Source organism: Nocardioides sp. Z24_21 (assembly GCF_058134345.1).
In genome coordinates, this window is the sequence record NZ_JBYTTH010000002.1 from 166,409 (window position 1) to 278,078 (window position 111,670).

General features: G+C 73.0%; 100 protein-coding genes, 5 tRNA genes and 1 other RNA gene (2 of these 106 cut by a window edge). 60 read left to right on the forward strand and 46 right to left on the reverse strand.

The features are described 5' to 3' along the window. The 8 genes from gad to AC3X7Z_RS07275 form a co-directional block, all read right to left on the reverse strand. Positions 1 to 1,050 carry the 5' portion of a glutamate decarboxylase gene (gene gad, locus AC3X7Z_RS07240; protein ID WP_489975487.1) on the reverse strand. It extends 327 nt beyond the left edge of the window, so only the first 1,050 of its 1,377 coding nucleotides appear in the window; it begins with the start codon at positions 1,048 to 1,050; the stop codon falls past the left edge of the window. Between the two features lie 192 nt (positions 1,051 to 1,242). After that, complete coding sequence (locus tag AC3X7Z_RS07245; protein WP_489975488.1) at positions 1,243 to 1,854, reverse strand: ACT domain-containing protein; 612 nt, start codon at positions 1,852 to 1,854, stop codon at positions 1,243 to 1,245. Positions 1,855 to 1,890: 36 nt separating this feature from the next. Then, on the reverse strand, positions 1,891 to 3,702 hold the full coding sequence (gene recD / locus AC3X7Z_RS07250) for an exodeoxyribonuclease V subunit alpha (protein WP_489975489.1): 1,812 nt from the start codon (positions 3,700 to 3,702) through the stop codon (positions 1,891 to 1,893). A gap of 61 nt (positions 3,703 to 3,763) precedes the next feature. Next, positions 3,764 to 7,126 carry a UvrD-helicase domain-containing protein gene (locus AC3X7Z_RS07255; protein ID WP_489975490.1) on the reverse strand — a complete coding sequence of 1,121 codons (3,363 nt, stop codon included), beginning with the start codon at positions 7,124 to 7,126 and terminating at the stop codon, positions 3,764 to 3,766. A gap of 1 nt (position 7,127) precedes the next feature. Continuing rightward, positions 7,128 to 10,517: an exodeoxyribonuclease V subunit gamma gene (recC, locus tag AC3X7Z_RS07260; protein ID WP_489975491.1), complete on the reverse strand. Its 3,390-nt coding sequence runs from the start codon at positions 10,515 to 10,517 to the stop codon at positions 7,128 to 7,130. Positions 10,518 to 10,577: 60 nt separating this feature from the next. Next, the gene (locus AC3X7Z_RS07265) at positions 10,578 to 10,706 is read right to left on the reverse strand and encodes a hypothetical protein (protein WP_260988509.1); all 129 of its coding nucleotides are present in this window, start codon (positions 10,704 to 10,706) and stop codon (positions 10,578 to 10,580) included. Between the two features lie 88 nt (positions 10,707 to 10,794). Continuing rightward, a complete protein-coding gene (locus AC3X7Z_RS07270) occupies positions 10,795 to 10,968 on the reverse strand; it encodes a CsbD family protein (protein ID WP_186339875.1) in 174 nt (57 codons plus the stop codon). Positions 10,969 to 11,131: 163 nt separating this feature from the next. Next, positions 11,132 to 11,317 carry a hypothetical protein gene (locus tag AC3X7Z_RS07275; protein ID WP_489975492.1) on the reverse strand — a complete coding sequence of 62 codons (186 nt, stop codon included), beginning with the start codon at positions 11,315 to 11,317 and terminating at the stop codon, positions 11,132 to 11,134. 110 nt (positions 11,318 to 11,427) lie between these two features. On the opposite strand from AC3X7Z_RS07275, the gene AC3X7Z_RS07280 reads away from it, so the two are divergent. Continuing rightward, positions 11,428 to 12,249 carry a DICT sensory domain-containing protein gene (locus AC3X7Z_RS07280; protein ID WP_489975493.1) on the forward strand — a complete coding sequence of 274 codons (822 nt, stop codon included), beginning with the start codon at positions 11,428 to 11,430 and terminating at the stop codon, positions 12,247 to 12,249. Positions 12,250 to 12,452: 203 nt separating this feature from the next. On the opposite strand, the gene AC3X7Z_RS07285 is transcribed toward AC3X7Z_RS07280, so the two are convergent. Then, positions 12,453 to 12,737 carry a DUF7218 family protein gene (locus tag AC3X7Z_RS07285; protein ID WP_186339876.1) on the reverse strand — a complete coding sequence of 95 codons (285 nt, stop codon included), beginning with the start codon at positions 12,735 to 12,737 and terminating at the stop codon, positions 12,453 to 12,455. A gap of 115 nt (positions 12,738 to 12,852) precedes the next feature. On the opposite strand from AC3X7Z_RS07285, the gene AC3X7Z_RS07290 reads away from it, so the two are divergent. From AC3X7Z_RS07290 to AC3X7Z_RS07305, 4 genes are all read left to right on the forward strand, one after another. Next, the gene (locus tag AC3X7Z_RS07290) at positions 12,853 to 13,452 is read left to right on the forward strand and encodes a Dps family protein (protein WP_489975494.1); all 600 of its coding nucleotides are present in this window, start codon (positions 12,853 to 12,855) and stop codon (positions 13,450 to 13,452) included. A 64-nt stretch (positions 13,453 to 13,516) separates the two neighbouring features. Continuing rightward, entirely contained in the window at positions 13,517 to 14,095 is a 579-nt protein-coding gene (locus AC3X7Z_RS07295) for a TetR/AcrR family transcriptional regulator (protein WP_489975495.1), read from the forward strand. Then, positions 14,092 to 15,216 carry an SGNH/GDSL hydrolase family protein gene (locus AC3X7Z_RS07300; RefSeq protein ID WP_489975496.1) on the forward strand — a complete coding sequence of 375 codons (1,125 nt, stop codon included), beginning with the start codon at positions 14,092 to 14,094 and terminating at the stop codon, positions 15,214 to 15,216. The genes AC3X7Z_RS07295 and AC3X7Z_RS07300 overlap by 4 nt, the downstream gene beginning before the upstream one ends. 22 nt (positions 15,217 to 15,238) lie before the next feature. Next, the gene (locus AC3X7Z_RS07305) at positions 15,239 to 15,721 is read left to right on the forward strand and encodes a MarR family winged helix-turn-helix transcriptional regulator (protein ID WP_186339880.1); all 483 of its coding nucleotides are present in this window, start codon (positions 15,239 to 15,241) and stop codon (positions 15,719 to 15,721) included. 16 nt (positions 15,722 to 15,737) lie between these two features. Here the strand turns inward: AC3X7Z_RS07305 and AC3X7Z_RS07310 are convergent, their stop codons facing one another. The 3 genes from AC3X7Z_RS07310 to AC3X7Z_RS07320 are packed head-to-tail and all read right to left on the reverse strand — an operon-like array spanning position 15,738 to position 19,695. Beyond that, entirely contained in the window at positions 15,738 to 16,559 is an 822-nt protein-coding gene (locus AC3X7Z_RS07310; RefSeq protein ID WP_489975497.1) for an alpha/beta hydrolase family protein, read from the reverse strand. A 50-nt stretch (positions 16,560 to 16,609) separates the two neighbouring features. After that, positions 16,610 to 17,437 carry a nucleoside hydrolase gene (locus tag AC3X7Z_RS07315; protein WP_489975498.1) on the reverse strand — a complete coding sequence of 276 codons (828 nt, stop codon included), beginning with the start codon at positions 17,435 to 17,437 and terminating at the stop codon, positions 16,610 to 16,612. Further along, positions 17,434 to 19,695 carry an LLM class flavin-dependent oxidoreductase gene (locus AC3X7Z_RS07320; RefSeq protein ID WP_489975499.1) on the reverse strand — a complete coding sequence of 754 codons (2,262 nt, stop codon included), beginning with the start codon at positions 19,693 to 19,695 and terminating at the stop codon, positions 17,434 to 17,436. Before AC3X7Z_RS07320 ends, AC3X7Z_RS07315 begins: the two co-directional genes overlap by 4 nt. A 63-nt stretch (positions 19,696 to 19,758) precedes the next feature. On the opposite strand from AC3X7Z_RS07320, the gene AC3X7Z_RS07325 reads away from it, so the two are divergent. Further along, positions 19,759 to 20,118, forward strand: a complete 360-nt coding sequence (locus AC3X7Z_RS07325) for a winged helix-turn-helix transcriptional regulator (protein WP_206054468.1) — start codon at positions 19,759 to 19,761, stop codon at positions 20,116 to 20,118. A gap of 17 nt (positions 20,119 to 20,135) precedes the next feature. Here AC3X7Z_RS07325 and AC3X7Z_RS07330 read toward each other — a convergent pair whose 3' ends face one another. Continuing rightward, positions 20,136 to 20,702, reverse strand: a complete 567-nt coding sequence (locus AC3X7Z_RS07330; RefSeq protein WP_489975500.1) for a hemerythrin domain-containing protein — start codon at positions 20,700 to 20,702, stop codon at positions 20,136 to 20,138. A gap of 20 nt (positions 20,703 to 20,722) precedes the next feature. Further along, positions 20,723 to 21,547: an amidohydrolase family protein gene (locus AC3X7Z_RS07335; protein ID WP_222129347.1), complete on the reverse strand. Its 825-nt coding sequence runs from the start codon at positions 21,545 to 21,547 to the stop codon at positions 20,723 to 20,725. A gap of 130 nt (positions 21,548 to 21,677) precedes the next feature. On the opposite strand from AC3X7Z_RS07335, the gene AC3X7Z_RS07340 reads away from it, so the two are divergent. Next, on the forward strand, positions 21,678 to 22,268 hold the full coding sequence (locus tag AC3X7Z_RS07340; RefSeq protein ID WP_186339885.1) for a DUF2867 domain-containing protein: 591 nt from the start codon (positions 21,678 to 21,680) through the stop codon (positions 22,266 to 22,268). Positions 22,269 to 22,312: 44 nt separating this feature from the next. Beyond that, the gene (locus AC3X7Z_RS07345; RefSeq protein ID WP_489975501.1) at positions 22,313 to 22,927 is read left to right on the forward strand and encodes a TetR/AcrR family transcriptional regulator; all 615 of its coding nucleotides are present in this window, start codon (positions 22,313 to 22,315) and stop codon (positions 22,925 to 22,927) included. Here the strand turns inward: AC3X7Z_RS07345 and AC3X7Z_RS07350 are convergent. Further along, the gene (locus AC3X7Z_RS07350) at positions 22,909 to 23,259 is read right to left on the reverse strand and encodes a DoxX family protein (protein WP_489975502.1); all 351 of its coding nucleotides are present in this window, start codon (positions 23,257 to 23,259) and stop codon (positions 22,909 to 22,911) included. The two genes, AC3X7Z_RS07345 and AC3X7Z_RS07350, sit on opposite strands and share 19 nt — an antisense overlap. A 79-nt stretch (positions 23,260 to 23,338) precedes the next feature. On the opposite strand from AC3X7Z_RS07350, the gene AC3X7Z_RS07355 reads away from it, so the two are divergent. Further along, positions 23,339 to 23,791, forward strand: a complete 453-nt coding sequence (locus AC3X7Z_RS07355; RefSeq protein ID WP_489975503.1) for an SRPBCC family protein — start codon at positions 23,339 to 23,341, stop codon at positions 23,789 to 23,791. A 102-nt stretch (positions 23,792 to 23,893) separates the two neighbouring features. Here AC3X7Z_RS07355 and AC3X7Z_RS07360 read toward each other — a convergent pair. After that, positions 23,894 to 23,966, reverse strand: a tRNA-Arg gene (locus tag AC3X7Z_RS07360). A gap of 171 nt (positions 23,967 to 24,137) precedes the next feature. On the opposite strand from AC3X7Z_RS07360, the gene AC3X7Z_RS07365 reads away from it, so the two are divergent. The 6 genes from AC3X7Z_RS07365 (at position 24,138) to AC3X7Z_RS07390 (ending at position 33,152) form a co-directional block, all read left to right on the forward strand. Beyond that, positions 24,138 to 25,976, forward strand: a complete 1,839-nt coding sequence (locus AC3X7Z_RS07365; RefSeq protein WP_489975504.1) for a phosphoenolpyruvate carboxykinase (GTP) — start codon at positions 24,138 to 24,140, stop codon at positions 25,974 to 25,976. A 73-nt stretch (positions 25,977 to 26,049) separates the two neighbouring features. Beyond that, a complete protein-coding gene (locus tag AC3X7Z_RS07370; protein ID WP_489975505.1) occupies positions 26,050 to 28,302 on the forward strand; it encodes a putative bifunctional diguanylate cyclase/phosphodiesterase in 2,253 nt (750 codons plus the stop codon). A 20-nt stretch (positions 28,303 to 28,322) separates the two neighbouring features. Then, positions 28,323 to 29,756, forward strand: a complete 1,434-nt coding sequence (locus tag AC3X7Z_RS07375) for a glycosyltransferase family 2 protein (protein ID WP_489975506.1) — start codon at positions 28,323 to 28,325, stop codon at positions 29,754 to 29,756. Then, positions 29,753 to 29,959 (forward strand): hypothetical protein, encoded by a 207-nt coding sequence (locus AC3X7Z_RS07380; RefSeq protein WP_186339889.1) that lies wholly within the window; start codon positions 29,753 to 29,755, stop codon positions 29,957 to 29,959. Before AC3X7Z_RS07375 ends, AC3X7Z_RS07380 begins: the two co-directional genes overlap by 4 nt. Positions 29,960 to 30,139: 180 nt before the next feature. Beyond that, positions 30,140 to 31,999: a phosphoenolpyruvate carboxykinase (GTP) gene (locus tag AC3X7Z_RS07385; RefSeq protein WP_489975507.1), complete on the forward strand. Its 1,860-nt coding sequence runs from the start codon at positions 30,140 to 30,142 to the stop codon at positions 31,997 to 31,999. A gap of 142 nt (positions 32,000 to 32,141) precedes the next feature. Next, positions 32,142 to 33,152 (forward strand): TrmB family transcriptional regulator, encoded by a 1,011-nt coding sequence (locus AC3X7Z_RS07390; RefSeq protein ID WP_186339891.1) that lies wholly within the window; start codon positions 32,142 to 32,144, stop codon positions 33,150 to 33,152. Between the two features lie 171 nt (positions 33,153 to 33,323). Here AC3X7Z_RS07390 and AC3X7Z_RS07395 read toward each other — a convergent pair whose 3' ends face one another. From AC3X7Z_RS07395 to AC3X7Z_RS07405, 3 genes are all read right to left on the reverse strand, one after another. Then, positions 33,324 to 33,452, reverse strand: a complete 129-nt coding sequence (locus tag AC3X7Z_RS07395) for a hypothetical protein (protein WP_260988510.1) — start codon at positions 33,450 to 33,452, stop codon at positions 33,324 to 33,326. 170 nt (positions 33,453 to 33,622) lie between these two features. Beyond that, positions 33,623 to 33,713 (reverse strand) — tRNA-Ser (locus AC3X7Z_RS07400). Positions 33,714 to 33,776: 63 nt separating this feature from the next. Then, positions 33,777 to 34,238: a hypothetical protein gene (locus AC3X7Z_RS07405; RefSeq protein ID WP_186339892.1), complete on the reverse strand. Its 462-nt coding sequence runs from the start codon at positions 34,236 to 34,238 to the stop codon at positions 33,777 to 33,779. A 125-nt stretch (positions 34,239 to 34,363) separates the two neighbouring features. Here AC3X7Z_RS07405 and AC3X7Z_RS07410 point away from each other — a divergent pair. The 3 genes from AC3X7Z_RS07410 to AC3X7Z_RS07420 all read left to right on the forward strand — a co-directional run bounded on the left by AC3X7Z_RS07410 (position 34,364) and on the right by AC3X7Z_RS07420 (position 36,871). After that, positions 34,364 to 34,451 (forward strand) — tRNA-Ser (locus tag AC3X7Z_RS07410). 141 nt (positions 34,452 to 34,592) lie between these two features. Further along, a complete protein-coding gene (locus AC3X7Z_RS07415) occupies positions 34,593 to 35,462 on the forward strand; it encodes an AAA family ATPase (protein ID WP_186339893.1) in 870 nt (289 codons plus the stop codon). Further along, on the forward strand, positions 35,459 to 36,871 hold the full coding sequence (locus AC3X7Z_RS07420) for a vWA domain-containing protein (protein ID WP_489975508.1): 1,413 nt from the start codon (positions 35,459 to 35,461) through the stop codon (positions 36,869 to 36,871). The genes AC3X7Z_RS07415 and AC3X7Z_RS07420 overlap by 4 nt, the downstream gene beginning before the upstream one ends. 3 nt (positions 36,872 to 36,874) lie before the next feature. Here the strand turns inward: AC3X7Z_RS07420 and AC3X7Z_RS07425 are convergent, their stop codons facing one another. From AC3X7Z_RS07425 to AC3X7Z_RS07435, 3 genes are read right to left on the reverse strand one after another with little or no spacing between them, the layout of a single operon-like run. Then, positions 36,875 to 38,200: a hypothetical protein gene (locus AC3X7Z_RS07425; RefSeq protein WP_186339895.1), complete on the reverse strand. Its 1,326-nt coding sequence runs from the start codon at positions 38,198 to 38,200 to the stop codon at positions 36,875 to 36,877. Further along, complete coding sequence (locus tag AC3X7Z_RS07430) at positions 38,197 to 39,144, reverse strand: hypothetical protein (protein WP_186339896.1); 948 nt, start codon at positions 39,142 to 39,144, stop codon at positions 38,197 to 38,199. The genes AC3X7Z_RS07425 and AC3X7Z_RS07430 overlap by 4 nt, the downstream gene beginning before the upstream one ends. 1 nt (position 39,145) lies before the next feature. Then, positions 39,146 to 39,571 carry a hypothetical protein gene (locus AC3X7Z_RS07435; RefSeq protein ID WP_186339897.1) on the reverse strand — a complete coding sequence of 142 codons (426 nt, stop codon included), beginning with the start codon at positions 39,569 to 39,571 and terminating at the stop codon, positions 39,146 to 39,148. A gap of 190 nt (positions 39,572 to 39,761) precedes the next feature. Between AC3X7Z_RS07435 and AC3X7Z_RS07440 the strand changes: the two genes are divergently transcribed. Further along, positions 39,762 to 41,279, forward strand: a complete 1,518-nt coding sequence (locus AC3X7Z_RS07440; RefSeq protein ID WP_186339898.1) for a potassium/proton antiporter — start codon at positions 39,762 to 39,764, stop codon at positions 41,277 to 41,279. A 15-nt stretch (positions 41,280 to 41,294) separates the two neighbouring features. Here the strand turns inward: AC3X7Z_RS07440 and AC3X7Z_RS07445 are convergent, their stop codons facing one another. Next, positions 41,295 to 41,798: a LytR C-terminal domain-containing protein gene (locus AC3X7Z_RS07445; protein ID WP_186339899.1), complete on the reverse strand. Its 504-nt coding sequence runs from the start codon at positions 41,796 to 41,798 to the stop codon at positions 41,295 to 41,297. Further along, positions 41,795 to 42,094 (reverse strand): type II toxin-antitoxin system VapB family antitoxin, encoded by a 300-nt coding sequence (locus tag AC3X7Z_RS07450; RefSeq protein WP_489975509.1) that lies wholly within the window; start codon positions 42,092 to 42,094, stop codon positions 41,795 to 41,797. Before AC3X7Z_RS07450 ends, AC3X7Z_RS07445 begins: the two co-directional genes overlap by 4 nt. Positions 42,095 to 42,162: 68 nt before the next feature. Between AC3X7Z_RS07450 and AC3X7Z_RS07455 the strand changes: the two genes are divergently transcribed. Beyond that, the gene (locus AC3X7Z_RS07455) at positions 42,163 to 43,770 is read left to right on the forward strand and encodes a helicase HerA-like domain-containing protein (RefSeq protein WP_489975510.1); all 1,608 of its coding nucleotides are present in this window, start codon (positions 42,163 to 42,165) and stop codon (positions 43,768 to 43,770) included. A 375-nt stretch (positions 43,771 to 44,145) separates the two neighbouring features. Here the strand turns inward: AC3X7Z_RS07455 and eccCa are convergent, their stop codons facing one another. Next, on the reverse strand, positions 44,146 to 48,144 hold the full coding sequence (eccCa, locus tag AC3X7Z_RS07460) for a type VII secretion protein EccCa (RefSeq protein WP_241005285.1): 3,999 nt from the start codon (positions 48,142 to 48,144) through the stop codon (positions 44,146 to 44,148). A gap of 164 nt (positions 48,145 to 48,308) precedes the next feature. Between eccCa and AC3X7Z_RS07465 the strand changes: the two genes are divergently transcribed. The 8 genes from AC3X7Z_RS07465 (at position 48,309) to AC3X7Z_RS07500 (ending at position 57,081) form a co-directional block, all read left to right on the forward strand. Next, complete coding sequence (locus tag AC3X7Z_RS07465; protein WP_489975511.1) at positions 48,309 to 49,631, forward strand: hypothetical protein; 1,323 nt, start codon at positions 48,309 to 48,311, stop codon at positions 49,629 to 49,631. A 170-nt stretch (positions 49,632 to 49,801) separates the two neighbouring features. Then, positions 49,802 to 50,113 (forward strand): WXG100 family type VII secretion target, encoded by a 312-nt coding sequence (locus AC3X7Z_RS07470; RefSeq protein WP_186339903.1) that lies wholly within the window; start codon positions 49,802 to 49,804, stop codon positions 50,111 to 50,113. A gap of 36 nt (positions 50,114 to 50,149) precedes the next feature. Continuing rightward, positions 50,150 to 50,440, forward strand: coding sequence for a WXG100 family type VII secretion target (locus AC3X7Z_RS07475; protein WP_186339904.1), 291 nt, complete (start codon positions 50,150 to 50,152; stop codon positions 50,438 to 50,440). 150 nt (positions 50,441 to 50,590) lie between these two features. Beyond that, positions 50,591 to 51,973, forward strand: a complete 1,383-nt coding sequence (gene eccD, locus AC3X7Z_RS07480) for a type VII secretion integral membrane protein EccD (protein WP_186339905.1) — start codon at positions 50,591 to 50,593, stop codon at positions 51,971 to 51,973. A gap of 3 nt (positions 51,974 to 51,976) precedes the next feature. Beyond that, positions 51,977 to 53,395, forward strand: a complete 1,419-nt coding sequence (locus tag AC3X7Z_RS07485) for a type VII secretion protein EccB (protein ID WP_489975512.1) — start codon at positions 51,977 to 51,979, stop codon at positions 53,393 to 53,395. Then, positions 53,395 to 54,639: a S8 family serine peptidase gene (locus tag AC3X7Z_RS07490; protein WP_489975513.1), complete on the forward strand. Its 1,245-nt coding sequence runs from the start codon at positions 53,395 to 53,397 to the stop codon at positions 54,637 to 54,639. Before AC3X7Z_RS07485 ends, AC3X7Z_RS07490 begins: the two co-directional genes overlap by 1 nt. Before the next feature lie 34 nt (positions 54,640 to 54,673). Continuing rightward, a complete protein-coding gene (locus AC3X7Z_RS07495; protein WP_186339908.1) occupies positions 54,674 to 55,741 on the forward strand; it encodes a sugar phosphate nucleotidyltransferase in 1,068 nt (355 codons plus the stop codon). A 38-nt stretch (positions 55,742 to 55,779) separates the two neighbouring features. After that, entirely contained in the window at positions 55,780 to 57,081 is a 1,302-nt protein-coding gene (locus AC3X7Z_RS07500) for a UDP-N-acetyl glucosamine 2-epimerase (protein ID WP_489975514.1), read from the forward strand. Between the two features lie 67 nt (positions 57,082 to 57,148). On the opposite strand, the gene AC3X7Z_RS07505 is transcribed toward AC3X7Z_RS07500, so the two are convergent. Next, positions 57,149 to 57,234: transfer RNA gene (locus AC3X7Z_RS07505), tRNA-Ser, on the reverse strand. 94 nt (positions 57,235 to 57,328) lie between these two features. On the opposite strand from AC3X7Z_RS07505, the gene ffs reads away from it, so the two are divergent. The 7 genes from ffs (at position 57,329) to AC3X7Z_RS07540 (ending at position 63,728) form a co-directional block, all read left to right on the forward strand. Further along, positions 57,329 to 57,419, forward strand: an RNA gene (gene ffs, locus AC3X7Z_RS07510) — signal recognition particle sRNA small type. A gap of 125 nt (positions 57,420 to 57,544) precedes the next feature. Then, on the forward strand, positions 57,545 to 59,683 hold the full coding sequence (locus AC3X7Z_RS07515; protein WP_489975515.1) for a DNA polymerase III subunit gamma and tau: 2,139 nt from the start codon (positions 57,545 to 57,547) through the stop codon (positions 59,681 to 59,683). A 46-nt stretch (positions 59,684 to 59,729) separates the two neighbouring features. Beyond that, a complete protein-coding gene (locus AC3X7Z_RS07520; RefSeq protein WP_186339911.1) occupies positions 59,730 to 60,107 on the forward strand; it encodes a YbaB/EbfC family nucleoid-associated protein in 378 nt (125 codons plus the stop codon). 10 nt (positions 60,108 to 60,117) lie between these two features. Next, positions 60,118 to 60,714 (forward strand): recombination mediator RecR, encoded by a 597-nt coding sequence (recR, locus tag AC3X7Z_RS07525; RefSeq protein ID WP_186339912.1) that lies wholly within the window; start codon positions 60,118 to 60,120, stop codon positions 60,712 to 60,714. After that, positions 60,711 to 61,292, forward strand: coding sequence for a DUF5063 domain-containing protein (locus AC3X7Z_RS07530; RefSeq protein ID WP_489975516.1), 582 nt, complete (start codon positions 60,711 to 60,713; stop codon positions 61,290 to 61,292). Before recR ends, AC3X7Z_RS07530 begins: the two co-directional genes overlap by 4 nt. Before the next feature lie 91 nt (positions 61,293 to 61,383). Continuing rightward, the gene (locus AC3X7Z_RS07535; protein WP_489975517.1) at positions 61,384 to 62,682 is read left to right on the forward strand and encodes an aspartate kinase; all 1,299 of its coding nucleotides are present in this window, start codon (positions 61,384 to 61,386) and stop codon (positions 62,680 to 62,682) included. After that, complete coding sequence (locus AC3X7Z_RS07540; protein WP_489975518.1) at positions 62,679 to 63,728, forward strand: aspartate-semialdehyde dehydrogenase; 1,050 nt, start codon at positions 62,679 to 62,681, stop codon at positions 63,726 to 63,728. The genes AC3X7Z_RS07535 and AC3X7Z_RS07540 overlap by 4 nt, the downstream gene beginning before the upstream one ends. Positions 63,729 to 63,789: 61 nt before the next feature. Here the strand turns inward: AC3X7Z_RS07540 and AC3X7Z_RS07545 are convergent. The 3 genes from AC3X7Z_RS07545 to AC3X7Z_RS07555 form a co-directional block, all read right to left on the reverse strand. Next, a tRNA-Pro gene (locus AC3X7Z_RS07545) sits at positions 63,790 to 63,863 on the reverse strand. A gap of 92 nt (positions 63,864 to 63,955) precedes the next feature. Beyond that, entirely contained in the window at positions 63,956 to 64,588 is a 633-nt protein-coding gene (locus AC3X7Z_RS07550; RefSeq protein ID WP_489975519.1) for a dihydrofolate reductase family protein, read from the reverse strand. A gap of 26 nt (positions 64,589 to 64,614) precedes the next feature. Further along, positions 64,615 to 65,550: a metallophosphoesterase gene (locus AC3X7Z_RS07555; RefSeq protein ID WP_489975520.1), complete on the reverse strand. Its 936-nt coding sequence runs from the start codon at positions 65,548 to 65,550 to the stop codon at positions 64,615 to 64,617. A 26-nt stretch (positions 65,551 to 65,576) separates the two neighbouring features. On the opposite strand from AC3X7Z_RS07555, the gene AC3X7Z_RS07560 reads away from it, so the two are divergent. After that, positions 65,577 to 66,035, forward strand: a complete 459-nt coding sequence (locus tag AC3X7Z_RS07560) for a GatB/YqeY domain-containing protein (protein WP_489975521.1) — start codon at positions 65,577 to 65,579, stop codon at positions 66,033 to 66,035. A 179-nt stretch (positions 66,036 to 66,214) separates the two neighbouring features. Here the strand turns inward: AC3X7Z_RS07560 and AC3X7Z_RS07565 are convergent, their stop codons facing one another. Continuing rightward, positions 66,215 to 68,575: a transglycosylase domain-containing protein gene (locus tag AC3X7Z_RS07565; RefSeq protein WP_489975522.1), complete on the reverse strand. Its 2,361-nt coding sequence runs from the start codon at positions 68,573 to 68,575 to the stop codon at positions 66,215 to 66,217. A 195-nt stretch (positions 68,576 to 68,770) separates the two neighbouring features. Between AC3X7Z_RS07565 and AC3X7Z_RS07570 the strand changes: the two genes are divergently transcribed. After that, a complete protein-coding gene (locus AC3X7Z_RS07570) occupies positions 68,771 to 69,058 on the forward strand; it encodes a WhiB family transcriptional regulator (protein WP_186339920.1) in 288 nt (95 codons plus the stop codon). A 19-nt stretch (positions 69,059 to 69,077) separates the two neighbouring features. Here the strand turns inward: AC3X7Z_RS07570 and bagB are convergent, their stop codons facing one another. Together bagB and bagA are read right to left on the reverse strand one after the other, a co-directional pair. After that, entirely contained in the window at positions 69,078 to 70,235 is a 1,158-nt protein-coding gene (gene bagB, locus AC3X7Z_RS07575) for an ArsA family ATPase (protein ID WP_186339921.1), read from the reverse strand. Beyond that, positions 70,232 to 71,257, reverse strand: coding sequence for an ATPase BagA (bagA, locus tag AC3X7Z_RS07580; protein WP_186339922.1), 1,026 nt, complete (start codon positions 71,255 to 71,257; stop codon positions 70,232 to 70,234). The genes bagB and bagA overlap by 4 nt, the downstream gene beginning before the upstream one ends. A 209-nt stretch (positions 71,258 to 71,466) precedes the next feature. On the opposite strand from bagA, the gene AC3X7Z_RS07585 reads away from it, so the two are divergent. The 3 genes from AC3X7Z_RS07585 to AC3X7Z_RS07595 all read left to right on the forward strand — a co-directional run bounded on the left by AC3X7Z_RS07585 (position 71,467) and on the right by AC3X7Z_RS07595 (position 79,253). After that, positions 71,467 to 77,649, forward strand: coding sequence for a ThuA domain-containing protein (locus AC3X7Z_RS07585; RefSeq protein WP_489975523.1), 6,183 nt, complete (start codon positions 71,467 to 71,469; stop codon positions 77,647 to 77,649). An 89-nt stretch (positions 77,650 to 77,738) separates the two neighbouring features. Continuing rightward, on the forward strand, positions 77,739 to 78,566 hold the full coding sequence (locus AC3X7Z_RS07590) for a CoA transferase subunit A (protein WP_489975524.1): 828 nt from the start codon (positions 77,739 to 77,741) through the stop codon (positions 78,564 to 78,566). A 6-nt stretch (positions 78,567 to 78,572) separates the two neighbouring features. Continuing rightward, a complete protein-coding gene (locus AC3X7Z_RS07595) occupies positions 78,573 to 79,253 on the forward strand; it encodes a 3-oxoacid CoA-transferase subunit B (protein ID WP_489975525.1) in 681 nt (226 codons plus the stop codon). An 18-nt stretch (positions 79,254 to 79,271) separates the two neighbouring features. Here AC3X7Z_RS07595 and AC3X7Z_RS07600 read toward each other — a convergent pair whose 3' ends face one another. Together AC3X7Z_RS07600 and AC3X7Z_RS07605 are read right to left on the reverse strand one after the other, a co-directional pair. Next, positions 79,272 to 80,165, reverse strand: a complete 894-nt coding sequence (locus tag AC3X7Z_RS07600; RefSeq protein ID WP_489975526.1) for a hypothetical protein — start codon at positions 80,163 to 80,165, stop codon at positions 79,272 to 79,274. Between the two features lie 203 nt (positions 80,166 to 80,368). Next, on the reverse strand, positions 80,369 to 80,758 hold the full coding sequence (locus AC3X7Z_RS07605) for a VOC family protein (protein ID WP_186339927.1): 390 nt from the start codon (positions 80,756 to 80,758) through the stop codon (positions 80,369 to 80,371). A 148-nt stretch (positions 80,759 to 80,906) separates the two neighbouring features. On the opposite strand from AC3X7Z_RS07605, the gene AC3X7Z_RS07610 reads away from it, so the two are divergent. The 7 genes from AC3X7Z_RS07610 to AC3X7Z_RS07640 all read left to right on the forward strand — a co-directional run bounded on the left by AC3X7Z_RS07610 (position 80,907) and on the right by AC3X7Z_RS07640 (position 88,386). Then, positions 80,907 to 81,962 (forward strand): LLM class flavin-dependent oxidoreductase, encoded by a 1,056-nt coding sequence (locus AC3X7Z_RS07610; RefSeq protein WP_489975527.1) that lies wholly within the window; start codon positions 80,907 to 80,909, stop codon positions 81,960 to 81,962. Positions 81,963 to 82,086: 124 nt separating this feature from the next. Then, on the forward strand, positions 82,087 to 83,139 hold the full coding sequence (locus tag AC3X7Z_RS07615; RefSeq protein ID WP_489975528.1) for an ABC transporter substrate-binding protein: 1,053 nt from the start codon (positions 82,087 to 82,089) through the stop codon (positions 83,137 to 83,139). Next, positions 83,136 to 83,972 carry an ABC transporter permease gene (locus AC3X7Z_RS07620; protein WP_489975529.1) on the forward strand — a complete coding sequence of 279 codons (837 nt, stop codon included), beginning with the start codon at positions 83,136 to 83,138 and terminating at the stop codon, positions 83,970 to 83,972. Before AC3X7Z_RS07615 ends, AC3X7Z_RS07620 begins: the two co-directional genes overlap by 4 nt. Beyond that, positions 83,948 to 84,739 (forward strand): ABC transporter ATP-binding protein, encoded by a 792-nt coding sequence (locus AC3X7Z_RS07625; RefSeq protein WP_186339931.1) that lies wholly within the window; start codon positions 83,948 to 83,950, stop codon positions 84,737 to 84,739. The genes AC3X7Z_RS07620 and AC3X7Z_RS07625 overlap by 25 nt, the downstream gene beginning before the upstream one ends. Beyond that, on the forward strand, positions 84,736 to 86,079 hold the full coding sequence (locus tag AC3X7Z_RS07630; protein ID WP_489975530.1) for an LLM class flavin-dependent oxidoreductase: 1,344 nt from the start codon (positions 84,736 to 84,738) through the stop codon (positions 86,077 to 86,079). Before AC3X7Z_RS07625 ends, AC3X7Z_RS07630 begins: the two co-directional genes overlap by 4 nt. After that, on the forward strand, positions 86,076 to 87,122 hold the full coding sequence (locus AC3X7Z_RS07635; RefSeq protein WP_489975531.1) for an aldo/keto reductase: 1,047 nt from the start codon (positions 86,076 to 86,078) through the stop codon (positions 87,120 to 87,122). The genes AC3X7Z_RS07630 and AC3X7Z_RS07635 overlap by 4 nt, the downstream gene beginning before the upstream one ends. 106 nt (positions 87,123 to 87,228) lie before the next feature. Next, positions 87,229 to 88,386 carry a DUF418 domain-containing protein gene (locus AC3X7Z_RS07640; RefSeq protein WP_186339934.1) on the forward strand — a complete coding sequence of 386 codons (1,158 nt, stop codon included), beginning with the start codon at positions 87,229 to 87,231 and terminating at the stop codon, positions 88,384 to 88,386. Here the strand turns inward: AC3X7Z_RS07640 and AC3X7Z_RS07645 are convergent. Further along, positions 88,364 to 89,767 (reverse strand): MFS transporter, encoded by a 1,404-nt coding sequence (locus AC3X7Z_RS07645; RefSeq protein ID WP_489975532.1) that lies wholly within the window; start codon positions 89,765 to 89,767, stop codon positions 88,364 to 88,366. The genes AC3X7Z_RS07640 and AC3X7Z_RS07645 overlap by 23 nt on opposite strands. 86 nt (positions 89,768 to 89,853) lie before the next feature. On the opposite strand from AC3X7Z_RS07645, the gene AC3X7Z_RS07650 reads away from it, so the two are divergent. Next, positions 89,854 to 90,888: an LLM class flavin-dependent oxidoreductase gene (locus tag AC3X7Z_RS07650; protein WP_489975533.1), complete on the forward strand. Its 1,035-nt coding sequence runs from the start codon at positions 89,854 to 89,856 to the stop codon at positions 90,886 to 90,888. Between the two features lie 6 nt (positions 90,889 to 90,894). Here AC3X7Z_RS07650 and AC3X7Z_RS07655 read toward each other — a convergent pair whose 3' ends face one another. The 5 genes from AC3X7Z_RS07655 to AC3X7Z_RS07675 form a co-directional block, all read right to left on the reverse strand. After that, positions 90,895 to 91,290 carry a low affinity iron permease family protein gene (locus tag AC3X7Z_RS07655; RefSeq protein WP_186339936.1) on the reverse strand — a complete coding sequence of 132 codons (396 nt, stop codon included), beginning with the start codon at positions 91,288 to 91,290 and terminating at the stop codon, positions 90,895 to 90,897. A gap of 82 nt (positions 91,291 to 91,372) precedes the next feature. Further along, a complete protein-coding gene (locus tag AC3X7Z_RS07660) occupies positions 91,373 to 93,784 on the reverse strand; it encodes an ABC transporter permease (protein WP_489975534.1) in 2,412 nt (803 codons plus the stop codon). Then, positions 93,784 to 94,533, reverse strand: a complete 750-nt coding sequence (locus AC3X7Z_RS07665) for an ABC transporter ATP-binding protein (RefSeq protein ID WP_186339938.1) — start codon at positions 94,531 to 94,533, stop codon at positions 93,784 to 93,786. The genes AC3X7Z_RS07660 and AC3X7Z_RS07665 overlap by 1 nt, the downstream gene beginning before the upstream one ends. Positions 94,534 to 94,651: 118 nt before the next feature. Beyond that, the gene (locus AC3X7Z_RS07670; RefSeq protein WP_489975535.1) at positions 94,652 to 95,332 is read right to left on the reverse strand and encodes a response regulator; all 681 of its coding nucleotides are present in this window, start codon (positions 95,330 to 95,332) and stop codon (positions 94,652 to 94,654) included. After that, the gene (locus AC3X7Z_RS07675; RefSeq protein ID WP_489975536.1) at positions 95,329 to 96,486 is read right to left on the reverse strand and encodes a sensor histidine kinase; all 1,158 of its coding nucleotides are present in this window, start codon (positions 96,484 to 96,486) and stop codon (positions 95,329 to 95,331) included. The genes AC3X7Z_RS07670 and AC3X7Z_RS07675 overlap by 4 nt, the downstream gene beginning before the upstream one ends. Positions 96,487 to 96,576: 90 nt before the next feature. Between AC3X7Z_RS07675 and sp36 the strand changes: the two genes are divergently transcribed. Genes sp36 through AC3X7Z_RS07700 form a run of 5 tightly spaced genes read left to right on the forward strand, consistent with a single transcriptional unit; the run spans position 96,577 to position 99,460 of the window. Next, positions 96,577 to 96,735 (forward strand): Sp36 family protein, encoded by a 159-nt coding sequence (sp36, locus tag AC3X7Z_RS07680; RefSeq protein ID WP_186339941.1) that lies wholly within the window; start codon positions 96,577 to 96,579, stop codon positions 96,733 to 96,735. Position 96,736: 1 nt separating this feature from the next. Continuing rightward, on the forward strand, positions 96,737 to 97,192 hold the full coding sequence (locus AC3X7Z_RS07685; protein WP_489975537.1) for a RidA family protein: 456 nt from the start codon (positions 96,737 to 96,739) through the stop codon (positions 97,190 to 97,192). A 2-nt stretch (positions 97,193 to 97,194) separates the two neighbouring features. Next, on the forward strand, positions 97,195 to 98,061 hold the full coding sequence (locus AC3X7Z_RS07690) for an NUDIX hydrolase (RefSeq protein ID WP_489975538.1): 867 nt from the start codon (positions 97,195 to 97,197) through the stop codon (positions 98,059 to 98,061). A 10-nt stretch (positions 98,062 to 98,071) separates the two neighbouring features. Continuing rightward, on the forward strand, positions 98,072 to 98,878 hold the full coding sequence (locus tag AC3X7Z_RS07695) for an MBL fold metallo-hydrolase (RefSeq protein WP_489975539.1): 807 nt from the start codon (positions 98,072 to 98,074) through the stop codon (positions 98,876 to 98,878). 39 nt (positions 98,879 to 98,917) lie between these two features. Beyond that, the gene (locus AC3X7Z_RS07700; protein WP_489975540.1) at positions 98,918 to 99,460 is read left to right on the forward strand and encodes a maleylpyruvate isomerase family mycothiol-dependent enzyme; all 543 of its coding nucleotides are present in this window, start codon (positions 98,918 to 98,920) and stop codon (positions 99,458 to 99,460) included. A gap of 116 nt (positions 99,461 to 99,576) precedes the next feature. Here AC3X7Z_RS07700 and AC3X7Z_RS07705 read toward each other — a convergent pair whose 3' ends face one another. Further along, a complete protein-coding gene (locus tag AC3X7Z_RS07705) occupies positions 99,577 to 100,254 on the reverse strand; it encodes a Crp/Fnr family transcriptional regulator (RefSeq protein ID WP_186339946.1) in 678 nt (225 codons plus the stop codon). 152 nt (positions 100,255 to 100,406) lie between these two features. On the opposite strand from AC3X7Z_RS07705, the gene nth reads away from it, so the two are divergent. The 4 genes from nth to AC3X7Z_RS07725 are packed head-to-tail and all read left to right on the forward strand — an operon-like array spanning position 100,407 to position 103,699. Next, positions 100,407 to 101,141 carry an endonuclease III gene (gene nth / locus AC3X7Z_RS07710; protein WP_489975541.1) on the forward strand — a complete coding sequence of 245 codons (735 nt, stop codon included), beginning with the start codon at positions 100,407 to 100,409 and terminating at the stop codon, positions 101,139 to 101,141. 7 nt (positions 101,142 to 101,148) lie between these two features. Then, the gene (locus AC3X7Z_RS07715) at positions 101,149 to 101,757 is read left to right on the forward strand and encodes a TlpA family protein disulfide reductase (protein ID WP_186339947.1); all 609 of its coding nucleotides are present in this window, start codon (positions 101,149 to 101,151) and stop codon (positions 101,755 to 101,757) included. After that, complete coding sequence (locus tag AC3X7Z_RS07720; RefSeq protein WP_241005288.1) at positions 101,754 to 102,518, forward strand: NUDIX hydrolase; 765 nt, start codon at positions 101,754 to 101,756, stop codon at positions 102,516 to 102,518. Before AC3X7Z_RS07715 ends, AC3X7Z_RS07720 begins: the two co-directional genes overlap by 4 nt. Before the next feature lie 5 nt (positions 102,519 to 102,523). Next, positions 102,524 to 103,699, forward strand: coding sequence for a MarP family serine protease (locus AC3X7Z_RS07725; RefSeq protein WP_186339948.1), 1,176 nt, complete (start codon positions 102,524 to 102,526; stop codon positions 103,697 to 103,699). Position 103,700: 1 nt separating this feature from the next. On the opposite strand, the gene AC3X7Z_RS07730 is transcribed toward AC3X7Z_RS07725, so the two are convergent. Then, the gene (locus AC3X7Z_RS07730; RefSeq protein WP_186339949.1) at positions 103,701 to 104,105 is read right to left on the reverse strand and encodes a phage holin family protein; all 405 of its coding nucleotides are present in this window, start codon (positions 104,103 to 104,105) and stop codon (positions 103,701 to 103,703) included. Positions 104,106 to 104,279: 174 nt separating this feature from the next. Here AC3X7Z_RS07730 and nhaA point away from each other — a divergent pair, with 174 nt between their 5' ends. Continuing rightward, positions 104,280 to 105,680, forward strand: coding sequence for a Na+/H+ antiporter NhaA (nhaA, locus tag AC3X7Z_RS07735; protein ID WP_489975542.1), 1,401 nt, complete (start codon positions 104,280 to 104,282; stop codon positions 105,678 to 105,680). A gap of 168 nt (positions 105,681 to 105,848) precedes the next feature. Here the strand turns inward: nhaA and acs are convergent, their stop codons facing one another. From acs to soxR, 4 genes are all read right to left on the reverse strand, one after another. After that, positions 105,849 to 107,789: an acetate--CoA ligase gene (acs, locus tag AC3X7Z_RS07740; RefSeq protein WP_489976004.1), complete on the reverse strand. Its 1,941-nt coding sequence runs from the start codon at positions 107,787 to 107,789 to the stop codon at positions 105,849 to 105,851. A 162-nt stretch (positions 107,790 to 107,951) separates the two neighbouring features. Further along, complete coding sequence (locus AC3X7Z_RS07745) at positions 107,952 to 109,559, reverse strand: solute symporter family protein (protein ID WP_489975543.1); 1,608 nt, start codon at positions 109,557 to 109,559, stop codon at positions 107,952 to 107,954. Continuing rightward, complete coding sequence (locus AC3X7Z_RS07750; protein WP_186339953.1) at positions 109,559 to 109,900, reverse strand: DUF485 domain-containing protein; 342 nt, start codon at positions 109,898 to 109,900, stop codon at positions 109,559 to 109,561. The genes AC3X7Z_RS07745 and AC3X7Z_RS07750 overlap by 1 nt, the downstream gene beginning before the upstream one ends. Before the next feature lie 159 nt (positions 109,901 to 110,059). After that, the gene (gene soxR, locus AC3X7Z_RS07755) at positions 110,060 to 110,515 is read right to left on the reverse strand and encodes a redox-sensitive transcriptional activator SoxR (protein ID WP_489975544.1); all 456 of its coding nucleotides are present in this window, start codon (positions 110,513 to 110,515) and stop codon (positions 110,060 to 110,062) included. A 70-nt stretch (positions 110,516 to 110,585) separates the two neighbouring features. Between soxR and AC3X7Z_RS07760 the strand changes: the two genes are divergently transcribed. Further along, positions 110,586 to 111,269: an SDR family oxidoreductase gene (locus tag AC3X7Z_RS07760; protein ID WP_489975545.1), complete on the forward strand. Its 684-nt coding sequence runs from the start codon at positions 110,586 to 110,588 to the stop codon at positions 111,267 to 111,269. Beyond that, positions 111,266 to 111,670 carry the 5' portion of an S-adenosylmethionine:tRNA ribosyltransferase-isomerase gene (locus AC3X7Z_RS07765; protein ID WP_489975546.1) on the forward strand. 648 nt of this gene lie beyond the right edge of the window, so only the first 405 of its 1,053 coding nucleotides appear in the window; the start codon lies at positions 111,266 to 111,268; its stop codon lies off the right edge, out of view. Before AC3X7Z_RS07760 ends, AC3X7Z_RS07765 begins: the two co-directional genes overlap by 4 nt.

A 111,670-nucleotide genomic window follows, 5' to 3' on the forward strand; every position in this document is an offset into this window, starting at 1 on the left:
CTCGGCGAGGAACTTCGCCACCTTCTGCGACTCCTGCTGCACCGACCGGTATCCCTCGTAGCCCAGTCGCAGGAACATGTAGTACTGCAGCAGCACCTGGGCGCCCGGCCGGGAGAAGTTCAGCGCGAAGGTGGGCATCTCACCGCCGAGGTAGCTGACCTCGAAGACGAGGTCCTCGGGCAGCCACTGGCGCTCGCGCCAGACGACCCAGCCGAGGCCCGGGAACACCAGGCCGTACTTGTGGCCCGACGTGCTGATCGAGTGCACGCGCTCGAGGCGGAAGTCCCAGAGGAGGTCGGGCTGGAGGAACGGTGCGATCATCGCCCCGGAGGCTCCGTCGACGTGGATGGGGACGTCCAGGCCCGTCTTGGCCTGGATCTCGTCCAGCGCCCGGGCGATGTCGGCCACCGGCTCGTACATGCCGGTGTAGGTCACGCCCATGATGGCGACGACGCCGATGGTGTTCTCGTCGACGTACGTGTCCAGGTCGTGGCCGTCGAGCGTCTTGTGCTCCTCGCTGATGGGCACCAGGCGGGCCTCGACGTCGAAGTAGTTGCAGAACTTCTCCCAGCACACCTGCACCGCCGAGGACATCACGAGGTTGGGCTTGGTGGCGTCCTTGCCCGCCTCGCGGCGCGCGTGCTGCCAACGCCGCTTGAACGCGAGCCCGCCCAGCATGCACGCCTCCGAGGAGCCGATGGTCGAGGTGCCGATGCTCGTCTCGGGGTCCGGCGCGTTCCACAGGCCGGCGAGCATGTGCCAGCAGTTGTCCTCGATCGCGGCGGTCTGCGGGTACTCGTCCTTGTCGATCATGTTCTTGTCGAACGCGTTCTCGTACACCTGACGGGCTTCGTCGTCCATCCACGTCCCGACGAAGGTCGCCAGGTTCAGCCGCGAGTTGCCGTCGAGGATGGTCTCGTCGTCGACGATCTGCTTCGCCGTCGCCGGCAGCGACTCCTGCTGGGGGATGGTGCGGCGCGGGGCGACGGTCGCCTCGCCAGGCCGAGAGAAGAGCGGCTCCGACGGGCCATCTGCCTGGTGTGAGGTCATGACTCATCTCCGATCTGCGCGGTTGCGTGGGTCCTCAACCGAGGCTAGGCGCACCAGCGCCGCTGACCAGAGGCGTCCGACCGGTGCCCTTCGGCCCGGTGGGCCGGTCGGCGGGCAGCCTCCGCCGCGGCTGGCACGACCGGCCCGGAACGGGTGGCGCCGGACGCCGCGCGCACGCGTGGAGCGGAGCGCTCAGGCGCGGCTGATCGTCATCGCCAGGCCCAGGAGGTGCCCGAACCGCGCGAGCTCGGAGTCGAGGAACTCCGGGCCGCCGCGACGTCCCATCAGGACGAGGTCGTCGCCGAAGGGAGCGGCGCACTCGACGTAGACCTCGTCGCCCGGCAGGCGGGTGGGGGTGGCGACCTGCTCGACGTCGTAGGCCGACGGCGCGGCGTCGGTGGCGTGGACGACCTGCGCCCCGACGCCGTCGACGCCGGGCGTGACGCGGGCCGCCCAGTCGACGCGGAAGGCGACCGGCAGCATCTCGACGAGCCGGTCGGGCGCGGTGGAGGGGTCCTCGGTGAGGGCCTCGACGACCTCGAGGTCGAGGAAGAGGTTGCCGCCCGCGGCGTAGCGGTTGATCCACAGCACGCTGACGCCGTCGAGGGTGCCGCAGGCGGAGACGACCGAGTCGGGCATGGTGCCGTGCGCCATCTCGAGGAGCACGTCGTCGACGGCGAAGCCGTCACGCTTCTCGACGATCTCGATCGCGTCGATGTCGCCGCCGGCCTCACCGATCGCGGTCGCGACACGACCCAGCGACCCGGGGACGTCCGGGAGCTCGACGCGCATCAGGTAGGGCATGCGTCGAGGCTAGCGGTCACGCGTGTCATGCACATTTCAGACGCGCGACGGCGGGGCGCCGACGCCGTGGTCGTCGTCATGGTCGCCGGAGCGCCCCGCGGCCGCGAGCCGCACCGCGAGGCCGCTCGCGCGCTGGGCGCGGCGCCCGATCGCCGCCCGGATCGCCGGCTCCGAGCCGACGACGCGCACGCGGGACCGGGCCCGGGTGACGGCGGTGTAGAAGAGCTCGCGCGAGAGCAGCCGGGAGTCCTCGTCGGGCAGCAGCACCGTGACGACGTCGGCCTGCGAGCCCTGGGACTTGTGGATCGTCATCGCGTGCATGGTCTCGACGTCGCCGAGCCGGGAGGGCGCCAGGTCGCGCGGGCCGTCGCTGGCGGCGATCACCGCGCGGGGCCCGGCGGGCGTCAGCACGACCACCCCGCTGTCACCGTTGTAGACGCCCAGGTGGTGGTCGTTGGCCGTGACCAGCAGCGGCCGACCGACGTAGGCCCGCTCGTGGAGCGGGTCACCGGTGACGGCAGTGAGCCAGTGCTCGATGCGCCGGTTCCAGTGGCGTACGCCGAACGGTCCGTCGCGGTGCGCGCAGAGCAGGCGGTGCCGGTCGAGCGCCGCGAGCGCCCCGGGCACGTCGCCGCGCTCGGCGGCGTCGCGCACGGCGAGGGCCGCGGCGAGCGCGGTGGTGCGGATGCGTGAGGACGGGTCGGACTCGTCGACCCACTCGACGGCGTCGTGCCCTGCGGCGAGCACCTCCAGCGCGGCGTCGGCGTCACCGGTGCGCAGCGCCTCGGCGAGCGCACGGATCTCGGGGCCGAAGCGGTGGGTGGACTCCAGCGCCGTGACCGGTGAGTCGGAGCGTCCCGCGAAGCCGCGCACCACGTCGCTGAGCACCGCCCCGGCCTCGACCGACGAGAGCTGGTGCGGGTCGCCCACCAGCACCAGGCGCGCGTCGGGGCGCACCGCCTCGAGCAGGCGCGCCATCTGGGTCAGCGAGACCATCGACGACTCGTCGACGACGACCACGTCGTGGGGAAGCCGGTTGCCGCGGTGGTGGCGGAAGCGGGTCGAGTTGCTCGGATCGGGTCGCAGGAGCCGGTGCACCGTGGAGGCCGTGACGCCGGCCAGGCGCAGTCGGTCGGCCTCCTCGAAGGCCTCCGCCTCCTGGTGCACCGCCTGCTGCAGGCGCGCCGCCGCCTTGCCGGTCGGGGCGGCCAGCGCGATCCGCAGGCCGCGCGGGTGCTGGTCGAGGAGTCCCACCAGGAGCGAGGCGACGGCGGTGGTCTTGCCGGTGCCCGGGCCGCCGGTGAGCACGGTGGTCCACTGGGCGGCTGCCGCGAGGCAGGCCGCCACCTGCTCGTCGTAGGTCGTCTCGGGGCGCGCCCGCTGCATCGCCGCCACCACCCGCGCCATCGAGGCGCGCATGAGGTCGGGGTCGTGCTCGGGCGCGGTGGCCGCGCGCGAGAGCAGGTCGTCGACGACCTGGGACTCCTGCTCGTGGTAGCGGTCGAGGTAGAGCAGGTCGTTGTCCCAGCGCACCAGCCCGGCCGTGACCAGGGGGCTCGCGGCGATTGACGCGGTCCAGTCGTCGGTCTCGGGCCAGGGTAGGTCCGGCGGGTCGGCGACCGTCGCCAGGTCGACGCACACCGACCCGCCGCGCACGGCACGCACGGCCAGCGCGACGGCGAGCAGCACCCGCTCGTCGGGCTCCTGCCCCAGGCGGCCGAGGGCGGCGGCGACGTGGACGTCGGCGCTGGTGAGGACGCCGGCGGCGTTGAACGCCGCCAGCAGCCCGGTGGCGCCCAGCGCCAGCCGGGCGTCGGTGCCGTCGACCGGCTCGAAGAGGTCGCTCATGCGGGGTCCCTGCGGCGTCGGTCGGAGGAGCGGTGCGGGGGAGAGGGACGGCGCGGGGCGTTCACGGCCGCACCCCGTCGAGCAGGTCGGACACCGACGTGACGAGGGCGACCGGCGGCTGCCACGAGAAGACGCCGCACGGCCGGCCGTCGACGCTGGGCGTCTCGGGGCCGCACATGCCGCGCAGGTAGAGGTAGAGCACCCCACCGAGGTGCTCGGCAGGCTCGTAGCCCGGCAGCCGCCAGCGCAGGTAGCGGTGGAGCACCACGACGTAGAGCAGCGCCTGGAGGGGGTAGTCGGAGTGCCCCATCGCCTCGTCGAGGACGGCCGGCCGGTAGTCCCAGGCCGTGGCGGGCGTGGCGCGGTCGCCCAGCCAGTTGGTCTTGTAGTCGACGGTCAGGTAGCGGGTGCGGCCCTCGACCGGCACCCGGACCACGACGTCGATCGAGCCGGTGAGGTAGCCCAGCAGACGCTGCCCCGCGAGGTCGGGATCGGACTCCAGCGTCGCGGCGAAGGCCAGCAGCGGGTCGCCGGCCGGGAGATGGGCACGGAGCAGCGGGCCGAGGTCGCCCAGGACGACCGGGGTCGCGTCGCGGGCGGCGGCCAGGTCGCCCCCGGCGAGGGGCACCTCGAAGTCGAGCTCGCGCAGCCGGTCGCCGACGTGGATCTCGCGCAGCGTCAGCCCGCCCGCCAGCGGGCCCAGGGGGGAGTCGCAGACCGCCACGAGCGCGTCGGCGAGCACGTCGGCGTCGACGTCGACCGCCCACCAGGCCCGGTGCTCCTCGATCTGCGCGAGGAGCTCGGCGCGGAGGTCGGGCGAGGCGGGGTCGGCGTGCTCGAGGACCTCGTGGACGAGCGAGCCGAACTCCGCGCCCACCGGCAGGTCGGCCATCGGCGAGTCGACGGCCGCCAGGTCGAGGTCGGGCTCGGGGACGGGCCCGTCGTCGAGCGCGTCGAGCTCGACGTCGTCGAGGTCGGGCGCGTCGTCGGGCTCGGACAGCACCCGCTCGGCGGCACCGCCGTGCGGGGCGCCGGCGGCGGCCAGCGCGGAGTAGGACGTGCGGCGCCAGTCGGTGTCGACGTCGCGGTCGAAGCGGCGCACCGCCAGCGGGGGGAGGTCGCGCTGGATCGGGGTGGTGTCGACGGGTCCGAGGACGGCGAGCTCGGGCTGCGGTCCGCCGGCCGCCTTCCAGCGGCCCAGGATCTCGACCAGCTCGTCGTCGCCGACGACCGGCTGCTCGTCGTTGACGCGGGCGTGCCCGGGCGCTCGCCCGAAGAGCATCCGGTGGAGCGGCGCGCTGGCGGTGTTGTTGGCGGTGGGGCAGTACCAGGCGACGACCTGCGACTGGGCCCGGGTGAGGGCGACGTAGAGCAGCCGGAGGGACTCGCCGGCATCCTCGTGACGGCTCGCGGCGACGGCCGCGTCGCGCCACCGGCTCGGACCGCCGACGTCGCGGCAGCGCTCGCCGTCGGCGTCGTGGAAGAGCGGGACGTCCTCGTCGCGCACCCAGCGGTCCCACAGCGTCGGCAGGTAGACGACGGGGTACTCCAGCCCCTTGCTGCCGTGGATGGTGACCAGCTGGACGGCGGCGGCGTCGGAGTCGAGCCGGCGGGTGCGCTCGGAGGCGACCTCGACCTTGTCGTCGGCCACCTGCGTCCGCAGCCAGCCGAGCAGACCGACCACGCCGAACCGCTCGCTGACGGTGACCTTGTGCAGCGCCTCGCCGACGTGGCGCAGGTCGGTGAGCGTTCGCTCGCCGCCGACGCGGCCCAGCACCCGGGAGGTGAGCCCGTCGAGCACCGCGCTCTCCAGCACCGCGGCCACCCCGCGGGCGGCGAAGACGTCGGCGAGGCGGCGTACGTGCTCGCTCAGCGCGTCGGTCGGGTCGGGCGTGGCCAGGAGGTCCTCGGCCGTGCGCCCGAAGAAGTCGGTCAGCGCCGCGGCGCGCACCCGGTCGGCGCGGTGGGGCTGCTCGAGCGCCTCGAGCAGCGTGAGCCACTGGGTGGCCGCGGCGGTCTTGAAGACTGAGCCGCCGGCGTTGAGCACGGCGGGCACCCCGACGGCGGCCAGGGCGTCCTGCGCGGCGAGCAGGTCGGCTCGACGGGCGGCGAGCACCGCGACGTCCTTGGGCTCGATCGGCCGGGTCTCGTCGCCCGCGCCGACGGTGGCGTCGCTGGTCAGCAGCCGCTTGACGTCGGCGGCGAGGTCGGTGAGCACGTGCTGGCGCCAGTCGCCGATGCGCGGACGCCGGCGCCCGAGCTCGTCGTGGCGCACCACCCGCAGCCGGAACGGCGGCCCGGCCCCGTCGAGCCGGGGGGCGCGGTGGTGCGCGGACACGGGGTGGACGGCGATGCGCTCGTCGCCCAGGGCGGCGCCCTCGACCAGCACGTGGAGCGAGTCGAGCAGCGGCTGGTCGGCACGCCAGTTGACCCCGAGGGTCTGCCGGGTCGTGGCCTGCTCGGCCGCCTCGAGGTAGGTGACGATGTCGCCGCCGCGGAAGGCGTAGATGGCCTGCTTGGGGTCGCCGATGAGCACCAGCGTGGCGACGCCGTGGAACGCCCGCTCGAAGACCTGCCACTGCACCGGGTCGGTGTCCTGGAACTCGTCGATCAGCGCGACCTTCCAGCGCTGGCGCATCCGGGCGCGGGCCGGGGCGTCGTCGTCGCGCAGCGCGTCGGCGAGCTGGCCGAGGAGGTCGTCGTAGGACAGCACGCCCAGGCGGCGCTTGCGGCGCTCGATCTCGCCGAGCACGTCGCAGGCGAACCGCACGCGCGCGGCCGGGAGCCCGTCGGGCTCCTCGACCAGCGCCTCCTGCGGCGCCACCCGGGCGCGGGGATCGCCCACGACCGCGCGGGCGATGCCCAGCGCGTCGTCGCGGGTCCACGAGGCGTGCTGCTGACGGGCGAAGAGGTGGAGGTAGCGGTCGTCGGTGACCTCGGTGGTCAGCTGCTCCAGGTCCTCGACGAGGACGGCGCCGGTGTCGGTGTCGCCGGCGACGCCGAGGCTGCGCAGCACCAGCTGGCAGAACTGGTGGATGGTGGCGATGGTCGCGGCGTCGAACGAGGTCAGCGCCTCGGTGAGCCGGGCGCGGCGCACGACGCGCTCGGCCTCGTCGGCGTCGAGGAGCCAGTGGTGCAGGCGGTTGGCCGGGTCGGCGGTGGTCGGGTCGGCGAGGACGGCGGCAGCCTCGTCGAGCTGGCGGCGCACCCGGTCGCGCAACTCCTGGCTGGCCGCGCGGGTGAAGGTGACGACGAGCATCTCCTCCAACGTGGCCACGCCCTCGACGACGTAGCGCGTCACCAGCGCGGCGATCGTCCAGGTCTTGCCGGTGCCGGCGCTCGCCTCGAGCAGGGTGGTGCCCGTGGGCAGGGGGCCGCAGATGTCGAAGGTCTCCATGGCAGCCAGGTCGGGCAGCTCGCTCATGTCAGATCCCCCGCACCAGCTCGTGGGCGAGCAGCGGCGACCAGACCCGCAGGGCGTAGTGGCCCAAGCGGTGGGGGGCCGCGGTGCCACCGGCCGGCTCGTCGACTGCGGCCCGCTCGTCGGGGAGCAGCGGCGCCGCGAGCAGGTCGTAGGGGGCGCGCTCGCCCCAGGCGCGGACGTGCCACTGGTCGCCGTCCTCCTTGGGGAAGCCGGACTCGTTGAAGCGCGGGGTCTCCCACTCGGCGCGGGCCTTGGCGTCGGGGTCGGCCTGGCTGCCGCCGCCCGCGCGGGTGGCGATGGCGAACTCCTCGGCGTAGGCCAGGCTGGTGCGCACCGGCAGCGGCAGGGGCTCGCAGCGTCCGCGCTCCATCACGGCCACGAGGTCGCGCAGGTGGGCGCGGGCGTCGTCGTCGGGCATCGGGGACACCAGCGCCCGACGTCCGGATCGCCCCCACCGGCCGATCGTGTGGGCGGTCCAGTTCTCGTCGGGGTGGCCGGCGGCCAGGGCCAGGGCGTCGAGCCACGCGGCCAGCCGGTGCTTGGCGCCGAGGCTGGAGTAGCTCACCGCGACGAGATTGTTGCCGAAGACGCCGCCCACCGTGCCGGTCAGCCGGCGGTCGCCGAGGTCGATGTCGACGTCGAGGGTGCGGGCGGGACCCCGGCGCAACGGCACCGCGGCCTCGACGAGCGGACGCACCCGCTGGACGATCTCGGTGAGCATGGCGGCGCCGAGGTCCTCGGGCGGGAGGAGCCCGCGCAGCTGCTCGGCGAGCATCGCGGCCTGGGGCTCGCCGCCGTCGAGCACGTCGCGCACCAGCCGGTCGCCGACGTCCCACTTCTCCAGCCCGTCGAGCGAGATCGGGATCGCGTCCTTGGTCTCGTCGACGTCGTAGGGGGTGGTGATGCGCAGCTGGTGGCGCAGGAAGCTGCGCACCGGGTGGGCGAGGAAGTCGTGGAGGTCGGCGAGCTCCACCTCGCGGGCGGGCTCGGGCGGCGCGAGCGGGCCCGGCACGAGCGAGCGCGGCGCCGGCCGGGGTGCCCGCGCCGCCTGGGCGCCGGCGAGTGCCGTGCGGTCGAAGGAGAAGGGGCGGTCGCCGGGGGCGACCAGCGCGCCTGCGGTGAGGTTGGCCTCGTCGAAGGGCTGGAGCGGGTGGTGGACGAGGACGTGGTCCCGCACGGGCGCGCTGGCCGTGCGGTCGAGCGCGTCGAGGAGCTCGCCGAGCGGGACGGCCGGCGGCTTGTCGTCGTTGGTGTGCTCGCCGCGGCCGGCGTAGGTCACCACGAGCGTCTCGGTGGCGGCGCCGATCGCGTCGAGCAGGAGCTGGCGGTCCTCGGAGCGGATGTCGCGCTCGCCGGTCATCGGTCGTCGGGCCAGCACGTCGTCGCCGTCGACGGCCTCGAGCCGCGGGAAGACGCCGTCGTCGAGCCCGACGAGGCACACCACGCGGTGCGGCACCGACCGCATCGGCACCATCGTGCAGACCGTCAGGGTGCCGGTGCGGAAGTTGCTCCGCGTCGGGCGCCCGCGCAGCCGGTGGCGCAGCAGCGCGCGTACGTCGGCGTGGCGCAGGCGGGTGTCGTGGTCGCCGACGCCGGCGTCGATGCGGGCGAGCTCGCGGTCGAACTGCGCGACCCGCCAGGCGTCGTCGGTGCCGCTGAGGGTGAGCCCGTGCACCGCCCGGCCGAGCGCGCCCGTCCAGTCGCCGACGGTCGTCGCGGCGGCCGCCTCCCGCACGAACGCGTGGAGGCGCTCGACCATCTCCACGAAGCTGCCGACGAGGTCGAGGTGGCCGTCGCCGACGTCGTCGAGCGGCAGCGTGCCGCCCACGGACCGGTGCCCCTCCCCGGACATCGCCGCGCCCAGCAGGACCCGCTGCAGGCCGGCGAGCCAGGTGTTGGCGTCGAGGTCGAGGCCGAAGCCGGCGCGGTGGTCGCGGTCGTAGCCCCACCGGATGGCTGCCTGGTCGACCCATCGCGCGATCCGCTCGAGATGGTCGTCGGTGAGGCCGAAGCGGGCCCGGACCGGCTCGGTAGCGGCGAGGTCGAGCACGGCGGTGGCCGTCATCCGGCCGGCGGCCAGCTCGACGAGGTCGGCGGCGACCCCGAGGAGCGGGTTGGTCGCGCCGGGGGACCGGTCGGCGAGGCGCACCCGCAGGCGGTGCGCCGGGTGCCCGACGTCCTCGTGGGCCACGTCGGCGAGGCCGAAGCCCGCCGAGATGAGCGGGGCGTAGGTCTCGATGTCGGGGCACATCACGAGGATGTCGCGCGGCTCGAGCGTCGGGTCGTCCTGGAGCAGCCCGACCAGGACCTCGCGCAGCACGTCGACCTGTCGGGCGGTGCCGTGGCACGCGTGCACCTGCACGGACAGGTCGGTGCGCGCCCGTACGCGCCCGGCGCGGGTGCCCGCGTCGGCCAGCCGGTTGGCCCGCAGGTCGGACTGCAGCCAGCCGAGCAGGGTGGCGGGATCGGCGTGGCCCGACGGGTGCTGCTCGGGATCGAGCTCGCCGAGCGTGCGGCGCAGCTCGCGCGTGTCGCGGCCGAGCGAGGCGAGGAGCGGGTGCGCGACGAGGTCGGCGGACCGGTCGTCGGCCCGCGGCACGGGCCCGGCCGCCGCCGTCGAGGCCAGCGCCTCCCAGAGGGCGGGGGAGGGCTGCGGCAGCCACAGGTGGACGTCGCGGCGCCCGGCCAGGGCGCGCAGCAGCTCCACCTCGGTCACCGGCATCCGGGTGTGGCCGAACAGCGAGAGGCGGCCGGGCAGGTCGAGCCCGTCGTCGCCGTCGCGCAGCAGCCGCAGGGTCGTCTCGTGGCGCAGGTCGGGTGGGGGCGCGTCGACGCGGGCGAGCAGCCGGCGCCACAGCTCGGCCTGCCACCGCAGGTCGGTGTCGAGCGGCCCGCCCGCGCCGTCGGTGTCGCGTCCGGCCCTCCAGTCGCGCACCAGCTGCGGACGCTGGACGGCGTAGGAGGAGAGGAGCCCGGCGAGGCGGCGGGCCACCGCGTAGCGGCGTGCGGAGCGCTCGTCGCCGGGATCGCCGGCGCCGAGGTGGCGGGTGAGGTCCTCGAACCCGGCAGTGCCCATCGCCTCGTCGACCACCTCGAGCAGGGGCCAGGCCAGGCGGTCGGGGCTCCACGGGTCGTCGGCGTCGCGGTCGAGCAGCATCGACACCAGGGAGGACGGGGTGACGAACTCGACGCCCGCGCACACGCCGTCGCCGCCGCGCGCGCCGACGCCGAGGCGGTGCGAGAGGCGCTGGGTCAGCCAGCGCTCGATGCCGCGGGCCGGCACGACGACGACCTCGCGCGCGAACGGATCGGGCAGCGGGGTGACCAGCAGGTCCGCCAAGCCGTCGGCCAGCGCGTCGGTGCGCTCGGCGGTGTGGAGGTGCAGGGTCACGGGCGCCACCCTATGAGCGCCGACCGACACCCGCAGCGGAGGCGGGCGGTGGGGGGCGCGTCAGCGGGCGAGCAGGTAGACGACCACCATCAGGGCGAGGGCGAGGAAGAGGCCCACGAGGGCCCCGGTGAGCATGACGGGGCGGCCACTCTGCTTCGACGGATCGATCTTGTCGGGGTCGTTGGTCATGGCCCGCTCGTACCCAGCGACCGGCGCGGCATGCGCGGCGTACGCGGCTGCCGCGCCGGTCGGCGAGCGGATGGCCCGTGCAGCCGGATCAGCCCTTGAAGGCGTCCTTGACCTTCTCGCCGGCCTGCTTGAGGTTGGCGCCGGCCTGGTCGGTCTTGCCCTCGGTCTCGAGCTTCTCGTCGTCGGTGGCCTTGCCGGTGGCCTCCTTGGCCTTGCCCTTGAGCTCGTCGGACTTGTTGTCGAACTTGTCGTCCAGACCCATCGTCGTTCCTCCTCTGAGGTAGGTGCGGGACCAGCTGGTCCTTCCTCCAACCTGCCACGGCGGTGGTCGGACAAGGACACCCGTCCGGGTGGACCGGGCCGGGGGTCCACCCGGCCCACCCTGGGGCCCGCCCGGGGCGTCGCCCTGACTGACGGAAGGGAGGTCAGGACGACGCGCGCAGGGGTGCGGGGCCGGAGCCGTCGGCGGGGCCGACCTGGGGGCGCGGCTGCTCCGGCGGTCGGGTGTGGGCGATCTCGTCGGCGCGGAGGGCGTCGAGGCGCCAGATCACGGCGCAGCCCACGATCGCGACGAGGATGGCGACGGTGCTGATGAGGATCATGCTGCCCATGGGAGTCTCCTGACATCCGAAGGAATGGGACAAAAACCTCTACACACCTGTATAAGTTATGCGAGCATCCCTGACAAGGGTGTGGGCGTCGGTTTCTCGAGGAGGTCGTGGTGACGGACGGGTTCAGCATCGGGGTGCTGGCGGCGCGGGCAGGCGTCACGCCGGGCGTGCTGCGCACCTGGGAGCACCGGTTCGGGTTCCCCTCCGGCCAGCGGTCCGCCTCGGGGCACCGGCGCTTCACCGACGCCGACGTCGAGCTGGTGCGGCGCGTGCTGGAGGTGCGCGAGACCGGCCTCCCGCTCCAGGTGGCCATCGACTCCGTGGTGCGTGAGCAGGAGGTCCGCGGTGAGCGGTCGGCCTTCGCGGCGGCCACCTCGGCCGCCCCGGGCGTCCGGCCGCTGCGGCTGCACCGGCGCGCCCTGATCGCCGCGTCCCACGCGGTGGAGGACGAGTGCCTGGCCCGGGGCGACCGGTCCGTCGTGCTCGGGGCGTTCCAGCTCGGGCACCGCTACGCCTCCTCGCGCCACCGGTGGGAGGAGCTCGGGCGCACCGCGGCCTGGTCGGCGGTGGTCGCCGACTTCGACGACGAGACGCCCGCCGACCTCGCCGCGGCGCCGGTGCGGTGCCAGCTGCCGGCCGACTCCCCGCTGCGCCGGGAGTGGGCGGTGGTGTGCCTCGGGGAGTCCTACGCCGCGCTCGTCGCCGCGTGGGAGGTGCCCGCCGCGGCGAGCTACGAGGCGGTGATCAGCACCCACCGCGGGGCCGCGGTGGCGGCGGGCCGGGTGCTCGCCGACGTCGTACGCGCCGCCGGCGGCGAGGTGCCCCCGGCGGCCGCGCGCCTGCTCGACGTCGCCGCCCCGGCCCCGGCGACCTCCGCGACCGACGCCGACCGGACCTGGCTCCGCGCCCTCGCCGAGCTCGACCCCCGTTAGTCGAGTGGGCGCATCTTCGCCGTGATCTCCCGCCGAGTCGGCGCATCCTGACCACAGTTCGCCCCCGAGGCGGCGCATCTTGGGCCGGTTCGATGGTCCAGTCGGCGCGTCGTGTGCCGGCTCGAGGGTCCAGTCGGCGCATCGTGAGCCGGCTCGACAGTCGAGTGGGCGCGTCTCGAGCCGGCTCGAGCGCCGGGTCGGTCTCAGTGGTTGCGGAGCGCGTCGATCAGCTCGGCCTTCGACATCGTCGAGCGGCCCTCGATGTCGAGCTCGGCGGCGCGCCTGCGCAACTCGTCGACCGTGCGGTCCTCGTAGGCCGTCGCCTCGCCGCCGCGCTCGCCGACCGACGAGCGGCCGCGGGCGGCCGAGGCGTTGGCGATGCGGGCCGCCTTCTCCTTGCTGGCGCCGTCGTCGCGCAGGGCCTCGTAGACCTCCGCGTCCTTGACCGACGGTCCGGGATCCTTCGTCGTCGTCTTCTTCTCGGCCATGCGGACCACGGTGCCACCGGCTCCGCGACGGCTCCTCACCCGAGCGGGGGAGGGGGCCGACGAGGCCGGTGCCCCGCCCGCGACGGGCTTGCGCGCCGGGCCTAGGTTGGAGGACATGACCAAGAAGACGACACGTACCGCCACCCCGTCCCAGGTCACCAGCGACGCCGACGCGCCGCTGACCGTCCCGGGCCTCGACACCGCGACGGGCCACGCCGTCGCCGACGCCCTGCAGATGCGGGTGCACGCCCTCAACGACCTCGCGCTCACGCTCAAGCACGCGCACTGGAACGTCGTGGGCCCGCACTTCATCGGCGTCCACGAGATGCTCGACCCGCAGATCGACGGCGTCCGCGCCATGGTCGACGTGCTCGCCGAGCGGATGTCGACGCTGGGCGTCCCGCCCAACGGCCTGCCCGGCGCCCTCGTCGCGGCCCGCTCGTGGGACGACTACGACCTCGGCCGCGCCGACACCGCGGCGCACCTCGCCGCCCTCGACCTCGTCTACGCCGGCATCATCGCCGACCATCGTGCGGCGATCGAGGCGGTCGAGGACGACCCCGTCACCGAGGACATCCTCACCGGGCAGACCGGAGAGCTCGAGCAGTACCATTGGTTCATCCGGGCCCACCTGCAGGGCGCGAGCGGCGCGCTCGTCAGCGAGGGCGCCAAGGACGAGGTGGACGCGGCGCGCAAGGCCACCCGCAGCCGCTGATCAAGGGCCCCCTTCCTCATGCCCTAAGGTGAGAGCCTCACCGCATGAGGAAGGGGGCCGCACCATGCCCCGAGCCGGGTTGACCAGCGGGCGCGTCGCCGAGGCCGCCGCCGAGCTCGCCGACGAGGTCGGCCTCGATCGCGTGACCCTCGCGGCGCTCGCCCAGCGCTTCGGCATCGCGACCCCGAGCCTCTACACCCACGTCCGCAGCGCCGACGACGTCCGCGTCCGGGTGGCGCTGCTCGCGCTCGAGGAGACCGCCGAGGCGGTCGCGGCCGCGCTCGCCGGGGTCGGCGGCCGGTCGGCGCTGGTCGCCCTCGGCGGCGTCTGGCGCGACTACGCCCGCGCCCACCCGGGGCGCTACGCCGCCACCCGGCTGCCGCTCGACGCCGAGGCCGCCGCGGCCAGCGCCGGCCCGCGGCACGCCGAGCTGACCCGGTCCGCCCTGCGCGGCTACGCGCTGTCGGCCGCCGACGAGACCCACGCGGTGCGCCTGCTCGGCGCGACCTTCCACGGCTACGCCGCCCTCGACGCCGCCGGCGCCTTCGGCCACGGCGGTGCGAGCGCCCCCACGTCCGACGACACGTGGGAGCGCGTGCTCGACGGGCTCGACACCCTGCTGCGCTCCTGGGAGGCACGATGATCGACCCCGCCCTCGTCGCCGGCGCGCTCGAGCTCGAGCAGACGGCGCGCGGCCTGCTGCCGCACCGGCTGCCCGCGTGGGCTCGCCGTCAGACCGACGACCCGCAGCTGCGCCTCGTCGAGGCCCAGCCCGCCGGCGTACGCCTCGCGCTGCGCACCGCGGCCACGCGGCTCGAGCTCGACGTGCTGCCCACCAAGCGGCGCTACGTCGGCGCGCCCGCGCGGCCCGACGGCTGGTACGACGTGCTGGTCGACGGCGAGCTGGTGCAGCGGGTGCAGGCGCCCGGTGGCAACGTGCTCGACGTCGACATGATGACCGGCGCCAGCACGCTCACCGCCGGCGAGCCGGTCACCCTGGTGATCGACCTGCCCGCGCCCGACGCCGCGGGGGAGCGCCACGTCGAGGTCTGGCTCCCGCACGACGAGCAGACCGAGCTCATCGACCTTCGGGCCGACGGCCCGCTCGCGCCGCTCGTGCAGAAGCGGCCGCGCTGGGTGCACCACGGCAGCTCGATCAGCCACGGCTCGGTCGCGACCCACCCCACCGAGCCCTGGCCCGTGGTGGCCGCCCGTCTCGCGGGCCTCGACCTGGTCAACCTCGGGCTCGGCGGCAGCGCGCTGCTCGACCCGTTCGTCGCCCGCACCCTCCGCGACACCCCGGCCGACGTGATCAGCCTCAAGATCGGCATCAACCTCGTCAACACCGACCTGCTGCGCCGCCGTGCGCTCGGTCCGGCGCTGCACGGCTGGCTCGACACGATCCGCGACGGCCACCCGCGTACGCCGATCCGGCTGGTCTCACCCGTCCACTGCGGGATCCACGAGGCGACGCCCGGCCCGACGGGCCCGGACATGGAGGCGCTGGCCGAGGGGCGGGTCGCCTTCGTCGCCACCGGCGACCCCGAGGCGGTCGGGCGGGGCGCGCTGACCCTGGAGGTCGTGCGCGAGGTGCTCGCCGAGGTGGTCGAGCGGCGCGCCGACCCGCACCTGGCGTACGTCGACGGCCTCGCGCTCTACGGCCCGGCGGACGCCGAGCGGCTGCCGCTGCCCGACAACCTGCACCCCGACTCGCAGACCCACCGGCTCATCGGGGAGCGGTTCGCCGCGTTGGGCGAGTGGTAGCGGCCCGCCGTAGGGTGCCGCCATGCCACGGCGTTCCTCGGACCCGCCCCCGCCCGTGCTCGACGAGCCGGGCAGCAACCTGCTGCTGGACCTCTTCGTGCTGGACCAGCGCATCGGAGCGCTCCTGAAGACCGCGCTCCTGCGCGAGGGGGTCGCGCCCGCCCACTACGCCGTCTACGGCCAGGTGCACCGCGGAGCGGACACCCCCGGCCGCCTCGCCGAGCGGCTCTCGCTGTCGCCGGGCACCCTCACGGGCTACCTCAACCTCCTGGAGCGTCGGGGCCACCTGAGGCGCACGAGGTCGGAGAGCGACGGACGCTCGGTCACCCTCACGCTGACCCCGGCGGGCGAGGCCAAGCGGACGGCGTGCGAGGCGATCGTGGCCGACGTCGTACGCCGCCTCGACCGGTCGGTCGGGGGTGCGGCCGCGCGGGACGAGCTCCGGGCGGCGCTGGGACGCATCGCCCACGGCCTGGACGACGTGTCCGCGACCTGGCACCGCTGACCAGCGGCTTCCGCGCCTACCGGTCGTTGCACGCCTCGGGCCGGCCGGAGCAGACGAACTCCAGCACGGCCCGTCCCACCCGGGTGGGACGGCGGTCGACGTCGAGCAGCATGTCCCACCCGTGCCCCGAGGGCGCCTCGACGAACGTCGCGCCCGTGCGCGCCGCCAGCCGTCGGGCTCGCGCGAACTCGCCGGGGTCGCCGTCGCTGCGCGCCCGGACCACGAGGCCGGGCTCGTCGACGTCCCCGGCCACGTCCAGCAGCCACTCGCCCTCCCAGGCGCTGGGGCCGGAGAGGTCGACCCAGCTGTCGACCTCGGCGCCCGCACCCACCGCTCGCACCGTCTGCGACCCGCCCATCGAGGCGCCCATCAGCACGACGCGGTCCGCCCCGAGGTCACGCAGGTGGTCGATCGCGAGCTCGACCTGGGTCTCGATCGGCACGTCGTCACACGCGGACTCGCCGTAGCCGCAGGGGTCCATGGGCAACGACGTGATCCCGGCACGTGCCATGACGGCGGCATAGGGCAGCCATCCGCACAGGCCCGCCGGGCCGATCTGCGGGAGCAGCACGACCGCCGTCGTCGCCGGGGAGTCGCCCACGATGGCCCCGACGATGTCCGTGCCGTCCCCCTCCAGCACGACGCGCTCGACCGGCACGCCGTCCGGGTAGGCGCTGAGGCAGCGATCCGCCAGGGAGGTGACCTCCGCAGTCGGCGGCTGCGGGGCGTCCGCGGGGTCCGGATCGTCGGCACAGGCCGACGCTCCCGCGCCCAGCAGCGCCGCCACCAAGGCGAGCCGCACCGACCTGCGCAGACGGGGACCGAGACGGCTCGACATGCCCACAGTGTTTCGCATTCGAAGTACGTGCGCCAGAGCGCCGTGCCTCCTCAGTGCGCGAGCAGCGCCTCGACGAACGTCCGTGCCACCGCCGGGGCGTCCACCTCCACCGCCACCGGCAGCACGCGGCCGTCACCGGCCTCGGTGAGGTGGGCGCCCACCTGCCCCATCCGTCGCGGCTCGACGCGGAACAGGTGCGGGTGGGTGAGGAGGACGAGCGCGCCGGCGTCGCCGACGAGGTGGGCGCGGCGCACGGCCAGCAGCGCGCCCGCCAGGGCCGCGGCCGGGCGGGCGGAGGACCGGAGGCGCTCGACGTCGCCCGGCGCCACCGCGACCTGCTCGAACACGTCCGCGACGTAGAGCGTCGTGGGTCGCTCGCTCGCCAGGACGTGGGCGGTGGCGTCGGGGTCGTGGGCGGCGTTGAGCTCGGGCGGCTCCTCGACCGCGAGCTCGCCCGCGACGAGCACCAGGTCGTCGGCGAGGTGGGCGAGCGAGGCCAGGTTGGTCTGGGGTGCCAGGCCGGCGAGGGTGACCGGGCCGCCGTCGGCCGCGGTGCGCAGCACGGCCACGGGGTCGGCGTACGCCGACTGGCGCGCCGACGCCAGCCGGACCCCGCCGAGCCCGTCGGGGCCGTGGTTGCTCGCGCCCTCCCGCGCGCCGGCGCCGGAGAGCGTGGTCGTGGCGCCGAGCGCCACGGGCACCTCGCGGGCGCCCGCATGGCCCAGGACGGCCGCGGAGTTGCGGGCGGCCACCTCGGCCGGGACGTTGCCGACCACGGTGGTGACCCCGCAGAGCTCCAGGGCCGGGCTGGTGACGGCGTAGAGGAGCGCGAGGGCGTCGTCGATCCCGGTGTCGACGTCGAGGACGACCCGCCTCACGCGGCCGGGCCCTCAGAGGCGAGGTCGGCGGCCGTGGCGACGGTCGGAGGGATGAAGAAGTTGTCGCGGAACAGGCCCGTGGGGTCGAACCTGGCCTTGAGCTCGCGCAGCCGGGCGAGGTGGGCCGGCGGGAAGGCCCGCTCGAGCCAGACCGGTCCGGTGCCGGTCTCGAAGCTGAGGTAGCTGCCGGACAGGTGCGGCACCAGCCGCTCCCAGGCGTCGTCGAAGCGGCCGTCGGCCCCGAACGCCGACAGCGAGAAGCCCGCGCTGCGCCCGGCGTAGGCCGTGGCGTGGCTCGGCACGTCGCTGACCGCACCTCCGACCGCACGGAGGGAGAAGAAGTAGGACGACCCGCCGTCGAGCAGGGCGGCCACCTCCGCGGCGAGCTCGGGGGTGAGGTGGTCGGCCAGCCCCGAGTGGGTGCGCGGCTCGCCCTGGCCCTGCTGCGGCTCGTCGCTGCCGAACAGCCCCATCACCTGGTCGTACGTCGTCAGGGCGACGTCCTGCTGCACGAGCGGCGCCACCTCGGCCACCGGCTGCAGCCGTGCGACGACGGTCTCGGGGTCGTCGGACTCGACGACGAGCATCGCCTGGGCGATCCGCTGCCCACCGCGCCGCCGGCCGAGGACGACCTGACCGGTGACGCTGCGGTCGGCCTCCTCGATCGCGCGGCCCCACCGCTCGAGGAACGTCGCGGTGTCGCTCGCGTCGAAGGCGAGCTGGGCGAAGGCGATGGTGCCCACGCGGGCGGCGGTGAAGTCGAAGGAGGTGGCGATGCCGAAGTTGGCCCCGGCGCCGCGCACCGCCCAGAACAGGTCGGGCTCCTCCTCGGCCGTCGCCCGGACCACCCGGCCGTCGGCCAGCACCAGCTCGACGGCGGTCAGGTGGTCGATGGTGAGGCCGTGCGAGCGGGCGAACCAGCCGATGCCGCCCGCGGTCGCCAGCCCGCCGACCCCCACGCCGCCGTAGTCGCCGCTGCTGATCGCCAGGCCGTGCGGGGCCAGCGCCCGGGCGACGCCGGCCCACCGGGCGCCCGGCCCGATCCGCACCGTGCCGGCCTCCGGGTCGAGCACCTCGATGGAGTCGAGCGCGCTCACGTCGACGACGAGCCCGCCGTGGTTGAGCGAGCGGCCCGAGATCCCGTGCCCTGCGCTGAGGATGCCGAGGGGCAGGTCGCGGTGCTCGCTCGCGACGGCGACCGCCTCCTGCACCTCCGCCACGGTGCGCGGTCGCAGCACCAGGCCCGGCGCGCCGCCCCGCAGGTAGGCCGAGCGGTAGCGGGCGTAGGCCGCGTCACCCGGCTCGACGGCCCGCTCGGCCAGGGTGTCCGGGAGGTCGTCGTACGCGATGCCGGGCAGCCGCCGCGCGAGCGCCGCCGGACCGCGCACGGTCGTACGCACCGTCGTGCCGCTGGCGCTGCGCGCCTCGGCGACCCGCTCGCGGACCTCGTCGAAGAGGCCGGCGAAGCGGCGCAGGCCGCCCTCGTCGTCGCCCGTCACGATGAAGGTGCTGACCCCGTCCTCGACGGCGAGGCGCACGAGGTCGTCGGCGCCCAGGTCGGGGCCGACGTTGAGCAGGCGGGTCACCTCGGCCGGGTCGCGGCCGGCCTTGCGGGCGGCGGCGTCGATGGTGGCCATGCCGCGCCGGAGGTCGCCGGGCTGCAGGTAGGCCAGCGAGGGCAGCCAGCCGTCGGCGGAGCGCCCGATCAGCCGCAGCATCCGGGGCTTGAGGGCGCCGAGCCAGATCGGCACCCGGTGCGACGGCGCCGGGCCGCGCTTCGCGCCGTGGACCCGGTGGTGGGAGCCGGGCACGGCGAGCACCGAGCGGTCGCCGGTGTCCCAGATGCCACGGATGATCTCGATGGCCTCGGCCAGGGCGTCGACCGCCTCGCCGGGGGCGAGCCGGGTGCCGCCGTAGGCCTCGATCGCGTCCCAGAACCCGCCGGCGCCCAGCCCGAGCGCCACCCGGCCGCCGCTGAGCAGGTCGAGGCTGGCCACCGACTTGGCGAGCACCGCCGGCTGCCGCAGCGGCAGGTTGAGCACGTTGCCCGAGAGGTGGATCCGCTCGGTGCGAGCCGCCGCGTACGCCATCAGGGTCCACGTGTCGAGGAACGACGGCTGGTAGGGGTGGTCCTGGAAGGTCGCGAGGTCGTAGCCGAGGTCCTCGCTGACCAGCGTGAGGTCGACGGGTCGTTGCGGCGTCGCGGCCGTGGGGGTCAGGAAGGTGCCGAAGCGAAGGGAGTGGCCGTAGTCGGGCATGCCCCAAGGATCCGTCCTCGACGCCACCGGGACAACCTGGGGTAAGCGGGTTACGATGGGTAAGTGACCCGGACCCTCGCCCCCCGCGACCTGATCGACGACGCCACCTGCCGCGAGGCGACCCCGATCCTGGAGTTCGTCGGGCGCCGCTGGACCGGAGCGATCATGCTCGCCCTCGGTCGCGGTGCGACCCGGTTCGGCGAGATCGAGGCCGCGGTCGACGGGCTCTCCGCCCGCCTCCTCACCGCCCGCCTGCGCGAGCTCGAGGCCCACGACCTCGTCGAGCGCGAGGTCGTGCCGTCGACCCCCGTCCAGGTGCGCTACCGGCTCACCCCGCGCGGACGCGACCTGCTCGCCGCCCTCCAGCCGCTGATGGCCTACCAGCTCCGCTGGGGGCACCAGGAGTCCCGCACGACGGGGTGAGCGGCGCCCGGGGGCAGCTAGACGAGGAGCCCCAGCAGTCCCAGCGGCTCGGCCATCTCGGCCTCCTCGTAGGCGAAGTGCGACTCGAGGTCGGTCCGGAGGTCGGTGACCGCGGCCAGCATCTCCTCGACCCGGGCCGGGTCGGACGCGACGGCCACGGCCAGGTCGTCGACCCGTTCGAGGTGGGCGTGGACGACCAGGTGCTCCTCGCCCAGCCGCACGGCGACGGGGCGGTACCTCTCCAGGGTCGCGACGGCGGGGAACAGGCGCTGGTCCTCGATCGAGTGGTGCATCGTCAGGAAGCGGCAGACCTGCCCGCACATCCCGGCGACCTGCTGGGCGGTCAGTGCCGGCGCGAGGCCGTGGACCCCTGCGCGCACCGCCGCGAGGTCCCCCGCTTCGATCTGGCCCGCCCCGTCGCCCGCCCCGTCCCGTACGCCCTCCACGGCGCGGCTCAGGGCTGCCAGCTGGGCGCGGAAGTGGTCGTGGATCATCCGCAGGTGGTCACCGCCCACGCGCTGCTGGGGCGTCAGCTCGACCGAGCCCGCCACGCGCGGACGGGACTCGTCGTCGATGGGCGGCACCCGTCGATCCTAGGCGCAGCTCAGCGCGGGTCGGGCAGGTCGAACACCCGGCGGGCCGTCGTGCTGAGGAACGCCGCGACCACGTCGTCGCCCCACCCGAGGTGGGGCAGTCCCTCCAGCGCGCGAGCAGCGCTCAGCATGGGGTGGTTGGTGCCGAACATGACGCGCCCGCGGCCCACTCCCGCCGCCAGGTCGACGAAGGCGGTCGGCAGGCGATGGACGGCGTACGCGGACGAGTCGACGTAGAAGTTGGGGAACTTGAGGACCAGCGACGTCACCTCGTCGAGCCACGGGAAGCCCACGTGACCACCGACGACCACGAGCTCGGGGAAGTCGAGCAGCACGCGCTCGAGGTGGGGGATGGGGCGTCCGGTCTCCGAGGACCTGAGCGGCCCGGTGTGGCCGATCTGGGTGCAGAAGGGCAGGCCCGTCTCGACGCATGCTGCATGGACGGGGTAGTAGAGCCGGTCGTCCGGTGGCAGGTCCCAGAGCCACGGGACCACCCGCACCCCCACGACCGCGTCGTCGCTCGCCAGCTCCCGGATGGTGCTCACCGCATCGGAGGGCCGGTGCAGGTCGACGCTGATGAGGGCGCGGAACCGGTCCGGCCGCGTGCTCACCGCATCGAGCACCTCGTCGTTGCTGATCAGCGCACCGGTCGGGCCGTGCCAGGCGGACAGGAGCGCGATGTCGACGTCGGCCTCGTCCATGGTCGCGACCGTCCGCTCCACCGGGACGACGATGTCGCGGCTGTCCTGGCGCGTCCAGCGGAGCAGGCTCGCCATCCACGGCTGCTCGGCCATGCGCGGTGTGACCTGCTGTGCCCATACGTCGACTGCTCCCACCGGGTCCTCCTCGGGCGACTCGCCGCGGCCTGCGCTGGACCGCGGACGTACCACATGGTACATACGTGTTGTACCATGTGGTACGCATCCGCGTCCCGCCGCAGGGCACCCGACGAACGGAGAGCACCTCATGAGACTGCCGCGACAGGCCCATGTCGACCAGCCGTGGCGCATCCACGACGCCACCCGGGACTTCACCCTGGAGGACGTCTGGGCCATCGAGACCAACGGGGCCGGCGACGAGTTCGGCTCCCTCGTCGCGGCCTTCGTCGAGGACGACTTCCCCGCCAGTGCGCCGCGCATCGTCCAGGTGCTCTGGGCTGCCCGCTGGCGGATCGGCCAGCTCCTCGGGTGGGACCGGCCGGAGTCGGGGCTCGGCGACCGGGTGGCATCGCTGCGCGGCCGCCTGCCCGCCGACCTCGTCCGGGCACCGCGCAGCGACCTCCCGGGCGTACCGTTCGTGACGCTCTACGAGACCGGGGACGAGTGGGCCGCCGAGATGGCCAACCGCACCGTCCACACGGTGATGCACCTCGGCTGGGTGGCGGACGGCCGCGGCGGTCATCGCGGCCAGATGGCGGTCCTCGTGCGTCCCAACGGCCGCCTCGGGCGCGCCTACATGGCGCTCATCAGGCCGTTGCGTCACCGGGTCGTCTACCCCGCACTCCTCAACGGGATCGAGAGGCGGTGGCGCGAGTCGCGGACCGAGCCGGCGTCGTGACCGGCTCAACGTCCGGAGCCGCGCCGTCGTCTAGGGTTGCGGGTGTGTCGGAGCGGAGCAGTGGGGACTCTGCGGGGCCCACCGACCCGCGGCGTCGGCTGCTCGACGCCACGATCGAGCTCATGGCCCGCGAGGGGAGCGGGGGTTGGACGCTGAGGCGTCTGGCCGAAGAGGTCGGCACCAGCCACCGGATGCTCATCTACCACTTCGGTTCGTTCGACGGCCTGCTCGTGGCGGTCGTCGAGGAGGTCGAACGCCTGCAGCGTGAGCGGCGGGTCGAGCTCGCCTCCATCCACCCGGACCCCATCGCCGCCGCACGCGCGATGTGGCGCTCATTGTCGAGCCCCTCGGTCGCCCCGCACGAGAGGTTGTTCTTCCAGCTCTACGCCGCCGGCCTGCAGGGGTCCGGCGCGGCGGCAGAGCTGCCCAAGAGCTCCGTCGAGGAGTGGATGGAGCCCCTGACCGGCATGTTCGCCGCCGCGACCGGGGACGCGGAGCACGCGCCGGTCGACGCGCGTCTCGGCATCGCGGTGGTCCGCGGACTGCTGCTGGACCTGCTCGCCACCGGCGACACGGAGGCGGTGGCGAGGGCGCACGAGCGCTACCTGGACTTCTACGCCGCCCTGCTCCGTGACACGGCTCAGGCGAACGAGGCGTAGAGCACCCCGAGGCACACGGCGAGCATCCCCGTCGCGTTGACGAAGAGGTTGCGGCCGAGGTCCCGCGCCCTGAGGTGGGCGCCGATGGCGAGGACGAAGTACACGACCAGGCCGGCCGTGGCCGCCGCTGCCAGGTAGGGCACGACAAGGCCCACCAGCAGTCCCGCGGCCGCGGCGAGCTTGACCACCGGGAAGACCCAGCGCCAGCGCGTCGGGAACCCGACGTCGTCGAAGCACGCGGCGATGAACGCGACCGGCTTGACGCACAGCAGGCCGTCGACCACCTGGAGTGCCGCCAGGGCGATGACGGGCCAGGAGGGATCTGGATACATGGGAGGCACCTTCGACGAGGACGATGTACCATATGGTACACACCGCGATCGCGGAGTCCAGGAAGGGACGGTGGGTGCAATGGCCACGGAGTGCAGCAGAAGAGTCGTGATCGACGCACCGAGCGACGACGTCTGGCGGGTGCTGGCCGACGTCGAGCGGATGCCGGAGTGGACCGCGTCCATGACGAGCGCGCGGATCGTCGAGGGGACCGCCACCGGGGCGGGGGTGGGGCTCGGCCTCGCGGTCGAGATCGAGCAACCGCGCATGCCCGCGATGGTGTGGACCGTGGATGAGCTCACCCCGGGACGACACTTCCGATGGGTCGCGACGAAGTCCGGCGTCACCACCTACGGCGACCACTGGGTCGAGCCGATCGACGACGGGTCGCGGACTGCTGTGCGCCTCGGCATCCGCCACACCGGTCCGCTGGCGTCCCTGATCGGAGCGCTGACCCTGCGGAGGACCGCGAGGTACGTCGACCTGGAGGCGGAAGGCCTGAAGGCGCGGTGTGAGGCGACCGCCGGCCGCTGACCTGGCGTCCCTGGCGAGCCGGTGCGGGTCGGGACCGCCTCGCACCAACGCACGATCGCCCCTGTCCCGCGTCTCCGCAGCTCAGGGGCGATCCATGTCTTGCGCGCCTGTAGGGATTCGAACCCCAAACCTTCTGATCCGTAGTCAGATGCTCTATCCGTTGAGCTACAGGCGCCCGTCTGCGCGAACCGGCGGGCTCGCGACGACTGGTCGAGGATAGCCGACGCAGTCCGAAGCGGCGAAATCAGCACCCCCGGGAGGACGGATCGGGCGAGGCGGCGGTGCCCTAGGGTGCCAAGCAACCCGCATCGCGGCGACGCACCGCCGCACGACGAGAGGGAGCGCCATGACAGATCTCGAGGCAGTGATGGACGAGGCCGGGTTGACCAACCCGAAGGTTCGCGAGTTCGTGAAGGAGTACGCCGAGCTCACCGGGGCGGAGCGCGTCGAGGTGGTCAACGCCTCCGACGACGCCCGGCTGATCGAGGAGTCCCTCGCGGCCGGTGAGCTGCAGCCGGCGGGCGAGGGCCGCTACTACTCCCGCAGCTACTACAAGGACACCGCCCGCTCGGAGGAGCGCACCATCGTCGCGACCAACGACGAGAAGGACCGCGGCGTCTACAACAACTGGCGCCCCGCCTCGGAGATGAAGCCGCTGCTGCGCGAGCGGATGCGCGGGGCGTCGACGGGCAGGACGATGTACGTCATCCCCTACCTGATGGCCCCCGCCGGCAACCCGCTCGAGCGCTGGGCGGCGGGCGTCGAGCTCACCGACACGCGCACGGTCGCGCTCCACATGATCCGCATGGCCCGCGTCGGCGTGCAGTTCGTCAACGACCTCGACGACCCCGACTCGTTCGTCCGCGCCGTCCACGTGACCGGCGACCTCGAGCACCTCGGTCAGGGCACCCCCGACGACCAGCGCTACTTCGTCACCGTCGCCGACGAGCGCACGATCCTGCACTTCGGGTCTTCCTACGGCGGCAACGCGCTGCTGGGCAAGATCGCCCACGGCCTGCGGCAGGGGGCGTACGACGGCTGGGCGAGCCGGAAGTTCCTCGCCGAGCAGTACATGCTCATCGGCATCCACGACAAGCAGACGGGCCGCACCTACCACGTCTGCGGCGGCTTCCCGAGCGCCTCGGGCAAGACCAACCTCGCGATGATGGCGGCCCCCGACGCGCTCGGCGATCGCTACCACGTGGCGTTCTACGGCGACGACATCGCGTGGCTGTGGGTCGACGAGGAGTCCGGCCGCCTGATGGGCATGAACCCCGAGTACGGCGTGTTCGGCGTCGCCAAGGACACCAACGAGACCACCAACCCCAACGCCCTGCACTCCGTCGACGAGGGCTCGAAGGCGATCTTCACCAACGTCGCCTACAACCCGTCGACGGGCGAGGTGTGGTGGGAGGGCAAGACCCCCAAGCCGCCGTCGGACGTGCGCGGCTGGCTCGACTGGACCGGCTCCCCGCTGGCCGACCGCAAGAGCAACGACACCGCGCCCTGGGCGCACCCCAACAGCCGCTTCACCACCACGCTCGACAACGTCCCCAACATCGCCCCCGACTACGACGCCCCGCCCGGCGTGCCGATCGACGCGATCATCTTCGGCGGCCGCACGAGCGACCGCGAGCCGCTGATCCGCGCGATCACCGACCTCGCCGAAGGCGTCTACGACGGCCTCACCCTGGGCGCCGAGGCGACGTTCGCGGCGGAGGGCGTCGACGGCCAGCTGCGCTACGACCCGATGTCCAACCGCCCCTTCATGGCCTACGGCGAGGGCGACTACGCGCGCCACTACCTCGACATCGTGGGCGCCGCGAAGGAGCAGCCGATCTTCGCCCACGTCAACTGGTTCCAGAAGGACCCGCAGGACGGTCACTTCCTCTGGCCCGGCTACCGCGACAACCTGCGCCCGCTGCTCTGGCTGCTCCAGCTCAAGAACGGCGAGGTGGAGGGACGCCGCACGGCCGTGGGCATCCTGCCGACCGAGGAGGAGCTCGACCTCTCGGGCATGGACGTGCCGGCGGAGGACCTCGAGCGCATCCTGAGCATCGACAAGGAGCGCTGGCAGCAGGAGATGGGCTTCCGCGAGGAGCACCTCGCGCAGTTCGAGCGGATGCCCGAGGAGATCTGGGAGGCCCACCGCCGCGTCGCGGCGGACCTCGACGAGACCGACTGAACCCGCGCGCGACGTCGCACGCCCCCAGTACGATGGGGCGGTGCGACGTCGCTTCGTGCGGGGCGCTGCACCCGTGTCATCCCTCACCGACGTGAGGAGAGGTGGGCCTGCGATCGCCGCGCCGTTCGGCATCGTGGCTGTCGCCGGCCTCGTGACCGTGCTCCTGCCGCCCTACGAGCGTCCGTGGTGGGTGGTCGGGCTCGCGGTGCTGTGCCTGGTGCTGGTCGTCGTGGTCTACGCGCTGGGCCAGCGCCGCAGCACGCGCTCGTGGCTCGACCCGGTCGCGGCCTACCTGCTGTTCCCCTTCGCCGCCCTCGTCAACGACGCCGCGGGGGCCAGCGACGGGGGGTCGTCCTCCGGCACGACGGTCCTGCTGCTGCTGCCGATCCTCTGGCTGGCCATCACCGGAAGCCGCACCCAGCTGTGGGTCGCGAGCCTGCTGGCCGTGCTCACCGTCGTCGTGCCGATCGCGCTCATCGGGCTGCCGGGCTACGCGCTCGGCGACTGGCGCCGCGCGGTGCTGTGGGCCACGGTCGCGGTGGTCATCGCCCCCGTCCTGCAACGCATCGTGCGCGACCTCGAGCGGCAGAGCCGCCGCGTCCAGGTGTCCAACGACCGGGTCGAGCGGCTCTTCGACGACGCCCCGCACGGCGTCGCCCTCCTCGACCCCGACGGCACGATCATCCGGGTCAACATCTCGATGGCCGTCCTGGTGGGCCTCGACCCGCCCGACATGGTCGGCCATCGCTTCGCGGACTTCGAGACCCCGGGTGAGGGTCGCGTCCAGGACCACCTCGACCGGGTGTCGAGCTATCGCGGCGATTCCCTGCAGTCGGAGTGCAACCTGCGCGACTCCGGCGGCCACGACGTCAGCGCCTCCCTCAGCAGCACCGTGGTCGGCGACCCGCAGATGGGCGAGATCGTGATGATCAACGTCGTCGACATCTCCGACCGTCGCCGCTACCTCGACCGCCTGGCCCACCTCGCCGACCACGACGTGCTCACCGGCCTCGCCAACCGGCGGCGCTTGGAGAGCGAGCTCGAGCGGCACCTGGACCGCTGCCAGCGCCACGGACCCACCGGCGCGCTCCTGCTGCTCGACCTCGACAACTTCAAGCAGGTCAACGACACGCTCGGGCACAACGCCGGCGACCACCTCCTCGTCACGATCGCCGGGCTGCTGCGCCGCTCCATCCGCAGCACCGACGTCGTGGCGCGGGTCGGCGGCGACGAGTTCGCGATCCTGCTCACCGACGGCGACCAGGCCGACGCCGCACGGGTGGCCGAGCTCGTCGTCGAGCGCATCGCCCACCACGCCGCCACCCTCGACGGCGTGGCCCGCCGCGTCACGGCCAGTGTCGGCGCGGTGACGTTCCGCGCCGCCGCCGAGCATGCGGCAGACGTCCTCGCGCTCGCCGACATGACGATGTACGACGCCAAGGACGCCGGCCGCAACCAGGCCGTCGTGCTGTCCGAGGGTGACGCGCGCGGGCCGCGCACGGCCGCCCGGCTGCACTGGGTGAGCCGCGTCGAGCAGGCGCTCATCGAGAACCGGTTCGAGCTCCACCTCCAGCCCATCATGGACATGGCCACCGGGCGGATCACCTCCGCCGAGGTGCTGCTGCGGCTGCGCGACGACGACGGCGAGCTCGTCCCGCCGTCGCGGTTCGTCTACATCGCCGAGCGCGTGGGACTGATGCCCCAGGTCGACGCCTGGGTGGTCGACCACAGTCTCGAGCTGCTGGGCCGGATGCGGCGCGACCACCGGCCCGACTTCCAGTTCGAGGTCAACCTGTCCGGCCACTCGATCGGCAACCCCGAGATCGAGCGGGCCATCGTCGACGGGCTCCCGACGCACGGCGTCGACCCGTCGGCGCTGATCCTGGAGATCACCGAGACCGCCGCGGTGGCCGACGTGGCCCTCGCGCGAGACTTCGCCACGCGGATGACCGACCTCGGGTGCGCGTTCGCCCTCGACGACTTCGGCGCCGGCTTCGGGTCGTTCTACTACCTCAAGCACCTGCTCTTCGACTACGTGAAGATCGACGGCGAGTTCGTCGCCCACGTGCACGAGTCACCCGTCGACCGCACCATCATGCGCTCGATCGTCGGCATCGCCCGCGACCTGGGCAAGCGCACCGTCGCCGAGTTCGTCTCCGAGCCGCGCATCCTCGAGATCTGCCGCGAGGAGGGGGTCGACTTCGCCCAGGGCTACCTCATCGGGCGGCCGGTGCCGTTCGACGACTTCGTCGCCACCCACCTCTCCTCCGCCGCGGCGCTCACCCCGGGCGTCGCAGGCGTCGCGGCCCTCGGCGACGGCGACTGAGGCACAGGAGGCTTCGACAGATGCAATGGGTCCAGCGGTCCGTGGGACTGGCCATCATCGGCACCGCCTCCCTCGGCGCCCTGCTGCTCTGGCTCGCGGTGGCGGCCGGCGACCCCGAGGCGGGTGAGGCGCCCGAGGAGGGCGTGGTGCTCGGCGTGTGGCAGGTCTTCTACGACACCGCGGCGCCTCCGCCGCGGGTGCTGCTGGCGGCGGTCGGCGTGGCGTTGCTGCTCGCCGCGGGCGTCGCGCTGTTCGAGCGCCGCATCGCCACGCACGCGCGGCGCAGCGACGACCCCGGCCGGATGCCGCTGGCCCCCAAGGTCGTGATGGCCGAGACCCGCGGCGTGTACGCCGGCCCGGTGACGATCACGGTGCTCATCCCCGCCCGCAACGAGGAGGGGTGCATCGCCGAGACGCTCGCCTCGCTGCGCGCGCAGTCGCACCCGCCCGAGCGCATCATCGTCGTGGCCGACAACTGCACCGACCGCACCGTGCCGCTCGCGCGCGAGGCGGGGGTCGAGGTCCTCGAGACCGTCGCCAACACCAAGAAGAAGGCCGGCGGGCTCAACCAGGCGCTGGCCCGGGTGCTGCCCGGGATGGGCGACAACGACTGCGTGATGGTCATGGACGCCGACACCACCCTCGACGCGGGCTTCCTCGCGGGGGCCGTACGACGCCTCAGCGACGACCGTGCCCTGATGGCGGTCGGCGGGCTGTTCTACGGCGAGGAGGGGGCAGGACTGATCGGGCAGTTCCAGCGCAACGAGTACACCCGCTACCAGCGCGACCTCAAGCGTCGCCGGGGCCGGGTGTTCGTCCTCACCGGCACCGCGTCCGTCTTCCGCGCCCGGGCGCTGAAGGCCGTCGCCGAGGAGCGCGGGCGCAACCTGCCCGGCATCCCGGGCGACGTCTACGACACCGTCGCGCTCACCGAGGACAACGAGCTGACCATCGCGCTGAAGTCGTTGGGCGCACTGATGATCTCGCCGGCCGAGTGCACGGTGGTCACCGAGGTGATGCCGACGTGGCGCGCCCTGTGGGCGCAGCGGCTGCGCTGGCAGCGCGGGGCCCTGGAGAACCTCGGCGCCTACGGGCTGCGTCCCTCGACGTTCCGCTACTGGGCCCAGCAGCTCGGCATCGGCTACGGGGTCATCGCCCTCGGCAGCTATCTCACCCTCATCATCCTCATGCTCATCGCCACCGACACCTGGGTCTGGTTCCCCTTCTGGATCGGCGTCGGCCTGGTCTTCACCGTCGAGCGGGTGGTCACCGTGTGGCGCGGTGGGTGGCGGGCCAGGCTGCTCGGCCTGAGCCTGTTCCCCGAGCTCTTCTACGCCATGTTCCTCAACGTCGTCTACGTCAAGGGCGTGTGGGACCTGTCCCTGGACAGGCAGGCCACCTGGAAGCATGTGGTGCAGCCCGGACACGGCGCGCGGACGGAGGACGGCCGATGATCGTGTGGGGGATCATCCTTCCGGAGAGCACGCTGCGCGAGGAGTTCATCGCCGTGCTGTCCGCGTTCGTCGCGATCAACACCATCGTCTACCTCACCCTGGCGGTGGCCAAGATCCTGCCCAAGGTCTACGTCCGCGACTGGTTCGGCACCCGCAACCGGCGCGCCGAGACGCGCAGCATCGACCCCGACGCCCCGATCTGAGCGCCGCGCCCCGAAGCGTTTCCGCCGGACCCGCAACCATGCGCCCGGGTAGCGAGACCCACGTCACAGGTCTGTGATCGATCCAATATGTGGACCTGATCACGGGCGTTAGCGTCCCCAGCAAGTCGCCGACAACGAGGCCGCGCGAACCACCTGCGACGCAAGCTGTGAGGAACGGTCATGACCGCCACGATCGACACCCAGACGCCCGAGAGCCCATCCGCCCCGACCACGCACGCAGGCATCCTCGCCTGGGTCAACGAGGTCGCCGAGCTGACCCGGCCCGACGCCATCCACTGGTGCACCGGCTCCGACGAGGAGTGGGAGCAGCTCACCGCGTCCCTCGAGGCGACGGGCACGTTCACCCGCCTCAACCCCGACGTCATGCCCAACTCGTTCCACGCCGCCTCCGACCCCACGGACGTGGCCCGTGTCGAGGACCGCACCTACATCTGCTCGGTCGACGAGCGCGATGCCGGCCCGACCAACAACTGGATGGACCCGCAGCAGATGAAGGAGCTCATGCGTGGGCTCTATGCCGGCTGCATGCGCGGTCGCACGATGTACGTCATCCCGTTCGTGATGGGTCACCTCGAGGCGGCGCACCCGATGTTCGGCGTGGAGATCACCGACTCGGCCTACGTCACCGTGTCGATGCGCGTGATGGCCCGCATGGGCACCGACGTGCTGCGGCGCATCGAGGAGCTCGACGAGGCCGGCCAGGACCCGCAGTGGGTGCCCGCCCTCCACTCCGTCGGCATGCCGCTCGACGCCGGCCAGGCCGACGTCGCGTGGCCGTGCAACGACACCAAGTACATCGTCCAGTTCCCCGAGGAGCGGATGATCTGGAGCTTCGGCTCGGGCTACGGCGGCAACGCCCTGCTCGGCAAGAAGTGCTACGCGCTGCGCATCGCGTCGGTGATGGCGCGCGACGAGGGCTGGCTGGCCGAGCACATGCTCATCCTCAAGCTGACCTCGCCGCAGGGCGTGACCAAGTACGTCGCCGCCGCCTTCCCGAGCGCGTGCGGCAAGACCAACCTCGCCATGCTCAAGCCCACGATCCCCGGCTGGAAGGTCGAGGCCATCGGCGACGACATCGCCTGGATGCGCATCGGCGAGGACGGCCGACTGTGGGCGGTCAACCCGGAGTTCGGCTTCTTCGGCGTGGCCCCCGGCACCAACGAGCACACCAACCCCCACGCGATGGACACCATCCGCAAGGGCAACTCCGTGTTCACCAACGTCGCGCTGACCCCCGACGGCAACGTGTGGTGGGAGGGCCTGGAGAACACCCCGGCCGAGGCCACCAGCTGGAAGGGCGAGCACTGGACGCCCGAGCTCGCGGAGCAGACCGGCGAGCTCTCCAGCCACGCCAACAGCCGCTACTGCACCCCGATCAAGCAGTGCTCGATCCTCGCCGACGAGTACGACGACCCGCGCGGCGTGCCGATCGACGCGATCCTCTTCGGCGGTCGCCGCAAGACCACCATCCCGTTGGTGACCGAGGCCCGCGACTGGAACCACGGCACGTTCATGGGCGCGACGCTCTCCTCCGAGACCACCGCCGCGGCCGTGGGAGCGGTCGGCGTGGTGCGCCGCGACCCGATGGCGATGCTGCCCTTCATCGGCTACAACGCCGGTGACTACTTCGGTCACTGGGTCGGCATCGGCAAGGACAACGACGCCGCCAAGCTGCCCAGGATCTTCTACGTCAACTGGTTCCGTCGCGACGACGAGGGCGGCTTCCTGTGGCCCGGCTTCGGCGAGAACAGCCGCGTGCTGAAGTGGGTCATCGAGCGCATCGACGGCCAGGCCGCGGCGGTCGAGACGCCGATCGGCCACGTGCCCGCACCGGGCTCGCTCGACGTCGACGGGCTCGACCTGACCGAGGAGCAGCTCGCGCAGGCCCTCGCGGTCGACGCGGAGGAGTGGAAGGCCGAGATCCCGCAGATCGAGGAGTGGTTCGAGAAGTTCGGCGACGACCTGCCGGCCGTCCTCTGGAGCGAGCTCGACACCCTCAAGGCGCGCCTCGACGCCTGAGCCACGCCGGACGACCACGACCGACCCGCCCCTGCCTGCGCGGGGGCGGGTCGGTCGCGTGTGGTCCCGTGCTCTCGAGCACGAGCCTTGGGGGCGGTGTGGCACGATCCTCCCAACCGGTCGGGGAAGCGGGAGGTGAGCCATGCCCTTGGGCCAGCACGAGCGCAGCGTGTTCGAGCACCACGCCGCCCCGCTCTACGGCGAGATCGTCACCTCCGGCAGCATCAGCGCGTCCGACGAGCGCATCGTCCCGGGCGGCGAGCTGCACGAGGCCTTCGGCATCCTCGTCGAGATCGGGCTCGTGGCGAGGTCGGAGGACGACGCGCACTGGCGCGCGGTCGACCCTGCCGCGGTCCAGGCACAGGTCGTGGCGCCCCTCGGTCAGCAGGGTGCCGAGCTCATCGCGGAGTCGGCGCACTGGGCCCAGGCCTTCAGCGCGCTCTCCCAGGCGTGGCGTCGATCGCCGAGCGCCGTCGGTGGCCCGTTCGCCGAGATCCGCGGCCTCGCCACGATCGGCACCTTCCTCACCTCGCTCGTCGGTGAAGCCCAGGACGAGGTGCTCACCGCGCAGCCGCAGTACCGCCGCGGGATCAAGCAGCTCAACGAGTCCGTCGCCCACGAGATCGCCGCGCTCGAGCGCGGCGTCACGATCCGCACGCTCTACCAGCACGCGGCACGGCGTGGCGCCGACACCCGCAAGTACGTCGCGACGGTGACGGCCGCGGGCGCCGAGGTGCGCACGCTCGACGAGTTCTTCAACCGGCTGATCGTGGTCGACCGGCGCACGGCGATCATCCCCAGCCACGAGGGCCTGGACGCGGCCATGGTGATCAGCGACCGCTCACTCGTGGGCTACCTCGTCGACATGTTCGAGCGCCACTGGGAGCGCGCCCGCCCCTTCACCAGCAGCGAGACCTCGCTGATGCGCGACATCGCCACCGAGCAGCGCGCGATGACCATCCGGATGCTCCTGGAGGGCCGCGCCGACCCCGCCGGCGCCAAGCGGCTCGGCGTCAGCCCGCGGACCTACGCCGGCTACGTCGCGGACCTGAAGAACGAGTTCGAGGTCGAGACGCGGTTCCAGCTCGGCTACGAGATGGGCAAGCGGGGCATCTCCGGCCGGGAGACCGACGAGACGGGCGCCGCGACCTAGGACCTGCAGGCCCCGGACGCCCCCTGATGAGTCGAGGGCAGCAACCGGAGGTTGCTGCCCTCGACAGCTGAGGCTGGCCTGTGGGGGAGGCCGTCGGACCTGGACTCGTGGGGGGTTGAGAGGGTCCGTGCTCAGCTCTTCACTGCGTGCCCATCATGGCACGCTGAGTCCTCAGCGCGGGGGCTTGGCCTTGCCCCACGTGATGTCGAGGGCGTGGGCCGGCGCCACGGTGACTCCCGCGATTCCGAGTCCGAGCACGGCCACGAGGGCTGCGGCGGCAATACGGCGTACAGGGGTCATGAACTCTTCACCTCGTTGCTCGTGTCACAGGGGATGACATGCTCATTCTCCACCAGCCGGTGGTGACTCGTAACTGGATCAGACTGCAGGTCTGTGCATTGCAGGATCCTGCAATGCACCGGGTGAGGGCGCGGCTCCGGCCCCCTCCCGAGGGAGGGGACCGGGCACTGCGGAGGCGGAGGGATTTGAACCCTCGATGGGGTTTTAGCCCCAAACCCGCTTAGCAGGCGGGCGCCATAGACCGGACTAGGCGACGCCTCCATGCCCGACCAGCGGCCGAGCGACTGAAGGTTACAAGGCCGGGCGCGTCCGCGCCGAATCAGGTCACAGTTTGCGCAGGCCGTGCCCACGCTGGAGGTGCTGCTGGACCTCGCGCACGAAGGCCTCGCGGTCGACGGCGAGCATCTCGACGGGGATGGTGGTCGTCCGCCCGTCGCGCAGGCGCAGCACCACCACCGGGGCGTCGGCAAGAGTCGTGGTGACGGCGTCCTCGACGTCCTTCCACCGTGCGGACGCGGCGCCGACCCCGCGCACCCACTGCACGCGGTAGCCCTCGGGCGTCATCCGGACCACCCAGCCCTTCGTGCGCCACCACCACCACGCGGCCACCAGGACGACGATCGTGAGCACCACGGGCACCAGCAGGAAGACGGTGTGCAGGTCGAGCACGGCGATCGCCAGCGTGCTGCCCAGGATGAGCACGGCGACGGCGCACAGCACGATCCCGAGGAGCCGCGCAGCGACGGCGGGGGCGAGGCGGTGGACGGTGGCGGTCTCGGTCGTCACGCCCACGATTTCATCACGCCGCCGAACGGGTGTGGACGCTCGGGTCCCGGGCTGGCCCGGGACCGGCGGGGAGCGTCGGTCGTTGGGTAGAGTCGCGCGGTGTGCGGCGCCCCGGCGCCGGACGAGGAGGGGTGCCGGAGCGGCCGATCGGAACCGCCTTGAAAGCGGTCGTAGGGAGACCTACCGCGGGTTCGAATCCCGCCCCCTCTGCCAAGCCGAAGCGGAGCGAGGCGCGGGCCGAGGGGGCGTGGCCGGGTCCGGCGGCTGCCAAGCCGAAGCGGAGCGAGGCAGAGGCATCTCGAACGGGAGCACCGTGAGCGCGGCGAGCGCTGCGCTCATGGCTACGCTCGCCCCGTGACGACCTGGTTCGAGTCCCCCGAGGACGCCGCGACGCGACTCCGTGCGGCCGGCTACCTGACCGACGAGGCGACGGCGCTGACGGCCTACCTCGCGGGCGCGCTGGAGAAGCCGGTGCTCGTCGAGGGGCCGGCGGGTGTCGGCAAGACCGAGCTGGCCAAGGCGGTGGCCCGGGCGAGCGGCGCCGAGCTGGTGCGGCTGCAGTGCTACGAGGGCCTCGACGAGGCGCGGGCGCTCTACGAGTGGAACTACAAGAAGCAGCTGCTCCGGATCCAGGCGAGCGGTGGCGACCGGGCGTGGAGCGAGACCCACGACGACATCTTCACCGAGGAGTTCCTGCTGACCCGGCCGCTGCTCGGCGCCATCCGGCGCGAGGAGCCGACGGTGCTGCTGGTCGACGAGGTCGACAAGACCGACATCGAGGTCGAGGGCCTGCTGCTGGAGGTGCTGAGCGACTTCCAGGTCACCATCCCCGAGCTGGGCACGGTCTCCGCGACGCGCCGCCCGTTCGTGGTGCTGACCTCCAACGCCAGCCGCGAGCTGTCCGAGGCGGTGAAGCGGCGCTGCCTCTTCCTCCACCTCGACTATCCCGACGCGGAGCGGGAGCGCTCGATCGTCACCAGCCAGGTGCCGCACCTCGACGAGCGGGTCGTCGCCCAGCTCGTCGACGTCGTGGTGCGGCTGCGCGAGCTCGAGCTCAAGAAGGCGCCGTCCATCGCGGAGTCCGTCGACTGGGCGCGGACCTTGGTGGCGCTCCAGGTGGGCGATCTCGACGAGGCCACCGTCGCCCGCACGCTGGGGGTCGTGCTCAAGCACGCCTCGGACCAGCAGCGCGCGGCCCGGGAGCTGAGGCTCGCCACGAGATGAGCCTGCTCGACACCCACATCGGCTTCGTGGAGGCGCTGCGCTCGGCGGGCCTGTCGGTGTCGCTGGCCGAGGGCCTCGACGCGATCCGCGCGCTCGAGAAGGTGCACTGGCACGACCGCGAGACCGTCAGGGCGGCGTACGCCGCGACGCTGGTGAAGCGGCAGCCGCAGCGGGTCACCTTCGACGCGGTCTTCGACATCTACTACCCGCGGCTGGTCGGCGACGGCGTGGCCGCCGACGAGCCGGAGCCCGGCATCGAGGCGGGCCTGGAGGCAGGGCTGGAGGCGCGCCCCGAGGCGGCCGTCGGCCCGCGGGACACCGGGCCCGACCTCGAGCGCTTCCGCGAGGCGCTGGCCGACGCCCTGGCCGCGGGCGTCCGCGAGGCGCTGCAGGGCCTGGCCGTCGAGGCGGTGGCCCGCTTCGGTGCGATGCCCGGGCGCGGACCCGGGCTGTCGAGCTGGTCGGCCTACACCTCGCTCCAGCGGGTCTCGCCCGCCGAGCTGATGGACCGCCTGGTGCAGGGCCTGCTGGACGGCGGCCTCGACGAGCAGCAGGCCCAGCGCACGGCCGGGCGGCGGATCGGCGACTTCACGCGGATGGTCGAGGGTGACGCCCGCCGGCGCATCGCCGAGGAGAAGGGACCCGGGCACGTCGTCGACGCGACCGTGCGGCCGACGATCGACCGGCTCGACTTCACCGCCGCGCGGCGCAGCGACCTGGAGGAGATGCGCCGCGAGATCTATCCCCTGGCCCGTCGGCTGGCGGCCCGGCTCACCAAGGAGCAGCACGCCCGGCGGCGCGGTCCCCTCGACGTACGCCGCACGGTGCGGGCCTCGATCGCGACCGGCGGGGTGCCGCTGACCACCCACCACCGCCCGCGACGCCCCCACCGCACCGAGCTGGTCGTGCTCTGCGACGTCAGCGGCTCGGTCGCCAGCTTCGCGCAGTTCACCCTGATGCTGGTGTTCGCGCTGCGGGAGGCGTTCAGCGGGGTGCGCGCCTTCACCTTCGTCGACGACGTCGTCGAGGTCAGCGACAGCTTCCGGCCGGGCGCGGACGTCGTGGAGGTGATGGAGTCGCTGTCGGGCCGGATCTCCCACGCGGCCCTGTGGGGACGCACCAACTACGGCCGCGCGCTGACCCGCTTCGCCGAGGACCACCCCGACGCCGTGGGACCGCGGTCCTCGCTCCTCGTCCTCGGCGACGGCCGGTCCAACTACAGCGACCTGGCCGTGCCGGTGCTCGCCGACCTCGCCGGCCGCGCGCGGCACGCCTGGTGGCTCAACCCCGAGCACCCGCGCCACTGGGGCACGGGCGACAGCGCGGCCGACCGCTACGGCGAGATCGTGCCGATGGTGGAGTGCCGCAACCTCGCCCAGCTCGGCGAGTTCGTGCACCGCATCGTCTGACGCTCAGCCGGTGAGGAACCCGAGCTCGTGCATCCGGCTGATCTCGGCCCTCAGCTCGGGGTGCTCGGCGCTGTCGGCCGCGCGCGCGCCGGCGACGTAGAGCTGGGTGCCCTCGGCGCCGTCGGCGTCGAAGACGACCGTGAGCCGGTTGGCCGTGGCGGCGTTGATCAGCGAGCCGAGCAGCACGACCGGGTCGGAGCGGTCCTCCAGCGACAGCACGCGGGTCGCCTCGGGGATCCGGGGCACCTGCGCCGACGGGGCGCCGGCGGTGACGACCTGGTCGACGACGAAGCGCGACGAGCGGGCGCTTGCGGCGATCTCCGCGGCGATCGTGCCGCCGGACGCCGACCCGACGAGCATCACCCGGGCGTCGTCGTCGGTGACGGCCTCCTCGATGGCCCGCACGACCTGGCTGACGGACGTGGTGGGGTCGGCCCCGACGAGCCGCAGCCGGCCGGAGTCGTGGGCCAGCGAGCCGGGGAGGTAGGCGATGTAGCGCCCGGTGCCGACGCGCTGCACGCTGATGCGGCGGTCCTCGGCGAGCAGGGTGGCCATCAGCTCCTCGAGCGAGCGGGGCGCGCTGCCGGCGCTGGTCTCCACCTCCGCCGGCGGTGTCTCGGCCTCGACGAACGAGCCCGCCGAGTCGCGGAACGCGGACACGGCGTCGGTCGGGAACGGGTCGATGCCGATCGCGCGGAGGCCGCCCCGGGCGGCGTGGGCGCCCTGGTCGGAGGCGAGCACCCCCGCGGTGAGGAGCGAGCGCATGTGCAGCCCGTCGAGCAGGCCGCCGCCGCCGGAGAGGTGCTCCATCAGGTCGGGGTTGTTCTCGGCGAGCTCGCTGAGGTAGGCGGTGACGCCGTCGCGGTCCATCGTCTCGGTCTCGATGAGGCCGGCGCTCACGATCGCGCCTCCGAGCGCGACCTCGGGCGCGAGGTAGCCGATGGCGCGTCCGGCGATCGAGCCCAGGGTCTTGTAGGCCGCCTCCTGCAGCTCGTCGATCCACCGGTAGGTGAGCACGGTGGCGCGGACGACGAGCGCGTCGGCGTCGAGCTCGACCGAGCGGGTCAGCAGGCCGTGCTTGCCGGTGGTGGCGGCGCGGATGTCCTCCTCGGCCTCGGCCCACGTGGCCGGCGAGAGCTCGCCGGTGTCGACCACGTCGTCGTCGCCGAGGATCTCGGCGCCGAGGCGCGCGCGGGTGCGCATCTCGTTGCCGGAGCTGTCGAACAGGTCGGCCAGGGCCAGCATCTGGTCGTACTTGTCGGCTGCGACCGACGCGGAGGAGTCGGCGGGCTCGTGGTCGTGGGTGCGCGGGATGTCGAGGTCGTTCATCGATCGTCCTCCGGGGTGACGACCTGGGCCAGGACGGGCGCCAGCTCGGTGGCCAGGTCGTCGGGGTCGACCCGCACGACGGCGACGCGGGCGACGTCGTCGTGGCGGGGGGTCAGCGAGTGCCAGCCGTCGCGCAGCAGCACCCACGACACGACCCCGACGGACGTGGTCGCGCGGTCGGAGACCTCGGCGGCCAGGATCCGCATGCGGCCCCGGCTCTCGGTGTGCACGGCCGACACCGCGGCAGCGGCCTCGGCGTCGCCGAGCTCCTCGCCGTCGGCCAGGACGATCCCGTCGGAGTGCCCGACGAGCACCGGCACCAGGTCGGCGCGACCGGAGCGGAGCGCCTCCCCGACGGAGTCGGCGAGCGCGTAGGGGACGTCGAGGCGCGCGGGCACGTGGGAGACACCCAGCGCCAGCTCCTCGGGCGGCGCGGTGACGCGGGCGAGCTCGGCCGTCCACTGGTCGACGGGGAACCAGGCCAGCTCGAAGACGATGCCGTCGCACGTCGACAGGCTCGCGACGGCACCCCCGGACTGGCGGTGCCACGCCTTGACCTGGGTGGCGCCGGCGGCGACGTCGATGTCGAGGGCCAGGCGCGGGGTCGCGAGGAGGCCGACCGCGCCCAGGACGCCCGGGTCGGCGCCGCCGGCGCCGAGCAGGCCGCGGCGGCGCAGCGTGTCGTCCGGGTCGTGGAGCGTGCGGACGGCGTCGGTGTAGGCGGCGTCCTCGACCGAGCCACGGCTCTGGCCGAGCCGCCCGGACAGCGAGCCCGGGACGTCGGGTCCGGCGGCGTCGTCGGGCAGGTCGAAGGGCAGCGGGGCGCCCCCGGCGAGCTCGGCGACGAGACGGAGCTCGGGCAGCGTGAGGGCGAGCCGTCGGGCCGTCGCGTCGAGGAAGCTGGTCGGCGGCGGGGGAGGCGCGGTGAGGTCGATGGTGACCATGTCAGAGTCCCGGCAGCGTCACGGTCAGCCAGTCCTTGTGACCAGCGGGCGGAGGGTCGAACGAGAGCAGGGCGGCGTCGGACTCGTCGGTGGCCGTGTCGCGCGCCTCGGCGTGGGCGGCACGCGTGCGGGCGTCCTCGACGAGGCTGGTGGCCTTGTGCGCGCGTACGTCGATCGCCTCCTTGTGCGTGTCGACCTCAGCGAGGTGCCGGGCGAGCGAGTCGGCGGCCGTCTCGTGGTGGGCGGCTGCGGTGCGCAGGTGCGCGGCGCGCTCCTTGATCCGCTCGCGCATCGCCTCGGCGGCCTTGCCGTGCCACGGCACGGCCTCGGACTGCGAGACGAGTCGGGTGGCCAGCGCGCGGATGTCGCCCCCCTGCTCGCGCAGCTGCGCGACGCGCTTGCGGCCCGCGGCCGTGTCGCCGTACATCGATCACTCCCTCTCGTCCGGGGACGCCTACCCCGGCCCGGCGTTCGTCAAACGTGGCGTCCCCACCGGGCATTGTGCCGTAGTGAGGGAGTCTGGTGGCGGGCCGTTGCGGGCCTCGAACGGGGCGTCGGGGTGCTCCGTGGCGGATAGGATCCGGACCGCCCTGCATCACGAGCCACCAGAGGTGTGCATGACCTTCGACGTCCACCAGCTCGACGAGTTCGTGCTGGTCGGCGCCGTGGTGACGCTGGCGGCCATCCTCGCGGTACGGCTCTCTGCGCGCGCCGGGCTGCCGTCGCTGCTGATCTACCTGTTCATCGGCGTGCTGCTCGGCGAGGGCGGCCCGTTCGGCATCGTGTTCGAGGACGCTCAGCTGGCCCACGCCCTCGGCTTCGGCGCGCTGGCCGTCATCCTGGCCGAGGGCGGCCTGACCACCGACTGGCGCCAGATGCGCTCGAGCGTGGGCCTGGGCCTGTCGCTGGCGACGGTCGGCGTCGCCGTGTCGGTCGCGGTCGTCGCCGTGGGCACCCACTACCTCCTCGGCCTGCCGTGGGAGCTCGCGATCCTGCTCGGGGCCATCTGCTCGCCCACCGACGCCGCTGCCGTGTTCTCCGTGCTCCGCGCCCTGCCGCTGCCCAGACGGCTCACCGGCGCGCTCGAGGCGGAGTCCGGGCTCAACGACGCCCCGACCGTCGTGCTCGTCGGCATCATCTCCACCGGCGCCGTGGGGGAGGCCGGCCTGCTCGAGACCAGCGGGCTCATCGTCTTCGAGCTGGTCGCGGGCGGAGTGATCGGGGTCGCCGTGGGCGTGGCCGGGGCCTGGGTGATGCGTCGGGCGGCGCTGCCGTCCTCCGGCCTCTACCCCCTCGCCGTCCTGTGCCTGGCGTTCGCGGCCTACGGCGCCGCGTCGGCGCTGCACGCCTCGGGCTTCGCCGCGATCTACGTCGCCGCGCTGATCCTCGGCAACAGCGAGCTGCCCCACCGCGTGGCGACGCGGTCGTTCTCCGAGGGCGTCGCCTGGCTGGCCCAGATCGGGCTCTTCGTCATGCTCGGCCTCCTGCTCTCGCCCGGGCGCATCGACCTCGAGACCGTCGTGCAGGCGCTGGTGACCGGGGTCGTGCTCACCCTGGTGGCCCGGCCGCTGTCGGTGCTCGTGAGCAGCGTGGTGCAGCCGATGGCGCCGCGCGACCTGGCGTTCCTGTCGTGGGCCGGCCTGCGCGGCGCGGTGCCGATCGTGCTCGCCACGATCCCACTGTCGGAGGGCGTGGACGGCGCGGAGCACCTCTTCGACATCGTCTTCGTGATGGTGGTCGTCTACACCCTGCTGACCGGCCCGACCCTGCCGTGGGTGGCGCGCACGCTCGGGGTCGCCCGGCGCTCCGAGCCACGCGGCCTCGACGTGGAGGCCGCCCCGCTCGACCGGGTCGCGGCCGACCTGCTGCAGGTGACCATCGCCCCGGCCTCGAGGATGCACGGCGTCGAGGTGGGTGAGCTGCGGCTGCCGCAGGGGGCCTCCGTCTCGCTGGTGGTCCGCGCGGGCGAGGTGCTCGTGCCCGAGCGGCGCACCGTCCTGCGCCACGGCGACGACCTGCTGGTCGTCACCCCGCGCAAGCTCCGCGAGACCACGGAGGCGCGACTGCGGCAGGTCTCCGACAACGGGCGCCTGGCCCAGTGGGTCGGCGACCCGGCGCGCCCCGAACGCGAGTAGGCGCGGCGGCCCGCCTCACTCCGAGCCGGTGGCCCGGCAGTAGGTCGCGTCGGTCTCGGCGACCACCGACTCGACCTGCTTCTTCTTCAACGACCGGAACTTCTCGCCCACGACCACGACGACGCCGGGACCGAGCGCGTCGCCCTCGACGACCTGCGCCCGCTTGAACTGCCGCTGCACCAGCACCACGGCCGGGTTGGTCGGTTCGGAGGACCAGATCTGCGTGGTCGCCGCGGGGAGCGGCGAGTCGCCGACGGTGCCCTCGACGAATCCGCGCTCGGCGAGCTGGGCGCCCGTGGCACCGGCCAGCCCGCTGCGCTTGCTGCCGTTGAAGACGCTGACGACGACCTGGTCGCGCCGCACCTCGGACCCGGCGGTGACCGTCGTGTCCTCGCAGATCGCGACCGGCTCGTCGCGGGGCAGCGGCGCGGTGAAGGCGCTCCACCCCCAGGCGGCCGCGGCGAGCACCAGCACCGCGAGGCCGGTCAGCGTGAGCGCCGACCTCGCCGCGCCGCTCACTCCTCACCTGCCAGATGGACGCGGGCGTGCAGCACGCTGCGCTGCTGCAGCGCGGCGCGCAGGGCGCGGTGCAGGCCGTCCTCGAGGTAGAGGTCGCCCTTCCACTGCACGACGTGGGCGAACAGGTCGCCGTAGAAGGTCGAGTCCTCGTCGAGGAGGGCGTCGAGGCGCAGGGTGTCCTTGGTGGTCACCAGCTCGTCCAGGCGCACCTGGCGCGGCGGCAGGTCGGCCCACCCGCGCGAGTCGAGACCGTGGTCGGGGTAGGGCCGGCCGTCGCCCACCCGCTTGAAGATCACGGCGTGATCATAACGACGGCCCGCACGAGGGCCTCGTCGTCGACCGCCCCGCTGACTAGGCTCGGCCCATGACGCAGACCGCCGGCGACCCGATCTCGCAGGCGGTGGCGCCGGGCTACGCCTTCGAGGGGCCCGCGCTCGAGCTGGGCGGCCTGATGCTCGGCGCCGACGACCTCAGCGACGTCCGGATCCGCATCCCGCTGGCGATGCTCAACCGCCACGGCCTCGTCGCCGGTGCGACCGGCACCGGCAAGACCAAGACCCTCCAGTTGCTCGCCGAGCAGCTCAGCGCCCACGGCATACCCGTCTTCGCCGCCGACATCAAGGGCGACCTGTCCGGCATCAGCGTGCCGGGAGAGCCGAGCGACAAGCTCACCGCGCGCACGGCCAGCGTCGGCCAGGACTGGACGGCGACCGCCTTCCCGACGGAGTTCTACGCGATCGGCGGGCAGGGCACCGGCGTGCCCGTCCGGGTCACGATGAGCGCGTTCGGGCCGACCCTGCTCGCCAAGGTGCTCGGCCTCAACGAGACCCAGGAGTCGTCGCTCGGCCTGGTCTTCTACTACTGCGACAAGCAGGGGCTGCCGCTGCTCGACCTCGCCGACCTGCGCGCCGTGCTGCACTACCTCACCGGCGACGCGGCCGGGAGGGCCGAGCTCAAGGCGATCGGCGGCGTGTCGCCGCAGACGGCCGGCGTCATCCTGCGCGAGCTCGTCGCGTTCGAGGCCCAGGGCGCCGACGTCTTCTTCGGCGAGCCCGAGCTCGACACCAAGGAGCTCCTGCGCACCGCAGAGGACGGTCGCGGCATCGTCAGCCTGCTCGAGCTGCCCCGCCTCCAGGACCGGCCCGCGCTGTTCTCGACGTTCCTGATGTGGCTGCTCGCCGACCTCTTCCACGACCTGCCGGAGGAGGGTGACCTCGACAAGCCCAAGCTCGTCTTCTTCTTCGACGAGGCCCACCTGCTCTTCGACGACGCCTCCGAGGCGTTCCTCGACCAGGTCGCGCAGACCGTGCGACTGATCCGGTCGAAGGGCGTCGGCGTCTTCTTCGTGACGCAGTCACCCACCGACGTGCCTGACGAGGTGCTCGGTCAGCTCGGCTCCCGCATCCAGCACCAGCTCCGGGCGCACACCCCCAACGACGCCAAGGCGCTCAGGGCCACCGTCAACACCTACCCCGACAGCGCCTACGACGACCTCGGCAAGGTCATCACCTCGCTGGGGATCGGCGACGCCGTGGTGACGGTGATGAACGAGCGCGGCGCCCCCACGCCCGTCGCCTGGACCCGGCTGCGGGCCCCGGAGTCGCTGATGGACCCCGCCCCGGCCACCGAGATGGAGGCAGCGGTCGCTGCGTCGCCGCTCACCGCGAGGTACGGCGAGACGATCGACCGCGAGTCCGCTCGCGAGCTGCTGGCCGCGAAGCTCGAGGAGGGGGCCCGCAAGGCCGAGGAGGACGCGCGGGTGCAGGAGATGGCGCGCGAGCAGAAGAACGCCCGGGTGCGCGAGAAGGCGAAGCCTCCGTCTCCGTCGAAGTCTCCGTCGTCGTCCCGGCGCCCCGCGCCCGAGCCGGACGGCATGGTCGAGAGCGTCGTGAGGTCCAAGGTGTTCAAGGACTTCATGAGCACCGCCGCCCGGGAGATCGCCCGGGGGATGTTCAAGAGCGGCCGCCGCTGACGCTCGCCTTCTGGGCGTTGCGGGAGGTCGTACGTACTGACGCGTGCCTCCACAGGACGTCCGCGGGCGGCCGGCCCGGTCCCCTGTGAGGGCACCTTCGGCTGACCCTCGGCAACACCCGGTGCCCCGGGCGTGGTGGGACACCCTCGTCCCCGCTGGACACGCCGGATCCGACCTGTTGAGCGGGGACGAGTCCGCTCAAGCCGGGGGTGCCCCCGGCTCAGGTGCGCCATGGAACCTCCGGTGCGCTCCGGGCGGCAGCTGGGACACCCTCGTCCCCGCTGGACACGCCGGATCCGACGTGTTGAGCGGGGACGAGTCCGCTTGAGCCGGGGGCGCCCCCGCGGGAGTGCCCGCCCCCGCCCCCGCCCCCGGTCACATCGTCGGGTCGAGCCAGGCGAGCTGGGCGGTCTGGGTGCCGCCGTCGCGGGTGACGACGCGGGCGCGGCCCTCGGGGGCGGGCTGGGGTCGCAGGTTGCCGATCAGCACGCCCTCGTCGCGGGGTCCGGAGAGCATCACGCCGGGCATCGCCAGGTCGCGCAGCGACTGGATGACGGGCTCGTAGAGCGCGCGGGACGCGCCACCGGTGCGCCGGGCCACGACGACGTGCAGGCCGACGTCGCGCGCCTGCGCCATCAGCGGCTGCAGGGAGGAGACCGGCGAGGACTGCGCGGTCGCGACCAGGTCGTAGTCGTCGACCACCACGAAGACCTCCGCGCCGGTCCACCACGACCGGTTGCGCAGCTGCTCGGGCGTCACGTCGGGGCCGGGGATGCGGCCCTCGAGGTAGCTCGCGATGTCCTTGAGCGTCGGCGTCGCCTGGGTGGCCGACGTCAGGTAGTTGAGCAGGTACTCGTCGGGCACCTCGCCGAGCATCGAGCGGCGGTAGTCGACGAGCACGATCTGCGCCTCCTTGGGCGTGCGCGTGCGCATGACCTCGTGGACGTACGCCCGCAGCAGCGCGCTCTTGCCCGACTGCCCGTCGCCGAAGACCAGCATGTGGGGCTCGGCGTCGACGTCGAGCCCGATCGGCGCGAGCTCCTTCTCGTTGATGCCGAGCAGGATGTGCTTGGCGGGCAGCTGGCGGCGTACGGCGTCCTCGCGGACCGCCTCGAGCGTGACCAGCTCCGGCAGCAGCCGCAGCTTGGGACCCTGCGGGCCCTTCCACGCGGCGGCGACCCGGTCGATGAGGTCGTCCACGCCGTCGCCGAGGGTGTCGGCGCTGCCGTCGCCGTCGATGCGCGGGAGCGCGCCGAGGAAGTGCAGCTTGGACGGCACGAGGCCGCGGCCGGGTCGTCCGACCGGGACCAGGGCGGCCACCTTGCGGTCGATCTCGGAGTCGAGCGGGTCGCCGAGGCGCAGCTCGAGCTTGGAGCCGAAGACGTCACGCATCGCCGCGCGGTAGTCGGCCCAGCGGGTGGAGGCGGTGACGATGTGGAGGCCGAACGTGAGGCCGCGCGCGGCGAGCTGCTGGATCTCCATCTCGAGGTCGTCGAACTCGGCGCGCAGCGTGCTCCAGCCGTCGATCACGAGGAAGACGTCGCCCCACCCGTCGTCGGCGCGGCCCTGCGTGCGCCGCGAGCGGTAGGTCTCGATCGAGTCGATGCCGTTCTCGCGGAAGTAGCCCTCGCGACGGTCGACGATGCCCTCGACCTCGGCCATCACGCGCCGTACGACGTCGGGCTCGGAGCGGGTGGCGACGCCGCTGACGTGGGGGAGCCGGGCCAGCGGCGCGAACGTGCCGCCACCGAAGTCGAGCACGAAGAACTGCGACTCCAGCGGCGTGGTCACCAGCGCCATGCTCGTGACGATGCTGCGCAGCATCGTGCTCTTGCCCGACCGCGGCCCGCCGACGACGGCGACGTGGCCGGCCGCGCCGGTGAGGTTGAGCGTCATCGTGTCGCGCCGCTGCTCGCGCGGGCGGTCGACGGTGCCGAGCGGGATCACCAGGCCGGGCACGTTGCGCCACTGCGGCGACGTGAGGCCCAGGTCGGGGCTCTCGACGAGGTCGGGCATGAGCTCGTCGAGGGTGTCGGGCACGTCGAGCGGCGGCAGCCACACCTGGTGCGCGGCCGGCCCCTTGCCGATCATCCGCTGCACCGCGACGTCGAGAAGCGAGGGCTGCTCGCCCTGCTGCTGCGGCTGCGGTGCCACCTCGGCCACCTCGTCGGTGGTCGGCTCGAGCGCCTGCACCTCCGAGATCGTGAACGGCAGGATGCCGCGGATCGCGCCGCCCTCGTCGCGGGTCACGCGGGTGCGGCTCGACGGCGGACCCGAGACGTACGCCGCCTTGAACCGCAGCAGCGTCGACTGGTCTGGCTTGAGGTAGCCCAGACCGGGGACGGCGGGGAGCTCGTAGGCGTCGGGCACGCCGAGGACCGCCCGCGACTCGCCGGCGGAGAACGTGCGCAGGCCGACGCGGTAGGACAGGTGCGACTCCAGCCCGCGCAGGCGGCCCTCCTCGAGCCGCTGCGAGGCGAGCAGCAGGTGCAGGCCCAGCGAGCGGCCGAGGCGGCCGATCGCGACGAACAGGTCGATGAACTCCGGCTTGGCCGAGAGCATCTCGGAGAACTCGTCGACCACGATGAACAGCGACGGCATCGGCTCGAGGGGCTCGCCGTTGGCGCGCGCCTTCTCGTAGTCGCGCACGGAGGCGTAGTTGCCGGCGTCGCGCAGCAGCTCCTGGCGACGGGTCATCTCGCCGGACAGGGCGTCCTGCATGCGGTCGACGAGGGTCAGCTCGTTGGCGAGGTTGGTGATGACGGCCGAGACGTGCGGCATGTCGGCCATGCCGGCGAACGTCGCACCGCCCTTGAAGTCGACGAGCACGAGGTTGAGCTGCTCGGACGAGTGGGTCATCACCAGCCCGAGCACGAGGGTGCGCAGGAACTCCGACTTGCCGGAGCCGGTGGCGCCGATCACCAGGCCGTGGGGGCCCATGCCCTGCTGGGCGGACTCCTTGATGTCGAGGTGGATCAGGCCGCCGGAGTCGCCGATGCCGATCGGCACGCGCAGCCGGTCGCGGGCCGGCCGCGGCCGCCAGGCGGTGGCGGGGTCGTAGGTGAAGATGTCGCCGAGGCCCAGCAGGTCCATGTGGTCGGGGGTCGTCGAGGTGATGTCGACGGCGCCGCCGGACGACGACGACTCGGCGCTGGCGGTCTTGAGGGGCGCGATCCGCCGGGCGAACGCCTCCGCGGTCGCGATGTCGCACTGGTCGGCCAGGGCCCGGACGGGCTCGCCGCGCAGCCGCAGCGCCCGCACCGGGCGCTTGCCGAGCTCGTCGGGGGCGTCGACGAACTCCAGCCGCAGCCGGGTGGAGTCCTCGAGCTCGTCCCACCGGCTCGGCAGGTCGAGCAGGGTGACGCCGTGCAGCCCGTCGGGCGGCACGATGTGGTTGCCGGGGGGCAGGTGGCCGCCGTCGATGACCAGCAGGATGTGCGGCGTGGCGGGACGCTCGTCGGCGCCGAAGCGGGGCCGGTCGCTCAGGTCGGGCGGGAGCAGGTTGCCCAGGTCGTCGAGCGAGGTGGAGACCAGGCGCATCGGCCCGACCGCGTCGACCTCGCGGGTGCTCTGGGCGTGGGGCAGCCACTTCACCCAGTCCCAGTGGGTGAGGTTCTGCTCCGAGCTGAGCACCGCCACGATCAGCTGGTCGGGGTTCTGGAACGCGGTCGCCGAGCAGATCATCGCCCGCGCCGTCGAGCGCACCTCCTCGGCGTCGCCGCACAGCTCGATCCGGTCGAAGGCGCGCAGGTCGATCGAGGCGGGCAGGTTGGGCTGGAGTCGGTGGACCACCAGCAGGCGGTGCAGCGCGGACGCGGCGGCCGGGTCGACCTGGTCGACCGGCGCGCTCTCCGGCGGCACCAGCTCCAGCGACAGCGGCTGTGAGCACAGCCCGTAGCGCACGTGCAGGAAGTTGTCGTCGGAGGCGGTGTGCTCCCACAGCCGGGTGCGGTCCTCGGCCAGCGCGGGCAGCGCCGACGGCTCGGGGTGGTGCCAGTTGAGCGCGCGGCGCTGCTGGTCGGCCGCCTCGCGCGCGACCTTGCGGATGTTGCTGAGGTAGCGCAGGTACTCCGTGCGCGATCCGGTGACCTGCTGGGCGCGCTGCTTCCGCTGCCGGTCGATCTGCACGATGATGAAGCCGAGGGTGGCGAAGAGGAACATGCCGGCCGCGAGGAAGCTGCGGCTCTTGTTGGCGCCGCCCATCGTGGCGACGAGCACGATCGAGCCCAGGCTGCCCAGCATCGGGATGGCGTTCATCAGCACGCCGCCCGCGCCCTCGCCGTCCTGCAGCTCCGGCGGTGGCTGCAGGACGATCTGGCCGCCCGGCATCTCGGGCTCGTCGAGCCGCTGGCCACCTCGCAATGTCGTGCTCACTCGCGTCCCCCCGTGCCTCACCCGTTGAAGTCGCGACGATGATAGGTGTGCTGCGGAGCGGCCCGCGACTACCCTTCACCCGACGAGCGCCCGTCCCGAGGCATGCGAAGGGGGAATCCGTGTCGGACGTCGCGATGTCCAGCACTGCTGGAGCGACCATTGCCGTGAGCATCCACGGCCCTGCCGGCGTGCTCGACCTGGTCGTGCCCGCGGGCGCCACCTCGGTCGACGTGGCCCGTGAGTACGCCAAGCAGGCCGAGGTGCCCGGCATCCCGCTGCTGCAGACCGCGCTCGGCGAGCGCCTCAACGCGGCGGCCCCCCTGAGCGAGGCCGGGATCGAGCCCGGCGACGTGCTGGTGGCGACCGCCGGCGTCCACCGGCCCCGCCGGGTGACGCTTCTCCAGGCCGCCAAGAACGCGCCGGAGAGCCCGGAGCTCGCCTCGATGGTCGCCTGGCTCGCCGCCCTGGTCGCGGTCCTGGCCGCCTGGTACGCCGCCCGCTCGGGCGACGACGTCGCGCGCACCGTCGTCGTCGGCGTGCTGCTGGCGTGCTCGCTCGCCGGCGTGCTGCCGGTCGGTCGCCACGCGCGCCAGCGGGCCGCCGCCGCCCCCGCCTTCGCCGCCGCGGCGGCCTTCGCCGCGCTCCACGAGCCCGGTCTGCACCTGCTCCCCGCGATCCTCGGCACCTCCGCCATGGCGGCGGCCGTCGTGGCCGGGATCGGCCGCGCGCTGTCCCACGACGCGGACGAGGTCAGCACGGTCTGGATCGTCGCCGGGCTCGCCGTCTTCGCCTGCTGCGCCGTGCCGGCGATGCTCGGGTGGGACGCGCGGGTCGCCTGGACGCTGCTGGTGTTCGGGTCGATGATGGCCGCGCGCTTCGCGCCCTCGCTCGCGGTCGACGTGCCCGACGAGGCGCTGCTCGACCTCGACCGCCTCGCCGTGACGGCCTGGTCGGCCCGCGACAGCCAGCGCGCGGGGCGGCGCGGCCGCGCGGTCGTCGCGGCCGGCGCCATGGAGCGGCTGGTGCACCGCGCCTCACGCATCGTCACCGGCGCGTCCGCCGCGATCCTGGTGACGATGGTCGTGGCGAGCCCCCTGCTGCTGCAGCGCGCCACCATCGACCTCGACCTCATCGGCGCGCGCTGCCTGGTCCTCTTCGCCGGCTGCTCGCTGCTCCTCGCGGCCCGGTCCTACCGGCACGCCGCTGCGCGTGCGCTCCTGCGCCTCGCCGGGCTCGCCGCCCTCGTCGCCCTGGGGGTCCACCTCGCCACGGGCCCGGGCGCCGGGCACGTCGACACGTTCTTCTACGTCACCGTCGCGCTCGGCGTTGTCGCCCTCGCCGCCGCAGTGGCGACCGGGCGCGGCTGGCGCTCGGTCTGGTGGTCGCGTCGCGCCGAGGTCGCCGAGTCGCTGTGCGGCAGCTTCGCGTTCGCCGCCGCCGTGGTCGCGGCCGGCGTGTTCCGGCGGCTCTGGGAGCTGACCTCCTGAGGGGGCGCTCCGACGACGTTCGGTGGATTCAGGTTTAGGCCGAATCCGCCCGGGTAGATGCAGGATCAGCGCGGGGGGCCGGGACGTCTCCCCGAGCACCGGATCACCAGTCCAGTGGATCACCAACAAGACACTCGGTCGGTCGGACCGCCGAGGGAGAAGGATCTTCAATGAGCGAGATGTACGGCCAGACAGAGAAGGCGCTCTCCAAGGGTGCTGACTTCGTCGACCAGGCCCGCGCCGACGTCAAGAACAAGTGTGGCGTCCTGTCCGGAAACATCCAGACGATGATGGGTGGATGGGGCGGCCAGGGTGCCTCCGCGTTCAACAACCTCATGATCGCCTGGGACCAGAAGCAGGAGACCATCCTCAAGGCCCTCGACCAGCTCGCGGCCTCCATGAAGGAGACCGAGCGCGACAACGTCTCCACCGACGAGGCCCAGTCCGCCACCCACACCAACCTCCAGGGCCGTCTCGGCTGACGCCGACACCTGACTGCGCAGATCTAGGAGATCGACATGACTTTCGACGGAATCAAGGTCCAGCACGGCAGCCTCGACGCCGGTGCGGCCGACGTGATGAAGGCGGCCAAGGACATCGAGGCCCGCCTCGACCAGCTCGAGACCGAGCTCAACCCCCTCAAGTCGGACTGGAACGGTAACGCCAAGATGGCCTACGACCAGGCCAAGGCCAAGTGGGACCAGGCCATGACGGAGATGACCCTCCTGCTCCAGCAGGCCAGCCAGGGTGTCGACGCGTCCAACGCCGAGTACAAGGCCGCCGACGCCCGGGGCGCCAACCGCTTCTGAGCGCACGCACCTCGTCCGAGGCCGGTCGTCCCTGCGGGATGACCGGCCTCCGGCATTTCGGGAGCCGCTTTCGCCTAGGCTGCTCCCGGTTCAGCGCCCCGCCCGGCCGGGCGGAGCGCAGGTGAAGCACTGTTCAGGGGGGAATCACCAATGAGTCAGGGGTCCTCGGTCGCGTCGGGCCTGGTCCGCGTGACCATCGCCTCGGGATCTCGACGCGTCGACCTCGTGCTGCCGGGCGCGATCCCGGTCGCCGAGCTGGTGCCGGAGCTCGCCCGCTCCGTCGGCCTCCTCGACGCGTCCACCGTCTACGGCGGCTACCGCCTGGTGACGCAGGAGGGCCGGATCCTCGCCGACAACGCCGGCCTCACGATGCAGGGCATCGAGGACGGCGGCCTGCTCACCGTCACCGCCGGCGTCGACGACAAGGCGCCCCGGGTCTACGACGACGTGGTCGAGGCGATGGCCGACGTCGTCGAGAACGAGCTCCGGCCGTGGGAGCCCGCGGCCGGGCGCCGCACGGCCCTCGGCGCGGCCGCCATCCTGCTCGGCCTCGGCGCGCTGGCCCTGCTCCTCCAGGGCGAGAGCCTGCTCGGCGGCGTCGCGGCCGGCGTCATCGCGGGCCTGCTCGTGGTGGGCGGCATCGTCCTGACCCGCGCGCAGGGCGAGCCCGAGGCCGGCGTCGTCGTCTCGCTGCTCGCCGCGCTCTACGCCGCGGTCGCCGGCCTGCTGCTCGCGCCCGGTGACCTGCCGTCGTGGCGCTGGCCCCTTCCCGACGCGTTCTTCACCGACCCCCTGCTCTACGCCGGGCTGGGCGTGCTGGCCGTCGGCCTGGTGGCCGTCGTGGGCCTCGAGGGCGGTCGCGCTCTCGTGATCCCGGCCGTCGTGGTTGGTGCGGTGCTGGTCGCCGGCTCCCTGCTCGTGCGGGTGTTCTCGCTGGAGCCCGCTACCGTCTTCATCGTCCTGCTCACCCTCGTCGTCCTCGCCGGCAGCATCTTCCCGTGGCTCGCGCTCGGCGTCACCGGCACCAAGGTCGACCAGCTCTACTCGCTGCACGACATCACCGCCGACCCCGACGAGATCGACCCCGAGGAGGTCGCCGACGACGCCCGCGTCGGCCACGAGATCCTCCTCGCGGTGTCCGCGACGGTGGGCACGCTGCTGGTGCTGCTGGCGCCCTTCGCCGTCGGCAGCGGTGCCTACGGCACGATCCTGGCGGCGGTGTGCTGCCTGGCCGTCATGTTCCGCACCCGCCAGTACCGCACCGGGGCCGAGGTGCTGGCCGGCCTCGCCTCGGGCATCCTCGGCCTGGTCTCGGTGGCGGTGTCGATGCTGTTGATCCACGACGGCTGGCGCGCCGGCGCCGCCCTCGCCCTGGCCGGCGTCGGCGCGGCGCTGCTCGCGCTGACGCTCGTGCCCGCCTCGCCGTCGGTGCGCCGCGGCCGGATGGGCGACATCGTCGAGACGATGACGCTGCTCGCGCTGCTGCCGCTGATGGTCCTGGCAGCCGGCTTCGTGTCCGCGGTGGCGGGCTGATCGATGGCCACCAAGAAGGATCTCGTCGAGGCGCACGCCTTCAGCCGCCGCCGGCTGGTCACCGCCTTCGTCTCCGGCGCCCCGGGCGGCCGGGAGGTCGAGCCGGTGCGTCCCGGCCGCGTGCTCATCGGCGGCGTCGCCCTGTCGGTGCTCCTGCTGGCCGGTGCGGCCATCGCCGGCTTCCTGCTCGGCCGCCCGCCCGCCCAGTGGCTCGACGAGGGAAGCTTCGTCATCTCCAAGGACACCGGCGAGCAGTACGTCGTCCTGCGCGGCGGTGACGACCCCCTGCTCCAGCGGGTGCCCAACTACGTCTCCGCCCAGCTGCTGCTGGGCGAGGCCAAGCTGACGCCCTTCACGGTGCGCGACAAGTACATCCGCACGGTGCAGCTCGGCGAGGACCTCGGCATCGACGCGGCCCCCGCCAGCCTGCCGTCCGCCGACGAGCTGGTCGACGACGACTGGACCGCGTGCACCGGCGCAGGCGTCGGCATCAAGCTCGCGGTGCAGCGCAGGCCCACGGTCGAGGACCTGACCGGGTCGGCCTTCCTGGTGCGCAGCGAAGGCACCACCTGGCTCATCGCCACCGCGCCGCCGGTCGGCAGCGAGCAGGGCAGCGCCTACCGCCTGCCCATGCCGGCCGACGAGACCGAGTCCTCGACGCTGGGCGTACGGCTCGGGTTCGGCGCCTCCGCCACCGAGGTCGACGCCGACTGGCTCAACCTCTTCCGCCTGGGCGACCCGCTCGAGCAGAAGTCGTTCGGAGTCACCCGCGCCGGCGAGCGGGTGCCCTACGGCAGCACCGGCACCGACCTCTCCCGCTACCGCATCGGTGACCTGCTGCGCTCGAGCAGCGGCGCCTACTACCTCCTCGGCGACGAGAAGCCCGAGCGGCTCAGCGACTTCGACGCGCTCGTCTACGACGTCGTCGGCACCGGCACGCAGGAGCTCGCCGACGACCTGTCCGCGTCGTTCGGCGACCCGAAGACCCCGGCGGAGTGGCCCAGCGAGGTCCCGCAGCCGATCACCAACGGCGCGCTGTGCGCCGTGCTGCACCCCGACGCGCGTGCCGGCGCCACCTTCAGCCTCGCCACCAACCCGACCGGCGCCGCGGACCCCTCGGGCGTCCGGCCGCGACGCCACGCGGTCGACGTCGAGCCGAGCGCGGGCGCCTACGTCCTCTCCGGCTCCGGCGAGGCCGCCGAGTCCGGCACCCCCTACGTCATCGACCCGAAGGGCGCGAAGTACGCCCTCGTCGGCCCCGAGGTGCCCGACTTCCTCGGCTACGGCGACGTCGACCCGCCACTGGTGCCGAGCGCGTGGCTGGAGTTCTTCGAGTCCGGTGTCCCGCTGTCGACCAACAGCGCACGCCGGGTCCCCGAGGACGCCCCGCCGGCCGACGACGCGTCCGCGGACGCCGGCTGATGGCTGCCCCGTCGCCGGGTCGTCGCCGCCCGTCGCCGCGCACGGTGCTCGCCGCGGGCCTGCTCGCCGCGGCGGTCGTGCCGCTCGGCGCGACGCCGGCCGCTGCCGACCACGACGCCCCCTGCAGCGTCGCCGAGCTGCCCCAGTCCGAGCGGCTCGCCGACACCCACGCCAAGGACAACGCGGCGTTCGACCGGATGCACGTCGAGCAGGCGCAGGAGCTCGCCACCGGCCGGGGCGTCAAGGTCGCCGTGATCGACAGCGGCGTGATGGGCGTCGAGGAACTCGACGTCGTCGGCGGCGTGGCCGTCCCGGGGGTCTCTCCCAATGCGCTGCTGTCGGGCCACGGCACGATCGTCGGCGGGCTGATCGCCGGGCCGCAGGGGGTCGCTCCCGACGCGCAGGTCTACGACGTCAAGGTCTACGACGCCGAGGACGCCGACACCACGCAGGGCGAGCGGCCGCTGACCTCGGCCGGCATCGTCGCCGGCATCGAGGCCGTCATCTCGGCCCAACCGCAGCAGCGGTTCGACATCGTCAACATCTCCCTCGCCGTCCGCCAGTCCGACCCGGCGCTGGAGGCGGCCGTCGCGCGCCTGGTGGCCCTCGACGTGGTGGTGGTCGCGGCCGCGGGCAACGCTGCGTCGAGCACCCCCGACGGGTTCGCCGGCACCCCGGGCAACGATGCGGAGGTCTACCCCGCCGACTACCCCGGCGTGCTCGCTGTCAGCGCCACCCCACCCGGCGACGAGAACCCCAGCGCCTACGTCGTGCCCAACGCCGACACCGACGTCGCGGCCCCCACCGTGGGCGCGCTCTCCGCCAACGCCACCGGCCAGGCCTGCGTCGTGGGCGAGGTCGCCACCTCGTGGGCGACGGCCGAGGTCAGCGGCGTCCTGGCGCTGCTCGCCGAGCGGTTCCCCCGCGACACGCCGCAGCAGCTCGTCGCCCGGCTCCAGGCCACCGCCGAGGGCGCCGGCGCGGCACGGGACGACGCCTCGAGCCCATGGACGGGCGCGGGCGTGGTGCAGGCGCACGACGCGCTCACCCGGGAGATCCGGCCGGGGCGCAAGGGCAAGGTCGAGACCACCGTCCAGGAGGTCCGCGCCGACGCCCAGGCGCCGCCGGCGCCCCGGCGCGTCGACCTCTTCGGCACGCCCCGCGCGATCCTGCTGTGGTCGGGCCTGGTCGCGGGGTCGCTGCTCGCCCTCGCCTCGATGCTGCGCCCGCTGCTGCGGCGGTGACCCACGACACCCCGACCCATGATGGAATCGGGCCATGCCTGAGACCACGGACGAGCCCGTCGCCGTCATCCTGGCCGGCGGCCAAGGCTCGCGCCTGTGGCCGATCAGCCGGGACCGCGCCCCGAAGCAGTTCCAGCCCGTCGTGCGCGACCGCCCGCTGCTCACCGGCACGATCGAGCGGCTCAGCGAGATCGTCGACCCGAGCCGCATCCACGTCTCGACCCGCGCCCGCTTCGCCGAGGCCGCCCTGGCGACGCTCGGTCCCGTCCCCCCGGACAACCTGATCCTCGAGGAGGACCCGGCCGGGCCCGCGACGGCGTTCGCGCTCAGCATCGCGACGCTGTCGCACAAGTACGGCAACGCGCCGGCACTCATCGCGCCCTCCGACCACCTGATCACCGAGGAGGAGGCCTTCAACGCCGCCTCCCGCGACATGCTCGACCAGCTGGTCACCACCCCCGGGTCGATGGTCGTGCTGGGCGCCGAGCCCACCCGCTTCGACGCCGGACTCGGCTACATCCACACCAAGGGCGGCGACGACGCCGTGCAGGTGATCGACTCGTTCCACGAGAAGCCCGACGAGGACGTCGTCGCCGAGCTCACCGAGACGGGCAACCTCTACTGGAACACCGCCTGCTACGGCGTACGCGTGGGGCGCGCGTGCGAGGCCTACCGCACCGCCCTGCCACTCATCTTCGAGGCCATCGAGCGGTTCGCCCGCGGCGCCACGGCCGACAAGGCCTACCGCGGCGCGGCGATCGGCGGGCACGAGATCTACCCGCTGATGTGGGCCGGCATGGAGTGCCTGGTCGTCCCCCGCCAGCTCGGGTGGACCGACGTCGGCACCTGGACCCGGCTCGAGCGGGTGCTGCACGACCAGCGGGTCACCTCGATCGGCCCCGCCCTCCAGCTCGACGCCGAGGACACCCTCGTCGCCAGCATGGACGGCCGACCGGTCGTCACGCTCGGCGCCCGCGGCCTGATCGTCGTGACCCACGAGGACGCCGTCTACGTCCTCGACCGGCAGAAGGCCCTCGACATCGGCATCCTCGAACGGCTCCGCTCCCTCCTCGCGGCCAGCACCCGCGAGGACCTCCTCTGAGCGCGCCTCCCCACCTCACGCACCACCCGAAGGAACCCATGTCCCACGAGAACAGTCAGCACATCGTCGTCGTCGGCACCAAGCCCGACATCATCAAGCAGGCGCCGATCTACCACGAGCTGCGCGAGCGCGGCCACGACGTCGTGCTCTGCCACACCGGCCAGCACTACGACCACAACCTGTCCCAGTCGATGCTCGACGAGTTCGGCGTGCGCGAGGACATCAACCTCGAGGTGCGCGGCGGCGTCAACGACCTCGTCTCCGGCATCACCGCCAAGCTCGCCCAATACCTCCGCGGCTTCTCCGAGCGCGGCGGCTTCCCCATCACCTACGTGCACGGCGACACCACGACCGCCATGGCCGGAGCGCTGGCCACCTTCGGCGAGCGCCAGGCGCTGGTGCACGTCGAGGCGGGGCTCCGCACGCTCTCGCCGAAGCCCGAGGTGCTCAAGGGCTGGCTCGAGCAGGGCGCCGACCTCGACTGGGCCTCGTTCCGCGCCCAGTCGATCGACCGCGACAGCTGGGCCAAGGGCAGCCGCGAGCCGTCGCCGGAGCAGTTCAACACCCGCGTCGCCGACGCCGGCTCCGACCTGCACGCCGCTCCGGTCGAGCTCAACCGCGAGTTCCTGCTGGAGGAGGGCTTCGCGCCCGCCGCCATCGACGTCGTCGGCAACTCGGTCGTCGACGCGCTGGAGCAGGCGGTCGCCGGCAGCGACAAGAACCAGGTGCTCCAGCGGTTCCCGCAGATGGGCGACGGGTCGTTCCTGCGCTTCTGCGTCCACCGTCGCGAGAACACCACCAACCGCGACCGGTTCAACCTGCTGATGGACGCCATGGAGGCGCTGCTCGAGCAGGGCCACCACGTCCTGTTCATCCGCCTGCTCGGCACCGAGGCCGCGATCGACAACTTCGGCCGCCGCCAGTGGCTCGAGGACCTCGAGGCGAGGTACGGCGACGCGCTGATCTCCACCCCCGTGTGGGACAGCTACCTCGACGTCGTCGCCGCGATGTCGATGTGCGCCGTCATCGTCACCGACTCCGGCAGCATCGTGGAGGAGGCCAACGTCCTCGAGGTGCCCTGCGTGACCCTGCGGTTCGGCTCCGACCGGTCCGAGACGTTCCTCGCCGGCAGCAACTTCCTCGCCCCGCCCGTCGACAAGGACCTGATGACCGCGGTCATCCACAACGTCTTCGAGCACCGCGACGAGCTGTCGTGGGACCGGGTCTACCCGGAGAAGGCGTCCGCGATGCTCGTCGACGCGGTCGAGCGGCGCCTCGACGAGGGGAGCCTGCTGATCTCCGAGGAGTGGCGCTACGGCCTCAAAGCCCAGGTGCGCTGAGCCGGGCGTACGCCCCCGCACACGACGCAGGGCCCCGCACCATCCGGTGCGGGGCCCTGCGTGTCGGCGGAGGTAGGGGGATTCGAACCCCCGAGGGCTATTAACCCAACCCGCTTTCCAAGCGAGCGCCATAGGCCACTAGGCGATACCTCCGCCGAGGAGAGTACCGGTCGGTCCGGTGGCCGGTGAAATCGCCTGCCGCACCCTGGGTTTGGGTGCCCGTCACGGGCTCCCCTAGACTTCCGGCAACCCCCCACGCGGCGCCATCTCGCCCAATTCCCCCAGGGCCGGAAGGCAGCAAGGGTAAGTGAGCTCTAGCGGGTGCGTGGGGGGCCTTTCCATGTCCGGCGCCCCGCCCGTGACGCGGCACCTGTCCCTCGCCGCTCCCGCGCATCTCCCGCGCATCTCCCGCGGTGGTCCCGGCCTGTGCGCACTGTGGGTGGGCACGGTTAGGGTTCACGACGTGGAGTCACCGCTCGCGCTCTATCGCCGCTACCGGCCCGAGACCTTCCAGGAGGTCATCGGGCAGGACCACGTGACCGAGCCGTTGCGGGCCGCGCTGGCGGCCAACCGCGTCAACCACGCCTACCTCTTCTCCGGGCCCCGCGGCTGCGGCAAGACCACCTCCGCCCGCATCCTGGCCCGCGCGCTCAACTGCGCTCAGGCGCCGATCGCCGATCCGTGCGGCGAGTGCGACAGCTGCCGCAACCTCGCCCGCGGGGGTCCGGGCTCCATCGACGTGATCGAGATCGACGCGGCCTCCCACGGCGGCGTCGACGACGCCCGCGACCTGCGCGAGAAGGCGTTCTTCGCGCCGGTGCGCGACCGCTACAAGGTCTACATCATCGACGAGGCCCACATGGTCACCACGCAGGGCTTCAACGCCCTGCTCAAGCTCGTCGAGGAGCCGCCGCCCCACCTGCGGTTCATCTTCGCCACGACCGAGCCCGACAAGGTGCTGCCGACCATCCGCTCGCGCACCCACCACTACCCCTTCCGGCTGATCCCGCCGCGCCTGCTGAGCGACTACCTGTCCCAGCTCGCCGCCGAGGAGGGGGTGTCGATCGAGCCCGCCGCGCTGCCGCTCGTCGTGCGCGCCGGCGCCGGGTCGGCCCGCGACACGCTGTCGGTGCTCGACCAGCTGCTGGGCGGGGCCGGTCCGGGCGGGGTGACCCACAAGCTCGCGACCGACCTGCTCGGCTTCACCCCGGACACGCTGCTGGACGAGGTGGTCGAGGCGTTCGCCACCCGCGACGGCGCCGCCGTGTTCTCCGTGGTCGACAAGGTGGTCGAGACCGGGCAGGACCCGCGCCGCTTCACCGAGGACCTGCTCCGCCGGCTGCGCGACCTGGTCATCGTCACCGCCGTGCCCGACGCCCCGGCCACCGGGCTCATCGACGTCCCCGAGGACGCGGGCGAGCGCCTCGTCGCGCAGGCCGCGCGCTTCGGCGCCATCGAGCTCAGCCGGGCCGCCGACATCGTCGCCGCCGGCCTCACCGAGATGCGCGGCGCGACCGCGCCCCGCCTGCTCCTCGAGCTGCTCTGCGCCCGCGTGCTGCTGCCCGGCGCCGACCACACCTCCGACGGCGTGATGGCGCGCCTGGAGCGCCTGGAGCGGCGCATGGACGTCGCCGGCGCCCCGGCGCCGTCCGGCCCGTCCGCCGCCCCGGCGGTCGCGGCTCCCTCGGCTGCCCCGCCCCGCCCCGACCAGCCGGCCGCGCCTGCCCAGCCGCCTGCCCAGCCGCCCGCCCAGGCGCCCGCCCAGCCGCCGGCCCAGGCGCCGGCCCCGGCATCCTCCCCGGCGCCGGTCCGCGACGAGGGCCCGCCGCCGCCCCCGCCGATCCCGACCTCGATGCCGAGCTCCGCTCCTGGGTCGGTGGACGCGACCCCGGCCGCGCAGGCACCGCCCGTCGTCGCCGAGCCCGCGCCGGTGCCCGCGGCAGGCGCCGGGCCCGACGCCCCGGTCGCCGAGCAGCCGGCCGGACCACGCGGCGGCCTCAGCCTCGTCGACGTACGCCGGCTGTGGCCCGACATCCTCGAGCAGACCAAGAACCGTCGCCGTCTCGCGTGGATGGTGCTCTCGCAGCACGCCCATGTCGTCGACGTCGACGGTGTCCGACTCACCGTCGGCTTCGCCAACGCCGGGGCCCGCGACTCGTTCGTCAACGGCGGCTGCGACGAGATCCTGCGGCAGGCCGCGATCGACGTCGTCGGCATGGACTGGCGCGTCGAGTCGATCGTCGACCCCTCGGGCGCTGCCGCCGAGGCCCCGGTGGTCCGCCAGGCGGCCACCGACTCCCGCCCGTCGTCCGCCCCGGCCCAGGAGGCCCCCAGCGGGCCGCCCGACTGGGTGAGCGGCTCCGCGACACCCGCCAGCCCTGCGGCGCCCGCCGCCCCGCCCCCGGTGTCCGCCGCGCCCGCCCGCGAGGCGCTCGAGGCCGCCCGCTCCGGCAGCCCCGCGGAGCCCGCGGCGCCGGTCCGCTCCGCCGACGACGACGTCGACCCCGACGACCCCGACGCCGACTCCGCGGCCATCGACACCGAGTCGCTGCTCAGCCAGACGCTCGGCGCCCGGCTGATCGAAGAGATCAAGAACGACTGACCGACCACCCGATCCCAGCTCCACCCAACCCAGTGCGGGAGACCAGATGACCCAGAACCCCTTCGACGCCCTCGGCGGCGGCGGCTTCGACATGAACGCCCTGCTCCAGCAGGCGCAGCAGATGCAGCAGCAGCTCGAGGAGGCGCAGGCCGACCTCGCCCGGCAGACCGTCGAGGGCACCGTCGCCGGCGGCGCCGTCACGGTCACCGCCAACGGCGTTGGCGAGCTGGTCGGCGTGACGATCCGCTCCGGTGAGTTCGACGGCAGTGACCCCGACGACCTGTCCGACCTCTCCGACCTCATCGTCGCCGCCTACCGCGACGCGCGGGCCAAGTCCGAGGCGCTCGCCAGCGACTCCCTGGGCCCGCTGACCGAGGGCCTCGGCGGGGGCGGCGGCATGCCCGGCATCCCCGGCCTGGGCTGAGGCGTCCCTCTTGTACGAAGGTGTCGTCCAGGACCTGATCGACGAGCTCGGCCGGCTGCCGGGCGTCGGCCCCAAGAGCGCGCAGCGCATCGCGTTCCACCTGCTCCAGGCCGAGCCCACCGACGTGCGCCGCCTCGCCGACGTGCTGATCGAGGTCAAGGCGCGGGTGAAGTTCTGCTCGACCTGCTTCAACGTCAGCGAGGACGAGCGGTGTCGGATCTGCCGCGACGAGCGGCGCGACCCGAGCGTGCTGTGCGTCGTGGAGGAGTACAAGGACGTCGTGGCGATCGAGCGCACCCGCGAGTTCCGCGGCCGCTACCACGTGCTCGGCGGGGCGATCTCGCCGATCGACGGCATCGGCCCCGACCAGCTCCACGTCAAGGAGCTGATGCCGCGCCTGGCCGACGGCGCGGTCACCGAGGTCATCCTCGCGACCGACCCCAACCTCGAGGGCGAGGCCACCGCCACCTACCTCACGCGCCTCCTCCTGCCGATGGGGTTGCGCGTCACGCGTCTGGCGAGTGGACTGCCAGTGGGCGGCGACCTGGAGTACGCCGACGAGGTGACGCTCGGGCGAGCGTTCGCCGGAAGGAGATCAGCCGAATGACCGAGACCGACGAGATCCGCTTCGGCGAGCAGATCGCCGACTCCGTGGAGAGCTTCCTGCTCTCGCTCCGCGCCATCGCGCGGGAGGGCAACGGGGCCGAGGCCGTGTCGCTGCTGCTCCTCGAGATCAGCCAGGTGCTCCTGGCCGGCGCGCGGATGGGCGCCCAGACCGACTTCACGCCCCGCGAGCAGTACCAGCCCGACGTCGGCCCCGAGGCCGACATCGACGACCTGCGGCTGCGGCTCGCGGAGATGCTGGAGGGCGTCGACGACTACGCGTTCGTCTTCGACCCCTACGTCCCCGAGGTGGTGCAGAGCCGCCTCTCCGACGACCTCGCCTCGATCGCGATCGACCTCGAGAACGGCCTGCGCCACTTCCGTGCCGGCGACGTCGACGAGGCGCTGTGGTGGTGGCAGTTCTCCTATGTCAACAGCTGGGGCACCCTCGCCGGCGCCGCCCTCAGCGCGCTGCTGACCGTCGTCGCCCACGACCGCTTCGACACCGACTTCGAGGCCGAGGCCGAGGTCGTCGCCGTCGCGGATGAGATGCTCGGGAGCGCGCCGACCGCCCAGCCGTAGAATCTGGGGATGGCCTGGCGGCAACGGCGCCGGCAGGCACGCCAGAGCACCGCGGCCGTCGACGGCCGCACACCGATCCCGAGGACCAACCGTGGGCATTGTCGTGCAGAAGTACGGCGGCTCCTCGCTCGCCGACGCTGACGCCATCAAGCGCGTCGCCCGACGCATCGTGGACATCAAGAAGGCCGGGCACGACGTCGTCGTCGCCGTCTCCGCCATGGGCGACACGACCGACGACCTGCTCGACCTGGCCCACGGCGTCTCGCCGCTGCCGCCGGCGCGCGAGATGGACATGCTGCTGACCGCCGGCGAGCGGATCTCCATGGCCCTGGTGGCGATGGCGATCAGCGACCTCGGCTACACCGCGCGGTCGTTCACCGGCTCGCAGGCGGGCGTGATCACCGACTCGGTGCACGGCAGGGCCAAGATCATCGACGTCACGCCCGGCCGGATCACCCAGGCGATCGGGGAGGGCCACATCGTGATCGTGGCCGGCTTCCAGGGTGTCTCGGCCGACACCAAGGAGATCACCACGCTCGGTCGTGGCGGCACCGACACCACCGCGGTGGCGCTGGCAGCGGCGCTCGACGCCGACGTGTGCGAGATCTACACCGACGTCGACGGCGTCTTCACCGCCGACCCGCGCATCGTGCCCACCGCACGCAAGCTCAGCAAGGTGTCCTACGAGGAGATGCTCGAGCTGGCCGCCTGCGGGGCGAAGATCCTGCACCTGCGGTGCGTGGAGTACGGCCGCCGCTACGGCATCCCGATCCACGTGCGGTCGTCGTTCAGCCAGCTCGAAGGCACCTGGGTCGTCGACGACCCGCAGCTCGACCCCGGACCAGCCGGACCCAGCGAGGGAGACACCATGGAACAGCCCATCATCGCCGGCGTCGCCCACGACCGCAGCGAGGCCAAGATCACCGTCGTCGGGGTCCCCGACAAGGTGGGCGAGGCCGCCCGGATCTTCGAGGCGCTCGCCGACGCGCAGGTCAACCTCGACATGATCGTGCAGAACGTCTCCGCCGCGGCGACCAGCCTCACCGACATCTCCTTCACGCTGCCCCGTAGCGACGGACAGGTCGCGATGACCGCGCTCGCGCGGATCCAGGCGGAGGTGGGCTACGACAAGCTGCTCTACGACGACAAGATCGGCAAGGTCTCGCTGATCGGTGCCGGCATGCGCTCCCACCCCGGCATCACCTCGAAGTTCTTCGCCGCGCTCGCCTCGGCGGGGGTCAACATCGAGATGATCTCCACCTCCGAGATCCGGATCTCGGTCATCGTGGACGAGTCGGCCGTCGACGACGCGGTCCGCGCGACGCACACGGCGTTCGACCTCGACGCCGGCGAGGTCGAGGCCGTGGTCTACGGAGGCACCGGGCGATGAGCGACAAGGTCAACATCGGCATCGTCGGTGCGACGGGCCAGGTGGGCGTGGCGATGCGCCAGATCCTGCTCGAGCGCGACTTCCCGGCCGACCAGGTCCGCTTCTTCGCCTCCTCGCGCTCCGCCGGCACGGTGCTCCCGTTCGGTGATCGCGACATCACCGTCGAGGACGCGGCGAGCGCCGACCCCACCGGGCTCGACATCGCGCTGTTCTCCGCCGGCGCCACCACCTCGCGGGCGCTGGTGCCGAGGTTCGTGGACGCGGGAGTGATCGTCGTCGACAACTCCTCGGCGTTCCGCAAGGACCCCGACATCCCGCTGGTCGTCTCGGAGGTCAACCCCGACGCGATGGCCGGCGTCATCGAGGCCGGGCGCGGCATCATCGCCAACCCCAACTGCACGACGATGGCAGCGATGCCGATCCTCAAGGCGCTGCACGACGAGGCCGGCCTGACCCGCCTCATCGTCTCCACCTACCAGGCCGTCTCCGGCTCCGGGGTGGCCGGCGTCGACGAGCTGGCCGACGGCGTGGCTGCGGCGGGCGACAAGGCCCGGGAGCTGGCCTACGACGGCTCCGCGATCTCGTTCCCCGAGCCGACGACCTACGTCGAGCCCATCGCCTACAACGTGCTGCCGATGGCGGGCTCGATCGTCGACGACGGGCTCAACGAGACCGACGAGGAGCAGAAGCTCCGCAACGAGTCGCGCAAGATCCTCGGCCTGCCCGACCTCCTGGTCTCCGGCCTCTGCGTCCGCGTCCCGGTCTTCACCGGCCACTCGCTCGCGGTCAACGCCGAGTTCGAGCGGCCGATGACCCCCGCCCGCGCCCGCGAGATCCTCGCCTCGGCCGAGGGGGTGGCGCTCGAGGAGGTGCCGACCCCGCTCAAGGCGGCCGGCCGCGACCCGTCGTACGTCGGACGGCTGCGGCAGGACCCGGGCGTCCCCGGCGACCGCGGCCTCGCGCTCTTCATCAGCAACGACAACCTGCGCAAGGGCGCCGCGCTCAACACCGTGCAGATCGCCGAGCTCATCGCCGCCGCCCGCTGAGCCCACCCGGCCGGTGAACGACGAGATCCCGGACCCCTGAGGGGTCCGGGATCTCGGTGTGTCGGGCTGACAGGATTTGAACCTGCGGCCTCCTCGTCCCGAACGAGGCGCGCTACCAAGCTGCGCCACAGCCCGCCGCCCGGACCACGAAAGTCTGTCCGGGCAACGCGGGCGAGCATACCGGAGCAGGAGGGGCCGTCTGAAATCGCCCCGGCCCGCGGGCACCGTCAGCGGCGGCGGGTCAGCGTCAGGTGGACGACGCCGCTGGGCGAGGACACGGCCTCGGTGTCGAAGCGGTCCTCGAGGCCGGCCAGCCCGCCCCACAGCCAGCTGCCGCGACCGAGGACGATCGGCACGACGACGAGGTGCAGGTGGTCGACGAGATCGGCGGCCACGAACTCTCGCACCACCGTCGCACCGCCGCCGAGGCGTACGTCGAGGCCGCCGGCCGCCTCGCGCGCGACGGCGAGCGCGTCGGCGGGGGAGGCGTCGAGGAAGTGGAAGGTGGTGCCGCCGTCCATCTCCAGCGGCGGCCTCGTCCGGTGCGTGAGGACGTAGGTCGGGGTGTGGAACGGCGGGTCGTCCCCCCACCACCCGCGCCAGTCGGGGTCGTCCTGCCACCCGGGTGGGCCGAACTTGTTGGCGCCCATGATCTCCGCGCCGATGCCCTCCTCGTGGCGGGCGGCGAAGACGGCGTCGACGCCGCGCCCGCCGCCCTCCCGGTCCCAGAAGCTGGTGGCGAACATCCACTGGTGGAGCCGCTCCCCGGCGTGGCCGAAGGGGGACTCCAGGGACTGCGGCTCGCCGGAGCCGAAGCCGTCGAGGGAGATGGAGAAGTTGTGGACCCGGACGAGCGGCATGGTGACTCCTTCACGAGAGGCGATGGTCAGGCTGCCGGCACCAGCGTCAGCAGCGTGGCCTCCGGGCGGCAGGCCACCCGGAGGCGCACGTAGGGGTTGGTGCCGAGACCGGCCGAGACGTGCAGCCAGGCGGATCCCGAGTCACCGGGAGCGGAGTCGGCGGGGTGGCGGTGCAGCCCGCGGGCGCGCGCGGGCTCGAGGTCGCAGTTGGTCGTGAGGGCCCGGCCGCGGCCGGCGATGGTGGGCAGGCACACCTGGCCGCCATGGGTGTGCCCGGCGATGATCGCGTCGTAGCCGTCGGCGGCGAACTGGTCGAGCACCCGCAGGTAGGGCGCGTGGGCGACGGCCAGGCGCAGGTCGGCCGTCGGGTCGGCCTGCCCGGCGACCCGCTCGAGGTCGTCGTAGGCCAGGTGCGGGTCGTCGACGCCGGCGAACGCGATCGTGGTGCCGCGCACCGTGAGCGTGCCGAAGCCGTTGGTGAGGTCGAGCCAGCCGGCCTTGTCGAAGTGCTCCTTGAGCTCGGGCCACGGCAGCTGGGGCACCGAGGTGTTGCGCTTGCCGGTGTCGGGCAGCAGGTAGCCGAAGGGGTTGCGGAAGCCGGGCGCGTAGTAGTCGTTGGAGCCGAGCACGTAGGCGCCCGGCACCTCCAGCAGCCCGGCCAGGGCGTCGGCGACCACCGGCACGGCGCGCATGTGGGCGAGGTTGTCGCCGGTGTCGATCACCAGGTCGGGCTCGAGCGCGGCCAGCCCGCGCAGCCATTCCTGCTTGGCCCGCTGGTCGGGCGCCATGTGGATGTCGCTGAGGTGCAGCACCCTCAGCGGGGCGTGACCGGGGGGCAGGAGCGGGACGGTGACGTGACGGAGGGTGTACTGCCGGGCCTCCCACGCGGCGTACGCCGCCAGTCCGACGCCGGCGAGGGCACCGAGGCCGAGCGTGCGGCGTACAAGGGGGAGGGAACGCATCCGCCAAGGCTGCCACAATGGCTCCCATGAGTGCCCTGAAGGACCGTCTCCGCGCCGACCTCACCACCGCCATCAAGGCGCGCGACGAGCTGCGCTCCTCCACGCTGCGGATGGTGCTGACCGCCATCACCAACGCCGAGGTCGCCGGCAAGCAGGCCCGCGAGCTCTCCGACGACGACATCATCGGCGTGCTGTCGAACGAGGCCAAGCGACGCCGCGAGGCGGCCGTGGCCTTCGAGGAGGGCGGCCGCCCCGAGATGGCGGCCAAGGAGGCCGCCGAGGGCGAGGTCATCGCCGACTACCTCCCGGCCCCGCTCACCGAGGCCGAGATCGCCGAGCTCGTCACGGCCGCCATCGCCCAGACCGGCGCGGCCGGCGAGGGGATGCGCGCCATGGGCAAGGTGATGGGCGTCGTGACGCCCCAGGTCAAGGGCCGCGCCGACGGCGGCGCCGTGGCCGCCGAGGTGCGCCGCCAGCTCGGCTGACGTCGAGTCGGCTCGTCCTGACTGCCGATACCCGTCGAGTCGGCCCGTCCTGACAGGTAGCCGTCAGAATGCGCCGACTCGACCCTGCAGCGCCGTCAGAATGCGCCCACGCGGCGCTCCAGCGCCGTCAGGACGCGCCGACTCGGCGCTCCAATGCCGTCAGAACGCGCCGACTCGGCTCAGCCGTTGCCGCGACCGCCGCCGCGGCCGCCGCGACCCTTCCCGCCGCCGTTGCCCTTGGGCGGGGGCGGGACGTAGCCGGTCGAGGTGTAGAGCGTGACCGGGTCGCCGCTGCTCAGCCGGGTGCCGGGGTCGGGGGAGGTGGAGGCCACCAGGCCCTCCTCCATCTCGGAGTTGACCTGGCCGCCGTCGGCGACGGTGAAGCCGGCGCCCTGGAGCGTGGCCGTGGCGGCCTCGACGCTCTGGCCGGTCACGTCGGGCACGGCGGCGAGCACGCCGGCGATCTCGTCGCCGGGCGGGGCCTGGAAGTCCTCGTAGTCCAGCTTGGGCGACACCGCCGCCATCGCGTCGCCCCAGATCGGGCCGGCGACGGTGGAGCCGAACGCGCTGCTGATGTAGCTGCCGCCGACCACCTGGCCGTTGAGGGTGAGCCACTCGCCGAACTCGTTGGCGCCGGCGACCATCGCCGCGGTGGCGAGCTTCGGCGTGTAGCCGACGAACCACACGGCCATGTTGCTGTTGTTGGTGCCGGTCTTGCCCGCCGACGGCTTGTCGATCGCGATGTTCTGGCCGAAGCCGCCGGGCTCCATGACGCCGCGCAGGATGTCGTTGACGGCGTCGGCCGTGGCGCTGGGCATGACCTGCTCGCACTCGCTGGGGAACTCCTTGAGCATCTCCCCGGAGGAGTCGAGCACCGCGGTGACCGGGCGCGGGTCGCAGTGCAGCCCGCGCGCCGCGAACGTCGCGTAGGCCTGCGCCATGGTGAGCGGGTCGGCGTCGGAGACGCCCAGGATCCACGACGGCACCTGCTGCTCCGGGGGCACCGTGACGCCCATCTGCTTGGCGAGCTCCAGCGGCTCGCACATGCCCGTGCGCATCTCGAGCTGGGCGAAGAAGGTGTTCACCGACACCTGCGTGCCCGTGTAGAGGTTGAACGTGCCCGCGCCCGTCGAGTTGGCCACCGGCCAGCTGCCCTCGCCGGCGTACGGGCCGTCGCAGGTCTCGAACTCGTAGTCGGGGATGTCCATCTGCTGCGGGGAGCTGATGCCCGTGCTCAGCGGGATCCCCTGGTTGATGGCCGCGGCGAGGACGAAGAGCTTGAACGTCGACCCGGCCTGGAAGCCGTTGGCGTCTCCGTACTTCTTCGGGACGGTGTAGTTGAGGTAGGTCTCGCCGCCCTTCTTGTCCTTGCCCATCGGGCGCGACTGGGCGAGCGCGCGGACGTCACCGGTGCCCGGCTCGATCATCGCCAGGCCGCCGATGGCCTGGTCGGTCTGGAAGACGTGGGAGGACACCGAGTCGTCGGCGGCCTTCTGCATGTCGAGGTCGATCGTGGTGTTGATCGTCAGGCCGCCGTTGTTGAGCGTGCGGCGGCGCTCCTTCGGCGTGTCGCCGAGGACGGGGTCCTTGAGCAGCCAGTTGACGACGTAGTCGCAGAAGAACGGCGCCCGCGACTGCTGGCAGCCGTTGGGGGAGGTCTCGATGTCGAGCGTCTTCTCCAGCGGCCTGTTCTTGAGGCGCTCGGCCTTCTTCTCGGTCAGGATGCCGAGCTGGGCCATCCGGTCGAGGACGACGTTGCGCCGGCTCTCGGCACGCTCGGGGTTGTCGACGGGGTCGTAGCCGACCGGGTTCTTCACCAGGCCCGCCAGCGTCGCCGCCTCGAGCATGTTGAGGTCCTTGGCGTTCTTGGAGAAGAAGTGGCGCGCGGCCGACTGGACGCCGAAGGCGCCGTCGCCGAAGTAGGCGATGTTGAGGTAGCGCTCGAGGATCCAGTCCTTGCTGTGGTTCTGCTCGAACGCGATCGCGTAGCGCAGCTCGCGGACCTTGCGCGCGTAGGTCTCCTCGGTCGCGGCCTTGCGCTCCTCGTCGGTCTCGGCCTGGTAGAGCAGCGTCTGCTTGACCATCTGCTGGGTGATCGAGGAGCCACCCTGCACGGAGCCGCCGTTGGCCTGGTTGGTGATGAACGCGCGGAGCGTGCCCTTGAGGTCGAGCGCGCCGTGGTCGTAGAAGCGGTAGTCCTCGATCGCCACGATGGCCTTCACCATCGGCCGCGAGATCGAGCCGAGCGACACGTTGATGCGGTTCTGGTCGTAGAGCGAGGCGATCAGGTTGCCGTTGACGTCGTAGATGCGCGTCTTCTGCGACAGGTCCTTGGCCTCGAGCGACTCGGGGAGGTTGACCATGCCCTTGCTGACGTCCTTGGCCGCGACCCCCACGATGCCCGCGAACGGGATGGCGAGGCAGGCGACGAGGACGCCCATCACGACGGCGACGGCCGCCATCACCGCGAGGTGGGACGCGACGCGTCCGGCGTCGGGGCCCTGGCGGCGCCCGGAGGGCGAGGACGAGCGTGAGGACATGGCAACCAGACTACGCGGCGCGCCCCTACCATCCGGAATCCAAGCGGCGCAGCGGAGTAGTCAGATCGGACTATACGAATTGGGCCACTCGGCCCCTGCCTCTACCCGTGTCGTTCGTTTACTTTTCATTCTGAGTCGAGGATGGCCGCTATGGGGGCGGCCGACCGGCTCGACAATCACCGTGGGGTTTGACTTATGTGGGTCGAGGACTGGGCAGCACGCGCCGCATGCAAGGGCGACACGCCGGACGCACTCTTCGTGCGGGGCGCCGAGCAGAACAAGGCGAAGCAGGTCTGCGCGGGATGCCCCGTGCGCACCGAGTGCCTGGCCGAGGCGCTGGACAACCAGATCGAGTGGGGCGTCTGGGGCGGCATGACCGAGCGTGAGCGCCGTGCGCTGCTCCGCCGCAAGCCCGGCTCGTCGTGGCGCACGATCCTCGAGACCGCCCGCACCAAGGTCGAGGCACCGGCCGTCAACGTCTGAGCCGACGTCTGACCACGGGTCAGGCGCCCCGCGCCAGGCTCTCGCCGATCTCGCGCAGGCCGTCGAGGTCGTGGACGTCGCCGGCCATCGCCGGCACGACCGCCGTCGGCACCTGCGGGTGGGCGGCGGCGAAGCGCTCGCGCAGGTGGCGCTCGCGCTCGATCAGGCGCACCCGGTCGGCGTGCAGCCGCAGCAGTCCCGCGGTGAGCGACGCCGAGTCGGTCTCCTGGAGCCGGTCCGCGGCGGCGACCGCCTCCGCAGCCGACAGCTCGGTGCGGGCCGACGGGCTGGCGCGGTTGACGACCAGGCCGGCGAGCGGCATGTCGTCGTCGGTGAGCCGGTCGACGAAGTAGGCGGCCTCGCGCAGGGCGTCGGGCTCCGGCGCGGCGACCACGACGAACGCCGTGCCGTCGGCCTGCAGCAGCGCGAAGGTCTGCTCGGCCCGCTGGCGGAACCCGCCGAAGAGGGTGTCGAAGGCCGCGACGAACGTCTGCATGTCGCGCAGCACCTGCGCGCCGAGCACCTTGGTCAGCGCGTTGGTCACCACCGACAAGCCGGCCGTCATCAGCCTGGCCGGGCCGCGCGCCGGGGCGAGCAGCAGCCGGATGAAGCGACCGTCGAGGAAGCTCGACAGGCGCTCAGGCGCGTCGAGGAAGTCGAGCGCCGAGCGCGACGGGGGCGTGTCGACGACGATCAGGTCGTGGCTGCCGTCGGCCAGCGCCTGTCGGTGCAGCTGGCCGAGCTTCTCCATCGCCATGTACTCCTGGGTGCCGGCGAACGAGCTGGAGAGCGCGACGTAGAACGGGTTCTCCAGGATCTGCCTGGCCTTCTCCGGGCTGGCCTGCGACTCGACCACCTCGTCGAAGGTGCGCTTCATGTCGAGCATCATCGCGTCGAGCGAGCCGCCGGCGGTCGCGTCGACGGCGGCGACCGGGCGCGGGGTGTTGTCGAGCTGCTCGATGCCCATCGACTGCGCGAGGCGGCGGGCCGGGTCGATGGTCAGCACGACGACCTTGCGACCGCGCTCGGCGGCCCGCAGCGCGAGCGCCGCGGAGGTGGTCGTCTTGCCGACGCCGCCGGCGCCGCAGCACACGATGATCTCGGTCGTCGGGTCGTCGAGCAGCGCGTCGACGTCGAGCGCCGGCGCCGGCGGGACCCCGTCGCCCGCGGGCCTCATGCCATCCCCTGGCGTCGCAGGAGCTGGGCCAGCTCGACGAGGGCACCCTGGTCGATGCCGCCGGCGAGGCGCGGCAGCTCGTAGGTCGGCACGCCCTCGGCCGCGACCAGCGCGCGCTGCTCGTCCTCCAGGCGCCGGCGTACGGCGTGGTCGCGCGCCTCGGCGACCAGCGACTCCACCAGCCCGGTGTCGACGTCGACGCGGGCGCGGGCCAGGTCGGAGGCGACCTCGGTCGGGTCGACCGCGCCCGCACGGACCTGGGCGAGCGCGCTCGCGCCCAGCTCCTGCGGGCGCACGAGGTTGACCACGACCCCGCCCACCGGCAGCCCCGCCTCACGCAGCTGGGCGATGCCGTCCGCGGTCTCCTGCACGGGCATCTCCTCGAGGATCGTGACGAGGTGCACGGCCGTGCGCGGGGAGCGGAGCAGCTCCATCACCTTGTCGGCCTGCGACTTGATCGGCCCCACCTTGGCAAGTCCGGCCAGCTCGGAGTTGACCCCGAGGAACTGGCAGATGCGCCCCGTGGGAGGCGCGTCGAGCACCACGGCGTCGTAGGCGATCTGCTCCTTGTTGCGCGCGCCGCGCGGACGCTGCACCGCCTCGTAGACCTTGCCGGTGAGGAGCACGTCGCGCACGCCGGGGGCGATGGTGGTGGCGAAGTCGATGACGCCGAAGCGGTCGAGCGCCTTCCCGGCGCGGCCGAGCTTGTAGTACATCGAGAGGTACTCCAGCAGCGCCGACTCCGGGTCGATGTGCAGGGCGTGGACCTGGCCGGCGCGACCCCCGTCGCCGGGGGCGCCCTTGGCGATGCGGCGCTCCTGGTAGGGCAGCGGGTCGACGTCGAACATCCGGGCGATGCCCTGGCGGCCCTCGACCTCGCAGAGCAGGACGGTGCGTCCCTCCCCGGCCAGCGCGAGCGCCAGCGCCGCGGCGACCGTGGACTTGCCGGTGCCGCCCTTGCCCGTCACGACGTGCAGGCGCACCTTCGGCCAGTCGGAGGGGTGGTCGGCACGGGGGCACACGCTGCCGAGGATAGCCAGCCCGCCCGTGCCGCGCGCCGGGTGCTTCTACCTCTGCCCGCGCGTCTTTCCCATGACTGGCACCGTCTTTTGGTTGACCATCAGACAAAAGTCTGGGAGCGTCTGGCCTGGACCACCAGTGACCCACATCACAGGCCTGTCCGGCACTGCCACCACGCCCGCCCGCACGCCGCACTCTCGGAGGCCCTGGGATGTCCACCACCACCTCGCGACGGATCGCACGCCGGTCCACCGTCGCCACCGCGCTGACCGCCGTGCTCGCCCTCGTCGGCGGCGTCCTGCTCGGCGTCGTCGCGGCGCTGCCCGCCCAGGCCCACGACGGCCACGGCCACGTGCTGATCTTCACCGAGGACCAGGCGGGGGACTGGCACGACGCCGCCATCGCCCAGGCGACGCCGAAGGTGAAGGCGGCGCTCGAGGCCGAGGGCATGACGGTCACGGTGGTGCACAAGGAGACCGCCGGCGGGTCGGAGGCCGTCTTCACCGACGAGGGCCTCGCGCCCTACGACGCGATCCTCGTCTTCCAGGCCAATGGCGGCCCCTGGAACGCCTCGGAGAAGGCGGCCATGGAGCGCTGGATGGCGCAGGGCAACGGCATCGCGGCGGTGCACAACGCGCTGGACATGCGCGGCAACTACCCCTGGTGGGACGAGATGGTCGGCTCGATGATGCCCGGCCACGCCCCCACCGGCACCGACCCGGGCCCGTCGGGCGTGGTGCGCAACGAGGACACCACCCACCCCTCGACCCGGCACTTCACGGGCACCGACGACGTGACCCGCTGGACCCGCAACGACGAGTGGTACAACTTCAGCAACAACGTGCGCGGCTCCGCCCACGTGCTGCAGTCGATGGACGAGTCGACCTACTCCGGCGGCACCATGGGCTACGACCACCCGATCACCTGGTGCAAGCCCTACGCGGGCGGCCGCTTCTGGGGCACCGCCCTGGGCCACTTCCCGTCCCACTACGACGAGCCGGAGTTCATGGCCGAGCTCGTCGGCGGCGTGAAGTACGTCGCCGGCCTCGAGGAGGGCGACTGCGGCGGCACCGTGTGGAGCAACTTCGAGCGTATCCCGCTCGACCAGAACACCTCCGCGCCCTACGCCATCGACGTCGCCGACAACGGCTTGGTCTTCTACACCGAGCTCGTCCGCGGCCAGCTGCGCATGTACGACCCGGAGACCCAGGCGGTGACCACCGTGCTGTCGCTCCCGGTCTACTCCGGCGGCGAGGACGGCCTGCTCGGCGTCGCGCTCGACCCCGACTTCACGACCAACGGCCACGTCTTCCTCTACCGCTCCGCCGAGTCGCCCGACAACGCCGACCCCGACAACTTCGTCTCCACCGTCTCCCGCTTCACCTTCGAGGGCGGCTCGGTCGACCCCGCCTCGGAGAAGGTGATCATCGAGATCCCTGCCCGCCGCCTGCCCGACGAGCCCGGCCACACCGGCGGCGGCCTCGACATCGACGACGACGGCAACCTCTTCATCGGCGTCGGCGACGACGTCAACCCGCACTCCGAGCCCTCCGGCGGCTACGCCCCGCTCTCCGAGCGCGCCGGCACGTTCCACGACGCCCGTGCGACCTCGGCCAACACCAACGACCTGCGCGGCAAGATCCTGCGCATCAACCCCGTCGACGACCCGGGCGAGCCGGGCGCCGGGTCCAGCTACACCATCCCCGACGGCAACCTGTTCCCCGAGGCCGAGGACGCCGGGCGTGACAAGACGCTGCCCGAGATCTACGCGATGGGCTTCCGCAACCCGTTCCGGTTCTCCGTCGACAGCGAGACGGGCTGGCTGAGCATGGCCGACTACTCGCCCGACAACGGCACGGACGCCCCCGCGACGCGCGGCCCGGCGGGCATCGCGGAGTGGAACCTCATCAAGAGCCCGGGCAACTACGGCTGGCCGCTGTGCATGGGCGGCAACCACCAGGGCCAGAACCCCAACGGCGAGCCCTTCCGCGACGTCGACTACGGCAGCACCACGCCGCTCAACCCGCCGGTCGTCGGCGACTACTTCGACTGCGCCAACCCGGTCAACGACTCGGTGCGCAACACGGGCCTGACCAACCTGCCGCCGGCTCGTGCCGCGGACATGTACTACGGCTACCGCCGCTCGTCGGTCGGCGCCATCCCGCAGGGCGGCGGCCTCGCGCCCATGGGTGGCCCGGTCTACCGCTTCGACGAGGAGCTCGAGTCCGACACCAAGTTCCCGGAGTACTACGACGGCAAGCCCTTCTTCTACGACTGGGCGCGCAACAAGATGTTCTCGATCCAGCTCAAGGACCCCGCGTCCGGCACCCCCGGCACGGAGGTGGAGAAGGTGAACCCGTTCCTGCCCGACGTGCCGTTCCTCGCGCCGATCGACTCCAAGTTCGGCCCCGACGGCTCGATGTACGTCCTGGACTGGGGCGGCGGCTACGGCCGCGACAACCCCACGTCCGGGCTCTACCGCATCGACTACATCAGCGGCTCGCGCTCGCCGGTCGCCCGCATCGACGCCGAGCCCGACTCGGGTCCCGCGCCGCTCGAGGTGAGCTTCGACGGCGGCGACTCCACCGACCCCGAGGGCGAGGAGCTCACCTACGAGTGGGACTTCGACGGCGACGGCACCACCGACGCCACCGGCGTCACCGCCACCCACACCTACACCGAGGAGGGTGTCTTCGACGCCCGCCTGACGGTCACCGACCCGGCCGGCAAGACGGGCACGACGACCTCCCCGATCACGGTCGGCAACACCCGGCCGGTCGTGGAGCTCGAGTCCCCGCCGGATGGCTCGTTCTTCGACTTCGGCGACGAGATCAGCTGGAACGTCGAGGTGACCGACCCCGAGGAGGAGTCGGTCGACCCGCAGGCCGTCGAGGTGCAGCCCGCGCTGGGCCACGACGACCACGCCCACCCGCTGGTCGCGTCACGCGGCCTCACCGGCAGCACCGTGACGAGCATCGGCGGCCACGCCGCCGACGAGAACATCTTCTACGCCATCGACGCGCGCTACACCGACACCGGTGGCGCCGACGGCGACAACCCGCTCCTGGGCTCGGACACCTCGGTGATCTTCCCCAAGCTGCGCCAGGCCGAGTGGTTCGACGCCAAGTCGGACACGGCCACCCTGGCACCGGGCCGTGACGCGGCCGGCGGCGGCCAGGTCGTGGTCGGCAGGGACGGCGCCTGGCTGGAGTTCGAGCCGGTCAGCTTCCACCGCATCGACACCTTCAACCTGCGGGTCCAGGCCAACGCCGCCGGCGGCACCATCGAGCTGCGCAAGGACGGCCCGACCGGTGAGGTGGTCGGCACCGCCGAGGTCCCGGCCACCGGACTGCAGTACCGCGACGTCGCGGTCGACGTGAGCGAGCTCGGCAACGAGACGATGGACCTGTTCCTGGTCTTCACCGGCCCCCACGACATCAAGCTCAACTTCTTCGAGGCCATCGGCCAGGGCAGCTCGCCGACCGCCAAGCCGGTCGTGTCGATCACCGAGCCGGTCGACGGCGACCAGCTCGACCCCGGCACCGAGGTCACCGTGGCCGCCGAGGCGGCCGACGCCGACGGCTCGATCGAGAAGGTCGAGTTCTTCGCGGGGGAGACCAAGATCGGCGAGGACGCCACCGCGCCCTACACCGCCGCGTGGACGACCCCGGCCGAGGAAGGCCTCCACGAGCTCACCGCGCGAGCGACCGACGACGACGGCAACACCACGACCTCCCGCCTGGTGCAGGTGCAGGTGGGTGAGCTCTTCGGCGACCTGGTGCCCTTCAGCAACGTCGACGGCGAGGTCGAGCGCCTCGGCGCCGGGGCCTTCCGCATCTCCGGGGCCGGTGCCAACGCCTGGCAGGGCACCGACCAGTACACGACGCTCTACCAGCCGGCCGGCGGAGACGAGGACTACGACGCCGTCGTGCGCGTCGACGCGAGCACGCTCGTCAACAACTCCGGCAAGGCCGGGCTCATCATCCGCAACGACATGACGCAGCCCGGCACCTCGCCCGGCTACGCCATGCTCGCGTGGCGGCGGGCCAACGGCGTGGAGTTCCTCACCGACCCCGACGGCAACGGCCAGCTCAACGCGTCCGTCGCCGGTGGCACCAGCACGGTCCCGAAGTGGCTCAAGCTCAGCCGCCGCGGCGCCCAGGTGTCGGCGTACTGGTCCAACAACGGCACCGCCTGGACGCAGGTCGGCACCGCCGCGACGCTGGCCGGCATCGGGTCCACCCAGGACGTCGGCATGTTCGTCATGGCCCACGAGTCCGCGGTGCGCACGGCCGACTTCTCGCAGTTCGCCATCGACAGCGACCCGCAGGAGCCGGAGCCGGAGCCCGAGACCCCCGGCGACCCGCTGACCTGCGCCACGGGCCCGGTGAGCGACGAGTTCGACTCCCCGGCGCTGCTTCCCAAGTGGGCGATGCGTCACGCTCCCGGGGCGTCGATCACCCAGGCCGGCGGCTCCCTGCGCCTGCCGGTGACGAGCGGCGACATCAACGAGGACAGTGCCGGGCCGGTGAGCTTCGCGGGCCAGCCCGTGCCCGCCGGTGACTGGACCGCGACCACCAGGCTCACGCTGGAGCACAGCTCGCACTGGCAGTGGGCCGGCCTGGTCGTGCACCAGTCCGACGACGAGTACAACAAGCTCGGCTTCGTGCGCCACCAGAACGGCTCACGGCTGGTGGAGTTCCAATCCGAGACGGGCGGGACCCGCACGACGCCCGCCGCGCCGGTCGTGGCGGACGGCTTCCCGAGCACCATCCACCTGCGGCTGACCAACTCGGGCGGCACGCTCCGCGGGGCGTACTCCGCGGACGGCTCGGCGTGGACCGAGCTCGCCGGCACGCTCTCCCTCAAGTCCGGGGCGGGTGCGCGGATCGGTCTGATGGCCGCGGGCGACCTCGGCACCACCCCGCGTGTCGCACAGGTGGACTGGTTCCGGGTGACCCCGGACCGGGAGGCGGCGAGCGTCGAGGCCGACGACGAGTTCGACGGCACCGCGCTCGACGGCTGCCGCTGGGCGGAGTCGGTGCGCTACAGCTCGGGCACGGCGTCGGTGACCGGCGGCCACCTGGAGATCGAGACGGAGCCGGGCGACATCAACGCCGCCAACCCGGTCTCGCCGCGCAACTTCATCCTGCAGGACGCGCCGGAGGGTGACTGGGTGGCCGAGACCAAGGTCAAGGCCCCGCTCGAGCAGCGCTGGCAGCTCGCCGGACTGCTGATGTACGGCGACGACGACAACTACGCCAAGGCCGACATCGTGGCTTACAACGCGCCCGGCAGCGTGCTCGACCTGCGAGCCGAGCTCGCGGCGGAGAAGGGCGGCAACGGAGTCGGCGGCGGCGACCAGGTCGACCTCCCTGACACCACGGAGAGCGGCTACTGGTGGGTGCAGGTGACCAAGGTCGGCACCCGCTACGCCGCGGCGGTGAAGTCGACCGCGGGTGCGTCGTGGACGCCCATCGGCGACGGCATCACCTACGACGGGCCGCTCAACTCGCTCGGCCTGATGGCGATCGGCCCCGAGCAGGAGGAGCCGGTCACGGTCGGCTTCGACTACTTCCACCTCGCCGCCGGGGAGGACGAGGAGCCGCCCACGGAGGAGCCGACCGACGACAAGGCCCCGGCCACCACCCTCACCTGGCAGCCCGGGAGGGCCGACGGCGAGGCGGGTTGGTTCGTCACCGGGCCGAGCTTCACCCTCGCCGCGACGGACGACGGCTCGGGTGTGGCGTCCACCGAGCACCGCATCGATGGTGGCCCCTGGACGGCGTACGTCGGACCGGTCAAGGTCGCCGACGGCGAGCACACGGTCGGCTACCGCTCGACCGACAAGGCGGGCAACGTCGAGACGGCGCAGTCCACCGCGGTCGCCGTCGACACCGGCGGCCCGCAGGTGACGGTCTCCGGGATCCGGGCACGCACCTACCCGAGCCACAAGACGGCCGACGCGGCGTGGACGGCCACGGACGCGGTGTCGGGCGTACGCAGCGTGCGCGCCACGCTCGACGGCGCGCCCGTCGAGGCCGGTGAGTGGCGGATGTGGACGCTGCCCACGGGCCGCCACACCCTCGTGGTCACGGCAACGGACCGCGCCGGCAACACAGGCTCGCGCACGGTGGTTTTCATCGTCCGGGCCACCGGCGCGTCGTTGAAGAAGGTCGTCAAGGCCGCGGCCGCCGACGGCGACCTCGGCCCCAGGCTCGCCGCCAGGCTGCTCGAGGCCGACAAGGACGCCCGCCGAGCCGAACGGTCGGGCGACCGACGGGCGGCGAGGAAGCAGCTCAAGGCGCTGCGGAAGCTGGTCCGCACCAAGGTGGACGGCGACCTTCGTGCCGTCCTGCTCGCCCAGGTCAAGGAGCGCCTGGCCAAGCGGTGAGGTCGCGCGACCAGCGGTGACACGGCCGGGTCCGGGAAGGGTGCCTCCTTCCCGGACCCGTCCCGTCGTCGGCCGCTAGGGTCTGCGCCATGGACAAAGTGGTCTCTTCCGCGGCCGAGGCGGTCGCTGACATCCCCGACGGGGCGCGGCTGGCGGTGGGCGGGTTCGGTCTCTCGGGCATCCCGTCGGTGCTGATCGAGGCGATCCTCGAGGCGGGCACGAGCGACCTCGAGGCGGTGTCCAACAACTGCGGCGTCGACGAGTGGGGGCTGGGCCGGCTGCTGTTCGCGAAGCGGATCCGGCGGATGATCTCGTCCTACGTGGGGGAGAACAAGGAGTTCGCGCGGCAGTACCTCTCCGGTGAGCTCGAGGTCGAGCTGACCCCGCAGGGCACGCTCGCGGAGCGGATGCGCGCGGGCGGCTCGGGGATCCCGGCGTTCTACACCGCGACCGGTGTCGGCACCCAGGTCGCCGAGGGCGGGCTGCCGTGGAGGTACGACGACTCCGGCAACGTCATCGTGGCCTCGCCGCCGAAGGAGACGAAGGTCTTCGCGACGCCCGAGGGCGACAAGGAGTACGTGCTGGAGGAGGCGATCGTGGCCGACTTCGGGCTGGTGCGGGCCTGGAAGGGCGACCGCCACGGCAACCTGATCTACCGGCAGTCCGCGCGCAACTTCAACCCGCTCGCCGCGATGTGCGGGCGGATCACGATCGCGGAGGTCGAGGAGCTCGTCGAGCCCGGCGAGCTCGACCCCAACGACATCCACACCCCGGGCGTCTACGTGCAGCGGGTGGTCGCACTGACGCCCGAGCAGGCGGCGGACAAGAAGATCGAGAAGGTCACCACGCGCCCGCGGCCCGAGCCGGATCCCGTGCCGGGCTCGGACGACGCGGCGAGCTTCGGACTGGGAGGCTGATCGGCGATGGCAGAGCGCAAGGGCGGGACCCGTGAGCAGATGGCCGCGCGGGCGGCCTCGGAGCTGCAGGACGGCTCGTACGTCAACCTGGGGATCGGGCTGCCGACGCTGGTGCCCAACTACGTCGGCGACGACGTGGAGCTGGTGCTGCAGTCGGAGAACGGCATCCTCGGCGTGGGGGCCTACCCGTTCGAGGGCGAGGAGGACCCCGACCTGATCAACGCGGGCAAGGAGACGGTGACGCTGCGCAAGGGCGCGTCGTTCTTCGACTCCGCGCAGTCGTTCGGGATGATCCGGGGCGGCAAGATCGACGCCGCGATCCTCGGCGCGATGCAGGTCTCCGCCAACGGCGACATCGCCAACTGGATGATCCCCGGCAAGATGGTCAAGGGCATGGGCGGCGCGATGGACCTGGTCCACGGCGCGAAGCGGGTGATCGTGCTGATGGAGCACACCGCCAAGGACGGCTCGCTGAAGATCCTCGACGAGTGCGACCTGCCCTACACCGGCAAGCGGGTCGTGCAGCGGATCATCACCGACCTCGCCGTCATCGACGTGATCGACCCCGCCACCGGCGAGGTCGCCCCCTCCGGCACCCTCGGTGACCGCGCGCTCAGGCTCGTCGAGCTCGCCCCCGGGGTCACCGAGGACGAGGTGCGGGAGAAGACGCAGCCGCCGCTGGTCTGAGGACCGGGTCGACGTCGCTCACTGGCCGGCGCGGTCGGGGCGGTCGCCCGCGAAGTACGTCTCGAGCTCCCGCAGGGTGGCCGGGTCGAGGGCGCGCTCCGGGTCCGCCGCGATCTCGCGCTCGAGGTGCTCGCGCGCGGCGTCGTAGAGCGGCGGGCCGAGGACGTGCGGCAGGTTGTCGACGTACCAGCGCCGGAAGACCCGCGCCCCGACCTGCTGGACGACGTGCGCGACGAGCCCCGGTCTGCCGCGCCGGACCCAGAAGCCGACCGCCCGGCCGAGGACGACGGAGATCCCGAGGGCCGCGCCCATCACGACCAGGGTGCCCACGATCTCGTCGCGAGCGAAGTTGTCCATCAGGGCCAGCAGCCCGCCGTAGTAGACGGGGATGAGCACGTCCACCTCTCCCACCAGCGGACGGACCTGCTCGGCGACCTCGCTGAGCTGCCTCACCGCCTCGAGGTCGGGCTTGGCGTCCCAGGCGTTGTCGACGTGCTCCACGGCCGAGCGGACGTTGTCGTAGGTGCCCCGGATGCCGTCGATCTCGAGGACCGATCGAGCCTCGCCCAGCTGCTCGTAGGTCGACTCGATCGCGCCCAACGTCTCCACGCTGTCGTCCGCCGTCCGCTCGAGCTCGTCCTGCGAGACGGTGTGGTCGTTGAGGTAGGCGATCGCTGACTGGATCTCCTCGCGGTGGTCGACGGCGTAGCTCGCCTGTTCGTACCGCTCCGCCAGGTTGGGCACCGCCCGCACGGCGTCGCCGGCCTTGCCCGCCACCGTCTCCGCGTCGCTCAGCGCGACGCTGAGGGCGGCTCCCGCGCCATAGGCCTTGATGAACATCTCCACGAGCGAGCCGCGCAGCAGCCGCCCGATCTCCAGCCCGCGCCACAGGGGCGGTCGTTCGTCAGGCATGGCGGGATCCTTCGCGTCGTCCTGCGGGGCGCTGATGCCGGCGGAGCGGTCCTCCGCCAGGGGATCGTCTCAAACGTCCTGGCTGGATCCGGCAGAAAGACGCGTGGTGTCGGGCAGGCCGGTCCGAAGAACACCCCCAAGGGGGGTCGTGCCGTGCCTGGCCCCGAGCCGGGAGGCTCAGCCCGGCCGGTGCTGGACCCGCGTCAGGCCTCGCCGCCGGCTCCGGCCGACCAGTCGGGCAGCTGCTGGAGGGCCCAGCCGTTGCCGTCGGGGTCGGTGAAGTGGACGAAGCGCCCCCACGCCAGCTCGTCCACCTCGCTGACCTCGACGCCGCGCTCGAGCAGCTCCGCGCGGGTGGCGTCGGCGTCCGCGACCACCATCTGCAGGTTGTCGAGCGAGCCGGGCTCGAGCCGGGTCAGCCCCTTGCCGACGGCGATCGAGCAGGCCGACCCCGGCGGCGTCAGCTGCACGAAGCGCACCTCGTCGCTGACCGTCTGGTCGTGATCGGCGACGAAGCCGACCTTCACGTAGAACTCCTTGGCCCGGTCGACGTCCGTCACGGGCACCATCACCAGCTCCAGCTTCATGTCCATCGACCGAGGCTAGGACCGCATCAGGTCACCGGCTGACCTCAAGGCCGTCCGATCGCGCCGCAGACACCAGGTGGGCGATCGCCCTCCATGTCGGCCCGCGTGATATCTCTAGTAACTCACTACAGATAATCCTGAAAGGTCGTGCGTGATGGAGTTCCTCTGGTACATCCCCAACCAGGCATCGCCCGGGCACCGGCTCGACGACACGGTCGAGGGCCACAACAGCCTGCAGCGGCTCGCCCACCTCGCCCGGCTCGCCGAGGACCACGGGTGGGGCGGCGCCCTGATCGGCACCGGGTGGAGGCGACCCGACACCTTCACCGTCGCCACCGCCCTGGCTGCGGCGACCACGACCTTCAACCCGCTCATCGCGATCCGGCCGGGCTACTGGACGCCGGCCCACTTCGCCTCGTCCGCCGCCACGCTCGACCGGCTCTCCGGCGGCCGGGTGAAGGTCAACATCGTGAGCGGGCCCGACCACCAGCCGCAGTACGGCGACGACGAGGGCGACCAGGCGCAGCGCTACGCCCGCACGCGCGAGTTCATGCGCCTGGTGCGCCGCTACTGGACCGAGGACGACATCGCCTTCGACGGCGCCCACTATCGCGCCTCGGGCGCCACGCTCGAGCACAAGCCGGTGGCGCGCGAGGGCCGTCCGCACCCCCAGCTCTACTTCGGCGGCGCGTCCGAGGCCGCCCAGCGCACGGCCGCCGCGGAGGCCGACGTGCAGCTCTTCTGGGGCGAGCCCCTCGACGGTGTCGCCGCACGGATCGAGCACCTCCGCGCGCTGAGCGCCGAGCTCGACCGCGACCTGCCCCCGTTGGAGTACGGCCTGCGCATCACCACCCTGGTGCGCGACACCACCGACCAGGCGTGGGCCGACGCGGAGGCCAAGGTCGCCGCCATGGCGCAGGGCCAGCACGAGTGGGTCGCCGACCCGGGCCGCCGGGTCGCCGTCGGCCAGCAGCGCCTCCTCGACCTCGCGGAGCGGGGCGACGTGCTCGACGACTGCCTCTACACCGCTCCCGGTCGCGTGGGCGGTGGCGGCGCGGGCACCACCTGGCTGGTCGGCTCGCCCGACGACGTGGCCAAGGCGCTGCGGCGCTACGCCGACCTCGGCGTCACCCACTTCGTGCTGAGCGACACGCCGTACGAGCAGGAGATCGCGCGCGTCGGCGACGCGCTGCTGCCGCTCCTGCGCTGATCTCCACCCGCGAGCCGGGTCCGCCGAGCGCGGGTGCACGGGAACTCCTGTCACTCCAAAAACAATAAAGTCGAGTTGTTTACAGTACTTTGAAGGTCCGTAGTCCCGAGAAGGAGAATCCCTGATGCCACGACGAGGGCTCACCCGCCCCCTGATCCGAGCGGCCGCGCTGGCCAGCGCCGGCCTCCTGGCCCTCTCCGCCTGCGGAGGCGACCAGGCGGGACCGCGGCTCGAGCTGACCGCCGCCCTCCCCGACGCCCCTGCCGACGACACCGTGCTGCGCGTCGGCGACCCCGCCACGCAGGTCGCCCTCGAGACGTCCGGCCTGATCGACGACCTCGACGTCGAGGTCGAGTGGGCGAACATCACCGGCGGCCCCAAGACCCTGGAGGCGTTCCGCGCCGACGCCATCGACATCGGCTCGGTGGCCGACATCCCGCCGCTCTTCGCCCACTGGACCGGCACCGACGTCCGGATCGTCGCCGCGCGGGAGACCGTCGACCCGATGGAGCACCCGACGTACGAGCTCGGCGTGGCCCCCGGCGTCGACGTGGAGTCGATCGAGGACCTCAAGGGCAAGAAGATCGCCTACAGCCCCGGCCAGGCGCAGGGGGCGCTGGTGCTCAACGTGCTCCGCGCGGCCGGCCTGAGCCAGGACGACGTGGAGTTCGTCGAGATGCAGAGCGTCGACGACGCGTTCTCCGTCGCGCTCGCCGGCAAGCAGGTCGACGTCGCGCCCCTCGGCCAGACCCTGGTCAAGACCTACCTCGCCAAGTACGAGCGCGACGGCGCCACGACGATCCTCCCGGGCGTGCGGGACGACGCGTGGACGCTCTACGCGCCGACCGCCGTGCTCGAGGACGCCGACAAGGCCGCCGCGATCAAGGAGTTCGTCGTCGCCTGGGCGAAGGCGCAGCAGTGGATCTCCGAGCACCCCGACGAGTTCGCCCAGGCCTACTACGTCGACCACGAGGGCCTCGCGCCCGAGGACGCCACGCACGTCGTCGAGGCGCTCGGCGAGTACACGGTGCCCACCGACTGGGACGAGTTCATCGCGCGCCACCAGGAGACCGTCGACACGCTGGTCGAGGCCCAGGGCCAGGAGCCGCTGAAGGTCGAGACCCTCTACGACCGCCGCTACGAGAAGGCCATCGCGGCCGCGCTGGAGGGCTCATGACGACCCTCGCCGCACCCGCCCGCGCACTCGCCGAGGCGGAGGACGTACGCCCGGCCCGGCGGCGGCTCGGCCCGGGCAGGCCGATCCGCTTCGGTGGCCTCATCGGCATCGCCGCGCTCCTGGCGGCCTGGGTGGTGGGGTCCGCGACCGGACTCCTCGACCCGCGCACGCTCACCGAGCCATGGACGGTGCTGGAGACGGCCGGGACGCTCATCGAGAACGGCCGCCTCCAGGAGGGGCTGCTCACCTCGGGCATCAGGGCGTCCCTGGGCCTGGGCCTCGGCGTCGTCGTCGGCACCGTTCTCGCACTGCTGTCGGGCCTGTCCCGGATCGGGGAGTCCCTCGTCGACGGGCCGATCCAGGTCAAGCGCTCCATCCCGACGCTCGCCCTCATCCCGCTGCTGATCCTGTGGCTCGGGATCGGCGAGCCGATGAAGGTCATCACGATCGCCCTCGCGGTGTTCGTGCCCATCTACATCCACACCCACAACGGCCTGCGCACCATCGAGGGCAGGTATGCCGAGCTCGCCGAGACGCTCGGTGTCACGCGCGGTGAGTTCATCCGCCACGTGGTGCTCCCCGGCGCGATGCCCGGCTTCCTGCTCGGCCTGCGCTTCGCGGTGACCTCCTCGCTGCTCGCGCTGGTCGTCGTCGAGGTCATCAACGCCACGAGCGGCATCGGCCACATGATCACGCTCGCGTCCAACTACGGACAGACCGACGTCATCGTCGTCGGCCTGGTCGTCTACGCGATGCTCGGCGTCACCGCCGACGCGATCGTCCGACTGATCGAGAGGAAGGCACTGTCATGGCGTCGCACACTGGCGAGCTGAGCACCCAGCACGAGCAGGCGGTGCGGGTCACGTCCCTGCACCGCAGCTTCAACGAGGCGGGAGGCGTGCTCAACGGCCTCGACCTCGACATCGCCCCGGGCGAGTTCGTGGCGCTGCTGGGTCGCAGCGGGTCGGGCAAGAGCACCCTGCTGCGCGCCCTGGCCGGCCTCGACCGCGACGTCGCCGGCACCGGAGTCATCGAGGTGCCGGAGAAGGTCTCGGTGGTGTTCCAGGACTCCCGACTGCTGCCGTGGAAGCGCGTGCTCGACAACGTCACCCTGGGCCTGCGCGACCGCGACGCCGCCGAGCGCGGCGTCCGGGCGCTCGACGAGGTCGGTCTCGCCGGGCGGGAGAGGGCATGGCCGCACGAGCTCTCCGGCGGCGAGCAGCAGCGCGCCTCCCTGGCCCGCTCGCTGGTCCGCGACCCGCAGCTGCTGCTGGCCGACGAGCCCTTCGGCGCGCTCGACGCGCTGACCCGGATCCGGATGCACACGCTGCTGCGCAAGCTGTGCGAGGTGCACCGCCCGGCCGTCCTGCTGGTGACCCACGACGTCGAGGAGGCGATCGTGCTGGCCGACCGCGTCATCGTGCTGGACGGCGGCGTCGTACGCCACGACGCGCGCGTCGAGCTCGAGGGCCGGCGCTCGCAGGCCGACCCGGCCTTCGCCCGCCTCCGGGCCCGGCTGCTGGCCGAGCTCGGTGTCGAGGACGACCACGACGCCGCACCGGCGCGCCTCGACCGTGCCGTGGACCGGGCGGCGTCATGACCGGCCGGCAGCTCCACCTCAACCTCTTCATCTACCCCGACGGCCACCACGAGGCGGCCTGGCGGCACCCGGACAGCCAGACCGACCGGATCCTCGACATCACCTACTACCAGGAGCTCGCCCAGCGCGCGGAGGCGGCGAAGTTCGACGCCGTCTTCTTCGCCGACGGCCCCTCCCTGGCCGAGAACATCCAGTACGCCGCCCGCTTCCGCCTCGAGCCGATCACCGTGATGACGGCGATCGTGGCCGCGACCGAGCGGATCGGCGTGATCGGCACCGCGTCGACCACCTACACCGAGCCCTACAACCTCGCCCGGCAGTTCTGCGGGCTCGACCACCTCAGCGGTGGCCGCGCCGGCTGGAACATCGTCACGACGGGCGCGGCCGACGCGGCGCTCAACTTCGGCCTCGACGCCCACCCGCTGCACCGCGACCGCTACGAGCGGGCCGAGGAGTACCTCGAGGTCGTGACCAAGCTCTGGGACAGCTGGGAGGACGACGCGGTCGTCGCCGACCGGGAGAGCGGGATCTTCGCCGACCCCGACAAGATCCACCGCATCGACCACGTCGGCAAGCACTTCCGGGTGGCGGGCCCGCTCAACGCGCCCCGCTCGCCGCAGGGCCGGCCGGTCTACGTGCAGGCCGGCTCGTCGGAGGACGGGCGCGCCTTCGCGGCCCGCTGGGCCGAGGCGATCTTCACCGCCCACCAGACGATCGGGTCGGCCCAGGAGTTCTACGCCGACATCAAGCGGCGGGCGCAGGCGCAGGGTCGCGACCCACGGGGGCTCAAGGTGCTGCCGGGCATCAGCCCGTTCATCGGGTCCACGGCGCGGGAGGCCGAGGACCTGCACCAGCAGCTCAACGACCTCACCCAGCCGGAGTACTCGCTCGCGCAGCTCAACCGGCTGACCGGCGTCGACCTCTCGGCGTACGACCTCGACGGTCCGTTCCCGCGGGAGGTGATCGACGCCACCGAGGAGCGCAGCGAGGGCAGCAGGTTCCAGCTGGTGCTCGACATCGTCGAGCGCGAGCAGCCGACGCTCCGCCAGCTCTGCCACCGCCTGGCGGGCGCCCGCGGCCACCGGGTCGTCACCGGCACGCCGGACCAGGTCGCCGACACCATCCAGGACTGGGCGGAGTCGGGAGCCGCCGACGGCTTCAACGTGATGCCGCCGTGGCTGCCGGGCGGCATCGAGGTCTTCATCGACGAGGTCGTGCCGATCCTGCGTGCACGCGGGCTGTTCCGCGAGGAGTACACAGGGAGCACGCTCCGCGAGCACCTCGGCCTCGAGCGGCCGGCCAGCCAGTACACACCCACCTTCGACGAGAGGACCGCATGAGCTTCGACCACTACCGCCCCCTGGGGCGCACCGGCGTCCAGGTCAGTCCGCTGACCCTCGGCGCGATGATGTTCGGCGCGTGGGGCAACCCCGACCACGACGAGTCGATCGCGATCATCCACCGGGCGCTCGACGCCGGCATCAACGTCATCGACACGGCCGACGTCTATGCCCGCGGCGAGTCCGAGGAGATCGTCGGCAAGGCGCTGAAGGCCCGCACGGGCAGCCGCGACGACGTCTTCCTGGCCACCAAGTTCCACGGCACCATGCACGACGAGGACCCCAACCAGGCCGGCAACTCGCGCCGCTGGATCATCCGCGAGGTCGAGCACTCGCTGCGACGCCTGCAGGTCGACCACATCGACCTCTACCAGGTGCACCGGCCGCGGCCCGAGGTCGACGTCGACGAGACCCTCGGTGCCCTGACCGACCTCGTCCGCCAGGGCAAGGTGCGCTACATCGGCACCTCGACGTTCCTGCCCTCCCAGGTCGTGGAGGCGCAGTGGGTGGCGGAGAAGCGCAACCGGGAGCGCCCTGTCACCGAGCAGCCGCCGTACTCGATCCTCGCTCGCGAGGTTGAGCGCGACATCCTGCCGACCGCACAGAAGTACGGCCTCGGCGTGCTCCCCTGGAGCCCGCTCGCGGGCGGCTGGCTCTCGGGTCGCTACCGCCGCGGCGAGGACCCGGCGGTGACGTCGAGCCGGCTGCGCCGCCAGCCCGCGCGCCACGACCCGTCCTCGCCGGAGAACAAGGTCAAGCTCGAGGCGGTCTTCGCGCTGCAGGAGCTCGCCGACGAGGCGGGGCTGTCGCTGATCCACCTCGCCCTCGGCTTCGTGCTCGCGCACCCGGGGGTGTCCTCGGCCATCATCGGCCCGCGGACCCTCGAGCAGCTCGAGTCGCAGCTCGGCGTGGAGAAGGTCGTGCTGCCGTCCGACGTGCTCGACCGGATCGACGAGATCGTCCCGCCCGGCACCACGCTCAACGAGGCAGACCGGGGTTACGCACCGCCGGCCCTCGTCGAGGCGGCGCTCCGGCGCCGCTGATCGCGCGCGCCGCCCGGCCCCGAGGGGAGGGCCGGGCGGCGGGTCGCGGGGGAGCCGGCGACGGCAGGTGTTCCAATAATGGAGCAGTCACTCTAGTATCCCGAGCGTGACTGTCGCTGCCGGACCCGTCGACCAGGCGTCGCGGTCGCTGGGACCGGACCTCGCGCGCGGCGTCATGCTGCTCGCGATCGCACTGGCCAATTCGCACTACTTCCTCGAGGGGTCGTCGTACCTCGGCGGCTACCCGCTCGACCAGGGTCCGCTCGACCGGGCGGTCGCGTGGGCGACCACGACGTTCGTCGATGGTCGGGCCTTCCCGATGTTCGGCCTGCTCTTCGGCTACGGCGTCAGCCAGATCGTGCGGCGGCAGGGCGACGCCAGGCCCCGGGACGTACGTCGCCTGCTCTGGCGCCGCGCCGGCGTCCTGGTCTGCGTCGGGTTCCTGCACGCGGTGCTGCTCTTCGTGGGCGACATCCTCGCCGCCTACGGGGTGCTCCTCCTGGTCGGTGCCTGGGCCGTGCGGTGGAAGGACGGATGGCTGCTCGGCGTCGCAGCCGCCTTCCTCGTGCTCGTCGCGCTGCCCGACGACGGCGCCCTGGGGGACGCCACCGGGGGGCCGGACGTCGCAACGATGCTGCCGACCGGCCTCGTCACGATGGTGGTCGACCGCGCCACCGCGTCGGGCTTCATCGCCCTTCTGGGACCGGTCGGCTTCGCGTGCCCCTTCCTGGTCGGCCTGTGGGCCGGCCGCCGCCGGTTGCTCGAGCCGCCGTCGCCCGAGGCGCGGGCCAGGCGGGCCCGTGGCCTCCTCGTCGTCGGCCTGACGGGTGTTGCCGCGGCCGTCGTCGGCGCCCAGCCGCTCGCCCTGCTCCAGCTCGACGGCCGGGTGCCGGGCGGTGCCACCGTCTCCGGGCCGGCCGCGCTCCACGACGCGACCGGGGTCCTGGGCGGCTTCGGCTATGCGGCGCTGATCGCGCTGGTCGCGCTGCGCCTCGAGGAGACCGGGCGCGCGCAGGGGAGGACGGTGCTGGCCCTGCAGGCCGTCGGCCAACGGTCCATGACGTGCTACCTCGCGCAGTCGGTGGTGTGGACGCTGGCCTTCACTCCTGTGCTGCTCGGGCTCTCCGACGACCTGACCATCGCCGCCAACGCGGTGCTCGCCGTCCTCACCTGGCTGCTCACGGTGGCGCTCGCCGACTGGATGCGCCGGACCGGCAGGCGCGGACCGTTCGAGGTGCTCGTCAGGCAGGTGACCTACCGCTGACCTCCGGACGCGCCGCGGCCCGGGCACCGACCACCACCCCGAGCACGCCGATGACGACCGCGAGGGCGTAGACCACCGAGAAGGGATCGACGTCGGCGCGCACCGCAGCGGCGTAGGCGATGCCGCTCACCGACAGCGCCAGCGCGGCGCCCAGCGAGTCGGCGACGGTGAGGGCCGAGGAGTTGAAGCCACGGTCCTCGTCGGTGGCCGAGGCGAGCATCGCCACGCCCGTGCGGGGATAGGCGAAGCCCATGCCTATGCTGGCGAGGACGTAGGCCGCGATGGGAGCCGGCGCCGGGACGCCCGTGCCCCGGGAGCGGAGCCAGACGAGGGCCGCGATGCCCGCGACACCGAGCAGCACGACGCTCGTGCCGAACCGGAACGCGGCGCCGTGCGAGACGCGCTCACCCAGGCGCGAGGAGACCTGGCTGGACGCCGCCCACACCACGCCGACGAGGGTCAGGGCGATGCCGGCCTGGCCGGGAGTGAGGTCCCACCGCTCCTGGAGGACGTAGACGATGTAGGCCTCGGCGCAGAAGAACGAGGCGGCGAGCAGGCCGCGGGTGGCGATCACCGCCGGCAGGCCGCGCCCGCCGGTGAGCGTTCCCGCGGGCAGCAGCGGGCGGACGCCGACGACGACCAGCACGAACGCGAGCGCCGCGGCCACCAGGGTGGCACCGGTCCCGGAGCCGAGCAGCTCGAGCGCGAGCACCGCTGCGGCGGCGAGCACCGCCCAGCCGAGGCGGGACAGGGACGCCGCGCCCGGCTCCGCGGGGGCGGGCTGCCGCCGGGCGGTGGGGGTCACCAGGACCGCCGACACCGCGACCAGGAACACGATCCCCAGGAAGACCCACCGCCAGCCGACCGCGTGCGCGACGAACGCGGCCACCCCGGGTCCGAACAGGGCCGGCAGGACCCATGCGGCGGCGAAGGCGGCGAAGATGGCGCCGCGGAGCCGGGCGGGGTAGACCAGCCCGACCAGCACGTAGGCCACGACGATCATCGCGCCGCTGCCCAGCCCCTGCACGATGCGCCCCACGACGAAGAGCTCCATCGCCGGTGCCGTCCCGCACACGAGGAGGCCGAGCGAGAAGGTCACCAGCGAGGCCAGCAGCGGCTGGAACGGACCGCGGCGGTCGGCCCACATGCCCGCAGCCACCATGCCGACGACGCCGCTGGCGAAGGGGGCGGCGAACGCGAGGGCGTAGTAGTCAAAGCCGTCGAGGCTGCGCGCGACGGTCGGCATCACGGTGGTCACCGCCATCGCCTCGAAGGCGGCGAACGCGATGAGGGAGAACAGGCCGACCGTCGTGGCGACGTAGGCCGGGGAGAGGATCCGCTCGCGCGGCTCGTCGGTGCCCGGCGTGGTGCTGGTGCTCACTCGGTGACGGTAGGGCCTGCCGTGCACACGAGGTCAACCGGGTTGTGCTCCGGAATAATCGCGGCGTCGCGGACGCTGCGCCGACAGTGACTGCTCTCTCCGTGCTCGACCTCGTGCCCGTCCGCAGCGACCAGACCACCGGTGACGCCATCGCCGCCTCGCGCGACCTCGTCCGCGTCGCCGACGACCTCGGCTACCGCCGCTACTGGGTCGCCGAGCACCACAACATGCCGGCCGTCGCCGCCACCAACCCGCCCGTCCTCATCGCGATGCTCGCCTCCGCGACCGAGCGCATCCGGGTCGGCTCGGGCGGCGTGATGCTGCCCAACCACGCGCCGTTGGTCGTCGCCGAGCAGTTCGCCCTGCTCGAGGCCGCCTTCCCCGGCCGCATCGACCTGGGCATCGGCCGGGCCCCCGGCACCGACCCGCTCACCAGGTACGTCCTGCGCGGCGGGAGCGCGGAGTCCGCCGACGAGGCGGTCACCAAGTTCCCCGACTACGTCGAGGACATCCGCACCCTGATGACCACCGAGGGCGTGGAGCTCCAGGTCGGCCCGCGCCGCCAGCCGCTCCGCGCGACCCCCGCGGCCCGCACGCTGGCCGACATGTGGCTGCTCGGCTCGAGCGACTACTCGGCCCGCCTGGCCGCCGAGAAGGGCCTGCCCTACGTCTTCGCGCACCACTTCTCGGGGGAGGGCACGGGCGTGGCGCTCGACCTCTACCGCTCGTCCTACCGCCCGTCGCCGGAGTATCCCGAGCCCCGCACGTTCCTGACCGTCAACGCCGTCGTGGCCGAGACCGAGGAGGAGGCGCGCCGCCGCGCGCTGCCCAACGTGCAGCAGATGATCGCGCTGCGCACCGGCGCCCCCCTGCACGCCCAGCGGCTCGTCGAGGAGGCCGAGGCGGTCGAGCTGACGCCCGACCAGCGCGCGCTCGCCGAGGCGATGGCGCGGCGTTGGATCGTCGGCGCCCCCGAGCAGGCGCGCGCCCGGATCGAGGAGCTCGCCCAGGAGTTCGGCGTCGACGAGGTGATGGTGCACCCGGTCGCGGGCGCCGCGGCCGGCACCGACGTACGCACCTCGCCGGCGCGCGAGGAGACGCTGCGGCTGCTCGTCGGCTGAGGGCCCTCAGTGCCGCTTCTCGAGCCCGACCGCCTCGCGCAGGTCCTCGACCGCGCCACGGAGACCGGGGTCGTCGGCGGCGCGTGAGTCCATCAGCGCGGCCATCGCCTCGGCGATCACGTTGAGCTTCTCCTGCATGGCCTCGGTGTTGCGACGCCCGGCGTTCTCCAACAGCACGAGCAGCAGCAGTGAGAGGACCGCACCGAAGGTGTGGATCGCCAGCTCCCACTTGGTGGTGCTCGACCAGAACGGATAGCTCGCCGCCCAGATCACCACGACCGCCACGACGACGGCGAAGAACGGCGCCCGGCTGATGGCCCTGGTCGACAGCTCGACGAACCGCTCGAAGGGGTCGAGCCCGTCGTGCTGCTTGCGGCTCTCCGCCGCCTCGGTGCGCTCCATGGACGGAACCTAGCGGGTCGGATCGGCCCCGGACCCCTCCCCCGAGGAGGTCCGGGGCCGCCGTCCTGCCCGACGCTCGCGCTCAGTCGAGCGCGAGGCCCGCGGCAGGGGTCACCCGCGCGGCCCGGCGTGCGGGCACGACGCAGGCGGCCAGCCCGGCGAGGGCCGCGACCAGCGCGACGGCTCCGAGCTGCCACACCGGGACGGTGAACCCGGCGCCGTCGACGACCCCGGCCACCATGACCTGCACCCCGACCCAGGCGAAGGCCAGGCCGATCGCGAGGCCCATCAGCGTCGCCACCGAGGACAGGAGCAGGCCCTCGGCCGCCATCGCGCGGCGCAGCTGCTCGCGCGTGAGTCCCATCGCCCGCAGCAGCGCGTTCTCCCGGCCGCGCTCGAGCACCGACAACCCCAGCGTGTTGGCGATCCCGACCAGCGCGATGAGGATCGCCACGGCCATCAGGCCGACGACGGCACCGGTGAGGATGTCGACCTGGAGGTAGACCCAGCTGCGCTCGGTCCAGCCGCCGCCCAGGTCGGCGTCCGCCGCCCCGGCCAGCACCGCGAGGTCGCCCGACAGCTCATCCGCGTCGGCGCCGTCCGCGGCCCTGGCCCACACCGCCATCGCTCGCGCGTCGGGGTCGAGCGCTGCGAGCGTGGTGGCGGACACCAGGCCCGAGCGTCCCCAGCCGCTGTCGGTCCGCACCTCGAGGGTGTGCTCGCGGCCGCCGACCGTGACGGTCGCCTCCCCCTGCCCGGCGCGCTCGGACAGCCGTGCCGGAAGCTCCGCGACCACGCTGTGGGGCAGGAGCAGCACACCGTCGTCGGGCACCAGGTCGGCGGACCCGCGCACGACCCGGGTGCCGTCGTCCGCTGCGAGGAGGGTGAGCGCCACCTGTCCGATGGTGGCCGTGGTGCCGTCCAGCGCGACGGCTTCGGCGACCCCATCGGTGGCCGCGACCCGGTCGACGAGCGAGCCGTCCAGCGGCTCGTCGACCGCGGTGATGCTGGAGTCCAGCGGGTGCGAGTCGTCCATGTCCTGGTCGATCGCGGTGCGCGAGGAGGCCAGCCCCGTGAGGATCGCGGTCGTCAGGGTCACCCCGACGAGGAGCGAGGCGGCCGTGGTCGCCGTACGCCGCGGGTTGCGCACCGCGTTGCCGGTGGCGAGCCGGCGCACCGGGCCCCCGCCCGGCAGGGCGCCGGTGAGGCGGATCAGTCGCGGCACCAGCACCGGGCCGAGGAGGAGCACACCGACGAAGGCGAGCACGCCGCCGGCGAGCATCACCGGCACCGACTTCGTGGCGATCGCCGCCGCCAGCAGGACCCCGCCGGCCCCGATGCCGAGAGCGGCGAGGGCCAGGCGCCAGCGTCCGGCGGCCGACCGCACGTCCACGCCGGTGGCAGGTCGCAGGGCGGCGAGCGGGGCGACCCTCACGGCCGCGCGCGTCGGCAGCCAGGCGGCACCGAGCGTCACCAGGGTCCCCACCGCGAAGGCCGTGGCGGTCCAGACGGGGTCGAGGGCGGCCGGGCCCATGTCGGTGAACCAACGCCGCACCAGCACGACGAGGCCGGCCCCGGCGAGCGTCCCGACGGCGACGCCGATCGCCGATGCGGCCACCCCCAGGACGAGGGCCTCGAGCCGGATCGCGCCTCGCAGCTGCCGGCGGGTGACGCCGACGCAGCGCAGCAGCGCGAAGTCGCGCATGCGCTGCGCGAAGAGGATGGCGAAGGTGTTGGTGATCACCAGCACGCCGACGAACAGCGCGATCGCGACGAACAGCAGCGCCATGATCGCGATGACGTCGACACCGCGGGTGATCTCGGCCTGGCGGGCGGCCGTCCAGTCGGACGAGGACGCGACCGTGGCGTCGGGAGCCACCTCGCGGGCCAGGTCCGCCGGGCCGTCCCACCCGACCGCGTCGATCCACAGCGTGTCCTCGAACCGCCGGAGGTCCTGCCACGGCACGTAGAGCGCGGCGCCGAGCGCCGCGGGGCTGTCCACCAGACCGACGATCTCGACGTCCGTCGCGGCAGACCCGCTGCCGATGCGGACCACGTCGCCGATGGCCATGCCCGCGGCCTTGCTCCGGTTGACGTCCGCCAGCGCCTCGCCGGCCTCCGCGGGGAACCGTCCGTCCTCGAGCTGCTGCCACTGCACGCGCGGGTCGAGGGACGCCTCCGCGATGTCCGCCGACGCCGCGAGCTGGACGCCGTCGCGCGCGACGGGCTCCATGGCGTAGCCGAGCGTCAGGACCGCGAAGCCGCCCTCGGCCGCGGCGTCCACGAGCCCGTTCACCTCGTCGGTGTCGTAGGTCGACACGACCCGGTCGACGCCCGCGACGGGCGCTCCGGTGTCCTCGGTCAGCCCGGACCGGGTGGCTCCGGTGAGCATCCCGATCACCACGATGAAGGCGACGCCGATGACGACGGCGAGCGACGCGGCGACGTACCTGCGGGTGTGGTGGCGCATCGACGCCAGGATCACGGTGCGCATCAGGCGCCCTTCCCGCGCAGTGCGGCGACCAGCTCGTCCTGGCCGGGGTCGGTGAGGTGGGCGGTGAGCGCGCCGTCGTGGATGACCACCACGTCGTCGGCGTAGGCCGCCGCGTCGAGCTCGTGGGTCACCAGGACGACCGTCATGCCGAGCTCGCGGACCGAGCGGCGCAGGTGATCGAGCACCTCGGCGCTGGCCTCGCTGTCGAGGTTGCCGGTGGGCTCGTCGGCGAAGACGATGGCAGGCTGGGTGACCAGGGCCCGAGCGATCGCGACGCGCTGCTGCTGGCCGCCGGAGAGCTGGCTGGGCAGGTGCCCGAGGCGGTCGGCGAGGCCGAGGACGCCGACGACCTGGTCGTAGCGGTCGCGGTCGACGTCCCGGCCGGCGAGCTCGAGCGGGAGGACGATGTTCTGCCCGGCGGTGAGCATCGGCAGCAGGTTGAACGCCTGGAAGACGAAGCCGATGTGCTCGCGGCGGAAGAGGGTCAGGGCGGTGTCGTCGAGCCCGGCGAGGTCGCGTCCCGCGACGCTCACCGTGCCGCTCGTCGCGGCGTCGAGTCCGGCCAGGCAGTGCATCAGGGTCGACTTGCCGGAGCCGCTGGGGCCCATGATCGCGGTGAAGCGCCCGGCGGGCAGGTCGAGGTCGACGCCGCGCAGGGCGTGCACGGCGCTGTCGCCGGCTCCGTAGGTGCGGGTCAGCCCGCGGGCGCTCGCCGCCGTGCGGGTGGTCAGGTCGGGTGTCGTCGTCATGGGGACAACGCTCGTCGTTCGCGGCCCCCGAGTCGTCGGTCCCCGGCACGGACCTCCCGTCCCCCTGCGGTCGCACCCGGCGGGTCGGCGTACGACCGGGGGAGGACGCGGGGACGGGCTAGGGGGTGACCAGGCCCGACTCGTAGCCGAGCACCACGAGCTGCACGCGGTCGCGCGAGCCGGTCTTGGCCAGCACCCGGCCGACGTGGGTCTTCACGGTCGTCTCGGCGACGACGAGCGCGGCGGCGATCTCGGTGTTGCTGAGGCCGCGGGCGACCAGGGTCAGCACCTCGACCTCGCGGTCGGTGAGCTGTGCGAGTCGGTCGTCGACGAGCCCGGTCGTGGCAGTGTCGGGCAGCGCGGCGAAGTGGTCGAGCAGCCGGCGGGTGGTGCTCGGCGCGACGACGGCGTCGCCGGCCTGCACGGCCCGGATCGCGCCGAGGAGGTCGGGCGGGGCGGCGTCCTTGAGCAGGAACGCGGAGGCGCCGGCACGGATCGCGGCGAAGGCGTACTCGTCGAGGTCGAAGGTGGTCAGCACGATCACCCGCGGCGGCGCGGCGCCCGCCAGCAGCCGCCGGGTGGCCTCCACCCCGTCGACGCGGGGCATCCGGACGTCCATCAGCACCACGTCGGCGGCGGTGACCGCCAACCGCTCCAGCGCCTCGGCGCCGTCGCCGGCCTCGCCGACGACCTCCATGTCGTCTTGGCTCTCGACCAGCATCCGGAAGCCGGCGCGCACCATCTGCTGGTCGTCGACGAGGAAGACCCGGATCCGGTCGGCCGTGCGGTGCTCGCTCACAGCGGCAGCCTCGCAGACACCGCGAAGCCGCCGCCGGGCGCCGGGCCGGCCTCGAGGGTGCCGCCGTGGACAGCGGCGCGCTCGCGCATGCCGACCAGGCCCAGCCCACGTCCGTCGGCACCCGCCGCCGCACCCCGCCCGTCGTCACGCACGTCGATGGCGACCTCGCGGTCGACGGTGACCCGCACGTCCACGCTCGCGTCCGGTCCGGCGTGCTTGCGCACGTTGGTGAGCGCCTCCTGCACGATCCGATAGGCCGCCAGTCCCACGCCGACGGGCACCTCGGGCACCTCGGCCACCCGGTCGGGGAGGTCGGCGGTGACCCGCATGCCGGCGGTGCGCGCCTCCTCGACCAGGTGGCGCACGTCGCCGAGCCCGGGCTGCGGCGCCACGCCGGTGTCGCCCTCGCGCAGCAGTCCGAGCAGGCGGCGCATCTCGGTCAGCGCCTCGCGGCCGGCGGCGGAGATCGTCTCCAGGGTGCCGACCGCCACGTCGGGGTCCTTCGCCGCCGCGTAGCGCGCGCCGTCGGCCTGCACGACGATCACCGACAGCCCGTGGGCGACGACGTCGTGCATCTCCCGGGCGATGCGCGAGCGCTCGTCGCGGGCGGCGAGCTCGACCTCGCGCTCGGCCATCCGCTCGGCCTGCTCGGCGCGCGCGACCAGCGAGGCGACGTACCTCTCCCGCTCCTGGGCCGCGAAGCCCAGCGCCCAGGCGGTCGTGACGAGAGCGCCGATAGTCACGGCGTAGGGGACGATGTTGCCGGCGGTCAGCTCGCCGCCGAAGCCCAGGGTCCAGCGGACCGCCGCGACCAGCGAGGCGGCGTAGCCGACGAGCAGCGCCGTCACCCCCTGCCAGCGCGGCGACCAGCGAGCCACGGCGTAGACGGCGATGGGGAACGCGAGCTGGCCGACGACCGGCTCGTGGTAGGCCACGGCCTGCACCGCGGACGCCGTGGCCACCGCGAGGAACACCCCCCAGGCGCGGGTGCGGCGCCAGAGCAGCGGGACCACCTCGGCGGTCGTGAGGAGCGCGGCCACCGGCTCCCCGACGGCGAGGTGGGCGACCACCCCGAGCGCCACCAGTCCGCACACGATCGACAGGTCCAGCCAGCGCCGGGCGCGCGGGCCGAGGCGCCACGGGTGCTGGTCCATGGTCGGACCCTAGCCACCGGGCGCGGTGGCTGCGTCAGCCCACGGGAGGACCCGGGTCCGCGGTCGTCCGCCCCGAGTAGGGTGCGAGCCATGACCCAGTGGGAATACCAGGTGGCGCCGATTCCGCTCCACAACGAGGCCCTGATGCTCAACAACTTCGGCCAGGACGGCTGGGAGCTGGTGGCCATCCACACCAACGCCCAGGGTGGCCTGGTGGCGTTCCTCAAGCGCGCCAAGCCGGGGGCCTGACGTGGGCGCCGAGGCACGCCTCGCCGAGCTGGGGATCACCGTCCCCGACGTCGTCCCGCCGGTCGCGGCCTACCAGCCGACGTCCCGCAGCGGTGACCTCGTCTTCACCTCCGGCCAGCTCCCTGCCCGCGACGGCGAGATGATCGCCGTCGGCAAGCTCGGCGGCGACGTCAGCGAGGAGGTCGGCTACGAGTGCGCGCGCCAGTGCGCCCTCAACGCCCTCGCGGCGGTCAAGGCCGAGGTCGGCTCGCTCGACGCGGTCAAGCGCGTGGTCAAGGTCGTCGTCTTCGTCGCCTCGACGCCCGACTTCACCGGCCAGCCGAAGGTCGCCAACGGCGCCTCCGAGCTGCTCGGCGACGTCTTCGGCGACGCCGGCAAGCACGCCCGCTCCGCCGTCGGCGTCTCGGTGCTCCCGCTCGACGTGCCCGTCGAGGTCGAGATCGTCGTCGAAGTCTGAGCATGGAGCGCCTCCCGCTCCCCGAGGCCCTCGTCGCCCAGGCCAGGTCGTACGCCGCGGGTGACGCGACGCCGGCCGAGCCGCGCGACGCCGCCACCGTGGTGCTGCTGCGCCCGTCCGCGTCGGGCGGCGGGTCCGACGTCTACCTGCTGCGCCGCCAGACCTCGATGGCCTTCGCCGGGGGCATGTGCGTGTTCCCCGGCGGCGGGGTCGACCCGCGCGACTTCGACGACGAGCTGGTCGACCGCGGCCTCTGGGCGGGGCCGTCGCCGGCCGAGTGGGCCCACCGGCTCGACTGCGACGAGCCGAAGGCCATCGCGCTCGTGTGCGCCGCGGTGCGCGAGACCTTCGAGGAGTCCGGCGTCCTGCTCGCCGGCGCCGGTGCCGACTCGGTCGTGGCCGACACGACCGGCGACGACTGGGAGGCCGACCGCGTCGCCCTGGAGACGCGCGAGGTCTCGATGACCGCCTTCCTCGAGAGGCGCTCGCTGGTGCTGCGCACCGACCTCCTCGGCGCCTGGTCGGGCTGGCTGACCCCGGTCTTCGAGCCCCGGCGCTACCGCACCTGGTTCTTCGTCGCGCGGCTGCCCGAGGGCCAGGTGACCCGTGACGTGTCGAGCGAGTCGTCCTCGGTGATGTGGGTGCCCGCCCTCGACGCCGTCGAGCAGGTCGAGCGCGAGGACATCCTCATGCTGCCGCCGACCTGGCTGACCTGCCTCGAGGTGGGCCAGCAGGCCGACCCCGACGCGGTGCTCGCGCAGGCGCGCGAGCGTCGGGTGGAGATGTTCACCCCCGAGGTGGTCGCCGACGGCGACGAGTTCGTCCTCTCGACGCCACCGGCCTACGCCGCGCTGATGGCCCAGCGATGAGGGGCCGGCGATGAGCTGGTCGGGCGGCGCCTTCGGGTCCACGGGCACCTGCGTGCTGGCGCCCAACGCCGGCGTGATGACCCTCGACGGCACCAACACCTGGGTGCTGCGCGACCCCGGGTCGTCGCGTTCGGTCGTCGTCGACCCGGGGCCCTCGATCGCCGCGCACCTCGACGCCGTCGACGTGGCGGCCGGTGACGTGGCGGTGGTGCTGCTGACCCACCACCACGCCGACCACAGCGAGGCGGCCCGCGACTACGCCGAGCGGCACGGGTGCGGCGTACGCGCGCTCGACCCGGCCCACCGGCTGGGCTCGGAAGGGCTCGACGAGGGCGACGTGGTGGCCGTCGGCGGGCTGGAGGTGCACGTCGTCGCGACGCCCGGGCACACGTCCGACTCGCTTTCGTTCGTCGTGCCGCAGGACCGCGCCGTGCTCACGGGCGACACCGTGCTGGGGCGCGGCACGACGGTCGTCGCGCACCCCGACGGGCAGCTCGGTGCCTACCTGTCGTCGCTGCAGCGGCTGCACGCCCTGTGCGGCGAGCAGCGCATCACCACGGTGTGGCCCGGCCACGGCCCGGTCATCGACGACGCCCTCGGCGCCCTCGACCACTACCTCGCCCACCGCCGTCGGCGGCTCGACCAGGTGCGCGACGCGCTGCGCGACCTGCACGCGGTGGAGCGCGAGGGCGGGTCCTTCCCCCACGACACGCTGCCGCGCGCCATCGTCGAGATTGTCTACGCCGACGTCGACCCGGTGCTGTGGGGCGCGGCCGAGCTGTCGGTGCGGGCCCAGCTGGCCCACCTCGACGAATGACCCCTTGCGCCCGGTCGGCGTGAGGAGTGAGGTGGGGTCATGGACCAGCCGCGCCGCCCCGTCGTCGTCCTCTCCCGCGCCCTCGACCAGGCCGGCGACGCCCTCGCCGCCGTCCACCCCGACGACCTCGACCGGCCCACGCCCTGCGAGGGGTGGACCGTGGCCGAGCTCGCCGACCACCTGGCCGCCGCGCCGGAGCACTTCCTGCAGCTGGCGCGCGGGGAGCAGGTCGACTGGAGCGCACGCACCGGAGTCGACGCCTCCCAGCTGGCCGCCCACTTCCGGACGCACGCCGACGACCTGCTCCACCACTGGCACACCGAGCCCGACGACCAGGTCGCCCAGGCCGACTGGCAGAGCGCCGAGCTCGGCGTGCACACCTGGGACCTGGTCCGGGCGCTGGGCCGGCCCCCGCTGACACCGCTCGACGACGAGGTGGCCGAGCGCGGACTGGCGTTCCTGCAGCAGGGGCTGACCGCCGACAACCGCGGCGACGCCTTCGGTGCGGCGGTCGACCTGCCCGACGACGCGTCGCGCTACGACCGGCTGGCCGCGTTCGCCGGCCGCGACCCGCGCGCCTGAGGCGTCCCGCCCGCGTAGACGCGCGGACGTTGGTCGGGGACCTCGCCCGCGTGCCCGCTCAGCCGGCGCGGCCGAGCGGACCAACGTCCGCGTCTGCGCCGGGGTGGAGGTCGGAGTCAGCGGGCGCGGCGGCCGAGGCGCTCGATGTCCATGATCACGACGGAGCGGGGCTCCAGGCGCAGCCAGCCGCGCGAGGCGAAGTCGGCGAGGGCCTTGTTGACCGTCTCGCGGGAGGCGCCGACCAGCTGGGCGAGCTCCTCCTGGGTGAGGTCGTGGTGGACGTGCACGCCGTCGTCGGCGGTGCGCCCGAAGCGGTCGGCCAGGTCGAGCAGCGCCTTGGCCACGCGGCCGGGGACGTCGGAGAAGACCAGGTCGGCGACGACGTCGTTGGACTTGCGCAGCCGCGAGGCGAGCTGCGACAGCAGGCCCCGCGCCACCTGCGGGCGGCCCTCGAGCCACTTCAGCAGGTCGTCGTGGGAGAGCGAGGCGAACGAGGCGTCGGTGACGGCCGTGACCGTCGCCGAGCGTGGGCCGGGGTCGAAGAGCGAGAGCTCGCCGAACATCTGTCCGGGACCCATGATCGCGAGCAGGTTCTCCCGGCCGTCGGAGGAGGACCGGCCGAGCTTCACCTTGCCCTCGGTGACGATGTAGAGCTTGTCGCCGGAGTCGCCCTCGTGGAAGAGGACGTCACCGCGACGGAGCCGGGTCTCGGCCATGGATCCACCCAGTGCAGTCGCTGCCTCGTCGTCGAGCGAGCTGAACAGCGGTGCCTGCCGAAGCACGTCGTTGTCCACGTCATTCCTCCCGGTCGGGTGCGTCCCGGCGGGTCACGCCCGGGATCACCACCGATCCTAGCCGTGGTCCGCCTCACACGCGCGACACCGGGCGGTGCGGCGGACGCTTCGCCGGCTTCGGCGGTGTCGGGACCGGACCGTAGGCTGAGCGCGTGCCAGCCCCCGCCCGCAAGGCCGTCCCGGTCGTGATCCCCCAGCCCGACACCGCGTTGGTACGCCGGGCGCGCAAGGTCGACCGGATCCTGGCGCAGACCTATCCCGACGCCCGCGCCGAGCTCGACTTCACCAACCCTTTCGAGTGTCTCGTCGTCACGGTGGTCTCCGCGCAGACCACCGACCGCCGGGTCAACGCCGCCAGCCCGGCCCTCTTCGCGGCCTACCCCACGCCGCAGGCGATGGCCGCGGCGCCGCGCGAGCACCTCGAGCAGCTGCTCGGCCCGCTCGGCTTCTTCCGGCAGAAGACCGACGCGCTGCTCAAGCTGAGCCAGGCGCTGGTCGAGCGCTACGACGGCCAGGTGCCCGACCGCCTCGACGACCTCGTCACCCTGCCCGGCGTGGGGCGCAAGACCGCCAACGTCGTGCTCGGCAACGCCTTCGGCAAGCCCGGCATCACCGTCGACACCCACTTCGGCCGGCTGGCGCGGCGCCTGGGCTGGACCGAGGAGACCGACCCGGTCAAGGTCGAGCACGCCGTCGGCGCGCTCTTCCCCAAGCGCGACTGGACGATGCTGTCGCACCACCTCATCTGGCACGGGCGCCGGCGCTGCCACGCCAAGAAGCCCGCCTGCGGCGCCTGCCCGGTGGCCCGCCTCTGCCCGTCCTTCGGCATCGGTCCGACCGACCCGGTCGACGCGGAGAAGCTGGTCACCACCCAGGGACCCGCATGAGGCCCGCATGAAGAAGGTCGTCCTGGGGCTGCTGGTCGCAGCCGTGCTGTCCGCCTGCTCGGCCGACGGCGGACGCGTCGACGTACGCCCGCCCGACGTCGACGTCGACACCCCCGCGCTGCGCGAGACCAAGGCGCGCATCGGCATGGAGGCGTGCGAGCCGGGCACCGGCGCCCCCGTCGAGGGCGGGCTGCCCGAGCTGACCCTGCCGTGCCTGGGCGGCGGTCCCGACGTCGACCTCTCCGCCCTGCGCGGGCCGGTCGTGATCAACGTGTGGCAGGCCAACTGCGGTCCGTGCCGCGAGGAGATGCCCGCGCTGGAGGCGTTCCACCAGCAGTACGGCGACCGGGTGCCGGTGCTCGGCGTCGACTTCAACGACGTGCACCCCGCCGCGGCCCTCACGCTGGCCGAGGAGACCGGGGCGACCTACCCCTCGGTCGCCGACCCGGGTGGTGAGCTGATGACCGAGGACACCTTCGCCGTGGCCCGGCGCGGGCTGCCGGCGTTCGTCTTCGTCGACGAGGACGGCGTCGTGGTGGGCCAGGACTCCGGCGGGGTCGACTCGGTCGACGACGTCCGCGAGCTGGTCGCCGAGCACCTCGGGATCGACCTGTGAGCGCGACGCCGCCCCCCGACGCGAGCGGTTCGCTGCCGGGGTGGCTGGCCCCGGTCGTCGAGGCGGCGTCGACGATCACCGTCCACCAGCTCACCCGGTTCATGCCGCCGGAGGACGTCGAGCCGCGGCGCGGCGCCGTCCTGATGGTCTTCGCCGACCGCGACGCCGACCCGTCGTCCCCCGACGACCTCGCGCACCGCGGCGAGCTGCTGCTCACCGAGCGCAACCACCACATGCGCTCCCACCCCGGCCAGGTGTCGTTCCCGGGCGGGTCGCTCGACGCCGGCGAGACCCCGGTGGAGGGCGCGCTGCGCGAGGCCTACGAGGAGATCGGCCTGCAGCCGGCCGAGATCGAGGTCTTCGGCGAGCTGCCCGAGCTGTGGCTGCCCCCGAGCAACTTCGCCGTCACGCCCGTCCTGGGCTACTGGCGCGACCGCGGCGAGGTGCGGATCGCGAGCCCCGACGAGGTCCACGAGATCCACCACGTGGCGATCGCCGACCTGCTCGACCCCGACAACCGCATCACGGTGCGCCACCCCAGCGGCTGGCTCGGCCCGGGGTTCCTCATCGGGCCCGATCGCGACGTGATCCTCTGGGGCTTCACCGCCGGCATCGTCGCGCGGCTCTTCAGCCATCTCGGGTGGGCCGACGACTGGGACCGGGCGCGGGTGCGTGACCTGCCCGACCACATGCTGCAGGGTGTCCCCCGGGGCACCGACCTCGCCCCCAACACCCCGCAGAACACCCGGCTCGAGGAGTAGCGCGCATGAACGGCCTCGACTGGTGCCTCATCGCACTCGTGGGGATCTATGCCCTCTCGGGCTACTGGCAGGGCTTCATCACCGGCGCGAGCGCCACCGTCGGGCTGCTGCTCGGCGGCCTCGTCGGCGTCTGGGTGGCCCCCCTGGCGCTGGGCGACGCCGCGCCGTCGCTGTGGGTGTCGCTGGGCGCGCTGTTCATCGTGATCATCTGCGCGTCGCTGGGCCAGGCGCTCTTCCAGTACGTCGGGGCGCGGCTGCGCGACCGCATCACCTGGCAGCCCATCCGCGCCGTCGACGCCATCGGCGGCTCCGCGCTGAGCGCCGTCGCGGTCCTGCTGGTCGCCTGGGCCCTCGGCGTCGCCGTCTCCGGCACCCGCATCGGCGCCATCACGCCGCTGGTGCGCGACTCGACGGTGCTCGCCAAGGTCGATGCGGTGCTGCCGACCGACTCCGGGCGGGTCCTGCAGGCGTTCAACAACGTGGTCGGCACGACGTTCTTCCCCCGCTACCTCGAGCCGTTCGCGCCCGAGCGCATCGTCGCCGTCCGCGCCGGCGACCCGCGGATGCTCACCGACCCCGACGTGCTGGCGGCCGCGCCGAGCGTGGTCAAGGTCCGCGGCACCAACGGCTGCGGCAGCGGCGTCGAGGGCACCGCGTTCTTCTACGCCCCCACCCGGCTGATGACCAACGCCCACGTGGTCGCGGGCGTGACCCGCCCCGAGGTCGAGGTCGCCGGCTCCTCGGTGACCGCCACGGTGGTGCTCTACGACGCCGACCTCGACGTCGCGGTCCTCGCGCTCCCCGACACCGGCTCGTCGCCGCTCGCCTTCGACACCCAGGCCGAGCCCCGCGACCCGGTCGCGGTCCTCGGCTACCCGCAGGACGGTCCCTACGCCGTGGCGTCCGGCCGCATCCGCTCCGAGCAGCGGCTCCGCTCGCCCGACATCTACGGCGAGGGCACCGTGATCCGGCAGGTCTTCTCGCTGCGTGCGCTGATCCGGCCGGGCAACTCCGGCGGGCCGATCGTGACGTCGGCCGGCGACGTCGCGGGCATGGTGTTCGCGGCGTCGGTCAGCGACCCCGACACGGGCTACGCCCTGACGTCCGACCAGCTCGCCGACTCCGCGGCGTCCGGGCTGACCCGGGAGGCGCCGGTCGACACCGGCACCTGCGTGCGCTAGATCAGGGCTGTCCCTTGAGGGCCTGGGGGATCTGGCGGCCCTGCTCGATCGCCCTCTCGGGGGCCTTGACCTGCTTGACCTGCTTGAGCCCGATCATCGCGAGGACCGCGGCGACGAGGACGTAGAAGCCGAAGACGATCAGGAACGCCCACTGCAGGTCGAGGCCCGCGCCGTTCCAGTGGATGAAGTAGACGATCGCCACCGACAGCATGATGATCGCGAGCACGGCGAGGAACGCCGCGCCGGCGAACAGGCCGATGCCGACCCCGCCGTGCTTGACACTCACCTTGAGCTCGCTCTTGGCGAGCTGGATCTCCTTGGAGATCAGCGTCGAGACGTCACGCTGCGCGTCCATGACGAGCTTGCCGAGCGTCGGATCGGTGTCCTTGACCGGTTCGTTTGCCATGGGTGAGGTGTCCTTCGGTGTACGCCGGGGCTGGATGCTGCGACCCTACCAACGGGCCGCGTGCGGCAGCGCCCCGACTACAGTGGGCCACAGGTGAGCCGGGAAGTCTGGTCGGCCCGTGGTGGATTTCCGCGGTGACAGTGCCCCGACGACCCCCGAAGGATGCGCCGACGCATGGCCTCACACCGCAAGCCCCACGAGCCCGGGTCCAAGGACCGGCTGTGGAAGACCGGCCCGGTCTACATCGCCAGCGACAAGCCGCTGGCCCGCCTCGTGGCCCGCCCGATGCGCGAGTTCCTGCGCGTGGAGGCGGCCGGATCGATCCTGCTGCTGCTCTCGGCGGCCGCCGCCCTGATCTGGGCCAACAGCGCGTGGGCGTCGTCGTACGACGCGCTCTGGCACACCCGGCTGGCCATCGACGTCGGGCCGCTGCACCTCGACGAGACGCTGCAGCACTGGGTCAACGACGCCCTCATGGTGATCTTCTTCTTCGTCGTCGGCCTCGAGATCAAGTACGAGCTGGTCAACGGCGACCTGCGCGACCCTCGGACCGCGGCCCTGCCGATCCTCGCTGCCGTCGGCGGGATGGTCGTGCCCGCGGGCATCTACTTCGCGCTCAACCCGCCCGGTGCCGCCGGCAACGCCGGCTGGGGCATCCCGATGGCCACCGACATCGCCTTCGCGGTGGGCGTGCTCGGCGTGCTCGGGCGGCGGATCCCGTCCGCCGCGCGGCTGTTCCTCCTGACGCTCGCGATCGTCGACGACATCGGCGCGATCCTGGTGATCGCGGTGTTCTACACGAGCGACCTGTCGTTGACCTGGCTGGCGATCGCGGTCGCGCTCCTGGCCGTCATGGCGGCGCTGCGGGCGGTGCGCGTGTGGGCGACCGTGGTCTACGCGGTCCTCGGCGTCGTCGTCTGGTTCGCCCTGCTCGAGTCGGGCGTGCACGCGACCCTGGCCGGCGTCGCGATCGGCCTGCTGGCCCCGGCCAGGCCGCTGCTGGACGAGGAGGTCGCTCGCGAGCACGCCACGCGGGCGCTGCGCGACCGGCAGCTCGACCCCGACGAGCTCGCCCGGCTCCGCTTCCTGCTCAAGGAGTCGGTCTCGGTCGTCGAGCGCCTCATCAGCACGCTGCACCCGGTGTCGGCGTACGTCGTCCTGCCCGTCTTCGCCCTCGCCAACGCCGGCGTCGAGCTGGGCGCGATCGGCGAGGTCTTCACCGAGCCGGTGGGGCTCGGCATCGTCCTGGGCCTGGTGCTCGGCAAGCCGGTCGGCATCGTGCTGACGTCGGCCCTCGCCGTGCGCCTCGGCGTCGCCAAGCTGCCGGAGGGCGCCTCGTGGTCGATGCTCCTGGGCCTCGGTGCCGTCGCCGGCATCGGCTTCACGGTCTCGATCTTCATCGCCGGGCTGTCCTTTCCCGGTGTCGAGCTGCTCACCGCCGAGGCCAAGATCGCGATCCTGCTCGCCTCCCTCATCGCGGCGGTCGTGGGTGTCGCGCTCCTGCTCCTCGCCACCCGCGGCGTACGTCCGGACCCGGCCGCCGACGAGGCGGCGAGCGAGGACGCCACCCACTGACGGTCCCGCCGCCGGCCGGCGCGCAGTCGCGAGCCTCCCGTGGCCAGCCGGGCCGGCCGCAAGCGCGACCTAGTGAGGGACGTTCTGGTAGGTCCGAAGGCCGGATCGCCTACCAGAACGTCCCTCAGTACCCGGTGGGTGGGGAGGGGAGCCGGCGGGTGGAGAGGGTCAGTCCTCGGCCGGGGCGGAGGTCTCCTTCGACTTGATCATGTCCATCACCGTGGAGTCGGCGAGGGTGGTCACGTCGCCGACCTCGCGGTGCTCGGCGACGTCCTTGAGCAGGCGGCGCATGATCTTGCCGGAGCGGGTCTTGGGCAGCTCGGGCACGACCATGATCTGGCGCGGCTTGGCGATCGCGCCGATCTCCTTGGCGACGTGCTTGCGCAGCTCCTCGACGATGTCCTCGCCGCCGTCGCCGGCGGAGTCGCGGAGGATGACGAACGCGCACACGGCCTGGCCGGTGGTCTCGTCGGCCGCGCCCACCACGGCCGCCTCGGCGACCTTGGGGTGCGACACGAGCGCCGACTCGATCTCGGTGGTGGACAGGCGGTGGCCCGACACGTTCATCACGTCGTCGACGCGGCCCAGCAGCCACACGTCGCCGTCGTCGTCGAGCTTGGCGCCGTCGCCGGCGAAGTAGAGGCCGGGCCAGCGCGACCAGTAGGTGTCCTTGAAGCGCTGGTCGTCGCCCCACAGCGTGCGGAGCATCGCCGGCCACGGCTCCTTGAGCACGAGGTAGCCGCCGTTGCCGTGGCCGACCGGCTTGGCCTCGTCGTCGACGACGTCGGCCGCGACGCCGGGCAGTGCCTTCATGGCCGAGCCGGGCTTGCCGGCGGTGACTCCGGGCAGCGGGCTGATCATGATCTGGCCGGTCTCGGTCTGCCACCACGTGTCGACCACCGGGCAGCGGTCGCCGCCGATGACCTCGCGGTACCAGACGTAGGCCTCGGGGTTGATCGGCTCCCCGACCGATCCGAGCAGGCGCAGCGACGACATGTCGTAGCCGTCGGGGATCTCGCGGCCCTGCTTCATGAAGGTGCGGATCGCGGTCGGCGCGGTGTAGAAGATCGTCACCTTGTAGTCCTGCACGATCTGCCACCAGCGGCCCTTCTCGGGCGTGCCCTCGTACATCACCTGCGTCGCGCCGTTGGCGAGCGGGCCGTAGACCATGTAGGAGTGCCCGGTCACCCAGCCGACGTCGGCGGTGCACCAGTAGACGTCGGTCTCGGGCTTGAGGTCGAAGACCTCCCAGTGCGTGAACGACGTCCCGGTGAGGTAGCCGCCGGTGGTGTGCAGGATGCCCTTGGGCTTGCCGGTGGTGCCGGAGGTGTACATGACGTAGAGCGGGTGCTCGGAGTCGTGCATCTCGGCCTCGTGCTCGGGGGAGGCGGAGTCGACGACGTCGTGCCACCACACGTCGCGCGAGTCGTCCCACGCGACGTCCTGGCCGGTGCGGCGTACGACGAGCACGTGGCGCACCAGGTCGCCGGTCTTCTCCACGGCCTCGTCGACGGCCGGCTTGAGCGCGCTCGCGGCGCCGCGCCGGAAGCCGCCGTCGGAGGTGATGACGACGTGGGCCTCGCAGTCGGTGATGCGCGAGGCGAGGGCGTCGGCGGAGAAGCCGCCGAAGACCACGGTGTGGGGGGCGCCGAGGCGCGCGCAGGCGAGCATCGCGACGACGACCTCGGGGATCATCGGCATGTAGATCGCGACCCGGTCGCCCTTCTTCACACCGAGCTCGGTGAGCGCGTTGGCGGCCCTGGAGACCTCGTCCTTGAGCTGGGCGTAGGTGAGGTCGCGGGTGTCGGCCACCCCGTCGTGGACCGGCTCGCCGACCCAGTGGATGGCGACCTTGTCGCCGTTGCCGGCCGCGACGTGGCGGTCGACGCAGTTGACCGAGGCGTTGATCGTGCCGCCGACGAACCACTTGGCGAACGGCGGGTCGGTCCAGTCGAGGACCTGGTCCCACTTCCGGCCCCAGTCGAGGCGCTCGGCGGCCTCGGCCCAGAACGCCTCGCGGTCGGCGTCGGCGCGGGCGTAGGCCTCCTCCTTGACGTTGGCGTTCGCGGCCAGGTCGGCCGGGGGCTCGAAGCGCCGGTCCTCCTGCATCAGGTTGGACAGTGTCTGCTCGGACAAGGCTCTCTCCTCGTGCGGGACGCGTGCGGGGTCGGGGGTGAGGGGAACGGCGGGGAAACGGCGGGGTGATCCCCTCGCCGCCGAACCTACTCGGATCGGCGAGGGGACCACCGGGATGAGCCGGCCGGGGCCGGATCAGTGCGGCGCGGCCTGCTCGGCGCCGGCGCCGGTGAGCGCGCGGACCTCGAGCTCGGTGAAGCGCTCCTCGGCCTCGGGGTCACGCGAGGTGACCGTGCCGATGTAGCCCAGCAGGAACCCGATCGGGATCGAGACGATGCCGGGGTTGTTGAGCGGGAAGATCGACCAGTCGGCGTCGGGGAACAGCGACGTCGGCAGGCCGGACATCACCGGCGAGAAGAACACCAGCCCGACGGCGGCGATGAGGCCGCCGTAGATGCTCCACGTGGCACCGCGGGTGTTGAAGCGCCGCCAGAACATGTTGTAGATGATCGCCGGCAGGTTGGCCGAGGCGGCGACGGCGAACGCGAGCGCCACGAGGAACGCGATGTTGAGGCGCTGCGCCGGGATGGACAGGGCGATGGCGACCGCGCCGATGACGAACGCCGCGATGCGGGCGACCCGCACCTCGTCCTTCTCGGTGACCGGCTGGTCTTTCTTGATGACGCCCTTGTAGAGGTCGTGCGCCACGGAGGAGGAGCTGGCCAGGGTGAGCCCGGCGACCACCGCGAGGATCGTCGCGAACGCCACCGCGGCGATCAGCGCGAGCAGCACCGCGCCGCCGGTGGAGCCGTCCCCGCCGCCCACGGCCTCGGCGAGCAGCGGCGAGGCGAGGTTCTGGTTGCCACCCTCGAGCGGGTCGACCTGGTCGCGGTCGAGCAGCGCAGCCGCGCCGAAGCCGAGCACCAGCGTCATCAGGTAGAACGCGCCGATCAGCCCGATCGCCCAGAGCACCGACTTGCGCGCGTCCTGCGCGGTGGGCACGGTGTAGAAGCGGATCAGGATGTGCGGCAGGCCGGCGGTGCCGAGCACGAGCGCGAGGCCGAGCGACAGGAAGTCGATCTGCGAGGTCAAGGTGGCGCCGTACTGAAGGCCCGGCTGGAGGAACGCCTCGCCCTTGCCGGAGTTATCGGCGGCCGAGCCGAGCAGCTCGGAGAGGTTGAAGTCGAACTTCGCGAGCACCAGCAGCACGATCAGCGCGGAGCCGATCATCAGGAGCACGGCCTTGACGATCTGGACGTAGGTCGTGCCCTTCATGCCGCCGACGACGACGTAGAAGATCATCAGGGCGCCGACGCCGATGATGGTGATGTTCTTGATCGCCTGGCTGTCGACGCGGAGCAGCAGCGCGACGAGCGAGCCGGCGCCGACCATCTGGGCGAGCAGGTAGAAGATCGAGACGACGATGGTCGAGATCGACGCCGCCGTGCGCACCGGCCGCTGGCGCATCCGGAACGCGAGCTGGTCGGCCATGGTGTAGCGCCCGGCGTTGCGCAGCATCTCCGCGACCAGCAGCAGCGCGACGAGCCACGCCACGAGGAAGCCGATCGAGTAGAGGAAGCCGTCGTAGCCGTAGACCGCGATGGCACCGGAGATGCCGAGGAACGACGCCGCCGACATGTAGTCGCCGCCGATCGCCAGACCGTTCTGGAGGCCGGAGAACGAGCGCCCGCCGGAGTAGAAGTCGGCGGCCGTCTTGGTCTGCCGGCTCGCCCAGAACGTGATGCCGATCGTCAGCGCGACGACCGACAGGAACAGGATCGTGGTGAGGACCTGGGTGTCCATCAGGCGTCTCCTCCCTTGCGGTAGTCCGCGTCGAGCTGGCGGGCCAGCGGGTCGAGCTTGGACTGCGAGTAGCGCGCGTAGTACCACGCGAGACCGAACGTGGTCACGAACTGCAGCAGCCCGAAGATGAGGGCGACGTTGATGTGGCCCACGACCTTGGTCGACATGAAGTCGCCGGCCCAGTTGGAGAGCACGACGTAGAGCAGGTACCACACGAGGAACGCGGCCGTGGCCGGGAAGACGAAGCTGCGGTAGCGGTGGCGCAGCTCGGCGAACTCGGGGGTCGCGTGGAGCCTGTCGTAGATGGGATCGTGGCGCTCAGCCCGGTCTTGCTGTGTCACGGAGGGGTCCTTCCGCCGGGGTCACCGAGATGTGACCGCCGTCACGGTGACACCGCTCATGCCGGACGGGGGAGTCTCGCGCCCGCGCCGGTCGGTCGGTGGGCGCCGCTCGTCGCCCAGCGGTCGCTGTCGTACGACGAGCGGTCGCGCCGGGGCCGGTCAGCCCCCGGACCGCCGGGTCGGGTGCGGCTTGCGGAGGGTGTCGGGCAGCAGCTGTGCGCCGGGGCCGCTCGCGCCGTGCACGTCGCCCGGGTTGGAGAACGAGCAGCTGCGCAGGCTCAGGCAGCCGCAGCCGATGCAGCCGTCGAGCCCGTCGCGCAGCCGCTGGAGCGCGGCGATCTGGTCGTCGAGCCGGCCGCGCCAGTGCTGGGAGATCCGGTGCCAGTCGCCCTTGGTGGGCGTGCGGTTGCCAGGCAGCCGGGCCAGCTCGTCGCGGATCTCGTCGATCGTCAGGCCGACGTTGGAGGCGGCGCGGATGAACGCCAGCCGGCGCAGCACGTTGCGCTCGAACCGTCGCTGCCCCCCGGCCGAGCGCTGCGACTCGATCAGCCCCTCGGCGTCGTAGTAGCGCACCGCCGACGCCGCGAAGCCGCTGCGCCTGGTGACCTCGCCCATCGGAAGAAGATCCCGGCCGTCCATCCTGACCCCTTGAACTCAAGTTTACTTCAACTTGAACGATAGCCGCATGACAACGACAACGACACGGGTGGCACTCGTCACCGGAGGATCCACAGGGCTGGGACTCGCCCTCGCGCAGGCGCTCGTCCGAGAGGGCTGGGACGTCATCACCGACGGGCGCAGCGCGCAGAAGTTCACCGAGGCGGGGCTCCCGCCGGAGGTCACGGTCGTGGTTGGCGACGTGACCGATGCCGACCACCGAGGCCGACTCGTGGCCGAGGTCGAGGAACGCGGGCGGCTCGACCTGCTCGTCCACAACGCCAGCACGCTCGGCCCGCTGCCCATGCGAGCCCTGGCCGAGGTCGGCGTCGACGACCTGCGGCAGGTCTGGCGGGTCAACGTGGGCGGGCCGCTGGTCCTGACCTCGTCGCTCCTGCTGTGGCTGCGGACCGCGGACGGCGTGCTCCTCTCGATCAGCTCCGACGCCGCGGTCCAGCACTACGAGACCTGGGGGCTCTACGGCGCCAGCAAGGCCGCGCTCGACCACGTCACCTTGACCTACGGCGCCGAGACGGGCCTGCGGGCGTACGCCGTCGACCCGGGCGACATGCGCACGGCCATGCACCAGGACGCCTTCCCGGGCGAGGACATCTCCGACCGCCCCCTCCCCGACACCGTCGTGCCGCGTCTGCTCGCCCTGCTGGGGAAACGGCCCGAGTCGGGGCGCTACCGAGCGGCGGACGTCGCGTGAGGGCGCTGGACGAGACGCCGCGCACGAGGTTCGCCGCGTCCACCTTCGCGCCCCGCCCGGCCGAGGAGCGCGGGCTCGCGCGAGACGAGGTGCGGCTCCTGGTCGGCACGCCGGACGGGCTCTCGCACGGGAGGTTCCGCGACCTGCCGGACCACCTCCACGCGGGCGACGTGCTCGTGGTCAACACCTCGGCGACGGTCCCCGGCGAGGTGGACGCGACGCTCGACGGCGACGCGGTGGTGCTGCACGTGGCGCACCGCCTCGACGACGGCGACCGCGTGGTCGAGCTGCGCACCGCACCCGACGCCTCGCGCGCCCTCCTGGACGCGACGCCCGGACAGGTCGTCGCGATCGGCGACGTCCGGCTCGTGCTGGTCGAGCCGTGGCCCGCCAGCGCACCG

Excerpts from the sequence above, each read along its gene's own strand:
- AC3X7Z_RS07245 (WP_489975488.1), bottom strand. The coding sequence starts at position 1,854 with ATGCCCTACCTGATGCGCGTCGAGCTCCCGGACGTCCCCGGGTCGCTG.
- recD (WP_489975489.1), bottom strand. The coding sequence starts at position 3,702 with ATGAGCGACCTCTTCGAGCCGGTCGACGGCACCGACGCCCGGCTGGCG.
- AC3X7Z_RS07255 (WP_489975490.1), bottom strand. The coding sequence starts at position 7,126 with ATGAGCGAGCTGCCCGACCTGGCTGCCATGGAGACCTTCGACATCTGC.
- AC3X7Z_RS07265 (WP_260988509.1), bottom strand. The coding sequence starts at position 10,706 with ATGACCAACGACCCCGACAAGATCGATCCGTCGAAGCAGAGTGGCCGC.
- AC3X7Z_RS07270 (WP_186339875.1), bottom strand. The coding sequence starts at position 10,968 with ATGGGTCTGGACGACAAGTTCGACAACAAGTCCGACGAGCTCAAGGGC.
- AC3X7Z_RS07275 (WP_489975492.1), bottom strand. The coding sequence starts at position 11,317 with ATGGGCAGCATGATCCTCATCAGCACCGTCGCCATCCTCGTCGCGATC.
- AC3X7Z_RS07285 (WP_186339876.1), bottom strand. The coding sequence starts at position 12,737 with ATGGCCGAGAAGAAGACGACGACGAAGGATCCCGGACCGTCGGTCAAG.
- AC3X7Z_RS07290 (WP_489975494.1), top strand. The coding sequence starts at position 12,853 with ATGACCAAGAAGACGACACGTACCGCCACCCCGTCCCAGGTCACCAGC.
- AC3X7Z_RS07295 (WP_489975495.1), top strand. The coding sequence starts at position 13,517 with ATGCCCCGAGCCGGGTTGACCAGCGGGCGCGTCGCCGAGGCCGCCGCC.
- AC3X7Z_RS07300 (WP_489975496.1), top strand. The coding sequence starts at position 14,092 with ATGATCGACCCCGCCCTCGTCGCCGGCGCGCTCGAGCTCGAGCAGACG.
- AC3X7Z_RS07305 (WP_186339880.1), top strand. The coding sequence starts at position 15,239 with ATGCCACGGCGTTCCTCGGACCCGCCCCCGCCCGTGCTCGACGAGCCG.
- AC3X7Z_RS07310 (WP_489975497.1), bottom strand. The coding sequence starts at position 16,559 with ATGTCGAGCCGTCTCGGTCCCCGTCTGCGCAGGTCGGTGCGGCTCGCC.
- AC3X7Z_RS07320 (WP_489975499.1), bottom strand. The coding sequence starts at position 19,695 with ATGCCCGACTACGGCCACTCCCTTCGCTTCGGCACCTTCCTGACCCCC.
- AC3X7Z_RS07340 (WP_186339885.1), top strand. The coding sequence starts at position 21,678 with ATGAGACTGCCGCGACAGGCCCATGTCGACCAGCCGTGGCGCATCCAC.
- AC3X7Z_RS07350 (WP_489975502.1), bottom strand. The coding sequence starts at position 23,259 with ATGTATCCAGATCCCTCCTGGCCCGTCATCGCCCTGGCGGCACTCCAG.
- AC3X7Z_RS07355 (WP_489975503.1), top strand. The coding sequence starts at position 23,339 with ATGGCCACGGAGTGCAGCAGAAGAGTCGTGATCGACGCACCGAGCGAC.
- AC3X7Z_RS07365 (WP_489975504.1), top strand. The coding sequence starts at position 24,138 with ATGACAGATCTCGAGGCAGTGATGGACGAGGCCGGGTTGACCAACCCG.
- AC3X7Z_RS07375 (WP_489975506.1), top strand. The coding sequence starts at position 28,323 with ATGCAATGGGTCCAGCGGTCCGTGGGACTGGCCATCATCGGCACCGCC.
- AC3X7Z_RS07380 (WP_186339889.1), top strand. The coding sequence starts at position 29,753 with ATGATCGTGTGGGGGATCATCCTTCCGGAGAGCACGCTGCGCGAGGAG.
- AC3X7Z_RS07385 (WP_489975507.1), top strand. The coding sequence starts at position 30,140 with ATGACCGCCACGATCGACACCCAGACGCCCGAGAGCCCATCCGCCCCG.
- AC3X7Z_RS07390 (WP_186339891.1), top strand. The coding sequence starts at position 32,142 with ATGCCCTTGGGCCAGCACGAGCGCAGCGTGTTCGAGCACCACGCCGCC.
- AC3X7Z_RS07395 (WP_260988510.1), bottom strand. The coding sequence starts at position 33,452 with ATGACCCCTGTACGCCGTATTGCCGCCGCAGCCCTCGTGGCCGTGCTC.
- AC3X7Z_RS07420 (WP_489975508.1), top strand. The coding sequence starts at position 35,459 with ATGAGCCTGCTCGACACCCACATCGGCTTCGTGGAGGCGCTGCGCTCG.
- AC3X7Z_RS07425 (WP_186339895.1), bottom strand. The coding sequence starts at position 38,200 with ATGAACGACCTCGACATCCCGCGCACCCACGACCACGAGCCCGCCGAC.
- AC3X7Z_RS07430 (WP_186339896.1), bottom strand. The coding sequence starts at position 39,144 with ATGGTCACCATCGACCTCACCGCGCCTCCCCCGCCGCCGACCAGCTTC.
- AC3X7Z_RS07435 (WP_186339897.1), bottom strand. The coding sequence starts at position 39,571 with ATGTACGGCGACACGGCCGCGGGCCGCAAGCGCGTCGCGCAGCTGCGC.
- AC3X7Z_RS07440 (WP_186339898.1), top strand. The coding sequence starts at position 39,762 with ATGACCTTCGACGTCCACCAGCTCGACGAGTTCGTGCTGGTCGGCGCC.
- AC3X7Z_RS07455 (WP_489975510.1), top strand. The coding sequence starts at position 42,163 with ATGACGCAGACCGCCGGCGACCCGATCTCGCAGGCGGTGGCGCCGGGC.
- AC3X7Z_RS07470 (WP_186339903.1), top strand. The coding sequence starts at position 49,802 with ATGAGCGAGATGTACGGCCAGACAGAGAAGGCGCTCTCCAAGGGTGCT.
- AC3X7Z_RS07475 (WP_186339904.1), top strand. The coding sequence starts at position 50,150 with ATGACTTTCGACGGAATCAAGGTCCAGCACGGCAGCCTCGACGCCGGT.
- eccD (WP_186339905.1), top strand. The coding sequence starts at position 50,591 with ATGAGTCAGGGGTCCTCGGTCGCGTCGGGCCTGGTCCGCGTGACCATC.
- AC3X7Z_RS07485 (WP_489975512.1), top strand. The coding sequence starts at position 51,977 with ATGGCCACCAAGAAGGATCTCGTCGAGGCGCACGCCTTCAGCCGCCGC.
- AC3X7Z_RS07490 (WP_489975513.1), top strand. The coding sequence starts at position 53,395 with ATGGCTGCCCCGTCGCCGGGTCGTCGCCGCCCGTCGCCGCGCACGGTG.
- AC3X7Z_RS07495 (WP_186339908.1), top strand. The coding sequence starts at position 54,674 with ATGCCTGAGACCACGGACGAGCCCGTCGCCGTCATCCTGGCCGGCGGC.
- AC3X7Z_RS07500 (WP_489975514.1), top strand. The coding sequence starts at position 55,780 with ATGTCCCACGAGAACAGTCAGCACATCGTCGTCGTCGGCACCAAGCCC.
- AC3X7Z_RS07520 (WP_186339911.1), top strand. The coding sequence starts at position 59,730 with ATGACCCAGAACCCCTTCGACGCCCTCGGCGGCGGCGGCTTCGACATG.
- AC3X7Z_RS07530 (WP_489975516.1), top strand. The coding sequence starts at position 60,711 with ATGACCGAGACCGACGAGATCCGCTTCGGCGAGCAGATCGCCGACTCC.
- AC3X7Z_RS07540 (WP_489975518.1), top strand. The coding sequence starts at position 62,679 with ATGAGCGACAAGGTCAACATCGGCATCGTCGGTGCGACGGGCCAGGTG.
- AC3X7Z_RS07550 (WP_489975519.1), bottom strand. The coding sequence starts at position 64,588 with ATGCCGCTCGTCCGGGTCCACAACTTCTCCATCTCCCTCGACGGCTTC.
- AC3X7Z_RS07555 (WP_489975520.1), bottom strand. The coding sequence starts at position 65,550 with ATGCGTTCCCTCCCCCTTGTACGCCGCACGCTCGGCCTCGGTGCCCTC.
- AC3X7Z_RS07560 (WP_489975521.1), top strand. The coding sequence starts at position 65,577 with ATGAGTGCCCTGAAGGACCGTCTCCGCGCCGACCTCACCACCGCCATC.
- AC3X7Z_RS07565 (WP_489975522.1), bottom strand. The coding sequence starts at position 68,575 with ATGTCCTCACGCTCGTCCTCGCCCTCCGGGCGCCGCCAGGGCCCCGAC.
- AC3X7Z_RS07570 (WP_186339920.1), top strand. The coding sequence starts at position 68,771 with ATGTGGGTCGAGGACTGGGCAGCACGCGCCGCATGCAAGGGCGACACG.
- bagB (WP_186339921.1), bottom strand. The coding sequence starts at position 70,235 with ATGAGGCCCGCGGGCGACGGGGTCCCGCCGGCGCCGGCGCTCGACGTC.
- AC3X7Z_RS07585 (WP_489975523.1), top strand. The coding sequence starts at position 71,467 with ATGTCCACCACCACCTCGCGACGGATCGCACGCCGGTCCACCGTCGCC.
- AC3X7Z_RS07590 (WP_489975524.1), top strand. The coding sequence starts at position 77,739 with ATGGACAAAGTGGTCTCTTCCGCGGCCGAGGCGGTCGCTGACATCCCC.
- AC3X7Z_RS07595 (WP_489975525.1), top strand. The coding sequence starts at position 78,573 with ATGGCAGAGCGCAAGGGCGGGACCCGTGAGCAGATGGCCGCGCGGGCG.
- AC3X7Z_RS07600 (WP_489975526.1), bottom strand. The coding sequence starts at position 80,165 with ATGCCTGACGAACGACCGCCCCTGTGGCGCGGGCTGGAGATCGGGCGG.
- AC3X7Z_RS07605 (WP_186339927.1), bottom strand. The coding sequence starts at position 80,758 with ATGGACATGAAGCTGGAGCTGGTGATGGTGCCCGTGACGGACGTCGAC.
- AC3X7Z_RS07610 (WP_489975527.1), top strand. The coding sequence starts at position 80,907 with ATGGAGTTCCTCTGGTACATCCCCAACCAGGCATCGCCCGGGCACCGG.
- AC3X7Z_RS07615 (WP_489975528.1), top strand. The coding sequence starts at position 82,087 with ATGCCACGACGAGGGCTCACCCGCCCCCTGATCCGAGCGGCCGCGCTG.
- AC3X7Z_RS07620 (WP_489975529.1), top strand. The coding sequence starts at position 83,136 with ATGACGACCCTCGCCGCACCCGCCCGCGCACTCGCCGAGGCGGAGGAC.
- AC3X7Z_RS07625 (WP_186339931.1), top strand. The coding sequence starts at position 83,948 with ATGGCGTCGCACACTGGCGAGCTGAGCACCCAGCACGAGCAGGCGGTG.
- AC3X7Z_RS07630 (WP_489975530.1), top strand. The coding sequence starts at position 84,736 with ATGACCGGCCGGCAGCTCCACCTCAACCTCTTCATCTACCCCGACGGC.
- AC3X7Z_RS07635 (WP_489975531.1), top strand. The coding sequence starts at position 86,076 with ATGAGCTTCGACCACTACCGCCCCCTGGGGCGCACCGGCGTCCAGGTC.
- AC3X7Z_RS07655 (WP_186339936.1), bottom strand. The coding sequence starts at position 91,290 with ATGGAGCGCACCGAGGCGGCGGAGAGCCGCAAGCAGCACGACGGGCTC.
- AC3X7Z_RS07660 (WP_489975534.1), bottom strand. The coding sequence starts at position 93,784 with ATGCGCACCGTGATCCTGGCGTCGATGCGCCACCACACCCGCAGGTAC.
- AC3X7Z_RS07665 (WP_186339938.1), bottom strand. The coding sequence starts at position 94,533 with ATGACGACGACACCCGACCTGACCACCCGCACGGCGGCGAGCGCCCGC.
- AC3X7Z_RS07675 (WP_489975536.1), bottom strand. The coding sequence starts at position 96,486 with ATGGACCAGCACCCGTGGCGCCTCGGCCCGCGCGCCCGGCGCTGGCTG.
- sp36 (WP_186339941.1), top strand. The coding sequence starts at position 96,577 with ATGACCCAGTGGGAATACCAGGTGGCGCCGATTCCGCTCCACAACGAG.
- AC3X7Z_RS07690 (WP_489975538.1), top strand. The coding sequence starts at position 97,195 with ATGGAGCGCCTCCCGCTCCCCGAGGCCCTCGTCGCCCAGGCCAGGTCG.
- AC3X7Z_RS07695 (WP_489975539.1), top strand. The coding sequence starts at position 98,072 with ATGAGCTGGTCGGGCGGCGCCTTCGGGTCCACGGGCACCTGCGTGCTG.
- AC3X7Z_RS07700 (WP_489975540.1), top strand. The coding sequence starts at position 98,918 with ATGGACCAGCCGCGCCGCCCCGTCGTCGTCCTCTCCCGCGCCCTCGAC.
- AC3X7Z_RS07715 (WP_186339947.1), top strand. The coding sequence starts at position 101,149 with ATGAAGAAGGTCGTCCTGGGGCTGCTGGTCGCAGCCGTGCTGTCCGCC.
- AC3X7Z_RS07725 (WP_186339948.1), top strand. The coding sequence starts at position 102,524 with ATGAACGGCCTCGACTGGTGCCTCATCGCACTCGTGGGGATCTATGCC.
- AC3X7Z_RS07730 (WP_186339949.1), bottom strand. The coding sequence starts at position 104,105 with ATGGCAAACGAACCGGTCAAGGACACCGATCCGACGCTCGGCAAGCTC.
- nhaA (WP_489975542.1), top strand. The coding sequence starts at position 104,280 with ATGGCCTCACACCGCAAGCCCCACGAGCCCGGGTCCAAGGACCGGCTG.
- acs (WP_489976004.1), bottom strand. The coding sequence starts at position 107,789 with ATGCAGGAGGACCGGCGCTTCGAGCCCCCGGCCGACCTGGCCGCGAAC.
- AC3X7Z_RS07745 (WP_489975543.1), bottom strand. The coding sequence starts at position 109,559 with ATGGACACCCAGGTCCTCACCACGATCCTGTTCCTGTCGGTCGTCGCG.
- soxR (WP_489975544.1), bottom strand. The coding sequence starts at position 110,515 with ATGGGCGAGGTCACCAGGCGCAGCGGCTTCGCGGCGTCGGCGGTGCGC.
- AC3X7Z_RS07760 (WP_489975545.1), top strand. The coding sequence starts at position 110,586 with ATGACAACGACAACGACACGGGTGGCACTCGTCACCGGAGGATCCACA.